Source organism: Blautia sp. AF19-1 (genome assembly GCF_003479155.1).
Taxonomy (GTDB): domain Bacteria; phylum Bacillota; class Clostridia; order Lachnospirales; family Lachnospiraceae; genus Fusicatenibacter; species Fusicatenibacter saccharivorans.
This window is the reverse complement of record NZ_QUGQ01000018.1, coordinates 1-88,655: the sequence shown is the minus strand read 5'-3', so window position 1 is coordinate 88,655 and position 88,655 is coordinate 1. Positions and strand designations below refer to the sequence as shown.

The 88,655-nt window shown below is 47.7% G+C and carries 82 protein-coding genes and 1 pseudogene; 23 read left to right on the top strand and 60 right to left on the bottom strand.

The features are described 5' to 3' along the window. The first annotated feature begins 360 nt into the window (after window positions 1–360). Entirely contained in the window at window positions 361–567 is a 207-nt protein-coding gene (locus DWX26_RS17925) for a hypothetical protein (RefSeq protein WP_416388056.1), read from the top strand. Next, a complete protein-coding gene (locus DWX26_RS17920; RefSeq protein ID WP_055265580.1) occupies window positions 564–917 on the top strand; it encodes a DUF4143 domain-containing protein in 354 nt (117 codons plus the stop codon). Before DWX26_RS17925 ends, DWX26_RS17920 begins: the two co-directional genes overlap by 4 nt. Window positions 918–1,214: 297 nt before the next feature. Here the strand turns inward: DWX26_RS17920 and DWX26_RS12485 are convergent, their stop codons facing one another. The 10 genes from DWX26_RS12485 to DWX26_RS12435 all read right to left on the bottom strand — a co-directional run bounded on the left by DWX26_RS12485 (window position 1,215) and on the right by DWX26_RS12435 (window position 16,772). Further along, window positions 1,215–2,234: a virulence RhuM family protein gene (locus DWX26_RS12485; protein WP_117805421.1), complete on the bottom strand. Its 1,020-nt coding sequence runs from the start codon at window positions 2,232–2,234 to the stop codon at window positions 1,215–1,217. Window positions 2,235–2,287: 53 nt separating this feature from the next. Continuing rightward, on the bottom strand, window positions 2,288–5,713 hold the full coding sequence (locus DWX26_RS12480) for an AAA domain-containing protein (protein ID WP_118601538.1): 3,426 nt from the start codon (window positions 5,711–5,713) through the stop codon (window positions 2,288–2,290). Window positions 5,714–6,029: 316 nt separating this feature from the next. Further along, on the bottom strand, window positions 6,030–7,442 hold the full coding sequence (rlmD, locus tag DWX26_RS12470) for a 23S rRNA (uracil(1939)-C(5))-methyltransferase RlmD (protein WP_118601536.1): 1,413 nt from the start codon (window positions 7,440–7,442) through the stop codon (window positions 6,030–6,032). A gap of 19 nt (window positions 7,443–7,461) precedes the next feature. After that, window positions 7,462–8,292: a deoxyribonuclease IV gene (locus DWX26_RS12465; RefSeq protein ID WP_118601535.1), complete on the bottom strand. Its 831-nt coding sequence runs from the start codon at window positions 8,290–8,292 to the stop codon at window positions 7,462–7,464. A gap of 60 nt (window positions 8,293–8,352) precedes the next feature. Then, window positions 8,353–9,885: an ATP-binding protein gene (locus tag DWX26_RS12460; RefSeq protein WP_055226662.1), complete on the bottom strand. Its 1,533-nt coding sequence runs from the start codon at window positions 9,883–9,885 to the stop codon at window positions 8,353–8,355. A 26-nt stretch (window positions 9,886–9,911) separates the two neighbouring features. Then, the gene (locus DWX26_RS12455) at window positions 9,912–10,976 is read right to left on the bottom strand and encodes a metallophosphoesterase family protein (RefSeq protein ID WP_118601534.1); all 1,065 of its coding nucleotides are present in this window, start codon (window positions 10,974–10,976) and stop codon (window positions 9,912–9,914) included. Window positions 10,977–11,105: 129 nt separating this feature from the next. Next, entirely contained in the window at window positions 11,106–12,497 is a 1,392-nt protein-coding gene (asnS, locus tag DWX26_RS12450) for an asparagine--tRNA ligase (protein WP_055265572.1), read from the bottom strand. Between the two features lie 76 nt (window positions 12,498–12,573). Then, entirely contained in the window at window positions 12,574–15,042 is a 2,469-nt protein-coding gene (locus tag DWX26_RS12445; protein WP_118601533.1) for a hypothetical protein, read from the bottom strand. Continuing rightward, a complete protein-coding gene (locus DWX26_RS12440; protein ID WP_118601532.1) occupies window positions 15,042–16,199 on the bottom strand; it encodes a class I SAM-dependent methyltransferase in 1,158 nt (385 codons plus the stop codon). The genes DWX26_RS12445 and DWX26_RS12440 overlap by 1 nt, the downstream gene beginning before the upstream one ends. 147 nt (window positions 16,200–16,346) lie before the next feature. Further along, complete coding sequence (locus DWX26_RS12435; protein ID WP_117762052.1) at window positions 16,347–16,772, bottom strand: hypothetical protein; 426 nt, start codon at window positions 16,770–16,772, stop codon at window positions 16,347–16,349. A gap of 163 nt (window positions 16,773–16,935) precedes the next feature. Between DWX26_RS12435 and DWX26_RS12430 the strand changes: the two genes are divergently transcribed. Then, window positions 16,936–18,027 carry a TM7S3/TM198-like domain-containing protein gene (locus DWX26_RS12430; RefSeq protein WP_158555001.1) on the top strand — a complete coding sequence of 364 codons (1,092 nt, stop codon included), beginning with the start codon at window positions 16,936–16,938 and terminating at the stop codon, window positions 18,025–18,027. Window positions 18,028–18,104: 77 nt separating this feature from the next. On the opposite strand, the gene DWX26_RS12425 is transcribed toward DWX26_RS12430, so the two are convergent. The 5 genes from DWX26_RS12425 to DWX26_RS12405 all read right to left on the bottom strand — a co-directional run bounded on the left by DWX26_RS12425 (window position 18,105) and on the right by DWX26_RS12405 (window position 25,854). Next, complete coding sequence (locus tag DWX26_RS12425; RefSeq protein WP_158580611.1) at window positions 18,105–19,325, bottom strand: ABC transporter substrate-binding protein; 1,221 nt, start codon at window positions 19,323–19,325, stop codon at window positions 18,105–18,107. Between the two features lie 159 nt (window positions 19,326–19,484). Next, window positions 19,485–20,150, bottom strand: coding sequence for an RluA family pseudouridine synthase (locus tag DWX26_RS12420; RefSeq protein WP_118601529.1), 666 nt, complete (start codon window positions 20,148–20,150; stop codon window positions 19,485–19,487). 895 nt (window positions 20,151–21,045) lie between these two features. Then, complete coding sequence (locus DWX26_RS12415; RefSeq protein WP_199676807.1) at window positions 21,046–23,334, bottom strand: hydratase; 2,289 nt, start codon at window positions 23,332–23,334, stop codon at window positions 21,046–21,048. 119 nt (window positions 23,335–23,453) lie between these two features. Next, window positions 23,454–24,545, bottom strand: a complete 1,092-nt coding sequence (locus DWX26_RS12410; RefSeq protein ID WP_117762063.1) for a PucR family transcriptional regulator — start codon at window positions 24,543–24,545, stop codon at window positions 23,454–23,456. A gap of 196 nt (window positions 24,546–24,741) precedes the next feature. Beyond that, window positions 24,742–25,854, bottom strand: coding sequence for an ABC transporter ATP-binding protein (locus DWX26_RS12405; RefSeq protein WP_055219170.1), 1,113 nt, complete (start codon window positions 25,852–25,854; stop codon window positions 24,742–24,744). Window positions 25,855–26,203: 349 nt separating this feature from the next. Here DWX26_RS12405 and DWX26_RS12400 point away from each other — a divergent pair, with 349 nt between their 5' ends. Further along, window positions 26,204–27,019, top strand: coding sequence for a YesL family protein (locus tag DWX26_RS12400; RefSeq protein ID WP_070100805.1), 816 nt, complete (start codon window positions 26,204–26,206; stop codon window positions 27,017–27,019). Between the two features lie 104 nt (window positions 27,020–27,123). Here the strand turns inward: DWX26_RS12400 and DWX26_RS12395 are convergent, their stop codons facing one another. Together DWX26_RS12395 and DWX26_RS12390 are read right to left on the bottom strand one after the other, a co-directional pair. Then, window positions 27,124–29,802, bottom strand: coding sequence for a sensor histidine kinase (locus DWX26_RS12395; protein ID WP_117509947.1), 2,679 nt, complete (start codon window positions 29,800–29,802; stop codon window positions 27,124–27,126). Window positions 29,803–29,818: 16 nt separating this feature from the next. After that, a complete protein-coding gene (locus tag DWX26_RS12390) occupies window positions 29,819–30,514 on the bottom strand; it encodes a response regulator transcription factor (protein WP_022461396.1) in 696 nt (231 codons plus the stop codon). A gap of 245 nt (window positions 30,515–30,759) precedes the next feature. Here DWX26_RS12390 and DWX26_RS12385 point away from each other — a divergent pair, with 245 nt between their 5' ends. From DWX26_RS12385 to DWX26_RS12350, 8 genes are all read left to right on the top strand, one after another. Beyond that, window positions 30,760–31,164 (top strand): GGDEF domain-containing protein, encoded by a 405-nt coding sequence (locus tag DWX26_RS12385; RefSeq protein WP_082424534.1) that lies wholly within the window; start codon window positions 30,760–30,762, stop codon window positions 31,162–31,164. A gap of 420 nt (window positions 31,165–31,584) precedes the next feature. After that, complete coding sequence (mgtE, locus tag DWX26_RS12380) at window positions 31,585–32,979, top strand: magnesium transporter (protein WP_022461398.1); 1,395 nt, start codon at window positions 31,585–31,587, stop codon at window positions 32,977–32,979. Window positions 32,980–33,180: 201 nt separating this feature from the next. After that, window positions 33,181–34,569, top strand: a complete 1,389-nt coding sequence (locus tag DWX26_RS12375; RefSeq protein WP_055226893.1) for an alanine/glycine:cation symporter family protein — start codon at window positions 33,181–33,183, stop codon at window positions 34,567–34,569. A gap of 60 nt (window positions 34,570–34,629) precedes the next feature. Continuing rightward, a complete protein-coding gene (locus tag DWX26_RS12370; protein WP_118601528.1) occupies window positions 34,630–35,535 on the top strand; it encodes an alpha/beta hydrolase in 906 nt (301 codons plus the stop codon). A gap of 1 nt (window position 35,536) precedes the next feature. Continuing rightward, window positions 35,537–36,277, top strand: a complete 741-nt coding sequence (locus DWX26_RS12365) for a LytR/AlgR family response regulator transcription factor (RefSeq protein ID WP_118601527.1) — start codon at window positions 35,537–35,539, stop codon at window positions 36,275–36,277. A gap of 51 nt (window positions 36,278–36,328) precedes the next feature. Beyond that, window positions 36,329–36,988 carry a sensor histidine kinase gene (locus tag DWX26_RS12360; RefSeq protein ID WP_055219159.1) on the top strand — a complete coding sequence of 220 codons (660 nt, stop codon included), beginning with the start codon at window positions 36,329–36,331 and terminating at the stop codon, window positions 36,986–36,988. Window positions 36,989–37,172: 184 nt separating this feature from the next. Then, window positions 37,173–38,975 carry an ABC transporter ATP-binding protein gene (locus tag DWX26_RS12355; protein ID WP_118601526.1) on the top strand — a complete coding sequence of 601 codons (1,803 nt, stop codon included), beginning with the start codon at window positions 37,173–37,175 and terminating at the stop codon, window positions 38,973–38,975. Then, window positions 38,975–40,795: an ABC transporter ATP-binding protein gene (locus DWX26_RS12350; RefSeq protein WP_118601525.1), complete on the top strand. Its 1,821-nt coding sequence runs from the start codon at window positions 38,975–38,977 to the stop codon at window positions 40,793–40,795. The genes DWX26_RS12355 and DWX26_RS12350 overlap by 1 nt, the downstream gene beginning before the upstream one ends. 109 nt (window positions 40,796–40,904) lie before the next feature. On the opposite strand, the gene DWX26_RS12345 is transcribed toward DWX26_RS12350, so the two are convergent. The 4 genes and pseudogenes from DWX26_RS12345 to DWX26_RS12330 all read right to left on the bottom strand — a co-directional run bounded on the left by DWX26_RS12345 (window position 40,905) and on the right by DWX26_RS12330 (window position 42,952). Further along, window positions 40,905–41,510, bottom strand: a complete 606-nt coding sequence (locus DWX26_RS12345; protein ID WP_055219153.1) for an NUDIX hydrolase — start codon at window positions 41,508–41,510, stop codon at window positions 40,905–40,907. 26 nt (window positions 41,511–41,536) lie between these two features. Further along, window positions 41,537–41,794, bottom strand: a complete 258-nt coding sequence (locus DWX26_RS12340; protein ID WP_022461406.1) for a hypothetical protein — start codon at window positions 41,792–41,794, stop codon at window positions 41,537–41,539. Window positions 41,795–41,875: 81 nt separating this feature from the next. Then, a pseudogene (locus tag DWX26_RS12335) lies at window positions 41,876–42,283 on the bottom strand (glycoside hydrolase family 3 N-terminal domain-containing protein); the annotation flags it as partial. Window positions 42,284–42,313: 30 nt separating this feature from the next. Next, window positions 42,314–42,952 carry a bifunctional 4-hydroxy-2-oxoglutarate aldolase/2-dehydro-3-deoxy-phosphogluconate aldolase gene (locus DWX26_RS12330; protein ID WP_118601524.1) on the bottom strand — a complete coding sequence of 213 codons (639 nt, stop codon included), beginning with the start codon at window positions 42,950–42,952 and terminating at the stop codon, window positions 42,314–42,316. Window positions 42,953–43,156: 204 nt separating this feature from the next. Between DWX26_RS12330 and DWX26_RS12325 the strand changes: the two genes are divergently transcribed. Beyond that, on the top strand, window positions 43,157–44,032 hold the full coding sequence (locus tag DWX26_RS12325) for an AraC family transcriptional regulator (RefSeq protein WP_118601523.1): 876 nt from the start codon (window positions 43,157–43,159) through the stop codon (window positions 44,030–44,032). A 54-nt stretch (window positions 44,033–44,086) separates the two neighbouring features. After that, the gene (locus DWX26_RS12320) at window positions 44,087–44,350 is read left to right on the top strand and encodes a hypothetical protein (RefSeq protein WP_118601522.1); all 264 of its coding nucleotides are present in this window, start codon (window positions 44,087–44,089) and stop codon (window positions 44,348–44,350) included. A 147-nt stretch (window positions 44,351–44,497) separates the two neighbouring features. Here the strand turns inward: DWX26_RS12320 and DWX26_RS12315 are convergent, their stop codons facing one another. The 3 genes from DWX26_RS12315 to DWX26_RS12305 all read right to left on the bottom strand — a co-directional run bounded on the left by DWX26_RS12315 (window position 44,498) and on the right by DWX26_RS12305 (window position 47,609). Next, window positions 44,498–45,454 (bottom strand): D-2-hydroxyacid dehydrogenase, encoded by a 957-nt coding sequence (locus DWX26_RS12315; RefSeq protein WP_022461361.1) that lies wholly within the window; start codon window positions 45,452–45,454, stop codon window positions 44,498–44,500. A gap of 175 nt (window positions 45,455–45,629) precedes the next feature. After that, on the bottom strand, window positions 45,630–46,415 hold the full coding sequence (locus DWX26_RS12310; protein ID WP_117802479.1) for a hypothetical protein: 786 nt from the start codon (window positions 46,413–46,415) through the stop codon (window positions 45,630–45,632). A gap of 495 nt (window positions 46,416–46,910) precedes the next feature. Next, entirely contained in the window at window positions 46,911–47,609 is a 699-nt protein-coding gene (locus DWX26_RS12305; RefSeq protein WP_022461363.1) for a 5'-methylthioadenosine/adenosylhomocysteine nucleosidase, read from the bottom strand. Window positions 47,610–47,913: 304 nt separating this feature from the next. Between DWX26_RS12305 and DWX26_RS12300 the strand changes: the two genes are divergently transcribed. Further along, entirely contained in the window at window positions 47,914–48,156 is a 243-nt protein-coding gene (locus DWX26_RS12300; protein WP_022461364.1) for a TIGR03905 family TSCPD domain-containing protein, read from the top strand. Here the strand turns inward: DWX26_RS12300 and DWX26_RS12295 are convergent. From DWX26_RS12295 to DWX26_RS12280, 4 genes are all read right to left on the bottom strand, one after another. Then, window positions 48,147–48,353, bottom strand: a complete 207-nt coding sequence (locus DWX26_RS12295; protein ID WP_118601521.1) for a hypothetical protein — start codon at window positions 48,351–48,353, stop codon at window positions 48,147–48,149. The two genes, DWX26_RS12300 and DWX26_RS12295, sit on opposite strands and share 10 nt — an antisense overlap. Continuing rightward, window positions 48,341–49,963, bottom strand: coding sequence for an MBL fold metallo-hydrolase RNA specificity domain-containing protein (locus DWX26_RS12290; protein ID WP_055219142.1), 1,623 nt, complete (start codon window positions 49,961–49,963; stop codon window positions 48,341–48,343). Before DWX26_RS12290 ends, DWX26_RS12295 begins: the two co-directional genes overlap by 13 nt. A 652-nt stretch (window positions 49,964–50,615) precedes the next feature. After that, window positions 50,616–51,113: a DUF6147 family protein gene (locus DWX26_RS12285; protein ID WP_118601520.1), complete on the bottom strand. Its 498-nt coding sequence runs from the start codon at window positions 51,111–51,113 to the stop codon at window positions 50,616–50,618. 58 nt (window positions 51,114–51,171) lie between these two features. Next, window positions 51,172–52,053 (bottom strand): DUF4367 domain-containing protein, encoded by an 882-nt coding sequence (locus DWX26_RS12280; protein WP_158580610.1) that lies wholly within the window; start codon window positions 52,051–52,053, stop codon window positions 51,172–51,174. Window positions 52,054–52,214: 161 nt separating this feature from the next. On the opposite strand from DWX26_RS12280, the gene DWX26_RS12275 reads away from it, so the two are divergent. Beyond that, entirely contained in the window at window positions 52,215–53,282 is a 1,068-nt protein-coding gene (locus DWX26_RS12275) for an undecaprenyldiphospho-muramoylpentapeptide beta-N-acetylglucosaminyltransferase (protein WP_055219136.1), read from the top strand. Window positions 53,283–53,285: 3 nt separating this feature from the next. On the opposite strand, the gene DWX26_RS12270 is transcribed toward DWX26_RS12275, so the two are convergent. Both DWX26_RS12270 and DWX26_RS12265 read right to left on the bottom strand, forming a co-directional pair. Then, a complete protein-coding gene (locus DWX26_RS12270; protein ID WP_158568377.1) occupies window positions 53,286–53,810 on the bottom strand; it encodes an RNA polymerase sigma factor in 525 nt (174 codons plus the stop codon). A 59-nt stretch (window positions 53,811–53,869) separates the two neighbouring features. Then, window positions 53,870–54,286, bottom strand: a complete 417-nt coding sequence (locus tag DWX26_RS12265) for an HIT family protein (RefSeq protein WP_172680766.1) — start codon at window positions 54,284–54,286, stop codon at window positions 53,870–53,872. 203 nt (window positions 54,287–54,489) lie between these two features. Here DWX26_RS12265 and DWX26_RS12260 point away from each other — a divergent pair, with 203 nt between their 5' ends. Then, on the top strand, window positions 54,490–55,173 hold the full coding sequence (locus tag DWX26_RS12260; protein ID WP_055219129.1) for a two-component system sensor histidine kinase NtrB: 684 nt from the start codon (window positions 54,490–54,492) through the stop codon (window positions 55,171–55,173). Here the strand turns inward: DWX26_RS12260 and DWX26_RS12255 are convergent. From DWX26_RS12255 to DWX26_RS12180, 16 genes are all read right to left on the bottom strand, one after another. Then, window positions 55,148–55,822 carry a rhomboid family intramembrane serine protease gene (locus tag DWX26_RS12255; RefSeq protein ID WP_243030665.1) on the bottom strand — a complete coding sequence of 225 codons (675 nt, stop codon included), beginning with the start codon at window positions 55,820–55,822 and terminating at the stop codon, window positions 55,148–55,150. The genes DWX26_RS12260 and DWX26_RS12255 overlap by 26 nt on opposite strands. Before the next feature lie 307 nt (window positions 55,823–56,129). Continuing rightward, a complete protein-coding gene (locus DWX26_RS12250; RefSeq protein ID WP_118601518.1) occupies window positions 56,130–57,623 on the bottom strand; it encodes a DUF6382 domain-containing protein in 1,494 nt (497 codons plus the stop codon). Between the two features lie 16 nt (window positions 57,624–57,639). Beyond that, window positions 57,640–58,065 carry a TadE/TadG family type IV pilus assembly protein gene (locus DWX26_RS12245; protein ID WP_238061911.1) on the bottom strand — a complete coding sequence of 142 codons (426 nt, stop codon included), beginning with the start codon at window positions 58,063–58,065 and terminating at the stop codon, window positions 57,640–57,642. A gap of 2 nt (window positions 58,066–58,067) precedes the next feature. Then, window positions 58,068–58,499 carry a prepilin peptidase gene (locus DWX26_RS12240; protein WP_022461943.1) on the bottom strand — a complete coding sequence of 144 codons (432 nt, stop codon included), beginning with the start codon at window positions 58,497–58,499 and terminating at the stop codon, window positions 58,068–58,070. A gap of 100 nt (window positions 58,500–58,599) precedes the next feature. Continuing rightward, the gene (locus DWX26_RS12235) at window positions 58,600–59,337 is read right to left on the bottom strand and encodes a hypothetical protein (RefSeq protein ID WP_147326115.1); all 738 of its coding nucleotides are present in this window, start codon (window positions 59,335–59,337) and stop codon (window positions 58,600–58,602) included. Window positions 59,338–59,503: 166 nt separating this feature from the next. Next, window positions 59,504–61,036 carry a DUF5702 domain-containing protein gene (locus DWX26_RS12230; RefSeq protein WP_055226610.1) on the bottom strand — a complete coding sequence of 511 codons (1,533 nt, stop codon included), beginning with the start codon at window positions 61,034–61,036 and terminating at the stop codon, window positions 59,504–59,506. 156 nt (window positions 61,037–61,192) lie between these two features. Continuing rightward, window positions 61,193–61,360, bottom strand: a complete 168-nt coding sequence (locus DWX26_RS12225) for a Flp1 family type IVb pilin (RefSeq protein ID WP_022461946.1) — start codon at window positions 61,358–61,360, stop codon at window positions 61,193–61,195. A 50-nt stretch (window positions 61,361–61,410) separates the two neighbouring features. Next, complete coding sequence (locus DWX26_RS12220) at window positions 61,411–62,709, bottom strand: type II secretion system F family protein (RefSeq protein ID WP_118601517.1); 1,299 nt, start codon at window positions 62,707–62,709, stop codon at window positions 61,411–61,413. Window positions 62,710–62,780: 71 nt separating this feature from the next. Then, window positions 62,781–63,581, bottom strand: a complete 801-nt coding sequence (locus tag DWX26_RS12215; RefSeq protein WP_118601516.1) for a type II secretion system F family protein — start codon at window positions 63,579–63,581, stop codon at window positions 62,781–62,783. After that, window positions 63,578–64,756 (bottom strand): CpaF family protein, encoded by a 1,179-nt coding sequence (locus DWX26_RS12210; protein ID WP_118601515.1) that lies wholly within the window; start codon window positions 64,754–64,756, stop codon window positions 63,578–63,580. Before DWX26_RS12210 ends, DWX26_RS12215 begins: the two co-directional genes overlap by 4 nt. After that, window positions 64,753–65,790, bottom strand: coding sequence for a hypothetical protein (locus tag DWX26_RS12205; RefSeq protein ID WP_226906364.1), 1,038 nt, complete (start codon window positions 65,788–65,790; stop codon window positions 64,753–64,755). Before DWX26_RS12205 ends, DWX26_RS12210 begins: the two co-directional genes overlap by 4 nt. Then, window positions 65,787–66,455: an A24 family peptidase gene (locus tag DWX26_RS12200; protein ID WP_147398127.1), complete on the bottom strand. Its 669-nt coding sequence runs from the start codon at window positions 66,453–66,455 to the stop codon at window positions 65,787–65,789. The genes DWX26_RS12205 and DWX26_RS12200 overlap by 4 nt, the downstream gene beginning before the upstream one ends. Window positions 66,456–66,653: 198 nt before the next feature. Further along, entirely contained in the window at window positions 66,654–67,136 is a 483-nt protein-coding gene (ybaK, locus tag DWX26_RS12195) for a Cys-tRNA(Pro) deacylase (protein WP_055219087.1), read from the bottom strand. Beyond that, window positions 67,136–68,008 carry an alanyl-tRNA editing protein gene (locus DWX26_RS12190; protein ID WP_118601513.1) on the bottom strand — a complete coding sequence of 291 codons (873 nt, stop codon included), beginning with the start codon at window positions 68,006–68,008 and terminating at the stop codon, window positions 67,136–67,138. The genes ybaK and DWX26_RS12190 overlap by 1 nt, the downstream gene beginning before the upstream one ends. A 19-nt stretch (window positions 68,009–68,027) precedes the next feature. Continuing rightward, a complete protein-coding gene (locus DWX26_RS12185) occupies window positions 68,028–68,555 on the bottom strand; it encodes a cysteine hydrolase family protein (RefSeq protein WP_118601512.1) in 528 nt (175 codons plus the stop codon). A 27-nt stretch (window positions 68,556–68,582) separates the two neighbouring features. Continuing rightward, the gene (locus DWX26_RS12180) at window positions 68,583–69,404 is read right to left on the bottom strand and encodes an alpha/beta hydrolase (protein ID WP_022461955.1); all 822 of its coding nucleotides are present in this window, start codon (window positions 69,402–69,404) and stop codon (window positions 68,583–68,585) included. A 207-nt stretch (window positions 69,405–69,611) separates the two neighbouring features. On the opposite strand from DWX26_RS12180, the gene DWX26_RS12175 reads away from it, so the two are divergent. Then, the gene (locus DWX26_RS12175; RefSeq protein WP_022461956.1) at window positions 69,612–69,872 is read left to right on the top strand and encodes a DUF1292 domain-containing protein; all 261 of its coding nucleotides are present in this window, start codon (window positions 69,612–69,614) and stop codon (window positions 69,870–69,872) included. 321 nt (window positions 69,873–70,193) lie between these two features. On the opposite strand, the gene DWX26_RS12170 is transcribed toward DWX26_RS12175, so the two are convergent. Together DWX26_RS12170 and DWX26_RS12165 are read right to left on the bottom strand one after the other, a co-directional pair. Then, entirely contained in the window at window positions 70,194–70,646 is a 453-nt protein-coding gene (locus DWX26_RS12170; RefSeq protein ID WP_117761906.1) for a GNAT family N-acetyltransferase, read from the bottom strand. A gap of 16 nt (window positions 70,647–70,662) precedes the next feature. Then, a complete protein-coding gene (locus tag DWX26_RS12165; RefSeq protein WP_117761905.1) occupies window positions 70,663–71,997 on the bottom strand; it encodes a carboxylesterase/lipase family protein in 1,335 nt (444 codons plus the stop codon). Window positions 71,998–72,323: 326 nt separating this feature from the next. Here DWX26_RS12165 and DWX26_RS12160 point away from each other — a divergent pair, with 326 nt between their 5' ends. Together DWX26_RS12160 and DWX26_RS12155 are read left to right on the top strand one after the other, a co-directional pair. After that, window positions 72,324–73,382: a benzoate/H(+) symporter BenE family transporter gene (locus DWX26_RS12160; RefSeq protein ID WP_117761904.1), complete on the top strand. Its 1,059-nt coding sequence runs from the start codon at window positions 72,324–72,326 to the stop codon at window positions 73,380–73,382. A gap of 26 nt (window positions 73,383–73,408) precedes the next feature. Then, window positions 73,409–73,978, top strand: coding sequence for a phosphoribosyltransferase family protein (locus DWX26_RS12155; protein WP_117509969.1), 570 nt, complete (start codon window positions 73,409–73,411; stop codon window positions 73,976–73,978). Between the two features lie 87 nt (window positions 73,979–74,065). Here the strand turns inward: DWX26_RS12155 and DWX26_RS12150 are convergent, their stop codons facing one another. The 11 genes from DWX26_RS12150 to DWX26_RS12100 form a co-directional block, all read right to left on the bottom strand. Further along, window positions 74,066–74,389 (bottom strand): branched-chain amino acid transporter permease, encoded by a 324-nt coding sequence (locus DWX26_RS12150; RefSeq protein ID WP_118601511.1) that lies wholly within the window; start codon window positions 74,387–74,389, stop codon window positions 74,066–74,068. After that, window positions 74,344–74,922, bottom strand: coding sequence for an AzlC family ABC transporter permease (locus DWX26_RS12145; protein WP_118601510.1), 579 nt, complete (start codon window positions 74,920–74,922; stop codon window positions 74,344–74,346). The genes DWX26_RS12150 and DWX26_RS12145 overlap by 46 nt, the downstream gene beginning before the upstream one ends. A gap of 128 nt (window positions 74,923–75,050) precedes the next feature. Beyond that, window positions 75,051–76,745, bottom strand: a complete 1,695-nt coding sequence (locus DWX26_RS12140; RefSeq protein ID WP_118601509.1) for an AAA family ATPase — start codon at window positions 76,743–76,745, stop codon at window positions 75,051–75,053. A gap of 67 nt (window positions 76,746–76,812) precedes the next feature. Beyond that, on the bottom strand, window positions 76,813–77,331 hold the full coding sequence (locus tag DWX26_RS12135; protein WP_118595887.1) for a VanZ family protein: 519 nt from the start codon (window positions 77,329–77,331) through the stop codon (window positions 76,813–76,815). A gap of 393 nt (window positions 77,332–77,724) precedes the next feature. Next, a complete protein-coding gene (locus DWX26_RS12130; RefSeq protein WP_118595886.1) occupies window positions 77,725–79,014 on the bottom strand; it encodes a glycoside hydrolase family 125 protein in 1,290 nt (429 codons plus the stop codon). Between the two features lie 110 nt (window positions 79,015–79,124). Further along, window positions 79,125–80,576, bottom strand: a complete 1,452-nt coding sequence (locus tag DWX26_RS12125; RefSeq protein WP_117509974.1) for an ABC transporter substrate-binding protein — start codon at window positions 80,574–80,576, stop codon at window positions 79,125–79,127. Between the two features lie 95 nt (window positions 80,577–80,671). Further along, window positions 80,672–81,604, bottom strand: a complete 933-nt coding sequence (locus DWX26_RS12120; protein WP_118601508.1) for a carbohydrate ABC transporter permease — start codon at window positions 81,602–81,604, stop codon at window positions 80,672–80,674. Window positions 81,605–81,616: 12 nt separating this feature from the next. Then, the gene (locus tag DWX26_RS12115; protein ID WP_055265684.1) at window positions 81,617–82,504 is read right to left on the bottom strand and encodes an ABC transporter permease; all 888 of its coding nucleotides are present in this window, start codon (window positions 82,502–82,504) and stop codon (window positions 81,617–81,619) included. Window positions 82,505–82,559: 55 nt separating this feature from the next. Next, a complete protein-coding gene (locus DWX26_RS12110; protein WP_117804850.1) occupies window positions 82,560–83,615 on the bottom strand; it encodes a LacI family DNA-binding transcriptional regulator in 1,056 nt (351 codons plus the stop codon). A gap of 315 nt (window positions 83,616–83,930) precedes the next feature. Next, complete coding sequence (gene pnuC / locus DWX26_RS12105) at window positions 83,931–84,572, bottom strand: nicotinamide riboside transporter PnuC (RefSeq protein ID WP_117761902.1); 642 nt, start codon at window positions 84,570–84,572, stop codon at window positions 83,931–83,933. Between the two features lie 8 nt (window positions 84,573–84,580). Continuing rightward, window positions 84,581–85,777, bottom strand: a complete 1,197-nt coding sequence (locus DWX26_RS12100; RefSeq protein ID WP_158580609.1) for a hypothetical protein — start codon at window positions 85,775–85,777, stop codon at window positions 84,581–84,583. 145 nt (window positions 85,778–85,922) lie between these two features. Between DWX26_RS12100 and DWX26_RS12095 the strand changes: the two genes are divergently transcribed. The 3 genes from DWX26_RS12095 (at window position 85,923) to DWX26_RS12085 (ending at window position 87,416) form a co-directional block, all read left to right on the top strand. Then, the gene (locus DWX26_RS12095; RefSeq protein WP_039865074.1) at window positions 85,923–86,195 is read left to right on the top strand and encodes a helix-turn-helix domain-containing protein; all 273 of its coding nucleotides are present in this window, start codon (window positions 85,923–85,925) and stop codon (window positions 86,193–86,195) included. Further along, entirely contained in the window at window positions 86,155–86,532 is a 378-nt protein-coding gene (locus tag DWX26_RS12090) for a TnpV protein (RefSeq protein WP_003020283.1), read from the top strand. The genes DWX26_RS12095 and DWX26_RS12090 overlap by 41 nt, the downstream gene beginning before the upstream one ends. Before the next feature lie 134 nt (window positions 86,533–86,666). After that, complete coding sequence (locus DWX26_RS12085) at window positions 86,667–87,416, top strand: class I SAM-dependent methyltransferase (protein ID WP_117471364.1); 750 nt, start codon at window positions 86,667–86,669, stop codon at window positions 87,414–87,416. A gap of 122 nt (window positions 87,417–87,538) precedes the next feature. Here DWX26_RS12085 and DWX26_RS12080 read toward each other — a convergent pair whose 3' ends face one another. Further along, window positions 87,539–88,345, bottom strand: a complete 807-nt coding sequence (locus tag DWX26_RS12080; RefSeq protein WP_009323504.1) for a helix-turn-helix domain-containing protein — start codon at window positions 88,343–88,345, stop codon at window positions 87,539–87,541. Window positions 88,346–88,655 lie beyond the last annotated feature (310 nt).

Here is an 88,655-nt window from a genome sequence, read left to right as displayed (position 1 = left end):
CAGACTGGATTCCCACCAACTATATATTCGGCACCGAACTGGCGCACACCTCCTGCACACATATTATAATGAGAGTGTACATAAATCAATCGACCAGCAGTAGAATTGCAGAATATTAGCACATAATTCATCAAATAATCTCCCCATCATGAGCTCGACCGTGCTATCCGCTGTGGAAATAATACCGGTGCTTCTGTCTACAATGATAGAGGCATTCTCTTCTTGTAAAATACAAAAATTGTCAAATTTTAATAGTTTCTGCATTTCAGTGCATAAACTTAATTTTTTTCATGAGTTTATGCTTACTCTTTCCATGTTGATTTCAATTGCGATATTTATGTTACTGGTTCGAATGCTTATATGCTCTCCTCTGAATATGCTACCTATTTATCAGGCAGATGCGTAGAAATAAAGATGCTTCCATTGTCCTTCTCTGAATTTTTAACATTCCATGATTTTGAAATAAGAGAAACCAAAAGTGCGTTAGGTGGCACACGCAAGCAAGCATTTGATAAAACCGGCGAACACTATGAACTCCAAGCGCTCACACTGTTCAGGCCTATGTGAATGCGCTACTGGAAGCATACTTCTTCTATGACATCAAGAGATTTGATATTAAAGGAAAGGAATTCTTACGTACTCTTGGAAAGTATTACATCGTTGATATCGGACTTAGAAACTATCTGCTTGGATTCAGGGATCGTGATAGCGGACATGCAATAGAAAATGTTGTTTACTTTGAACTGCTACGTAGAGACTATGATGTCTCTATTGGTAAAGTGGATAATTCCGAAGTGGATTTTATCGCAACAAAAGTAGATGACAAACTTTATGTTCAGGTCACAGAGTCCATGTATATCAATACACCGGTACCGGTGGCAAGGAAAAAACTATCAAACATCCGCTGTATCGACTGATTCACGATGAACCAAATCCGGAAATGCTAACATCTAATCCACAGCCTAAACCCTACCGCAATTTTCCGGCCATCCACTTTTTCTCCAATCAGACCAAAAAGTAGATATGTTTCCATATAATAAAACCGAGCTTTCCGCAAGGCTTCTCTGATGATACCAACCTTACAAAAAGCTCGGAAATACGCTACTTTTCAGTACTTGATTTTATTTTCTTGACAGCAAACAGACCGTCTCGACATACTCATCATTGTCCAAACTCGTATTTTTACCAACTTCTAAAAATCTCTTTTATGAAAATTAATTCTTACTGTTTTTCTTTACTGTACTGTGAATATTTTTAATGCTTTCCAAATATTCTTCTTCAACCGGCGATAAGTTCTGCACCTGATATTTCCGATATTCTTCTGTTGCTTTTTCAATTGCCTGTGCATGACTAATCGTTCCGGCTCCTTGCAACACTTTTTCACCTGTAGTTTTCAAAACATTATCAAGGTGTTCCACATAATCTTCCATATGCATGGGATTGTGACGCATAGCTTGAATCTCCGCAAAATCAAAATATCCCGATACAATATTATTTAGGATCTTTAACTCTTCATCATTGAGATAATTTTTGGCAATACTGATATCTTTCAATACAGGAAAATCACCAGAAAAACTTTTTAATCCCATAAAAGGCCGACTGGCGTCCGCACGCTCGTATATAACTTCTGCTGCTGTATGTCCATGTGCTGCATAGTGTAATTTATTTTGTACCATTTTAAAAAATGCAATGGATTCACTACTCTTGGGATCATAATCAACACTTGTTGCATAAAGGTCAAGTACCTGTCGGTACATCACTTTTTCAGATGAGCGAATATCCCGAATACGGTCTAATAACTCTTTCCAATAATTACCCCCACCCAGATTTTTTAGCCGTTCATCATCCATTGTAAAGCCTTTTATCATGTACTCTTTTAATCGTTCAGCAGCCCACCGACGGAAATTTGTAGCAATCTTGGATTTCACTCTATATCCAAGAGAAATAATCATATCAAGATTATAATGAATTGTATTATAGTTTTTTCCATCAGCTGCAGTTGTTCGGAATTTCCGAACAACTGACTCTTCATCCAATTCTTCCTCTTCAAAAATATGCTTGATATGCTCGCTGATATTAGATTTACTTGTCTGATACAACTCACATAATTGTGCCTGTGTAAGCCAAACGGTCTCGTCTTCAAATTTAACGTCAATTTTTGTATATCCATCTTCCGTTTGATATATGATGATTTCACTCCCAATAATATTAGGATTGTCTCTTTGATCCTCCATCTTTTACCCCTCCCTTTACCGTTCCATTAAATTCCCGATAACCTCTCTCTTAATTAAACATCTATCTTCACCTCTGTAGCAAATAGTTTCTTATTCCCTTCTCCTGGAATAAAAGATATTTTTTTACCCTTTTGAATCACTTCTATTGCACTCTCTGTCTTAGAATAAATACTTTCGGTAATGGAATATTCTTTTCCATCAGCACCAACTACATAGGCATAAAAACTTTCTGTTCCCTTTCCAACATATTTGACCGTTCCTGTAATGCGTCTAAAATCCGCATCAATAATGAGTGTCCGTGTCTCGTCAACCTGCATGCGCAACCCATTCTTGTGTGCATGATCATCCACAAGATACTGATTTTTATATTCTCTGATAATCCGATCCGTATCTGTTGCAACATCACACCCAAGCCCAAGATACAATTTCCTATCACTAATAATATAAAACTCCTCTTTGGCCCTCGTCGCCGCAACATTCATTATGTTCGCTTCGGTTACTGCCCAGCGTGCCGCTCCGCTGCTCTGCCTGTCGGCACCGAGTACAAAAAATACGATTGGAGCCTCTTTCCCCTGAAACGTATGGACAGTTCCGACATTTGTCGGTTTTCCCTGTTCATCATATCGGGTAAAGTGAATTTTCCGTAATTTCTGAGAAAGCTGATATGCCACATTGGAAAACGGTGTAATTACATAAACCACATCTTTTTCTTTTTTATCTAAGATTTTCGGATTTTTATCTATCATCTCCTTGAGCTTATGCAAAAGGAATTCTCCCTGTTCCTCGACATATTTATTGTTCGCCATTCCACCAACATCAAACCAGTCTGCTTTTCCGTACTTTTCCATTCCCTGCACCATAAATCCGTCATAGGAAATCATGTTCGAAATTGTAAACATCGGATACCGACATCTTCTATGCACCCATAGCGGAATTCCAACCCATGAATCCTCCGCCTTGTCCTGTTTTCGATAAAACCCGTACTGACTTGCCGCATCTGCTAAAATCTGTGCGGATGCAGATGCAGATAAATATTTTTCTGTCACTCCAAAATGCTCCCCCAACATATATAGGGTATTAGAATCCAACGTAAGAACCGGTTTAATCTGCAACGGATCACCGACCACCATTACATGCCTGCTGCGATAGATTGCACCGACAGCCGCCTGTGGCAGCGCCTGTCCTGCTTCATCGATAAAAAGATGCCCCAGTGTCTCAGCTCCAAGATTTTTGCACATACGCGAAAAACTGGCAAACGTAGAACTAATCACCGGAATTGTCATATTAATCCAGTTCCATGCCGCCTCAATCACATGCTTTCGATCCAAATACTTCTCCTGCTGATCCCAGACGATAATGGCCGCCTTTACATTTTTTCTGTTCTCATAAAGAAATTGTTTTCGAACACGTAATGCCATAACAAACAATTTTGACTGTGCGACACGATACGCTTCGTCAAACCACGGGTTTGATATCTGTAAATCTTCATACTCCTGATTCATATTCAGCGGTTCTGTCTTACTGTCGTTTTTTATATTTTCATATTCGCGGACTCTTTTCTCCAAATTTGAAATTTTACCTGTTTCCACCGTCTTCCAACTGTTAAACTCCTGCTTAAGCTTCTCCTGTTTTTCATTACTTTTACTCAGCCTTGTTTGCCGCAAATGAATATTTTCATTAATTTTTTTCTCCTGTTCCCTGCATTCTATATCTTCATCATTTAATTTTACTAACTGATCCGTAATCTCATTTAATCTGCTCCTATATTCCTCTTTCTTTTTCTTTCCCGCAAAGAAGCAAGGACGTTGCTCCTTGTGTACTTGAAGGCACTGGTTCATACTGTCCATATTTTTTCGGACAGCTTCTGCCCTGTTTTGTACCTCTTTCAAACTGAGATGTAACTGTTCCAACTGCTGCCCGCATTCCTGTTTATTTTCTGCAAGCTTCTTAAGTTCTACGCACAATTCATGCTCTTTCTTCTCTAATTTTTCTTGATAGCTGCCACGAACCTGTTCCATCTTTTGAGTATATTCCTGATACATCCGAACGCTATCTGCAAATTCCTGCCTTTTTGTTCGAATCGCTTTTACTTCCTCATAATGACTCAGAAATTGTTTATATATACCTTGATTCGGCAGATAATCTTCTTCCAAATATTTGTGGATATGCTTCATATTCGTGAGGATATTGCTCATATTATTCGCTTTTCCACCTTCAAGTGAAAATACTCCCCAAAACTTTTCTTCTCCCGGAACAGATTCTTTTACCAGTTCCTCTCTTTTCTTCCCGTTCTCATCTTCCAACCACTCTACCGACACCTTCGCATTCGATATCTCACAAAAATAGTCCGCTTCTTTCAGTTCATCGATTAGAAAATTGTCAATCTCCTTACTCAACGGAAGTTCGTTCACAATGTTTTGAACCGCACCATTATTCGAACTTGCAACCACGATATTATTTTCGATAATATGTTCCGGGATCTCTCCAATCGATGCATGATTAAAATAAATTGTTTTCTCTGTTCCTTTGATAAAATGGTCCGAAAGTTTCGCAATACTATACGCCTGCTGTACCACTAACTGCGCAAATATGTCCTTCAAAAGCGTCGTTTTTCCGGTTCCAGGCGGACCGTTGACACTTCTCATCTGATTGTTGTCAAAGCCGATGGATAAGTTTACCGCAACTTGCTGCATCAGAGAAAGCGCATATGTCGTATTGCTTGGAAACCTTCCCAGGGGATAATTCTTCGGCTGCAGAATTTGTTCAAACAGATGCGGATGAAAATTCACTGAATCTTTTTTGCTGTCAAGGTTCATGCGTTCCTTTTTATTTCCATACAAATAAGCATTCAAATTAACCGTTTCGATTTTTTTTGCTTTTTCCAGATCATCGATGAAAAAAGAATGCAGATTCGTCGCTTCAGTCTCGATATTTCCCAGAATCTTCATCCGGCAATTTATTATATCAACCTCATGTTGCAGGAGTTCCTTTTGCATCGCAGCATTAAACTTCGCCGAATCCCCTGCTGTCTCATCAAAATCCTGAGCAAGCTGATTTTTAAAATCTTTCTCAAATTCCCGAAACTCTTTCTCATAGGGAACTTTTTTGAATTTCCGTATGTAAGCACTTTCTGTAAAGAATGTCATATCCTCCAGAAAATTAAGATTCTTATCGAAATACAGCGCGAAACTGAACTTGTCTCCGAAACGAATATCCTCATCCGTCGATTCCAAACCATACTCTGCATGAAGTATGTCCACAACTTCCTGAAATTTAAAAATATCAAAATAGACAACGACTCCTCCTTTTTGCCGTCGATTCCATTTCTTTTTCTCAATTTTATGCAGAAACAGAGAATAGAAATCCTGTTCCTGCAAATCATTCAGAGTGAGAATAGCCTTATCATTCAAACCGATGTCTCCCTCCGATAAATGTTCCACCATTATCCATGATTCTAAAATCTTATTTTTTTCTATCATTTATGAACAAAACTCCTTCGTATCTGTTTGAACTCTCTATCTATCTTCCGATACGTATTCACGTTTCTTCAAATGTAAAATTATGTCCCACTAACCAAAACTAACAAAGGGACTTAAAGAACCAAGTCAAAGAAAAAGGATTCTTCTATTTCTACGATATCGTCATATCATCCGAAAATGTTCCAGTGCCTCCCTTATAGCCGCTTCTTTCCCTGGCGGACACTTCGGCTGTCTAGAGTTTTCCAATTTTGACAGGTCATAATTTGCCCTCTCAATAATGCCGCATTTCTGCTTCACCTGTGCGATATACAAGTTGCTAACTTTCAATCCGCTTTGCTTCAGAAACATAATCCTTGACTTCCTCATAGATCGCTTTACTCTCCGCCGCCATCAAATCAAGCTCATCCATCTCTAATTCCACATTGATATGCTTCAACTTATTTGATTTAAGTTTGGAAAGCAACACGATACTTTCCACATGCTCCGACCACGCGAACATATCATACCCCCATGCCTCTTCTGCCTTATATCCGTGTTTCGTCAGATACCGCAGGTCTCTCGCCAATGTCTCCGGATTGCAGGAGACGTAGACCACTTTTTTCGGTGAAAGGGTTACGACAGAGGACAGAAAGGCTTCATCACTGCCGGCTCTTGGCGGGTCCATGAAGACGACGTCGGCTTTTTCGCCTTTTTCGGCCATGGAGACCATGAAGGCGCCGGCGTCGTTCTGGTAGAAGGAGACGTTTTTGATTTGGTTTCGTTTGGCGTTTGTTACGGCATCGCGGACGGCGTCCGGGTTCAGTTCGACGCTGATGACTTCTCTGGCATCGCGGGATGCGATGAGGCCGATGGTTCCGATTCCGCAGTAGGCGTCCATGACGCGTTCGTTTCCGGTGAGGCCGGCCAGGGAGATGGCTTTTTCGTACAGGTTTTTCGTCTGAACCGGGTTGACCTGGTAGAAGGACTGCGGGGAGATGCGGAAGGTGCAGCCGCAGAGTTCATCCTCGATGTAACCGCGTCCGAAGAGGACAATGTCGCGTTTTCCGAGTACCATGCTGTCGGTGCGGTCGTTGACGTTCAGTACGATCGTGGTGATCTCCGGGTGGAGTTTGCGCAGGGCCTTTACGAAGTTGTTTTTTGACGGGAAGACTGGTGATACGCAGACGAGGACGACCATGATCTCGCCGGAAGCAAAGCCGGTGCGCACCATGACGTGGCGCAGGAGGCCGTAGCCGCTGTCCTCGTTGTAGATCATGATTTTGAAGCTCTTCAGCAGACTGCGGATATCGCGGATGATGGCATCGGCACGCTGATCCTCGAGCAGGCACTCATCGACCGGAACCACTTTGTGTGTGCCCTTTTCATAAATGCCGGATATGATCGTTCCGTCTTTTTTGCGTGCAAAGGCGGAATTGACTTTATTCCGGTAATGATAAGGATTTTCCATGCCAACCATGCCTTTGACCGGGACGATGCCCTTCAGAGTCTTCTTCAGGAACTGCTCTTTTTTCGCGAGCTGCTCTTCGTAGGAGAGGTTCAGATATGTGCATCCGCCGCATTTTTTCTGATAAGGACATTTCGACGATGATGAACTCTTTTTCTGCTTTCCTTTTTCCGGTGCCACGCTCTTTGTTTTCTCGATACGAACAGCTTTCTTTTTATTTTCCCTGTCGAAATACGTCTTTTTTCTTCCGTCAGATCTTTTATTCTTCTCTCTCGTGTTTTCCACTTTCTCTTACCTTCTTCCTCTATTTCGCAAACCCGCGCAGCAGCGCGATCTCTTTTGCATATCCGTCCAGCTCATTCGGTGTTTCCAGATAGAACGGCAGTCCCGCCAGCGCCGGATGTGTCACAATCCGCTCAAATGCCGCAAGTCCCAGCGATCCCTCGCCGATCTTCTCATGGCGGTCCTTATGGCTCTCAAACGGATTCTTGCTGTCGTTCAGATGAACCGCTTTCAGCTTCGAAAGTCCTACCACGCGGTCGAACCCCTCAAGCACATCATCGAGGTGATCCACAATATCGTATCCCGCATCGTACACATGGCACGTATCTAGGCAGACACCCATGTGGTCTTTTAATTCCACGCGCTCCAGAATCGCCGCCAGCTCCTCAAACGAGCGGCCGACTTCGGTTCCTTTTCCTGCCATCGTCTCGAGCAGCACCGTGGTCGTCTGCTCCGGTTTTAAAATTTCATTCAGCATCTCCGAAATCAGACGGATTCCCTCTTCCGCCCCCTGTCCGGTATGGCTGCCCGGGTGGAAATTGTAGCAGTTTCCCGGCGTATACTCCATCCGTTTCAGATCATCCGCCATCGTCATCCATGCAAACTCTCTCGTGTGCGCATCCTTCGAGCACGGATTCAGCGTGTACGGCGCATGTGCCAAAATGCGCCCGATTCCATGCTCCTTACTGTAAGAAAGAAACGCTGCGACATCCGCCTCGTCGATGGCTTTCGCCTTGCTTCCTCTCGGGTTTCTTGTAAAAAACTGAAAGGTATTCGCCCCGATGGACACCGCCTCTTTTCCCATGGCAAGATATCCTTTGGACGATGATAAATGACATCCTATTGTCAGCATAACTTCTATTCTCCTTTATTTCCAAACCACAACTCACCGATTCTCTGCGAGCCGCATTACTTAAAGCACAATTTTCCGGTACGGAATTCCCATCTCCGAGAGTGCTTCCTCCTCCCGCTTCTGACACGTAAAGAGCAGCACCTGCGTCCGGTTTTCCGCCAGCCACTTCAAAGTTTCTTTCAGCCGGTTTTCATCGTAAAACGCAAACGATTCATCGAGAATCACCGGCAGCTCCTCCTCGCCGCAGAGCACATCCATCGCCGCCATGCGGAGCGCAAAGTACGCCTGCTCGATCGTGCCGCGGCTGACCTGTTCAAGCGGCACATATTCGTCTGCGGTGTGAAGGCCGATCCGCAGATTCTCATCCATATTCACCTGCAGATAGCGGCCATTCGTCAGCGATGACAGCGTTTTTGACATCTGCTGTTTTAAGCGGTCGCCGATCCGGCTCTGCATCTGTACGGAGAGACTCTGGATCGTCTCCCCCGCCAGGGAAAGCGCATCGAGTTCTTCCTGCAGATGATCTTTTTCCGTCATGGAAATGCAGAGCTCTTCGTATTCACTCTGCAAGTTCGACAGCACCGTCTGTTTCTGTCCCAGCTCCTGCTTCAGGCGGTCCACATTCCACTGCTGGCGGCGGATCGCCTGCTCCTCCGGCTCCGTCACGACCTGCTCGACCTCCGTTTTCCGGTGACGGAACAGACTGTACGCCAGATACAAGAGCGCCGCAATCGCAAGCCCGAGTCCCGTTCTCGTCAGCAGCGAATCAATATGGAAGAACTGCAGAATGCATAAGAACAAGAGAAATCCAGCCAGCGCCACGCACGCGGCACCCCATTTGCGGCTCTTCCGAGATTCTTTTTTCATTTTCCGCACCCGTTCGATCGGCACATCCTTCTGATAAATATCCCGCTTCATCTGCTCTTTCGCCTGCTGCAGATTCTCCTCGCTCTGACGGCACTCCTCCGTAAAAACGGAAATTTTCGTCTCAAGTTCTTCCTTCCGTTTTTCCAGTCCCGCCAGCGTCTTTTTCTGTTCCTGCTCCAGGCGCTTTCTCTTCTGCTTCAGCAGATCCAGCGCCGCCGCCACATCGAGCTCTCCATCGCTGCTCCCCTGGTAATTTGCCATATAGTTCCGCAGCTCATCCGCAAGCCCTTCCTCGGTTCTTCCTTTTAACTGCCCGATCGAAGCCGTATTATCATACACAATCTCACTGACACCGCCGAGCAGCATGGAAAGATCGCCGTCCTCCACGGAGAGCACCTCGCCGTCCGTCAGGCACACCAGCTTTGCATTGGCGTTCTGCCGCCCGAAATTCCGTGTCAGACGGAACCGTTTGCCGCCGCTTTCAAGCACCATCTCTCCCGCATAGTATGCCGGATTTTCCCATGGCTCATAACGACTGTAGACATCATTTTTTGCCGCCCGCCCCCGGCCGCGTGTCATGCCGAACAGCATGCTGCGGATGAAGGTATGGACGGTCGATTTTCCGCTCTCATTTTCCCCGCTGATGAGCTGAATCCCATCGGAAAATTCCAGTGTGCGGTTCTGCATTTTTCCAAAATTGCGGATTTCCAGTTTTTCTATTTTCATCTTCTATACCTCCCGCAATCTTTTTTTCAGCCGTTCCTGCGTGCCGCCAGCAGCGCCTCGAGACCATAGTCGAGCGCCTTCTGTGACTGCGCATCCGTCTTTGTTTCAAATGCTTCAATATAGGCGCTGATCAGACTAGCGCCATACGTTTTCTTCAGCTGTTCCAGATCGTACGCCGGACGTGTTTCATCCTCCACGGAGATGACTCTGCCGCAGTCCAGCAGCCGTTTCGGAGAAAATTCCAGCTCGGCGGCACGGTGTCCCACAAGTTTCAGGCGGATGATTTTTCGGATCTTCCCATCCTCCCGCAGCGCCAGCTCCTGTTTCAGCTTCGTCTCCAGCGCATACTGTGTCAGATCCTCCGTCACGTTCAACACCAGATCTTCGTACTCATATCTGGCAAACGGCACAAACTGAATCCGCGTGCCGTGCTCGTCCACCGTTCCGCGGATGTAGCCGTGCGGCCCCAACTGCGTCTCATCCGTCGGTTCGAGTGCGCCTGCGTATGCCATTTTGTCGGGAATAAGAATCCCCGGCTTATGAATGTGCCCGCACGCAATATAATCAAACCCAGCCTGCGCCATGCGGCCCGGATTCCACGGCATGTGGCGGGCATCGCCGCCGTGCGCGAGCAGCAGATGATATTTCATTTTTCCCTCCGGCCGCACGCCGTCCAGCCGGTTTTCCAGAATCTCTTTTTTGTCGTAACTGCATCCGTACACCGCCGTCTTCTTCTCCGGGACTTCAACACACTCCGGCTCCGGCGACAGGAGCATTACCACGTTGTCTGCCCAGTCGAAACCGCGGTAAAAGCTCTCCCGCTTCACATAATCGTGGTTTCCGGCAATCAGCACGACGATCGTCTCCGGGATGGACGCAAAAAGATCGTTGATCTCTTTCAGTTCCCGCAGAAGCGGCTGGCGCTGAAACAGATCCCCGGCGATCAGCAGAAAATCCGGCTTTTCCCGTCCGACGAGGCGGATGATCCGCCGAAAACTCTCCCAGATGGATTCCCCGCGCTCCTCGCTCCAGGGAAATCCCGCATCCGGCTGCATGCCAAGATGCACGTCCGCAATATGAATAAACCGCATAGGCGCATACCCCTTTCTGGATTCATTTTCTCCATTACTGCAATACGGACGTCAGGCGCACCAAATCCACATTGGATTCCACTGCACCCGGCATCCGTATTTTTTAAGTTTCTATATCACTTTTCGTAATTACAGCTCACAGTTGTTTACTGTTCTCGGGAACGGGATGACGTCGCGGATATTACCCATTCCGGTCAGATACATGACGCATCTTTCAAATCCCAGTCCGAATCCTGCATGGTGGGTAGAACCATATTTTCTGAGGTCCAGATAGAATCCGTAATCTTCCTCAGCAAGTCCCAGCTCTTTCATACGGCCAAGCAGTTTCTCGTAGTCGTCCTCACGCTGACTTCCGCCGATGATCTCTCCGATGCCAGGAACCAGACAGTCCATAGCGGCAACGGTCTTGTTGTCATCGTTCAGCTTCATGTAGAACGCTTTGATCTCCTTCGGATAATCGGTAACGAAAACCGGTCTCTTGAAGATCTGCTCGGTCAGATAACGCTCATGCTCGGTCTGCAGATCGCATCCCCAGTATACTTTGTAATCGAATTTGTCGTTGTTTTTCTCCAGAAGCTCGATAGCCTCGGTGTAGGTTACACGGCCGAACTCAGAATTTACGACATGGTTCAGACGCTCGATCAGTCCCTTGTCCACGAAACTGTTGAAGAACTGCATTTCTTCCGGTGCATGCTCCATAACGTAGCGGATGACATATTTCAGCATTGCCTCAGCAAGCTCCATATCGTCCTCCAGATCAGCGAATGCGATTTCCGGCTCGATCATCCAGAACTCTGCTGCATGGCGGGTGGTGTTGGAATTTTCTGCACGGAAGGTCGGTCCGAAGGTGTAGATATTGCGGAATGCCTGTGCAAAGGTCTCGCCGTTTAACTGTCCGCTTACGGTAAGGCTTGTCTTTTTTCCGAAGAAGTCCTGTGTGAAATCAACAGCGCCGTCCTCGGTTTTCGGAATATTGTCAAGATCCATGGTGGTTACCTGGAACATCTCGCCGGCTCCCTCGCAGTCGCTTCCGGTGATCAGCGGGGTGTTGACATAAACGAAGTCTCTCTCCTGGAAGAACTGATGGATCGCATAGGCGCAGAGGGAACGAACACGGAATACTGCCTGGAAGGTGTTGGTTCTCGGACGCAGATGGGAAATGGTACGAAGGTATTCCATGGAGTGGCGTTTTTTCTGCAGCGGGTAATCCGGTGCGGAAACGCCCTCTACGGTAACTTCTGTCGCCTGAATCTCAAACGGCTGTTTTGCCTGCGGGGTAGCAACGAGAGTACCTTTTACGATGATGGCTGCGCCGACGTTCATTTTGGAAATCTCAGCGAAGTTTTCCATCTCATCGTGGTATACGATCTGCAGGGTTTCGAAATAGCTTCCGTCGTGCAGAACGATGAAACCAAAGGTTTTGGAATCACGTACGCTGCGCACCCAGCCGCCTACGGTTACTTCTTTGTCCAGGTATGCTTCCCGGTTTTTATAAATCTCTCGGATGGTTGTAAGTTTCATTGTCTTTTTTCTCCCTAAATATTCATAGTGCTTTCTTTATTCTAGCACTTTTTGCGTCATTAGAAAACCCCGCAAATCACTCGATCTTTACTTTTTTAATATAACTGATGAAGACATTGCCGTTCTGTGCGAACAATGCATCGCTGTCATCGTCAGAAAGTGCAGTTGTCTCGCCCGTTGCCGGGTTATACAGCCAGGAATTTCCAAAAATATCGTATCCGGTCAGAAGCAGACTCTCGTTCGCGCCGGTCTTTACAACAACGCCGTAGCCGCTGCTGATCATGTAGAGAATTTCTTCTCTTGTGCAGCCCGTCAGGTTCAGCAGTTCGTAATCATCACCGAGTGACTCCTTCAGCACGTTTTCGTCCAGAGATGCACTCTGGAATCCCGACGGCATCGTTGTCTCGTCGAGGCGCATGCCCTGCTGGCGGTTTCCGCGCTCCCACACATAGGACTGGCTGCTGTTCAGCACAACGCCGACATTCTCATCGGCAAGCTGTACGGCCTCGGCCGGGGAGCTTAAAATAGCGATCAGTTTTCCTTTTCCATATACATAGTAAAGATCTGCGCTGCCCGTGTCGTACGACATCGTAAGATCGGTCCGTAAGGTTGAATAGATATATTTCGGTGTCAGTGTCAGAAGCGACTGTGTTTTGCCGCTCGTCGAGAATTCCAGAAGGAACTGCTGCTCTCTTCTGTCGTCCACCGTTGCCAGGCGGCCCGTCACCAGTTCCTGGCTCTGCTGCTCGCCGTTCATGATGTGATCCTCCGGCGCATCCGCATAGCCGTTTTCCTGGCGTACCACGCGGTCCAGCTCCAGAAGGCCGTCCGAAATCGACACACCTGTCACATAATAGCCGTCCTGGTGATACTCTTTTTTCACGTTTCCGTCGATGCTGACAATCCGCACCGTATGCATAGCGAAAACTTCATTGCCGGAAATATCTTTTAAAATATCGCTGTCGTTTGCCATACCATAGACAAAGTCTTCATTGATAAAGCCAAGTGCCCGGATCTTCTGTCCGTCATCCGCCGCAAAGCGCTGCGTTTCCCCGCTCTCCAGATTCATCACGGTGATGTTCATCGCACTGCTTGCATTGTCCGCATCCATCCACGCGATGCTCTCCTGGCTTTCCGATACTACAAAGCAGTCCTCCGGGATACTTTCCCGGACCACCGTCGTCGTGCCGGTTTCAATATCTACCTTACACAGGTTCTCATTCAGATAGAGATACATCTCTCTCTGCTTGTTGACGTAGGAGAGGCGGTCGAGCTGTTTTTTCAGCATCTCGTAGGAAATATCCGCCGGAACGAAAATCTCCTCGGTTGCCACATTCCGCTCGGCGCGATAATAGTAAACGGCTGCTCCCACTTCACCCTCGTGGTTTCCGCGGTTCATATAGCCATAAACAACAAACGTCACATCGCCCGCATCATCCACACGTACAATGTTGACATCATGCTCTCCGTGCTGTTCCCGGTCATCCATGCTGCCGTTCTCACGGAAGCTGAAAACGCGGATCGTCTTGTTGGCGCTGCGGTTGTAGCACCAGAGATCACCGTTTACTACAAATGCGACAATATCACCTGCCGTATTCGTCACATACTTGGTATCCTCGCCGGTCACACCGAGGTTAATGCCGGATTTCGTCAGAACACCAAGCTCCGGATCAAAGATCTGCTGTGCGCTCCGCTCGAAGTCCAGCAGAATAATCTCTCCGTCGGACTCTCGCATCCGGTAGAACTCGCTTACGGTATAATACTCCGTCTGTCCGTTCTCATCCTGCGCACTGATCATGTACTCCTGTGTGATGCTGGTCGTCGTCTCATTCGCTTCTTTGATCTGCTGCACCGGCTGCTGTACGATCGTCGGTGCGAGGCTTCCCCAGGAAATCTGGTCGAGGCTGGAATGAATGTTGACATTGAGGAACGAAGAATTATCCCCCGTCTCATCCGGCTCAAGCTGCGGAACGAGCGCTTCCGCCTGCGTTTTATCCAGGCATGTCTGCGCAAACATCTGCGTGTAGGCCAGATAATCGCCGACCTCCACGCCGTTGCGCTGTACAATGCGGGTGTAATACCAGGCAGACTGGCCGTTTCCGTAGGCAACCTCGAGCTTCAGCGTATATTCCTGATTCATCAGAATCGCGGTCTCTAACTGGAAGTCTGCTTTCAGATAGCTTCCGTCCTCGTCAAACGATTTCAGCACCGAGTTTTCAATCAGCGCTCCGCCGTCTGTGCTTTCCACCGTATAGGTCACGTTTTTAATTTTCTGTCCCTTCGCATCAATTTCCAGCGTAAGCGAACGGTCCGTCGGCAGCGGTGTCAGGTTTTCTCTTGTCGTTACGCCGTTCATCTCCTGGAGGTATCCGTACATGCGGTTCACTGTCGTGTCCGCGGTCTTCATGTACAGCACCGGAAGACTCGCTGCGTCCAGATCGGTCGCATTCTCCGTCGTCTCGTGGCTCATCAGGTGTGTGAACACACCGACTGATGCGGCAAAAACAAGAAAAAGGATCAGAATCCTTGCTGCTCTTTTATTCATCACGGCTCCTCCTTTTCTGTGAGGAGGTCTGCCAGTGTCGGCTTCACATGGTACGCTTCCATGCACGCTTTCAGTTCTTCCGGCAGTTTTTTCGAGCCTTCCTGGCGTTTTACCGCGCGAATCAGAAGGTTCTTCGGCGTGTGCTCCATGTCGATGAATTCGAGAATCTGTGTCTCATAGCCTGCATTCTCCAGAAGCTTTGCCCGGATTCCGTCGGTCAGAAGCGCCGCCATGCGCTCTTTTAAGATGCCGTAATCCATGATCGGATACAGTTCTTTGTTTGCAATCTGGCGGTTCAGCTCATGCTGGCAGCACGGAACGGAAAGAATAACTTTTGCATTCCATTTAACGGCCTTTTCCAGCGCATAGTCAGTCGCCGTGTCGCACGCGTGCAGCGTCACCACCATATCGACCTCGTCGCGGCCGGTATAAGAAGCGATGTCACCCTGGTAGAAATGCAGCTTTTCATAGCCATATTTCTCTGCCAGTCCGTTGCAGATTGCGATGACATCCTCTTTCAAGTCAAGTCCGATGATATTGACATCCAGTTTTTTCAGTTCGCGGAAGTAATAATACATCGCAAACGTCAGATACGATTTTCCGCAGCCGAAATCGAGAATCGTGATCTCGCGGTCCGATGGGAGCTGCGGCAGGATATCTTCGATGAACTCCAGAAAGCGGTTGATCTGGCGGAACTTGTCGTAGCGGGTCCGCACGATTTTGCCTTCTTTTGTCATAACACCGAGATCCTGTAAAAAAGGAACCGGAATTCCTTCTTCCAGAATATACCGTTTCTTCCGGTTGTGCGCCAGATTGACGGGTTTGCCGGTTCCTTTCATATGCGGTTTCTTTTTGATCGTCATCGTTCCCTTTTTGCTGACCAGAACGGATGCTGTGCAGGTGTCGGATTCGAGCTGCATCTGCTTGAAGGTTCCGTTCATCCAGTCGCTGATCCGGGTGATCACGTTGTCTTTTGTCATATTTTTATGAAACTCCTTCGTGCCGACGGTCTCCTGGCACTGAAAGAGCAGTTTTCCTTTTATTTCAACCGGGCGTATTCTCACTTTGGACACTTCACTGTCCCCTCTTGGGCCGCTGATCGTGATACGGTACAGCCCTTCCCGGATTTCATCCTGTAATAATTTCTGTAATTCCATTTATACTCTCCAAACTTTCTGAATCGTTTGTAAACATGTGTAATAAAGCCCCTTACAACCCCGCTAATATTGTAATCTGTTTTCCGCAAAACCACAACAGAAAAATTATTAAAAATGTGTTACCCTCTTATTACTTTATGGCGCGGTTTAAAGCCACAGATTGTAATAATGTTTCCTCCTGCTCCGCCTCCGGAACATTTCATTATAAAAAAGAACGCCGATTAAATCGAGCAGTTCCTCTTCTGCCGTTTTCTCATCCTTCCCGCCGTTTTCCCTGCTGTACTGACGTGCGATATTCCGGCAGGTGTGCTCCATCATGAGCCGGTCCGGGAATTCGTCGTACATCATGCTGCCGCGGTAATCCATGCGGTCACACTCTGCCTCCACCAGCCGCTGCAGATCAGATGCCGTCCGGGAATAATACGACTGCATCCGCTGCCGTTCCCGCGCTTCCTGCTGCTCCTCCATACTTCTTCCCCATAAGGGCTGTGCCGCAAAAAACGGCTCCGGCCGCTCCATCGGATTTCCCTGATAGGAATTTCTTCTATTTTCATACACTCTATCCTGATTCATGCCTGTTTTATTTCCTTTTTGCTCTTCCTTATACCATATGCACATCGCCGCCATTCTGCCGTTTCCCAGATCTCAAACACAATTTCACTTGCCAAAACCGCCGTTCCGTACTAAAATACAACCTGTATCTATTTTTCCGATACATCATATAGGAGTGAATATCATGAATCTGAATATGCAAGCTTTTAACATCAACACGCTGCTTGGCGGTCTCGATAAAGTCCGGGACGTCATGGGTGTTTACCAGCAGCAGCTTCTTCTGATTGTGATTGTTTTTGCCCTGCTGAACTGTTTCTTCGGCTATGCGCTCCGCAAGCTCTGGAGCGTCATTCCCGGATTTTTTCTCGGCGCGGCCGCCGGTTATGCAGCGGGTACCTACACGAATCAGACCACGACGATCACCCTGGCGCTTGCCGTCGGTACCGGTCTTCTGACCGCAATCATTGCCTTCGTCCTCTACCGGATCGGACTTTTTCTTCTGATCTGCGGGCTCGTCGGCTTTTGCCTCTGGCATCTCGTTAATCCAAACGATATCACAGGTTATGGACTCGTCGCCCTCGTCGCTTTCGTGATCGGCCTGATCTGCGTTCCGTTCGAACGCATTTCCGTAATCCTGGTCACCTCCATCTGCGGCGCCCTCACAACGATCCGCATGGCATATTTCTTCAAGGACCTCGATCTGAACATGATGTTCTGGATTGTCTCTGCCATTCTCGCCGCAGCAGGCATGCTCTTCCAGTTTAAACCGTGGAAAGAGGCGGACTACTGGGAGGATGACGACGAAGAAGAACGCGAACACCGTGCAAAAGCGCGCGCCAGACGGAAGCGCAGATCCGGTTTCGATCCTCTTCCATCCAGAAAGAAGAAAAAGAAACGCCGCGGCTCCTCTTCCTCTTCTTCCGGCAACGCAAGAGATCCGTACCGCAGCTATCAGAAACCGTCGAACCGTACCCGTGTTTCGCAGAACACCATGTACGATTTCCGTTTTGTTCCGGAAGAACCTGACGATGACGACGATGAGAAAGATCTTCCGAAAATCATCCGCCGCCGGCCATCCGCAAAACCGGCCGCTCCGGAGGAGTTTGACGAAGAAGAAACATCCCCAAAAGCTTCCATGGGCGACACGAAGCCGTATACCTCTCCTTCCAAACCGCAGATCACCGAGGACGGCATCCCGGATGTCGATCTCTCCGCGATCCGGCAGCAGATTTCCGAAGAGGTACAGAGAATTTACGAAGACGATCAGAACTCGTAATCCGCACTGCAGCGCAGAAAACCCGGCAGGCAAAGGAACATTCCCTTGTCTGCCGGGTTCATTTTTTATCCTGATTTTCAGTTATAAAGATACTTCTGATTTGTCTCCAGATCGATCGTGTCTTTGTCGATCCACTGATATCCCGTATCGATCTTCTGATCTACCGGAAGTCCCTGAATCGCGCGGACGGCCGCCACGATTGCCGCATAGCCAAGACCGTACGGATTCTGCGTTACGGTACCGTACTCGCGTCCCTCCTGGATCGCTTTCTGCTGTTTTTCACCGGAATCAAAACCGACAATCTGAATCTGCTCAGTATTTTCCATATCCGCCAGCGCATCCAGCGTCTGGTCTGCCATGTCTTCGTTCGTACAGAAGATGCCCTTCAGAGCCGGGTAGGTTTCAAGTGTATTTTTCAGCATGTCCGCGATGGATTCTTCTCCATCTCCGTAATTCACCTGAACCACTTTCACGTCGGTATATTTTTCTTCGATCTCTTTTTTAAATGCTTCCACGCGCTCTACGCTGCTCTCGGTGTTGTACTGATGTGCAACAATCGCAACCTCTCCGCTGTTGCCGATGGCCTCGCAGAGATGATCTGCCGCAAGCTTTGCTGCCGCTGCGTGATCAGTCGCACATGTCGAGGTGATCAGATCACTCTCGATACCGGAATCCGCGATGACGACTGGAATCTGGCTGTCGGAAGCCTCTTCCATCTGTGCCTGTCCCGACTGCTGGTCAATGATGCCAAGGATCAGCGCGTCCGGATTTTCCGAAATGACAGAGTCGATGATATTGATCTGAGAGTTGGTGTCACTTTCATTTTCCGGGCCTTCAAATGTCATATAAACTTTGTCGTTTCCGTTGTAGCCAAGCGAGGCGTTCAGATCGTCAAGTGCCTGCTGTGCACCGGCTTTTACGGCTTTCCAGAAACCGGCACTTAAGTCTTTTGCAACCACGGCGATGTAAGAGCCTTTTTCAACGGTAAGTCCATCCACGGTGTCATACAATGCTTCCATGCCGTCCTTGTGCGGAACGGTGATTTCTATTCGTTTTTTGTCTGCTTCTTTTCCTTCATCTCCAGAGCTTTCAGAAGATGTGGATGCACTGGCTGACTCTGCTGTAGAATCTGCGCTGGACGATGAGGCCTCCGGGCTTTCTTCTGCCGCCGGAGTTTCTGTCACTTCCTGAGACGACGATGCTGCGGTGCTCTTGTCTGTCACTGCTTCTTTTCCGCATCCAGCTGCCGAGCACAGCAGGATTCCGGAAAGCAGTACTGCAATCATTCTGCGTTTCATAATTCTCCCTTTCTGCTTTGCCTGATGAATCATTTTCCATTATTTTTTACAGTTTTGTTACATAACCTTTCTCTATTATACACAAACCGTAAAAATAGTCCAGTCCTGTTTTCTTATGATTTTCTGAACTTTTTTGCAATTTCACATAGCTCTGAATAGTTACACAAAGCTGTGGAAGATTTCACCTTCTGGTTTTACGGTAAACGAAAGCCGTTTGCCTGTCCGCGGATGCTTCAGCTCGAGATGATGCGCGCACAGCGCCAGAGATCCTTTCTCTTTCGCCCCATATTTTGCATCCCCCGCCAGCGGATATCCCGCATGGGAAAACTGGACGCGGATCTGGTGGTGGCGGCCCGTTCCGAGGTGGATCTGCACCAGGGTTCGGTTCTCCTGTGTCCTTATCACTTCATATTTCAGCACCGCTTTTTTCGCTCCGGCGGTGCCTGGCTGTACGACGCGGGATGTGTTGCTCCGTCCGTCTTTTACAAGGAAATCCTCAAACTTCTGCACGCCCTGTTTTTCGATTTTTCCCTCACAGACGGCGAGATACTCTTTCTTCATTGTCCCGTCCTTCACCTGCCGTCCCAGTTTTCCTGCGGCGTCTTTGTTTTTCGCAAACACCAGCACGCCCTCAACCGGCTGATCGAGCCGGTGAACGACCGCCAGATATGGAATCTGAGTCCGCGCCTGTCCCGGTGTTTCCGCCCTTGTCTGCTTCGCCAAATAATTCAGCAGCGCATGCTCCAGATCCATCTGTCCCATCCGCGCATTCTGCACTGCCATACCCGCGTGCTTGTGAACAACAAGAATATCGTTATCTTCCATTAAAATATCTTCTCTGCAAAATCCAGCCACTTTCTTCTCCTGTTCTGACTTCTTATTTTCGATACACGGATTTCTCCGCTGTTATGCTTTAAGAAGTATGCACCATTTCCGCCGCATCTGTCAAGAAAAACATGCCCGGCGGACGAATTACACAACACAGAAAGCGATCGCCATACCAATCATTTTTTCTGATACAGCGACCGCTTTTTCTTTATTTTCCATATTCAGTTTTTTCTCTACTTTCAAGGATTTTCACTGGTTTTCTTTCTTTACCGATCTGTGATCTTTGTTTTCGCTTTCGTTTGATATTTCAAAGATCGTTTCTCTTCCATTTCCCTGTTGTAGATTTTCTTTTTTTCGGGAAGATGTTCTTTTTCAGAGGCTTTTCCTTTGCGGTTAAGATTTCCACTCCGAAAATCTTTTCCTTAGGATTTCCTAAGATCTGCTCTGATCTCATGTTTATCAAAAGGTTTTCTTTCGAACTTCTTTTGTATGGATCTTTATCTCAGGTTTTCTTTCCTTTCGGAAGTCTCTCATCTTAAGAACATCTTCCTTTTCCCTTTTTTTCCATTCTTCTATAGAAGATTTCTCGTCTCTTTCTATGAAAATGGTTTGTTCTCTTGAAAAGGGGGTCCCAAGTCTTTCTCTTTGTACCTCTTGGTTAGGTTTTTGTTTTCTTGTTTCTTTGTGATTTTAATATAACAGATCCGCCAGTATTTGTCAACACATTTTTAAAATATTTTTACTGTTTTTTTATATCACTTTTCCTTTTCTTAATTATTGTGTTTATTTTCTGAATTTTATATTGTTTTCTGATATTTTATTTCAAATAAGTGCGCAGAAAAAGAGCTATGAAACAGACTTTTCTCCTGCCACACAGCTCTTTCTCAAATACTTATCCTCTATAATAGTTGATCAGGCATCCCTTGCGGATGATTTCTCTCTCATCATCGGTCAGCGCGCCTAACGTCATCTCGAACGGAACAAGTGCTCCGTCTTTTACAACGTACGCTTTGATCACATCAGCTTTCTCTTCTACTGCCTTGCGGATCTCCGGTACAAAAAGGTAATCTCCGTTTGCAAACGGCAGATCTCCTGCCGGGATCAGGAATGGAAGCATGCCCCAGTTAATCAGGTTGGAGCGGTAGCGCTTCGTTGCATACTCGTTGGCGATGTTTGCCCAGCCGCCTAATACCTTCTGGCAGGAAGCTGCCTGCTCACGCGCAGAGCCGTCGCCCGGTTTTACAGCGAAGATGGTGGATCCGACACCGACGTTTGTCTTGTCGATATCCGGGTACTGGGTGTGAATTGCTGCAAAGACCGGTTTCAGTTCCGGAAGTGCCTCTGCCGGGCAGTTGCCTTCCTGGATGGCTTTCTCTGCAACCTGTACTTCTTTTGCACGTCCCACATAAGCCGGATCTTTTCTGGACAGGGTAAACTCTGCCAGTCCAAGCGGGTTGGAACGGAAGGACGAAGTCTCGCCGGATGGAATCAGCTCGTCGGTGGTCGTAACCGGATCATGGATCTCAGAGACAACCTTCAGAATCAGGTTCTCAGCAAGCTGCGGCATTGCCGGCCAGTCTTTGATGTTTGGTCCGAACTGAATTTCAACAGATGGATCTGCCACGCCCTTGCTGTCGAAGACACGGTTCTCGTAAATCTTCTTGTCGAAGTGGTATGCCGGTTTGGTATACGTTCCGGTAAACTCATCTGCTGCAGTCAGAAATCCCTTGTTTGCTGCGGTTGCGGCGATGGAACGTGCATCCATCAGGGCAACGGAAGAAATCTGTCCGTTCTGGATTTTGGATCCCTCGCGGTTCGGGAAGTTTCTGGTGGAGTGACGGATTGAGAATGCATTGTTTGCCGGGGTATCGCCTGCGCCGAAGCACGGTCCGCAGAATGCAGTCTTGACGATCGCACCGGTCTCCAGCAGGTCTGCCAGTTTTCCGTTTCTTGCCAGCTCCATATAAATCGGAGTACTTGCCGGGTAAACACTTAAGGTGAACGCATCGTCGCCAATGCTGTGGCCTTTCAGGATATCGGCTGCGTCGCAGATGTTCTCAAATCCGCCGCCGGCGCATCCTGCGATGATTCCCTGGTCTACCAGGAGTTTTCCGTCGTGTACTTTATTTTTCAGAGTGAACGGAACTTTTCCGTCGAGGCTGATGGCTGCTTTCTTCTCTACATCGTTCAGGATGTCATCGAGGTTTGCTTTCAGCTCTTCAATGGTATAAACATTGCTCGGATGGAACGGCATCGCGATCATCGGTTTGATCTTGTCGAGTTCTACTTTTACAACGCCGTCATAGTAAGCAACCGCGCCAGGATTCAGCTCTTTGTAATCTGCGCTTCTGCCGTGGATCTGATAGAACTCGCTGATCTTCTCATCGGTTCTCCAGATGGAGGACAGACACGTTGTCTCGGTTGTCATAACGTCCACACCGATCCGGTAATCTGCGCTTAAGGAAGATACGCCAGGTCCTACGAACTCCATAACTTTGTTCTTTACGTAACCATTTGCAAAGACTGCACCGATGATGGCAAGTGCAATATCCTGCGGTCCTACGCCCGCCTGCGGTGCGCCTGTCATGTAAATTGCGATCACTCCCGGCATAGCGATATCATATGTTTTGGAGAGAAGCTGTTTTACCAGCTCCGGTCCGCCCTCGCCCATGGCCATGGTTCCGAGTGCACCGTAACGGGTGTGGGAATCGGATCCGAGGATCATTTTTCCGCCGCCGGCAAGCATCTCGCGGGCAAACTGATGAATTACTGCCTGATGAGGCGGTACATAGACGCCGCCGTACTTTTTCGCACAGGTAAGACCAAACATGTGGTCATCTTCGTTGATGGTTCCGCCGACTGCGCAAAGGGAGTTGTGGCAGTTGGTCAGCACGTACGGTACCGGGAATTTTTCCAGTCCTGACGCGCGCGCGGTCTGAATGATTCCAACAAAAGTAATGTCATGCGATGTAAGTTTGTCAAATTTGATCTGCAGATTTTCCATGTTGCCGGAAACATTGTGGTCTTTTAAGATTCCATAGGCAATGGTTTCTTTTGCAGCATCCGCCGGACACGGCACAGCGCCGGTACGCGCTTTGAGTTCCGCGCGGCCTTCTTCTGTATCCGGGATGATGTCGATTCCGTTGACAAGGTATGCACCTGTGTTCAGTAATTCAATCATGTCGTTCCTCTCCTCTTGTTGTTGATAAAATGTCAGGGTCAAAAAGTCTTTTGACCCCTTCGATACCCGGATTGCTCCGTGCTTTGCACTCCCGCAATCCTGTACGGCTCTGAACGGTTTTACAGATTTTCGCTGTTGTTCATATACGTCATGTAGCTTACGACCATCATGGCAATTTTAAAGGTCAGCGCATCGTCAAATTTACGAATGTCGAGTCCTGTGCTCTTCTCGAGCTTCTCCAGACGGTACACCAGAGTATTTCTGTGTACATAGAGCTGACGGGATGTCTCGGACACATTCAGGTTATTTTCAAAAAATTTATTGATTGTGGTCAGTGTTTCCTCATCGAACGTATCCGGCAGATTTTCGCCGAAGACTTCGGTCATAAACATTTCGCACAGCGGAATCGGGAGCTGATAGATCAGACGGCCGATGCCGAGGTTGTTGTATGGTACCACGTTTTTGTCTGCGTAGAAAATTTTTCCTACTTCGAGTGCCATCTTCGCCTCTTTGTAAGAACGCGATACACTCTTGATCTCGTTGACCGGATTTCCGTAGGAAACGCGCACCTGGGACATGGCCTCCGCATTCAGCATATCCACCAACATTCTTGCGGTCTGGTTCATATCCTCGAAGGTGTCGGTGTCTTTCAGTTCTTTTACAATGATAATGCTCTTCTCATCGACTGCGGTGATGAAATCTCTCGGTCTTGAAGCAAAGAGGCTCTTTACTGTCTCCTGTGCGCTGATGTCTTTTTCCAGCTTCGTCTCTACCATGTAAACAACGCGGCGCACATCTGTGTCGATGCGAAGCTTTTTCGCGCGGTTGTAGACATCCACCAGAAGAAGATTGTCGAGAAGAAGGTTCTGGATAAAGTTGTTTTTGTCCAGACGCTCTTTGTATGCAATGATAAGATTCTGAATCTCACATACGGCAACCTTTCCGATCATATATGCATCGTCGCTGCTTCCTTTAGAAATCAAAATATACTCCACATTCTGGTTGTCATATACTTTAAAATAATGATATTCCTGTACAATCTGGCTGTCCGCAGCGGATAATACAAAAGAACGGATGCTTTCTGCATCAATCGCGGTTTCCGGGAATGTGGTCACCAGCAGAACACCATCCGTATTCGTCACACATAAATCAATTCTCGTAATATTTCTTAATTCATCAAGGGTTTTCTGTAATACCTGACTTGATACCAAATCTGCCACTTCCTTTCTCCTGGCGTATTTTACTCCAGGGTGCGTCTTATCTATAACTATAGCTTATTTTTTTCTCATTGGCAACTATTTTTTGCTTCGCAAAAGGAGGGCGGTGCATATGCAAAAAGGACCGGCATCCGAACGGATGCCGATCCTTTTCTCTATGTTTGCGCATACGCGCTGATGTTCATATGGATTAGTTGGTAATGGTGATCTCTGTCTCTTTGTCGAACAGATGAACTTTCTCCATATCCAGAGCAAATTTAACGGTATCACCGCTTCTTGCAGTTGTACGAGGATCTACGCGGGCTGTCATTGGGAAGCCTTCGCAATCGAAGTACAGGTAAACTTCTGCACCTAACAGCTCGTATACGTTGATCTTGCACTCAACTACGCTGTCTTTGGAAGTTTCGATGAACATCTGAGAATCATGTACGTTCTCAGGACGGATACCCATAACAACGGTCTTTCCGTCATATCCGCCGTCGATAACAGCTTTTGCTTTGGAAGCCGGCAGTTTCATGTTGTATTTACCAACAGTAAGAGTAACGTCGTTTCCGTTAACTTTTACTTTTGCATCCAGGAAGTTCATCTGCGGAGATCCGATGAATCCTGCAACGAACAGGTTGCCCGGTGCGTTGTACAGGTTCTGCGGGGTATCTACCTGCTGAACAACTCCGTCTTTCATAACAACGATTCTGGTACCAAGTGTCATAGCCTCGGTCTGGTCATGTGTTACGTAGATGATGGTAGCGCCCAGTCTCTCATGCAGTTTGGAAATCTCGGTACGCATCTGTACACGAAGTTTTGCATCCAGGTTTGACAGAGGCTCGTCCATAAGGAATACTTTAGGATCACGTACGATTGCACGTCCCATAGCAACACGCTGTCTCTGACCACCGGAAAGAGCTTTCGGTTTACGGTCAAGCAGTTTCTCCAGGTCAAGGATTTTAGCTGCTTCTTTAACCTGTTTGTCGATCTGATCTTTCGGAACTTTTCTCAGTTTCAGACCGAATGCCATGTTATCATATACGGTCATGTGTGGATACAGAGCGTAGTTCTGGAATACCATTGCGATATCACGGTCTTTCGGCTCTACATCGTTTACTACTTTATCGTCAATTTTCAGAGTACCATCGGAGATCTCCTCAAGACCTGCGATCATACGAAGTGTTGTAGATTTACCACATCCAGATGGTCCTACGAAGATGATAAACTCTTTGTCAGCGATTTCCAGGTTGAAGTCTTTTACTGCTTCAAAACCGTTCGGATATCTTTTTGTAATGTGCTGTAAAGATAAACTTGCCATTTTTGAATCCTCCCTAAATGAACATCATGCGTTTTATTATGAGTTTTGCATTTGCATCTCTCTTGCTTATGGGATTAGTATACCTTTTCTACCCGCATTCGACCATGCCACAATTACACAAACTTTCCTCCGGCAGATTGGCAATTCTGCTTTCGGATTTTCTCGAACCGTTCTCTTCTGTCCACTTTGCACAAACAAAATGTTCACTCTTATACAAAATGACGAAACGAAAAGTTTATATTCTCTTCATTGCATTTTTCTGAAAAATTCGCTATACTTTTCTATGATGTCTGCCAGCCGGAACGTTAATCGGCGGCACACTTAATTCAACAGAAAAGAGGAACAAATTATGAGTTTTTTCAGCCTGGACAGTAAGTTCTCGCAGATTATGGGCCGTGTCTTCGACCTGATGATGCTGAACATTATTTTCCTTATTATGTGTATCCCGATTGTGACAATCGGCGCCAATTTCACAGCAATGTACTACGTCACGCTGAAGATGATCAAAAATGAGGAGACGTATATCTTCCGTACCTACTGGAAATCCTTCCGCGAAAACTTCAAGCAGGCAACTGCCATCTGGCTCATCCTGCTGGCGGTTCTGATTGTTCTGATTCTTGATCTTCTGCTGGTCATGAGAATGCCGGGTACCATCACCTACCTGCGTTTTGTTTTCCTGGTACTGATCTTTTTCGAGGCCATGGTACTTTCCTATGTATTTCCGGTACTGAGCCGCTTTGACAATACTGTAAAAAACACGATCAAGAACTCCATCCTGATGGCAATCCGCCACCTGCCGTGGACCATCATGATCCTGCTCGTCAATCTCTGTCCGCTGCTGATCTATGTATTCTCCACGACAAAGATTGTCAGCTATCTGATTCTTCTGATGTTCCTTCTGGGCTTTTCCACGGTAGCGCTTGGATGCTCCTGGTTCTTCGTAAACAAAATCTTCCCATTCTATATGCCTGAGGAAGAAAACGAGGTTCTGACACCGGAAGAAGAATCCTTACGGGCACTCGAAGCAATGGACAGACCAAGCCCGCTGACTGAACGTTCCGATGACGCTGCTCCGGCTGAAACTACCGATGCTGCAGAAACTGCTTCGGAAGAGGAATCTGCAAGCCCGGCTGAACAGACAGAAACAGACGAAACAAACGAATAAATAAACTGCATTTCATAAACAACTCCCCGCCGGGAACCGCATCTGCTGCGTGTTTCCCGGCGGGGAGTTGTCGTTTTCTATTCTCTTTTATTTTTCAACACTTCTCAGGCATCCTGCTGTGCTTCCTCCTGTACCGCTTCCGGTACGATCATCGGAGGCATCGGTTTTTTCTCCTTTACAGCTTCATCAAACGTAATCGTAACCTTGAACAGGTCGCCGTCCAGATAAATGTTGAAGCTTCCATGCTGCAATACCGTTAGGTTCTTTGCGATTGAAAGACCCAGGCCGCTGCCCTCGGTGCTCCGGCTGACATCGCCGCGGATAAAACGCTCCGTCAGTTCATCTGCCTGGAAGTTCAGCGGGTTCTCGGAAATGTTCTTAATCGAGAGCTGAATCTTTCCGTCTTTTTTGATGGCATCCACATAAACCCGTGTTCCCGGCATGGCATATTTGCAGACATTTACGTACAGGTTCTCAAGCACGCGCCAGATGCGGCGGCTGTCCGCACGGATCAGAAGCGGTTCCGGCTGGAGAATACAGATCAGGTCGAGATTGCGGCCTTCGAACCGCTCCGCAAATTCTCCGTTCACCTGCTGTACCAGTTCATTCAGGTTCAGGTTCATGAATTCCAGTTTAATATTTCCGGAGCTGATCTTCGATGCCTCGACAAGGTCCTCCGTCAGCTGTTTCAGGCGCTGTGATTTTTCGTCGAGTACGCGGATATAATCTTTCGCTTTCTCGTTTTCAATATTTTCCCGTTTCAGCAGATCGACATAATTAATAATAGAAGTAAGCGGTGTCTTGATATCGTGGGATACGTTGGTGATCAGATCCGCTTTTAAGCGCTCGCTCTTCATCTGCTCCTGCACTGCCGCTTTCATTCCCTCTCCGAGCGAATTGACAATTCCGGCAAGCTGAAGGTTGTCTTCCCCCTGCAGCTCCGTCAGGTCAATCTTGTAATCCAGATCGCCCGCAGCAATCTCTTTTAAGCCATGTTCAATCTGTTTTCTTCCGGATGCCTCGCGCAGCAGAAGAAGCAGCACTGCGGCATCCATCACCAGGGTAAGGAATACGCCGAACATTCCGAAGCCGCAGCAGAGAATGATCTGCACGCCGCAGAAAACGCAGAACATAAGGATCGTTCGCTCCGACTCCTGTCTGCCTTCATAGAAGGTTCTTCCGGCAGACACGATCCGGTGGCCGACGCAGTACAAAAACGACTGTTTCCAGACGTTGCGTGCTTTGATCCGGCGCACCAGTGAGCAGTACGGAATCAGTGTGATCAGAAATCCGGCGAGGATGCCCGATGCGGCCACCAGGCTTCGCCATGTATCTGCTTCATTTCCATAGGATCCGCTGTAGATGTAGTTTCCGTCAAAATTCTGGATATAATGAACGCCGCCGTAGGAAAGTTCGATGCAGACAGCAACGATTCCAACTGCTCCCATCACAATCAGGATGGCGGCTGCAGCTGCGATTTCCGTGTACCACTGATCGAAAAAGTAAAGGCGGATTTCTTTGTTTTTTCCATTTCTTCCTGCCTGCAGTGTGAACAGGACCAGGCAGACCAGCGTTCCGATTCCGCCAACTGCAATCATCAGAAGAAGGAGCTGCATTTTCGGAAGCCACTGGCTGTAGATCTCACTGTACTGGGAGAAATAGTCGCTTGCTGCCAGATCCGGATCCAGTGCAACAAAGATCTTCTGATAATTATCTGCAATCTGATTGTTCAGTAGATAGCTTCTCGCTGCTTCCACGGCCGGGCTGTTTTTTCTTGTTGCATAAGAACGGACTTTGTCGGCACCGCCGGTCCGGTCAACAGCAAAGGCGAACGGATAGGGCGATTTCTGCGCAATGGCTGTTGTGTAACCATTTTTCCAGGAATCCACATTCGTATAGATATTTCCTTCTTTATCCTCCAGACAGTACCAGAGATTGGCATCGTCCGCATCGACGCTGATGCCGCTCTCCTGGTTTTTAAAAGCAGCAACTTCTTCCGTGACCCCGGAAAGTGTCATATACAGATCGCGGATGGATACCTTTTTCAGATTTGCCGCCGCGTACTCATAGAGGTACGTTCCCGCTTTCGTTTTCTGCGTTTCCAGGCTCATTCCCTGATCGTATAGATACAAAAACTGGGAGGAAACATCAGCAGGATCAATTTTTTTCTCTTTCAGGCTTTTCACTGCATTATCGGAAGGAAAGTAGACCTCGCCGTCCGGGGAAAAGCTGTCAAACGTCTCTGCATCTGCCGCGCTCACTTCTTCGGTGAGTGCGGCTACATCCGTCTCTTCTGTTTCCTGGCTCACGTCAGTTCCATCTTCGTATGCAAGATAGGCTTCTTTGTCAATTCCGGCATCGTTCGTCGCATAATTGTCCGCAGTATACGCTGCCACCTCATTGAGGTCTGCGCTGCTGCCGTCATCGTACATCTTGACAAGCTGGTCAATGGTGTACGTTGTACTTATCCCGCCGCTTCCCTCTCCATCGGTTGCAAAGGCACGGTAATCAATCTCTTTTGTTCCGTCGTATCGACCGTTTGTGCCGAATTTACTCATATCATTATAGTAGCTCATGACGTTATGAAGCTGCCGCTGCACCAGTGTGCCGCATGCGGTGGTTTCTTCAAACGCATACTTTTTTGCTGCCGCATTCGGCGTCAGGCCGACGCTGGAAAGCATCAGTGTCTGAATGCCCCCGAACAGCGCACTGGCGGCAAAAACGATCAGCAGAAGAAAAACGATCAGCTTCCCCGTCAGGCTGTAGAGTTTTCGTTCTTTCACAATTATTCACTCCTTATTATTGTTTCTCAATCTTATACCCAATTCCCCATACAACTTTCAGATAGCGCGGCTCCTTCGGGTTGATTTCGATTTTCTCACGGATGTGACGAATGTGGACCGCAACGGTGTTGTCCGCACCGATCGCCTCCTCGTTCCAGATGCTCTCGTAGATCTGTTCAATCGAAAATACCTTGCCTGGATTTTTTACCAGCAGCAGGAGAATGTTATATTCGATCGGGGTCAGTTTGACTGGTTCACCCTCGACGCTGACTTCTTTTAAATCGTCATTGACGAGAAGCCCGCCGACCTGATACACATTTTCTCCGTCGTCCGCCGGAAGATTTCCAAGTTTCGTGTAGCGCCGCAGCTGAGATTTCACCCTCGCCACCAGCTCGAGCGGGTTAAACGGCTTCGTCACGTAATCATCCGCGCCGATGTTCAGTCCCAGAATTTTGTCCACATCCTCTGATTTTGCGGACAGAATAATGATCGGAATACTGCTCTTTTCCCTGATTTTCAGCGTCGCACGGATGCCGTCCAGTTTCGGCATCATGACGTCGATAATCAGCAGCTGAATCTCCTCCCTCTCGAGCATCTGGATGGCCTGCATGCCGTCATATGCTTTCAGCACATGATAGCCCTCCTGGGTCAGATAAATCTCAATGGCGTCTACAATCTCTCTATCATCATCACATACTAAAATGTTGTACATTTCTTCTTTCTCCACCTTTCATTTTTTCTTTTCCGGCACTTTTTTTCCGCGCCGGACCTCCCACATGATTCAAAGATGATTGTACCGCAAATTCCCTCAAGTTGCCAGATGTCTTTTGTTTTCATCCTTACTGTACCAAAGGAATCTTTAGGTCCGCAAAGGAAAATCTTAAGTTTCTATAAAGTTTTGTCTGTGAATTCAGAGCTCAAACATTTTTTAGACAATTGCAATTATTTTCTTAGCACATCCTGCTTGCCGTCTATGCGGATCTCAATAATTTAAAGATCATCAACGACCGATACGGGCATGAAGAAAGGGACTTCTCCATCCGCCTTGTCGGACAGTTTCTGCAGGATTCCATCGGCAAACGCGGTGTCTGCGGACGCATCGGCGGCGATGAATTCGCATATCTTGTTCCGTGTTCCGACGAAACAATGTCCAGGGATCTGTACCGGACGCTGCACTCCGCATTCGACATTTTTAATAGAACGAACGAAAAAGCATATAATATTACCGTTTCCACCGGCTTTTATCTGCTTCCGAAAGACATGGATTCCACACTTCCGGAGATGCTCGCGCATGCGGATGCAATGCTTTACGAGGAGAAACAGAAACGAGATAAGAATGTTGCGAAAATTTTACCAAAATAGGAATTGATTTTTTTCTGGAAAGCAGTTAGAATACTTGAGGGATGATTTTTGAATCCCGTATTTCAAGCGAAACAGACCGGCAAAAACGGCTGTTTGATCAAAAAATTTCTAAAAAAAGGCAGGTGAACAGAATGGATAGTTGTGATTCTCATGGGCGAAGTACCAGCATAGGACGGGAACCGGAAAATATGCAGGATGACGGCCATCCTTCTGTCCTGCTTTAATCTTAAATATTTTCCCTTCTTATCCTATGAAAACCCGAAGTAAGACACATGATCCAAACCAGTTTTGAAACGTAATTCTCTGGTTCTTTTTTCGTGTGCTTTTACTGCCCTGTGAGGGTTCCAACATGCTTTTTCGCACCGACAGCACGCATGTTTTTTTCTGCTGTCAAAAAAAAGAATGGAGGATAACGAAAAAATGGAAAAACGAGTACAGGATTATACCCAGGAGATCCTGGATACAATCCGCAGTAACTCTTCTCCGGCTGTCATGGGCAGCCGCCTGGAAGATTACCACGAAAATGACCTGGCAGATGTTCTGCCGCTTTTAACGGTTCCGGAGCGATGCAAACTGTACCGCATTCTGGACACGGACATGCTGTCCGATATTTTTGAGTATGCTGAATCCGACAACGTAGCCGAGTACCTCGAAGAGATGGATGTCAAAAAAGCCGCTTCCATCCTCTCCAAAATGGAGACCGATGCACTGGCCGAGGTTCTGCAGAAACTCGACAAAGCAAAGAAAAAACTTCTGATCGAACTGCTCGATCCGGAAGTACGCCACGATATTGAGATGATCGCCTCCTTCGATGAAGATGAAATCGGTAGCCGCATGACGACAAACTGCATCATCATCCGCGAGGATCTGAATGTCAAACAGGCGATGAGCAGCCTGATCGATCAGGCCGCAAAGAACGACAACATCTCTACCATCTTTGTTGTCAATGCGCAGCAGAAATTTTACGGAGCGATCGATCTGAAAAACCTGATCATCGCAAGACGCGACGAGACGCTCGAGGATCTGACCGTAACTTCTTACCCGTACGTATATGCAGAGGAGCCGATCAACGAGTGTATCGAAGAACTGAAGGATTATTCCGAGGATTCTATTCCGGTCCTCGACAATGACAACCGCCTGCTCGGTGTCATCACATCATCAAACATCATCGACCTGGTTGATGATGAGATGGGTGAGGACTACGCGATGTTCGCAGGTCTGACCGCAGAGGAGGATTTAAAAGAGCCGTTAAAAGACAGTATGAAAAAACGTCTTCCATGGCTGATCATCCTGCTCGGTCTTGGCATGCTGGTTTCTTCTGTAGTCGGTATTTTCGAACAGGTTGTCACAACCCTTCCGATCATCATGACCTTCCAGTCCCTGATCCTTGACATGGCCGGAAACGTTGGTACCCAGTCCCTGGCTGTTACCATCCGTGTCCTGATGGATGAGTCCCTGACCGGAAAACAGAAATTACAGCTTGTTTTCAAGGAAATGCGCATCGGTTTCTGCAATGGTCTTCTGCTTGGTGTTCTGTCCTTTGCTGTCATCGGACTTTTCATCTTCTTATTCAAAGGAAAGACCATGATGTTCGCATTTTCTGTTTCCGCCTGCATCGGTATCGCGCTGCTGCTGGCTATGCTGATTTCCAGTGCCGTCGGCACCTGCATTCCGCTGTTCTTTAAAAAGATCCACATCGATCCGGCGGTTGCTTCCGGCCCGCTGATCACAACGGTCAACGACCTTGTCGCTGTCGTTACATTCTATGGCCTGAGCTGGCTGTTCCTGATCGAGATGCTGCATCTCGCAGGCTGATCTTTTGATACGACTGAAAAATTTTTAAGAGGCAGATATCAACTTTTTCTGGTTTCGGAAAAAGCTGATATTTGCCTCTTATCTTTTCTCTTCCCTTCTTTACATTCCAAACAGAAACCGATATAATAGCAGGTAACGGTGCTTTTATGCTTTGACGTTTCACAGTGCCGCAAATATTTTGAAATGAGGGTTTTTGAAAACATGATTGTCAATCTCATCACCACAGTCTACAACTTTCTCTGGGGCGATCTTTTTACGATTCCGCTCCCGGGCGGCGGCAGTCTCGGAATCTCCCTTCTGATTCTTCTGCTGATCCCAACCGGCATCTATTTTACGATCCGGACACGTTTTCTTCCTATCCGTCTGTTCCCGGACATGATCCGTGCCCTGTCGGAAAAGAAAAATGAAAAAAGCAGCCTTTCTTCTTTTCAGACACTGATCGTTTCCACCGCAACGCGTGTCGGTATGGGAAATCTGGTCGGCGTTGTCGCTGCAGTCTCCGCCGGAGGCGCAGGTGCTGTGTTCTGGATGTGGGTGACGGCTATCATCGGCTCGTCTACCGCGTTTATCGAAGCTACGCTCGCACAGCTTCACAAAGAAGAAGATCCTCTGTACGGCGGCTACCGCGGCGGTCCTGCCTACTACATTCACGATCTGGTTGAAGACCACCTCAAGAAGAAAAAACGATACGTTCTGCCGGCTGTTCTGTTTGCCATTGCCGGTCTGATCTGCTGGTGCGGTATCAGTCAGGTAATCAGCAACTCCGTGGCTTCTTCTTTTAAAAATGCATTTTCCATTCCGCCGCTTTACACCAGTATCATGCTGGTGATTCTTTCTGCAATCATCGTACTGCGGAAAAATGCAACCGTAAAGGTGCTGGATTTTATAGTTCCTGTCATGGCAGTCTGCTATTTCTTTATCACACTGTTTATCATCGCAGTCAACCTCCGTCAGATTCCTTCTGTGTTTGCACGCATTTTTGAGGAAGCCTTCGGACTTCGTCAGATGGCAGCCGGCGGTTTTGGTGCTGTTCTGATGAACGGTGTAAAGCGTGGTCTGTTTTCGAATGAAGCCGGTTCCGGCTCCGCTCCATGCGCCGCTGCCGCCGCAGAATGTGACCGCCCGGCCAAAGCAGGCCTTGTACAGGCGCTCGGCGTTTTTGTTGACACAATCGTCATCTGCAGCTGCACCGCAATGATTATGCTGCTTGCACCAAAGGATCTGATTAATGGCCTTTCCGGCATGGATCTCTTGCAGACCGCCATGCAGTATCATCTGGGAAAATTCGGTGTGATTTTTATCGCACTTACGCTGTTTTTGTTCAGCTTTTCCACGTTCCTCGGCATTTTGTTCTATGCAAGAAGCAACGTTGCCTACCTGTTCGGTGACAAGTGGTGTTTCCAGACCGCTTACAAGGTTCTTGCACTTGTAATGCTGTTTATCGGCGGTATTGCCGCATACACTTTTGTGTGGGATCTTGGTGATGTCGGCATCGGGCTGATGACAATTTTCAACATTATTGCACTGTATCCACTTGCAGGTGAGGCGCTTTCCGAGTTAAAATCATATGAGGAGTCGAAGAAATTGTAAATCCTGTGGATTGCTGTTTCGGACCGAAAAAGGGGTTTTAGAAAAAGGAGGTTTTTACACATGATCATTGAACCATCAAACTACACGTATGAGACAATGCCGGACTACACGGACGCGGTAGACGGCGCCGTGGAAATTCCGGTGACCGGAGAGGAAATGGAGATCCGCTATGCGCATGAAGTTGTCTACGACGAGGCGCACAATCTTCATCTGGAAATTTTCACACCATTCCAGATGGCGCACCCGGAGCGCACCTGGCCGTGCATCACATTTATTCAGGGATCCGCCTGGATGAAACAGTATGTCTACCAGAAGGTCGGCATGATCGCCCGTCTGGCGCAGCGCGGCTACGTTGTTGCAATCGTCGAATACCGTCACAGCGGAATCGCACATTTCCCAGCGCAGATCATCGACGCAAAAAATGCGGTACGTTTTCTGCGTGCGCATGCGGAGGAATACAAGCTGAATCCATCGCAGATGTTCCTAATGGGAGATTCTTCCGGCGGACAGGTTTCTTCCGTTGCCGGCATGACCGCAAAGAGCGGAAAACTTGACGAGCCGATCAATGAGGAAAGCTGCGAGGTATGCGGTATTATCGATCTGTACGGAGCTGTTGATGTGACACTGCCGTACGGCTATCCGATAACGCTGAACCATCAGAAACCGGACAGCCCGGAGGGCATGCTGATGGGCTATGACATTACCGAGCATCTTGAGGAGGCTAAGGCAGCCTGCTCCAAAACATACGTGAACGAGGATTTCCCGCCGATGCTGATCGCACACGGCACCAAGGACACGATGGTGTTCTGCCAGCAGAGTGTCGATCTCTACCACGCATTAAAGGATGCCGGAAAAGATGTACAGCTGTATCTTCTTCGCGGCGCAGACCACGGCGGTGCAGCATTCTGGACCGAGGAAATGATTACCGTTTACGATAACTTCTTCAAAAAATGTTTGGGTGAATAACATGAGGATTGCTTACTGCGAAGATGAACCGGCGCAGCGTTCCCGGATGGAACTGCTGCTCCACACCTTTGCGGAGCGAAAAAGGCTTCCTCTTACCGTGGAAGCCTTTTCAGACTCCGCTGCTTTTCTGTTCCACTACCCTGACTCGTATCCGTTCGATCTCATCTTTCTCGATATTGATCTCGGCGGAATGGACGGCATGGCGCTGGCGCGGAAAATCCGTGAGACGGACAGCGAGGTGCCGATTCTCTTTCTGACGAACCACAGAGAATACGTTTTCGAAGGGTATGAGGTGCAGGCGTTCCGGTATCTCTTAAAGCCGGTGACGGAAGACACACTGTTTCCGCTGCTCGACGAACTGCAGACGATGCGCGGACAGGAAAAGCCGCATCTGCTGCTTTCACTTGGCGGGGAGACGCAGAAGCTGTTCCTCTCGGATCTGCTTTTTGTGGAGTCCGATAATCATTATCTGACGCTGCATACGGCCGCCGGCACGGAAACGTTTAAGAAAAATCTGTCGGAGTTCCGCGAAGAGCTTTCCGCCGCATGGCAGGCTTCTGGTGGGACAGGAGAATGTTTTGCGGCAGCACACCGGAGTTATCTTGTGAATCTCGCTCATGTGGAGCGGATCACGCGGACGGAATGTCTCTTGTCGGACGGAACAAAAATTCCGGTCAGCCGCGGATGCTATGCATCACTCAACCAGGTGTTCCTGCAGTTTTACCGGCCGAATGCGTTTTAAAGGTTTTGCATTTTTTAATTTCCAATTCCGAACGAACCGAGGTGATGTTTCATGGCGCACATTCCATTTTTATCCCATTATCTGGAACGCAAAAATATCGAATACCAGAACCAGCTTCTCGCCCGCCAGGTCGAGGAAGTGCAGAATATCTATCTGACAATGCGCGGCTGGCGTCATGATTACCACAATCATCTGCAGTCAATGAAGGCATATGTTGAGATGGGACAGTATGATAAGCTGCAGGAATATCTCGGGCTGCTCGAAAATGATCTCGATCAGGTCAACCAGCTCTGCGACTCGGGGAATGTGAATCTCGATGCGATTTTAAATTCCAAAATTTCACTCGCCGAAAAGAACGGCATCCGCGTGGATTACAAGGCAGCCTGCCCGGCCAATCTTACGGTGAGTGATATTGATCTCTGCGCGCTGATCGGAAATCTGATTGACAATGCGGTGGAAGCATGCGAGGGCCTTGCGGATCCCTATATCCGGCTTTATATTGGTGTGCTGAAAAACCAGCTGTATATTTCCGTTACGAATGCAACAAAGGATACTGTGCGGAAGCTGGACAGCGAGTATATCACCACGAAGCGCGGAAATCACGGGCATGGGCTGAAACGGATCAATCTTGTTGTGGAAAAGTACGAAGGATATATCAACCGGCAGAACGAGCCCGGCGTTTTCGTGACGGAGATTATGCTGCCGCTGTAAAAAGCTCTTTCCAGAATTTTTTGATTTTGTCCGATGATTCTACAGAAAAATTTTGCAGAACGTGAACACTTTTTTTGCTGTTCGCGTTCTTTTTTGTTCCATTTACGTACTTTTCCCCCGTGTTTTGCATGAATATGGTAGGATAACTACAGTTCACGAAAGACATGTGACAGAGGAGGTCTTTATGTATTCATTATGGTCTAACTACATTTATATTCATCGGGAGCTGTGGCATTACAGCAAAAAGCCGTTTCTCTTTCAGGCACTCGAAATCGTCTCACAGGTGCTCACCGGCTTTTTCGGGATTCTGCTTCCTGCCGGGATTCTCCTGTTTCTGGAACAGAGCAGCGGCTTTTCCGGATTTGCACTTGGAACGCTCGTTCTCTTTCTTTGCTATGCCGTTGTTTTTGTCAGCCACACCTTGCTGCAATCGCGGAACGCCTGGCAGTATACCGAATTCCGGACCGGCTTTTTTACGCGCCGCCTTCTCTGTCATTTCATGCAGATAGATTATGCGGTTCTGACAGAACCAAAAACGCTGCAGCTCGCCGAAAAAGCCGTCGGAGCCACCTGCAGCAACTGGGTCGGCGTGGAAGGCATGTTCCGATACGATGTCACAATTTATTCTTCGTTTCTTGGGCTGATTCTCTACGCAGGACTGATCGGAACCGTCCATCCGGCTATCATTCTTCTGCTGCTTGTGCTCTCGGTTCTGCAGTTTCTCAGCTACCGCCGCGCGGCTTCTTACGAAGTCCGCCGCAGAGACGATCTGTCTGAAATTGAAGTATCGCAGCGCTATTTCCAGAAACAGTCGTACAACACATCCGCCGGAAAGGATATCCGTCTGTATCAGCTGAACGGATGGCTCGATGGTGTTTATCGCCAGCTCAACAAGCGGTATCAGAAAATTCTGTTCCGCATCCGCAGCGCCTACTTTGCAAATGATCTGCTGACACTTACACTACAGCTTCTGCGCGACGGAATCTGCTATGGCTTTCTGATTTACCGTCTATCCCACGGCACGATGACCGTATCCGGCTTTGTGCTTGCGCTCGGTGCCGTCTCCGGTTTTTCTTCATATTTTAACGAGATCACCGCCGCGCTCTCCAAATCCGTGCTCTGTCTCGAGCAGATCCGCTGGCTGCGGGAATTCTTCGATCTCCCGTTCCCTGCAGGCCACACGCTGCCGTTCCGGCCGGAACTTGCGGAAGAAAAACCGCTGGAAATCTGCTTTTCCCACGTCTCGTTTTCCCATCCGGGCGGCGATAAAAGGATCCTCGATGATGTCAGTTTTACACTCCATGCGGGCGAGCATACGGCACTTGTCGGCATCAACGGCGCCGGAAAATCCACCATTGTCAAGCTGATCTGCGGGCTATATCAGCCAACGGAAGGGAATATCACCATCAACGGCATTCCCCTTGGCAGTCTGAATCCGGCACAGTATTACAAAGCAATCGCGGCGGTCTTTCAGGACCCGTTTGCACTCTCGTTTTCGATTGCAGAAAATGTGAGCTGCTCCCCACTGGAAGAGACCGATCGTAACCGTTGCCGAGAAGCACTCATCCGCGCCGGACTCTGGGAAAAAATTGCAAGTCTGCCGCAGAAAGAAGAAACCTATCTTGGCAAGGATATGGCGGACGACGGCATTACGCTTTCCGGCGGTGAAATGCAAAAACTGATGATGGCGCGGGCACTCTATAAAAATTGCCATCTGCTCCTGCTCGATGAGCCGACGGCTGCGCTCGATGCAATCTCGGAAAATAAAATGTACGAAATCTACAGCACACTGCTGAAAAATAAGACTGCGCTTTTCATCTCGCATCGTCTTGCATCGACACGCTTCTGCGATACGATCCTGTTTCTCGAAAACGGAAAGATCAAAGAATGCGGAACCCACGATGAGCTGATTGCCCTCGGCGGATCGTATGCGCATATGTTTGAGGTGCAGAGCCAGTATTATCAGGAAACGGAGGAAGATATCTGATGAAAATGAAAGAACGGTTTCATGCCATCTGCCGCTTTTTAACTATGGTGAGCCAGGGCAATCACCGCGTGCTGTTCTGGCTTCTCGGAAGCGCTTTTGCAGCTGCAACGCTGCCGTATCTCTCCTTGTTTTTCTCGGCGCGAATTTTGAATTTACTGCTTGCAAAGTCGTACCGCGCCTGTCTGTATACTGTTGTCGTCTTTCTGCTTACGCAGTATGGGCTGGGATTGTTTGAAAAAATCTGCCGTCAGTATCTCGACGGCCAAAAAGAACTCTGTCTTGCACGCACGGAACAGAAAATCACCGCAAAGGCGCTGGAGCTGGAGTTTGAGAAATTCGAAAAAACAGAGACGATGGATGCCATCCGGCGCACCAACGTCTCCTCCATGGGATCGGGAAATGTGGGTGACCAGCTCATTGTCATTCATACGCTGATCACTTCCCTGCTCTCGGTTCTCTATGCCCTGTTTTTCCTGCTCCGTCTGTTTCTTCTGTCCGACAGCAGCAGGAATAACTTTTTCACCTCGTCGTTTTCGATGCTTGCACTGCTCCTGCTCTGTGGTGTGCAGCTTGCACTTTCCTCCCGCATCAACCGCAGGAGTACGCAGAAAAAGATAGAGCTGAACCAGGGCAACGACCATTCCAACTCGGTTGCCAATTATCTCGTTAATGTGATGCTTGAAGAACGGCGCGCGGACGATATCCGCATCGGTCATCTCGATCATTTTCTCGACGTACAGTTTGGAAAAGCCATGGAACACTTTCTGCCGATGTACCTCGACTTCGCCCGCTTCTCCGCCATCACAGACGGAAAAAACGCGCTGCTTTCGCTCCTTTCCAATTTCGCTGCGTACCTTGTGATCGGCGCCAGGGCTCTGTACGGCGTTCTCCCCATTGGGGATGTTCTTCTGTATGCCGGTTCCGTGACACGCGCCATGAGTGATCTTCAGACATTTCTCGCAACCGGATCGGAGTTCGACTATATCAATTCCTATCTCTCGACCTATGAGGATTTCATTGCGCAGCCGTCTATGGCCTACGACGGTACACTGCCGATTGAGAAACGCGACGACGGCCAGTACGAATTTGCATTCCACGATGTCTCATTCTCTTATCCCGGTACGAATATTCCGGTACTCGAACATGTGACACTGTCCTTTGCCGTCGGCGAAAAAACCGCCCTCGTTGGCCGTAACGGAGCCGGAAAGACAACACTCATCAAGCTGCTCTGCCGCCTGTATGAGCCAACTTCAGGTTACATCACCCTGAATGGCATTGACATCCGCAAATATAGCTACAAAGAGTACACGCAGGCATTCTCCGTCGTTTTCCAGGATTTCCACCTGTTTTCCCTCCCGCTCGACGAAAACATCGCCGCCGGAACCGAGATTGATGAAGCTGCTTTGCAATCCTCTCTTGCAAAAGTCGGTCTCACCGACCGTGTACAGCAACTCCCGCAGGGCGTCCGCACCCGCCTTTACAACAACAACGGCTCCGGTGTCGACCTTTCCGGCGGCGAGGCCCAGCGCACCGCCATCGCCCGCGCCCTCTACAAGGATGCCCCGTTCGTCATCCTCGACGAGCCGACCGCAGCCCTCGACCCGATCGCTGAGGCCGAAATCTACAAACAGTTCAGCCAGATGACCGCCGGTAAAACGGCTGTCTACATCTCCCACCGCATGAGCAGCTGCAAATTCTGCGACCGCATCATCGTCCTCGACCACGGCCGCATCGCCGAAGACGGAACCCACGACACCCTCCTCGCAAACCACGGCATCTACGCCAATCTTTACGAAACCCAGGCCCAATACTACACCTGAGTCCTCACCCTCCCGTCCCCCACAACGTAAATGGGAGTCAGAAAAACACAACCCCTGGCAGTTCGTGCTAAGAACTTCCAGGGGTTGTGTTTTTCTGGCTCCCCTCCACTTATTTCAGGAATGCAAACGGCTCCTCATCATGAATAAAATGCATCAGATGATAAGAACACATAATTGCTACATTTTCTTCCTTTAAGATTCTCTTTGCCTCCTCGCGGTCAGCAAGGACAACTTCGATCACTTCGCTCTCTTCGAGGTATTTGCGGCTGATCTCGCCCTCGCACCAGCCGTAAACGGCAGAGCATGCTTCATCGGTCAGGCCGATTGTGGTGAAGAACGGTTTCTCGTAGCAGGGATCTACTTTCAACGGGTGAAACGTAAGACCGGTCTCCTCATGCATCTCGCGCACGGCAGCCTCATGGAACTCCTCGCCCGGTTCCACCAGGCCTGCCGGGAATTCGTAGATGTAGTCATCAATGGAAACGCGGTACTGGCGCACCAGGACAATTTTGTCGCGTTTTTCCCCGTACAGACTGTACATCAGCACACCGTCCGGCGTATTTTTCCTTGTTTTAATCTTCATCTGCTCGATGGATTTTGCGCGGGAAGCCACGTAATAGCGGAAGTGATGGTTTACTTTGTTTGTCCCTTCCACCAGGTAAAGATTTACGAACGGATTTTCCGTCTGTTTTGTGATTTTTTCAACATTCGGCATAAGTAACAACCTCTTTCTTTTCTCTTTTACTGGTCAAAATCAGCCTCAAACACGCCCTCCGGGGTGCGCATCGTCAGCACGCCGAGGTTGAATTCATCATCCATCACCGTGATGTGGTACTCGAAAATCACATCATCATCAAATTTCGATAATACCACATAGGAACCGTTCTCTTTTCCCTCGATCTGGTCGCAGATGTCATCGTAAACATCGCTTCCCGAAATCGGCCGCGGATAGCCGGATTCTTTAATTTTCTTTTCAATCATTTCATATAATTCGTTCATGTTCTGCCCTCGTTTTTCTTTTTATCGGTTATGTTTCATTGTACCACGAAAAGACCCGCGGGGACAATCCATTGCGGCGATTCACCGTGAACTTTTTTTATTTTCATACATCTTCTGGTCCGCCTGTTTCATGATGACGGATTCCGAGATTTCCATGTTTTCCCGGACCATTCCGCCGACGGTGCCGTTGATTCTGTTGTACGCCGTCATGATGCCCTCTGCACCGCTCTCCTCAATACATCTGCGGAACGGCTCGAGATACAGCTCATATTTATTCCGCGGGTCAATCGAAGAGTTCTTCCAGCCGCGGCCGACCTCGGTGTTGTTTCCATAGAAGTGTTTCAGGGTTGATGCACAGCGCAGATATTTTGGATCGTCGCCCTGCATTCCCTCGATGTAAGCGCCGGCCATTTTTCCGGTCAGCACAGGGTTCTCGCCGTAGCACTCCTCGTTTCTTCCCCATCTCGGATCACGCTCGAGGTCAACGGTCGGTGCCCAGCGGCTGCGGGAAGGATGTCGTCACGTCCGGCTTTCCTTTACGATCTCAACCGCCTCTTTCACCAGCTCTTCAATGCGGTCGAATTCGTTGTTTTCAATCATCGTATTTTTTACCATCCAGCTTCCGCCGCATGCTGCGATGCGGTCGTATGCCAGGTATTCTCTTACATTCTGCGGGTTGATGCCGCCGGTCGGCATGAATTTCATCATGGTGTACGGTGCTGCGATGGCACGGATGTATTTCAGTCCGCCTGCCGGTTCTGCCGGAAAGAATTTCACCATGGTGAGCCCAAGACCGATTGCCTGCGCCATCTCAGTCGGGGTCACGATGCCCGGGATCACTGGTACTTCGTGTGCCTGGCACCATTTTACTACCTCCGGGTTGAGGCCCGGGCTGACGATAAATTTTGCTCCGGCTTTCACGGCGCGGTCCGCCTGCTCGGTTGTGAGCACAGTTCCGGCTCCCACCAGCATCTCCGGGAATTTTTCGCTCATAATGCGGATGGATTCTTCTGCCGCATCGGTGCGGAAGGTCACCTCGGCGCAGGCAAGTCCGCCCTTGCAGAGAGCTTTGGCAAGCGGCTCTGCTTTTGCTGCATCCTGTAAAACGACAACCGGCACAATGCCGTATGTTCCAAGCTGTTCGAGAATCTGATTCATGATAGCTGTTCCTCCGTTTTGATCTTTATCTGAAATTTATTCTGCATTCTGTTTTTATTTTATTCCCTTGTATCATAACCGGACAAGTTGTTTTTTTCTATTGTGCGAATTGCCGAATACATTGTAAAACTTGCTGTTTTGTGATATGCTGGGAATTGTTGTTATGGTTCAAAAATATCATTTTTTTGCAAGGATGCTTTTATTATGAAAGAAAAACTGCAGACGAAATTTGCCACCCGGCAGTACATGATTTCGGATACGTTTGAGTTATACTATTACAGCACCGACGATGTGCCCGGCGTAAAAGAACATACGCATACGCATTATGAGTTCTATCTCTTTCTCGAAGGGGCGATCTCACTGGAAATCGACGGAGTGCTCTACACACCGACGCCCGGCGATCTTCTTCTGATTCCGCCCGGCGTGCCGCATCATCTGGTGATGCACGACCTGTCTGTGCCGTACCGCCGCTTTGTGTTCTGGGTTAGCGCCGCTTTTGCAGAACAGCTCCGCGCCCGTTCCGCCGACTACGTTTACCTGATGGAATACGCTGCCGAAAATCAGAAATATCTGTTCCTGCTCGATTCCGTCGAGTTCAACACGATCCAGTACCGCACCATCCGACTGATTGAGGAAATGCGGTCCGATCATTTTGGAAAAGAGACGCAGATTTTTCTCTACGTCAGCGACCTGCTGATGCAGATCAACCGCACGGTGTATGAACAGCACCACCCGCTCACCCGGAAGGCGCAGCTTTCGCTGTATGAACAGCTCTGTTTCTATATTGATGAGCACCTGTCCGAGGATCTGTCGCTCGAACGGCTGGCGGCGGAACTTTTTGTGAGCAAATATCACATTGCACACGTTTTCAAGGATGAAATCGGCATGTCGATCCACCAGTACATTTCCAAAAAGCGGCTGGCAAGGTGCCGTGAAGCGCTGCTCGGCGATGTACCGGTCACGAAGGTGTATCTGCTGTTCGGATTTCACGACTATTCGAGTTTTTACCGCGCGTTTAAAAAAGAGTACGGGATCTCGCCGAAGGATTTTAAAGAACTGCATACCGTTACCAGCGATTAACACGGTCGTTCCAAATGCACTGTTCACTTTGTACTTTTCAGGAGGATTTTTAATATGTTTCAGATGTGGGGAAAATTAGTGAAAAACAATCATGTTCTTCAGGATCTTACCGTCTGCATCGACGATGAGGATACCAGAACGCACAAGGTCTTCCGTGCGCTCGATGAAATCTGTGATGCCTGGAATCTGGCGAAGCCGATCTGGCTCGATACGAATATTTCGGAGTTTAAACGGAGATCGAAAACGCGGTTCACACAGGATAATTTTATTGAATCGCTGGAGTTTGATTATCTGGAAATTCAGATTACAGAGGAATAATGTTCTCTCGTTTTTGCAGCGAATAAAGCAAATGTAAAAGCCGGGCATCCGGCGGAACTTGGGAGCGGCTGTTCTTACAGCCCCCTCTGCGGTTCCGTCGGATGTCCGGCTTTTTTTATGTATTTTGTCCCTGGCTTTGTATCCCTTTTATACCACGCGGTTTTCCATGCCGCCTTCCAGGTACGAAGCAATATTTTTCTGCACCAGTCCGATCAGGCGCGTGCGGGCTTCCTTCGATGCCCAGGCGATGTGCGGCGTGATGTACAGGCGGTCGTCGTCCGCCATTTTCAGCAACGGACTGTCGCTGCGGATCGGCTCGCTGGAAAGTACATCGAGCGCTGCTCCGGCGATCAGGCCCTCGCGCAGGGCACAGCAGAGGTCACGCTCATTCACGATCGAGCCGCGGCCGACGTTGATCAGAATTGCGTTCCGCTTCATGTTGGCAAACGTTTCGATATTCATCAGGTTCTCGGTCGCCTCATTTAACGGGGCGTGGATGGAAACCACATCAGAATCCTTCAGCAGACGATAGAGATCGACCCGCTCGTAGTCCGGATCGTCGTGTGCACCGGAGGTGGAGTAATAGATCACACGGCAGCCGAATGCCTGTGCAATCGAAGCCACTTTTCTGCCGATCGCGCCAAGGCCGATGATGCCCCACGTCTTGCCCTCCAGCTCGGTGAACGGTCTGTCCATGCAGGTGAAAAGACTGCTGGCGGCGTAGCTGCCGTTTTTTACGTAATCATCGTAATAACGGAGTTTTTCTGCCAGATAGAAGTACATCGCAAAGGTGTGCTGGGCCACGCTGACGGTGGAATAGCCGGCGACGTTCGTCACGGCGATGTTGTGGCGCTTCACATAATCAAGATCGATGTTGTTGATGCCGGTTGCGGTGACGCAGATCAGTTTCAGGTTCTCCGCGCCGGACAGGGTGCGGCTGCACATGCGCACCTTGTTGCAGATGACGATATCCGCCTCCCGCACACGCTCCGGGCATTCCTCCTCCGTTGTTTTTTCATATACTGTCACTTCTCCAAAACGGGAAAAGCCGGACAGATCCATGTCCTTTCCCAGTGACTCTGCCTCAAGAATTACAAGTCTCATGTTGGTTCCTCCTTTTGCAGATGATGATTCTGCTTTATCCGGGAAAGCAGTGCCGCCTGTCTGTTTTGAAAGACAGCACTGCCTGAAATATTTTTATCTTAGATACCTGCGGACTGCCGATTCGGAAATATGGTCATGTCGATATGCCATGCTCCCCGGCCTGATCCCCTGGTATTTACACGTATTCGCTGATAATTTCCCTCATCAGCTTCTCTTCCTCGGGCGTCAGCATTCCGGCAAACCTGCTCTCGGCCGCGGCGGTCTGGCGGATGCCCTCCCTGACTTTCGAAATCCTCGCTTCTTTTTCCGGGTCTGCGAACAGTTCATTCCGCTCTTTGGCGGACTCGCTTCCCGCAGTCTGCGGTTTTGCTTTCGCCGCTCCGGTTCCTGCCTGTGCCATGGTTTCCGCCTGCACCGGCTGCCGTTCGGTCTGCTGTACGGTTTCCAGCACCGCACTCTGTTTCGTCGCTGCAAACTCATTTTCCAGATAGTCTGTCCAGCCGTTCAGCAGAATTTCCTCTTTTCCGCCGAAATCCAGACAGAGCCGGAAAAAGACAAGGCCTCCGGCGAGCGCGGTGCCCGTTCCGAGGTAGCGCATCAGCTCCGCCTCTCCATAACGGTATCGGTAGATCGCCCACAGCGAAAGAATCGACAGCGCCAGAACCGTGAGGATCATATTCTGGCTTCCGCGCAGAAGCGTCGGGACTGCCATTCCCGCTGACCTGCCCTGTGCAATCTGGCTGCGCATAAACGCCCCGGCATTCGAAAAGGGATGCGCTTTTCTCTGACACGTTTCCAGCACCGACCTGGTCCATTTCGACTTTGGTTCCTTCAGCCTTCCGAGATCGCGGATGGCCCGGGTGTAGAAACGGTTATTCCAGAACAGGCACCACACACCGGCGATTCCTGCTGCTATCATTGCGTATAAGAACACATTTTGTTTCACACAAAACTCCAGCATTCTTATTCCCCCTGATGATTTTTGAATTTGCCTGTTATGATCATATGCCGGTGCTCCCGTTCCGTTGCGGTGCATCGGCGGATGCCGCGGCAGAATTTGCGCGCACAGGATTCTTCCGCTGGCATATCGGCAGTGGAGACGTGTTACAGTTCACAGGTACCTGGGAACTGTAACATTCGCAGCCCTCATTGAAAATTTTGCTTCGCAGAAGGAGGGCTGCTCACACCTGAATCACTTTCTTACGCAGCAAAACAGCAAGTGTTTTACTGCTGAGCAATCCGTAGTGAGCATCTTCTTGTTCCGATGTGCCACAGTATAGCACTGCCGGAAAAATTTGGAAACAAAAAACGTTCGTCAAATTCTTTGTGATTCTGTGCTTTTTTGCGTGAATTTTTATTTTTCGTTCCTTCAGGGGACTGCTTTCGTGCCGGTTCGCGTGGTTTCGCTGGTTTTCGCCTGTCAGTTTGTCGATTTTTTCTTCTTGCTTTTTTTAGATTACAGGCGTTTTACCATTTCCTGCAGCAGGTTGACACAGTGGCGGGCTGCCTCGCTCTCAAAGGTCGGGTAGTCCATCGTTGCGCTGTCGTCTGCTTTATCGGAGATGGCGCGGAGTACGACGTATGGAATCTTGTTCAGATAAGCGCCCTGCGCAATCGCAGCGCCCTCCATCTCGGCGCAGGAACCGTTGAATTCCTCGATCAGATGGTTTTTCACTTCTTTGCTGGAAATAAACTGGTCACCGCTGACCACGCGTCCGCGGAATACCTGGATTTCCGGATTGACTTCCTTGCAGACTTCCTCTGCCACCTCTGCGAGGTGCTCGTCTGCCGGGAAGCTCAAAACACCCATCTGCGGAATCTCGCCGAGCGGGTATCCGAAGATGCGCACATCCATGTCGTGCTGAACAGCATCGGTCGAAATGACGATATCGCCGATGTTAATTTCATTCCGCAGGGAGCCTGCAATTCCGGTGTTGATGACACAGTCCACGCCGTAATCATCCACAAGAATCTGCGTGCAGATACCGGCGTTTACTTTACCGATTCCGCTGCGCACAACAACCACTTCTTTTCCGTTCAGGTAACCGTGGTTGAACTCCATGGATGCTTTCGTGCGGATTGTAACATCCGTCATCATTTCCTTTAAGCTTGCAACTTCAACTTCCATTGCACCGATGATTCCGATTAACTTCATGTTTATGATATCCTCCAATAACTTTACATGTACTCCCCGATTCTTTCTGTTCTTGCTTTTATGAAATCATTTTTGTCAGCGGTCAGCCGCTAAAGTAAGAACGGAAAACTCCGGGAGTCCATTTTCTTTTCCTTCTGGTTTCTTTGTAATTCCTGTTACAGTATACAATAAATTTTGGATCTGTGGTATCTTTTTTCTTTGCTGTTTTCGTAATCTATGATATAATAGCAGGAACCGAAGAATTATCGTGGCTGAAGTTCACGATAATGTTCTAATTTTTTATTCACAAAGGAGGATCTTATCGATGGAATATACAACAAAAGGTACCTGTTCCAGAAAAATTCTGTTTGAGGTAGAAGACGGTAAAGTACACAACGTGCAGTTCGTAGGCGGATGCAACGGAAACACACAGGGTGTTGCAAGACTCGTTGAGGGCATGGACGTAAACGAAGCCATCTCCCGCATGAAAGGCATCGACTGCAACGGACGCGGAACATCATGTCCAGACCAGCTTGCAAAAGCACTGGAACAGGCTATTCAGAAATAACTTTTTTTACGCTTGCTCTTTTTTATTATAATAACTCCCCGGGGAATGCTCACCCCGGGGAGTTTGTAATTTATCCACTTCTGTTTTTTCTTTTCTGATGCAGCACAGCTTCCCTGCCGCCTGCTTTCTTCCGGTTTTTCTTCTATATTAATAGCACAGTCTTTCTTCCAGCCACCGGACTGCTTTATCTGTCCCATTTGTCGCAGAGACTGTTGATCTGATCGGCAAATTTCGAAAGGTCTTTGTTAGCACCGCCTTTGTTTCTTGTAATGACGGTGAGCAGCCGCTGACCAGCCGCAACGAGACGATCGAAGACGGCATTTCCGCTGCTTCTCGTGCGCAGTGTTCCAGCGTTTGCCGTTGTTTCCTTCTGGATCGGAATGCCAACGGTTTTTTCGATGAATTCATTTTCTTTCAGGTCAAATACCGTGCCGGAGAACGGAGCCATCGCTGGGTAGCGGAATTCGTCCCACAGTTTTTCTGCAAAAATTTCCGTCACTTTATCTTCGCCGTGCGTTACGAAAACGCGGTCCGGTTTTGCCCGCAGACTGCCCGCCCATTTGAGCAGTCCTTCCTGATCTGCGTGGCCGCTCATGCCCGGGAACTGGATGATGTGCGCGTTCACATGAACCTCTTCCTGGAACAGTTTCACCTCCTTCGCGCCTCCGATCAGCGCCCGTCCCAGTGTACCGACGGCCTGATAGCCGACGAAGAGAACCGTACTCTCCTGCCGCCAGAGGTTGTGCTTCAGATGATGCTTGATTCGTCCTGCATCGCACATACCGCTCGCGGATATGATGACCTTCGGGGTTTCGTTGAAGTTGATGGCTTTCGACTCATCGGATGTAATCGAGAGCTTTAAGCCCGGAAACAGAATCGGATTAATGCCCTGCGCAAGGAGCGCAGCTGCATCGGAATCGTAGCACTCTTTCTGATGATCGCGGAAAATATTGGTTGCCTCAACGGCAAGCGGACTGTCCACGTAAACCGGGAATTCGCCGTGGCCGTGAACCAGATGCTCTGCCTTAATTTCACGAATAAAGTACAGCATCTCCTGCGTTCTTCCAACAGCAAACGACGGGATCACGAGGTTGCCGCCGCGGTCGAGCGTTTCCTGAATGATTTTTGCCAGCTCCGGTACATAATCCGGTTTCGGACCGTGGCTCCGGTCACCGTAGGTGGATTCCATAATCACGTAATCGGCGCTCTCCGGGTACTCCGGGTCGTTGATCAGAGGCTGATGGATATTTCCGATATCGCCGGAGAAGAGCAGTTTTTTCGTCACACCGTCCTCTGTCAGCCACAGCTCAATGGATGCGGAGCCGAGCAGATGACCGGCATCGAGAAAACGGATCTGAATGCCGTCCGATAGTGTCACACGCTGATGATACGGAATGCCTTCCAGCAGACGGATCACGCCGAGGGCGTCCTCCATCGTATATGGCGTAACGTAATCTTCTTTTCCCGCCCGGCGGTTCTTGCGGTTCCGCCACTCGGCCTCGGCAAGCTGAATGTGTGCGCTGTCGCGGAGCATGATGTCCGAAAGTGCTACCGTCGCCGGAGTCATATAGATTGGGCCGCGGAAGCCGTGTGCATACAGCAGCGGCAGATTTCCGGTGTGATCGATGTGCGCGTGCGTGATCAATACAAAATCAAGCTGGGATGCCGGGACCGGAATCGGCTTGTTTTCATAAATATTCGGTCCCTGCTCCATACCGCAGTCCACTAAAAACTTCTTCCCGGCAGCCTCCAGATAATAACAACTGCCCGTCACTTCATGTGTTGCTCCAAGAAATGTAAGACGCATAAGATGCCTCCTGTTCTCCCGTTTTGTTCGGGGACAAAATGTTGTCACTGCGGGTCAAATCACGCGTTATGCGTTTGGCCCGTTATCGCGGCAGTCGTCAAGTTCCCATGCCAGCATGGTCTTTGACGCGTTGTCCGCGAAAATAATCTGAAATTCCTTTTGTATTTTATGCTTATTCTCTCTTTTTTGATTATTATAGCATAATATCTGGCAGATTCCAACGGAATTTTAAGGCAGATTGCACAACAATCTTGATATTTTTGTTCAATTATGGGCATCGGCTTGTAGAAACGTACAGAAAAGAGGCACCGGTATTCCTGCAGTAATACCGATGCCTCACTTATCGGGGTCAGCCGATGTTCCGTATGATCACTCACACGCTGAACATAGTAACACATGATGACTCAGATCTGTGTTGTGGTTGGAAAAAGGAATTTCGACGCGTTGAAAATCCTGAAAGATCTGCGTTTTCGTCTTAATATATTCATTGTTATAAGGTTTCTATAGGGGACTGGCCCCGAAATTTTTAAGGGGTGAGGGAGTGTAAACTGGGTCGGGTTAGAAATTGTTTCCGGTCGTTTACGCTATCTCTCTTGTGCTTATATTCATAATATTTTTTGCTCGTTTTAATTTGAATATTCGTAACTTTCAGTTAGCCAATGTAGATTCCATTTGTTGAACTTCCACCATTCTCAAGTACTCCATTCTTTGTACATGAATGATATCCTCTTAAGCGATAATAGTACCCTTTTTCTACTTTTACCTGTGTACTCATATACAAAGAATTCGTATTATACGATACTTTGTCCCATTTTTGATAACTATAAAAGTTCCCATCCCCACTAGACCGTTCCAAATACACATTCAACTTCACCGTATTACAGCTAACGTTGCATTCCGTTCCTCCGGTTATTCCAACATACCCGTTTCCATTATTAGTAATTCTCACAAATCCTTGGTGCAGATATGTACTTCTCGCTACACTCTGGTAGTCTCCAAAAGCTTCTAGATCATTTGTCAATTCAGATCCATCAATAATACTGCCTAAATAATCCAACGCATCTGCATGCACATCAACTGTATTCAAAGACATCGCTACAATGAGCATCGCACAAAAGAGTAAGTTTTTTAAATTTATAACCTTTTTCATACTTCCTCTTTCCCCTCGTCTTCACCTACATATTATATACGTGCATTTCATAAAATAATTACACATTATACTGCATTTCATTTATAATTTTCACCAATTCCTCCTTTTCTATCTGTCCGCTTAATTGATAATAGGCATCTTTATATTTCCATAATGCATAATAATTTTCTTCTCCATTCTCTGCTAAAGTTCCCATTTCAATTTCTATCACATCATCAAGTGTTTCTACTTGAACCTTTTCTTTGTCTTTCCAATTGCCTTGTGACAAATCTTTTTCATTTGCTGCCAAATGAAAATAGATAGAATGTTCTCCATATTGATATTGGATCACCGCCATTTCCGTTTCTTCAAATATCATAAATTGACTATATTTCATTCCATCTGGTACATAATAAAATTCCGGCACCTCAATATGGATTTTTTCTACGATCTCTGTTTTTGCTTGTTCAAAATTTATTTCTGATCCGTCCCGATTTTCACCATTATCTGTCCACGTCACGTCACCCGTATTCCGAACCCCACTAATCGTCTCCACCAACCGAATCCGATTCGCCTCGCTCGTCATACTAGCTCCAAACACGCAAGCTCCCACAACCAACACAACACCAGCCGCCTTTGCCGTCCGTACCCAGTGTTTTGTTGTTTTCGCTCTCTTCGCAATCTTCTTCTGTCTCTCCGCCTGCTTTTCGCGTTCCACCTTTTTCGCCACGATCTGGCGGCGGATCTCCAGTGTTTTTTCTGTCGGGTTGCCTTCTGCGTCCGCGAGTCCTTCCTTCTGGAGACGCTGCTGGAAGCGCTCGTACATTGCGTTCAATTCTTCCTCTGAAAGCGCAGGCGCAGCCTCCGGCTCCTGTTCTGTTGCTGTGTTTCCTTCCTCTGCCTTTACAACTGCCGATTCCCCTTCCACCGTTTTCGAATCCGCAGCCATTTTTTCTTCCATCGTCTGCTCCAGTTTCTTTTTCAGCTGTTCTTCTTTTTCTATCTTTTTCATCTTCTTCCGTTCCTCGGCATTTTCCATGTTGTAACCGCTCTTGACTTTTTTTCTTCTTGAGGGGATAATAAAAGCCAAATGATATTATCAAATTCCAGGGAGGAATTCTCATGAAGCATATTGTTCTGACAGGCGGAGGTACCGCCGGCCATGTTACCCCGAATATTGCCCTGATTCCAAAATTAAAGGAAGCAGGTTATAAAATCTCTTATATCGGTTCCTACGACGGTATGGAGCGCAAGCTGATCGAAGATCTCGGCATTCCGTATTACGGAATTTCATCCGGAAAGCTGCGCCGCTACTTCGATCCGAAAAACTTTTCCGATCCATTCCGCGTCGTAAAAGGCTACTTTGAAGCAAAAAAACTGCTCAAAAAGCTGAAACCAAACGTTGTCTTCTCCAAAGGCGGCTTCGTTTCGGTACCGGTTGTCCTTGCCGCCAAAGCATGTAAAGTCCCGGCGCTCATCCATGAATCGGATATGACGCCTGGCCTGGCAAATAAGCTGTGTATTCCGTCCGCTGCAAAGGTCTGCTGTAATTTCCCGGAAACCGTTAAATGTCTCCCGGAAAACAAAGCCGTTCTGACCGGAACGCCAATCCGCCAGGAACTGCTGTCCGGCGATGCACGGGAAGGCCTGAAGTTCTGCGGATTCAATGCCGCAAAACCGGTTATTCTCGTCATCGGAGGAAGCCTCGGTTCCGTCGCTGTCAATCATGCGGTCCGTTCTATTTTACCAGAACTTCTGAAAGATTTCCAGGTGATTCATCTCTGCGGTAAAGATAAACTGGATGCATCCTTAAATGGTACCGAAGGTTACGTTCAGTTCGAGTACATCAAAGATGAGCTCCCGGATCTCTTCGCCGCAGCAGATCTGATCATCTCCCGCGCCGGCGCAAATGCGATCTGCGAAATCAGTGCTCTGGCAAAACCAAACATTCTGATTCCGCTTTCTGCCAATGCCAGCCGCGGAGACCAGATTTTAAATGCGCGTTCCTTTGAGCGTCAGGGTTACAGTAAAGTTCTGGAAGAAGAATCCGTGAATGCGCAGACTCTTCAGTCCGCAATCCGTGAGGTTTACGAAAACCGTCAGACCTACATCAATGCGATGAAGAAGAGCAGCCACACCGATTCCATCGGCCGCATCCTTTCCCTGATCCAGGAATGCGAACGCAAATAGTAACTACAGAAATCCCCTTTCTCTGGCTTTGTCAGCAAAGTGCTGGCAAAGCCATTTTTTCGTCCGGGTCATTTTCACCCGCAGATTTCCGATGGTGATACCCATTTCGGATGCTACTTCCTTTTCCGAACGCTCATGCACCTTGATTTCACGCGTAATATAATAACCCGATTCATCATGATCTTTCAGTGCATCCATCACTTCCTGAAAAAAATGATTTCTCTCCTGCTTTTCTTCCTCTGCAAGCGTCGGAAGTTCCATCTCTTCCGCCCGAAGATCCTCATCCAGTTCGTTCCAGTCAAAACGTTGTGTTTTTCTTTGATAATCAATTCCCAGATTCTTTGCAGCGACACGGACCCAGCCTTCTACTCTGTCTTCATCCAGCGCATCAATATTCAGGTACAGTTTCACCATCGTTTCCTGTGCGATATCATCCGCATCGGCTTCATTGTGCACCACCTGCATTGCGGCTGAATAGGCTGTCATTACATACTTTTTATATATTTCTGAAAAGTTATTTTTGTCCATTGTTCTCCGCCCCTGTTCGTCTGTCATTGATTCTTTTTCTGGCTGCTGCCAGCCTTTTCTCAGGCCTTCAGCTCTGCCGTCACGCTCTCAATGATCTGCTCTTTTACCGCATCCTCGAGAGTTCCCTGCTTCCATGCAGCAATACCGGCATTGTCACCTTCATATCTTGGAATCAGATGCATATGGAAGTGGAATACCGTCTGTCCTGCTGCCTCACCATTGTTCTGTACCAGATTGAAGCCATCAGAATGAAGCGCTTTCGTCATGGCCGTCGCCATTTTTTTGCCGAGAATCATTGCTTTCGCTGCGGTTTCATCCGGAATTTCATAAATGTTTGCAAAATGCTGTTTTGGAAGAATCAGCGCATGTCCTTTCGTTGCCGGTCCCTGATCCAGAATGACACGGAACTCATCGTCCTCATACAATGTCGCGGTTGGAATTTCTCCGTTTGCTAATTTACAAAAAATACAATCCATGATCTTTTTCTCCTTTACTTTTTTTAATTCTTCTGTTGCTCCGAATCCCGTTCTGCACGGTTCCGAACAACTCTATTTTCTCACTATTTGTCGAAAAATGTCAAATAATGCAGAACGCTTTTTGTTGCGCGCTCCCCCTTTTCAATGCTAAACTTTTGCCTAATCAAAAATCATTACCTACGCATCATAAGGAGGATACGGCTATGTCAAAAGAACCAACAACCAATTCACAGGGCTTATCGGAAGAATGTCACGCTATGATTTCCCGGATTTCACATGAGGTTCGAAATCCTGTTGCGGTTATCCACAGCTTTCATCAGCTTCTTCTTTTAGCGCATCCGGAGCTTTCCAACGATCTCTATTTTCAGAAAATCCAGGAAAATATGGCTTTTCTGAACTCCCTGCTCGATGAGCTCTCCTGCTATAATCATTCATATCGGGCGGTACGCGCTTACGTGAATCCTTATCTTCTGCTCCAGAATCTCTGTGCCGATACCGGCGTTCTCCTCGAAAAACAACAGGTTTCCATTGAACTTGTCAAGGAATCTGCCATTCCGCGCTTTGCCCTTGATACCACGCAATTTCGTCAGCTTTTTCTGAACCTGATCCGAAATGCGGCGGAAGCAATGCCTTCCGGCGGAACGATCAAAATCTCTCTCTGTTTCGACGGTGACTTTCTGACCATCCGTGTGCAGGACACTGGCTGCGGAATCCCCGCCGAGGATCTGCCGACTCTCTTTGACCTTTTTGTCACACATAAGAAAAACGGAACCGGCCTTGGACTTGCCATCTGCAAGGAAATTGTAACCGCACACGACGGCACGATTTCCGTTTCTTCCGTTCCCGGGGAAGGAAGCACCTTTACGGTCGTTTTCCCCTTTTCCTGATCCTTGCCATTCCCGGATAGAGAACCGCCATCAGGACTGCACCTGCCAGAAAACCGCCGATGTGTGCGAAGTTGTCCACATTTGAAGACTGGAATCCGACCAGCAGCGAAAGGACAGCCATGACGGCCATCCGCCGGAAGGTGAGATCCTCCAGCCTTCCTTTCCGAAATGCCAGAAGAACAAGCATCGCTCCGACAGCAGAAAAAATCGCTCCCGAAGCGCCGGCGGAAACTGCCGGTGCTTCCCCTGTTTTCATCAGGGACAGTTCATGCAGATACGAGCACAGATTTCCGACGAGTCCGCCGCCCAGATAGATGACCAGATAACGGATCTTTCCAGCTGCGCGTTCCAGGTAATCCCCAAGGAACAAAAGAAGCAGCATGTTGTTGATCAGATGCTGGATGCCAAAGTGAAGAAACATACTCGTAAACAGGCGATAGTATTCTCCGCTCTCAATCAGCGGCGCATACGCCGCACCGCAGTCCATCATATGTCTGGAGCTCTCTGTCCCTCCGGTCAGTGTGACTGCAAGGAATACCAGAATATTGCATACAACGATGACCAGATTGATGCTGTTTTTTGATCTCTTCCACATACGGTCCACGATATCTTCGTTCGGATCGTAACTGTTTTTCCTTTGTTCTTCCATTACATCATTTCCTTATCTGTGCTATTTTTTTATTATAATTTAATTCACTTGTAAATGCAAGAAATCGTCAAATTTTTTTCTTTTTTGATAAACGTTTTTCGACAATTATTGACGCTTCACGACGACTTTCGACGTTTTATGACATTATTTTTTACATTATTTCTTTTTTTAATTTTATGCATAATTTTCTTTTCTATAATATTTTTGTTTCATTCGCATAACTTTTTTCTTTGATCATTCTGCCATATTAAAAATAACGCATCCAGCGCTTTCTCCAAATCGAAAAAGTGTAATGCGTCATTTTTCTCTAATTTCTGTTTTTCTCTCCCGCCTTATACCGGTATTTCTTCCCGGCAAATGAGATATCGTCTCCATCCTCCAGCTTCTTTTTTGTCTCGCCCATCAATGGAACGCCATTCACCGTTGTTCCGTTCCGCGAATTCAGATCCAGCAGATAATCTCCCTCTTCTGTACTGACCAGCTTTGCGTGAAGGCGGCTTACCGTACGGTATGGCAGAATTACATCTGCCGCCGCTGACAGTTTTCCAATCAATGTGCTTCCGCGTTCAATCGGAATCAGCGGAAGATCAATCGGATCTATCGGAATCAGATATGCCCTTCCCTCATCCTCCGGGCTGGTCAGCAGTTCCGTTTTTCCAAACAGATCCTCTTCATGCCCCTCCAATTCCATCAGGCTGTGCATCTTTCTGTTTTCCTGTTCTTCATTCTTTTCCCATGTTTTCTCTTTTTCGACTGAGGAATCCCTTTTCCATCCCTGCTGTTCTGTATCGCTTTTCGGATTCCATGTTCCATCTTTCTGTTTTAGGCCCTTCCGATTCTGATATTCCGAAAATACATCTCCTGTTTCTCCTTGTTTCCGGATTCCTGCGGCCTTCCCATAGCTTCCTGTTTCTGTTCCCGACTGCCGCTTTTTCCATCGACTGACAAGTTCCAATGCCAGACTTACAATTCCCACAACAGCCGCCGCTCCTCCCAGCACCAGATACCAAACAGTTTCGGCCTGTGTCCACCGCAGTGCCAGCACACCTCCCAGAAATCCGATGCAGATCACTGCTTCCACAATATTTTTCCAGCGTCCCTCATCCTTTTCTTCCTCCGCTTCCACAAAAAAATTTTCCGCCGCTTCCGCTTCTTGTTCTCCCCAAAGTGTTTCCTCCATCTGTACAGGCGGATTTTCTTCCCTGGGACGCTCTTTTCCCTCCTGCTCCGTCGTTTCTTTCTTCTCTTTCCCTGTCTGATATAAGAGTGCCTGAATCATCTCAACCGAAAAGATCTCCGCCGAAATCTCCCGATACAGTCCATACCCGAGTACTACCGCATCCTGCTCCTGGTGATCCAGCTTCGGCAGCAGATATTCCATCAGCTCCCGGATCTGCTTCTGAAAACAGCCTGTGTGTCTCTGCTTTCCCGGCAGATAACAGAAGGAAAAGTTCTCCAGATTTGCATCTGCAAAAACCAGCTCCGGCTGCAGAACGAGGCCGTCCGGTGCAAGCAGGTACTGCCCCAGTTCTTCGAGAAGATCCAGCAGCTGTTCAAACAGTTTCCGCAGCGCCTCCGCCCCAATCGAGCGCTGTTCAAACACACTCTGAAGTGACTGCCTTGATGTCACTTCATAGTAAAACAATGTTTTATCATCCATTTTCCCGATTTTGCAGTCCAAAAGCCCTGGGATTGCGTTTGTCAGCAGCATACGGATCTGATACGACGCCGTGTCCGGCTCTTTTTCCTCCTGTAAAATAACATATGTATGATTCAAATCTCTTTTATAATCAATCTGCATTTCTCCGCTTCCGTCCTTACTTCTGGTTCCAGATCTGTTTTACTGCCCGTATCTTCCGGATCGTTTTCACCGGATTGTTTCTCCTGCTTTCACTCAAAACCGAATATTCCCACGCGTTCCGGCTCCAGATTGGCAGAATGTTTCCTTCTGCTTTTATCTGAATCTCTTTTTCTCTGCACACCGTCTGTACGGTCACCGGTTCAGCCGGAAGCGGTATCTGGGAAATCCACCATTCCATCCGGCTTTGGGCGGCTGCCTCTCCTTTTTCCACGGACAGGCGGCCTTCACTGGCGGCAAGCATTGTGCTTTCATATGCCGCAAATGTATACCAGCTCCGTGCGTGCACAAAAAATGTCAGCGACAACAGAAGAAAAATCACCATCAGAACAAGCGGCACGACCAGAACTGCCTCTACCGTAATACTTGCTTTTCTCATTTTCACTTTCAAAGCATTCCGCACCTCCCCACAAATCCAAGCAGCAGAAACGGCACCAGCGGTATAGAATCCTGTTTCCGTATTTTCTTCCGCATCAGAAGAACTCCGCAGAGTACCGAACAGAGAATGAGTCCCAGCGTCAGAACGCCGAACGTCTGCCCAAATCCCAGCCAGATTCCAACCGTCAGAAGCAGAAGGCCGTCCCCGTATCCCACCTGTTCCCGTGATATATAACTGAGCGTCAGAAATCCTGCTCCCGGCAGCAGGGACAGCAGCCATTCCAGCCACGATGTCTGTTCCACCAGAATCTGCCATCCAATGCCTGCAAGGAATAAAACACCGGTCAGGACAAGGCTGATCTGCCGTTTCCTCACATCCATTCCGGCAAGAATCCCCAGATACAGCAATATAATTGCACTCTTTACTTCTTCCTGATACACAGCCGCGGCCTCCTTTCCGCAAACCCGAGTTTCTGTTTACCGTCCTTCTTTCCGGTCTCACCCGGAAAGAAGACACCTGCTCTGCTCATATCCGGCTTTCTTACGCCGCCTTTTTCGCGCATTTCGAGCACTGCGGCAGTCCATCCGTCTGTTCCAGTGCTACAAGTTTTACTTTACGTTTCAGCCCTTTGCAGGAAAGACTGTTATGATACCGGTTTCCGTATTTCGTATAGTAAACTTCCGCACCCGCAGCGCCATTTCCCACACACTGTTCGCATTCCTTATATTTTTCTCCATCCTGATTCCGTTTCCACGCAAGCGCACCCGGTGAGGAAACCTGGATCGAAAGATTGATATGACTGCACGACGAATCGGTATGATACACACTGCCGTTCTCAGTCACCCACACCATCTGTTTTGCTTCGCCCTCTTCTTCATCCGCCTCCTCTTCTGTCTTTCCGCAGAACAGATGCACTTTCGCACACGCTGCAATTCCCCGGTTCCGCACCGGAACGAGGCGGTTTCCCATTTTCGGCCAGTAAATCGCTTTCAGTTCCAGCCATCCATTTTTCACACGGCTTCCTGCCAGTGTCACCATTCCATTTTCGCGGATTTCTTTTGGAATCTTTGCTTCTGCATAAGCAATGCACGCGGCCGTTTCTGGTATTTCATACGTTTCTTTTCCCGTCTCATCCACCGCGTAGGCACAAACGGAAAGATACCGCGCGGACTCCTGCAGAGATACCGTCAGCATTCCATGCAGCCGGTAAAGATCCACGATTTTTAATAACACAAGAACCGCGATCAGAAAAACAGGAAGTGCCAGTGAAGCTTCCACCGTCAGGCTTGCCCTGTTCCATTTTCGTTTTACAAAAGGCTGCTCTCCTGATCCGGATTTATAAAAATTCCCGGAAGAGTGGATAAGTTTTTTGATAAGGTTCCAGAAATAAATGTGCCGTTCAGAAGAACACCCTTTTGTATCCCTGCCGGAGTCATCCCATTTTTCAGGCTGCTCCCTGCATCTCATATCCATAATTTCTCGTAATCTCATACTCTCGTTTCCCAATTACCGCCGTAAAACCGGCTTCCAGTTCATCGACACAGCAATCCAGTCGGAAACCCGGCTGCTGCTGTTCTGTCCGCATATTGTATTCCACCAGATCCATCGCTCCAAACGTTACCGCTTTTCCCGATTTCTGCATCAAAAGCAGCCGCAGATAATCGGAATACTCCATGCCGCCCGGTGCATTTTTTCTGCTCTGATCCCCTGTTTCCAGCAGTTTCGGAAGCTGTTCCAGAGAAAGCTGCCACGATTCTGCCGTTTTGAACAGTGCTACTTTTCCACCATCCAGCAGTTCCCGCAGATCCAGAATGCTTTCTGCAAATGCCCAGCACACGGCAAGTGCCATTTTCACAACCGGCATCGCCGCCGGAACTCCAAATGACGCGGCAATTACCCCCGCCATTGCTTCCATCTCGCCCTGCTTCTGCGCATCTTTCGCCAGATACACCAGATTTGCCGCCTCCCGCAGCGCCAGCAGACGGTTCACGGTTCCCGCCAGATTATCCTGGTCACTGTTTTTTCCGCAGAGCACATATTCCACCTGGCACTGCAGCCCTTCCTTCTTCTCCTTGCTGGTATAGCACGGAAATTTCCACAGAATATATTCGGACGAAAGCATCTTATCCACAAAGCTCAGTTCTTTTCCACACTCTGCCATGCCAAACCCGCTCTGCAGCTCCCGTTTTGATGCAAGAAACGATACATCCGTTTCCCCCTGCGACAGTGCCTGCCCTTCCGGGAGGACCAGTCCTAAAATTCCCATTTTCATTACTTTTTGAATGACCTCAATCGGATTCACAAAATCTTCCGGTACCGGCTGCTTCTGATCCGGTTCCGAAGGCGTGCCGTTTCCAGATTCTCCTTCACCTTCTGTTTTTTCTGTTCCCTCTTCTGGCTGTTTGGATTCTTCATACTGTTTTAAAACCTCCTCTTCCTCGTAACCGCTCTGTCCGTCCTCCTGACGTTTCACGGTTTCCTGTTCTCCTCTTAATTTCTGGGAAAGCTGCTGTATTCCATAAGTTCCAAGGCTGGCTTTCATTGCCTCACAGATCTGACGGGAGAAAGCACTTCCCTCCTCGTCTGTCGCAAGACGATAGCCGCCGAGATAAACTTCTGTAACCTGTCCGCCAGATAAACTGCCTGATAGAATTCCCATCCCCGATGCAGTGGGGGACAGAACTTCTCCCGCAGTTTCTGCGACTTTTCTGCTCATGGTTTCAGGTTTCCAGACACCGCTCTTATCCCCGCCGTTATAAAAAAACAGCTCGTACTGTCCCAGCAGTGTTCTGTCATACCCGGCAAACAGAGAATACAGTCCCTGTTCCATTGCGCAGGCCGTCATCACCCGTGCATGGGCATTTCGCACCGACGCAATTGTCCCGGAAATCAGGGAAAGCATCAGTATCAGAACGAGACACAAATATGCTGTTATGCTTCCGGCTGCCCATCTTTTCTGTCTTTCTGTTTCCCTCATGGGATACAGCTCCTTCCACTTTACTTTTACTTTTTCGAACTTTAGATGCCGTGGATCGGATAAAGGATATACCGAGACACAGATATGCAAATGACATATAGGTCCGTACCGGCTTCTAAATTTTTCTTTGGAGTTCCGTATTGGACATTTTCCCGTTTATACGGTGTTGCTCTGGTTTGTGACTTTCTCCATCAGACTGTTGACCAGACTCACAAGCTGCTTTTTAAAGATTAGTACGAGTCCGATCAGCACAACGAGAATCAGAATCACTTCCACAACACCCACCGCATCTTCCTCTTTCCAGAACTCCGATATCAGCTTCATAATTCCCACCTCCCTCTCTTTACCAGCTGTTGTGGGGATAAAAACATCCCCTATGCATAAAAGGACAAAAATGCCGGAACCGTGAGTATGACCAATACAACCGCAAGCATCATGCCCATCGGAAGAAGAAGCTTTGTCGATGCCTTTTCTCCTGTTGTTTTCGCCTGCCTTCTTCTCTCCTCAAAGGCCTCCTGCGATTCCTGTTTCAATAATTCCAGCAGTCCTTTACTGCCTTTTTTCAGATTCTGCGTCAGCAGAACAGCAAGGGAACGATACGCTCCGGTTCCCATACGCATTCCCATGCGCTGGTACGCTTCCTGCTCGGAAACACCGTTTTCCATCTCCTGGCAGGTAAATACAATCTCTTCATAGGCAAAACGTTTCTGCCCGCCAAGCGCCAGATTTTTCCGGTAATCCACTGCAATCCGCTCGAGTACTTTCCGCATCCCAAGCCCGGCACCCAGAAGAAGAACCATTTTGCTGACAATTTCGGGATAATCCCGCAGCATCTGTTCTTCTCTTTTCTGCCTTTCTTTTTCTTGTTCCCTTCCTTTTGCCGCCCAGCAGACTGCTCCTGCCGCCGCGGCAAGTGCCATAAGTTCCAGACCTGTCAGATCCGGCACTTTTGACCATGTTACAGTTTCTCCGTTCAGTGTCTCCGGCAGATAATAGGCTGTTTCTTCGGGATGCGCTTCGTTTTCTTTTTCCACTGCTTTTTTCAGTGCCCTAAGAACCGCATCCCGCCCTTTTATCTCCGGTGGATAGACCTGAACCTTCCGTATATATTCTGTTGTTTCCCCCTGAAGTTCCAGTTCCGCTTTCAGCGTAACCTCCACTCCTTCTTCGGGAATCTCGTCTGACAGCAAACCCCGGCTGTCAATCAACAACGGCCTGTCTGTTTCCCAGCTAAGCGCCACCGGGCTTCCCGGTATTTCCGTAACCAGATCCATGTTTCTGTTTACCGTATGAAAAGACAGATTCCCACCTAAGATGATTTCATCCAGCGCCTCTATCGCCGCACTGAACGCCTCTTCTATCTCTTCTGCGCTGTAAGCTCTTGCAGGTACAGACAGTGTAATTCTTTCCGGTTTCTGATTTCCAACAGAAACCTCAAGTTTTTCCTCTGTCGGTTGGCTGCCTAAGGCACCCCGTTCCAGTTGAAGTTCCGCTTTTTCATCTCCTGAAACTTTTCGCACTCCGATCGGAAGGCAGAGTGCAGTGCCCGCTATAAACCCTGTCGCTGCAAGGCAGAAAATCCGTCTCACCAATTTGTGATCTTCCGCCTTTTTTCTCATCCGGAAATACCAGATGAACAGCCCCGCCCATGCGGTCAGACAAATCCACAACATTTGATTCCTCCCCTTTTTTGCGGACGAATCGTTATGATTCGCAGTCTTACTTTTTAAACTTCAATTGCTTCTTAAAACTCAATGTCCAGAATCTTCTTTCCAAGCACCCATGCCGCCAGATACACGGCAAGGCATCCGCTCATGAAGAAAACCCCGATTACATTCCCATACATCACACTTAAGAATTCCGGAAAGGAAAGCTGTACATATCCCAGAATTCCGAACGGCACAACACTCATAATATTCTGCTCGAACCGCCGGGAAGAAACGCCCGCACGGATTTCCCGCATCGTGTCAATTCTCGTACAGAAAATATCCCACGTATTCTGAAAGATCTCGCAGACATTTCCTCCTGTCCGCTTCGCAATCACCAGTACACTTGCAAACGTCGCAATATCGTCAATGCGGCTTCGCACCGCAAGATCCTGAAACAGTTGTTCCACCGGCACGGAAATCATCATTTTATGACGCATCCGGCGCAGTTCCTGTACCAGAATGTTTTCTTTTCCCAGCGACTGTTCCAGCTGTCCTGCCGCCTCCAGCACTGCATTTTCCATGGAATAGCCGGAACGCAGTGCCGTGTGCATCCACGCAATCAGATCCCGGAAGCTGTCGTACAGCTCCTCTTTCCGTCTCTGAATCCGGTTTTTCCGATACGTGTGAAAACATACGATTCCAACCGGAACCACAGCAATGCATGCCCACCACGCCCGGTAACAGAGTAGGTTCACAGCGACGGCAATCCCAAGACTGATTCCCGCTATTTCGAGATATTCCCGACCGGTAAATTCCCAGGTCTGATAGTCGATCCCTTTCGTCTCCTTCTCCTCTGCCATGCCCGTCTTTGCCTGGCTTCCCTCACGTATTCTCATCCTGTTTTCCCCTCCAGTTTTTCTCTGTGTACCAGTTCGCCTGTCTTTTGCAGGCCTCTCCCATATTCTCTTCGAAACAAAGAAACCGTTTTGATTTCGTCCTCCTCCATCCCTGTGATCTCTGCGATCTCCTCCACCCGACGGCTTCCATCCTCTCCGCGTCCTAAATGCACGAGAATTTCGATTCCCGATGCAATCTGGCGGCGGATTGCTTCCAACGGGAGCTGCACTCCCATCAGCACCATCGTTTCCAGACGGGAGATCATATCTTTCACGCTGTTTGCATGTGCCGTGCTCAAAGATCCCGCATGCCCGGTATTGAGTGCGGATAATAATTCAAACGTTTCCGCTCCGCGCACTTCGCCGATAATTACGCGGTTCGGCCGCATACGCAAAGCTGCGCGGATCAGATCGCGGATCGTAATTTCTGTTCCTGATTCCAGATTTGCCTCTTTTGCTTCCAGCCGCACCAGATTCTCCACACCCTGGATCTGCAGCTCTGCATTGTCTTCGATGGTTATGATGCGCTCGCCCTTTGGAATGTAGGCGGAAAGCACATTCAGAAATGTCGTTTTGCCAGATCCGGTCGCCCCGCCGATCATCATGCTGTAGCGGGTCCGGACGAGAGCCTGCAGAAACTCTGCCGCCTCTTTTGTAATACTCCCGATGGAGACCAGAAATTCCATCGTCACCGCCTGCTCCGGAAAGCGGCGGATGGTCAGAATCGGTCCGTTTAATGCGACCGGTTTCATGACAACGTTGACGCGGTCTCCATTTTCCAGCCGTGCATCCACAATCGGATTCTGTTCATTCACCACGCGGTTGCACCGGCCTACAATCTGCTGAATCACATCCTCCAGCTTTTCTGCGGAGGTAAAGCTTTTGCCGTATCTCTCGATTCTGCCGTTCCGTTCCACGAAGATATGCTGATAACCGTTTACCATAATTTCGGTAATTGCCGCATCTTCCAGCAGCTCCTGCAGGACATCGAGCCTCCGCACACTGTAGAACAGCTGTCTGCGCAGCTCCGCCTTCTGTGCCACCGGAAGATACCGTGTTTCTTCTTCCCCTAAAATCAGACCGTCAATCTCTTCGAGAACCTCTCCGTCATCCGGTTCGGATGCGATATCGATCCGCTCCATCAGTTTTCTCCGCAGAATTTCCGGCATTGTCATGTTTCTTCTCCTCTTCTGCCGTCCCGCAGAATCTGACGCACATAGTCGCCCAGCTCGCTCCAGACAAGCTCCTCAAAGTAGGCTTTTCCCGTCCGGTTTGCCGTGTGGAACGGAACGTGGATTTTCCGCATCTTGTCCAGCACCGACTGGCAGTCCCACCGGCGCAGCAAATTTTCAAACTGCTCCATTTTTGCCGCAGAAATCACATCATTCCTTATCGGAACGTAAATTTCATTGCAAAAATCCAGGATCTGATACAAATCCGCCACGCCATCCCCGAGGTCGAGAATCAGCACTTCATAACTGCTGTTCTTCTCAATCTCCTGAAACAGCCATTTCCATTCTTCGTATTTTGCAGTCTGAATGTCCATCGGCGATGCGGCGGGCGGCAGATAATCCAGGTTCTGCATCGACTGGACCATTCCGCCCAGTTTGTAGATGATGCCCTGATTTTCCTGTCTCGCATAATACAGAATATCGCTCATCCCCCTGTCGTAACTGCATTCCAGCAGCCGTTCAAATCCGGAATAGCTCTCCATGTTGAGATACAGCACTGCCCGCTCCTTCGCCAGAATCTGCCCCATCGTCAGGGCAAACGAGGTCTTCTGCGTCCGTCCGACCGGCGAATAAATGCCGATGATGCGCATTTCCTTTTTCGGCAGCAGTGCAGGCGATGTATCGACACCGTTTTCTACGCCGTAGCACGCCATGACCTCGCGGATCACCTTTTCCGACGACTGGTATTTGTAGACCGCCGGATACTGATCCAGCACCGGACTGTGTACGCCCTCAGACAGAATGATAATCTGACGGATCGGATACCGGCGGATCTCTTCTTTCATCGCTTTATCCGAAATCAGAAGAATCTCTGTTTCGTTATTCTTTGCGAACTCCAGAAACATCTCCGCACTGGAAAATGCATGCACTTCGAACGGAATATTTCTCTTCTGGTTCAGATATTCCATAAAATTGCGTGCATATTCCATTTCCGTGTCACAGACTGCAAAAACACTCTTTTTCTTTGCAGTATTCAATAAAATCCCCCAATCCAGAGCAGCACTCCCATCAGCACGGGAACGGAAAAATGGATGCACTCCATGCCCCACTTCCCATCGTAATAGGGAACCGGCTCTGTTTTTTTCTGGTATTTTCTTTTGGTAAAATAAGTTTGGAAATAATTGAAAAATTTGGTAAGACGCTGCGGTAAATTTCCGCAGACGAGAATAATTCCGATAGATAAGACCGCTCCAGACAGGAACGACACAATCATACATTTCAGGATCGCTGGCACACCGAGAAAGCCTCCAACAGCGGATAGGAGTTTGATATCTCCCGCGCCCAGCATATGAAAATAGAACAGAATGTAAAGTGCGAGTATCGGGAAAAGCATCCCAAAAAGAAAAATACCCGCTCCCGCGGCGCCATAGCGGATGAGCTGTGTAACCAGCCCGACGATCCATGCGGTGATAATCCATTCATTTGCAATTCTGCGTGTTCTTAAATCCATCCATACCGCCCCTGTCGCAACTGTCAGTACCAGACAGCGCTGCAAAGACATTTTGTCTCTCACCTCCCGTTTCGTTTGGGTCAACTTGATTGTGAGGTCATTATAGTTGCCTCTTTTCGATTTGTCCAGCGGTTTTCGGCAATTTTTTCCGGTTTGTGAATTGCCTCCAAAAACGGGATGAAAATTTCTCACACCAAAAAGAAAAATCGTGTGAAAGGTTTTCCGTTTTTCGCGGATTCGTAGAATCGTATCGCAATTTCACCGCTGCTTTTTGGCTATTATTTTATGATCCTTTTTTGAAAGAAATTTTCCAGCCGCATCACAGCAAAAAGAAACAGACCAGAACTTTTTTCTTCGCTCTGGTCTGCTTCCATACAGTTTTTTCTGTTTTTACTGAATAAAATCCGCATACTCCGCTCTGCTGACCTTTTTCAGATCCTCCGGCGCCATGCACAGCGTGGTTCCGATTCTTCCCCCGCTCACGTAAACTTTATCAAATTGTGCCGCACATTCCTGAATCACGGTCGGATACTGTTTTTTCATTCCGATCGGGCTGCATCCGCCGCGGACGTATCCGCTGACTGCAGTGATATCTTTGACATGGATCATCTCGATGGATTTCTCCCCCACCGCTTTTGCGGCTTTTTTCAGGTCTACTTCCTCTGCAATCGGAAGCACCAGCACGTAATACTGTTTGCTTTTGCCCTGCGCCACAAGCGTTTTAAACGACTGCTCGACCGGCGCGCCGGTTTTCTCTGCTGTGTGAAGCCCGTCGATAAATTCATCGCATTCATATTGAAGAACTTCGTATTTGATTTTCTGGCGGTCCAGAATCCGCATTGCATTTGTTTTGATTTCTTTTTCTTTTGCCATTATTTTCTCTCCGGTGCTCCCTGCAGTGCATACAGTTCTTTTTTGAGCTGTTTGATTTCTTTTTTCATCTCAATATTTTTCTGTTTCAGCCGTACGACAGCATCCCCGGCTTCTTCCGGTTTTACAGAAAGTAAACGTGCAATGCCGAGGGTATTGATGTGTTTTAAGCAGTAATCCGCATACGCTTTTTCACCGGAAAGCATGGTCACGCGGACGCCGCCTTTGTATTTCTGGGCACTTAAGATTTTGATCAGACGGATTTCCCCTGTTTTTGCAACGTGGGTTCCGCAGCACGCACAGCTGTCGCAGCCTTCGATCGTCACAATCCGCACCTGGCCCTCGATCTCTTTTTTGCTCCGGTAATCCATGGTTTCCAGCTCTTCCTTTGACGGATAACTGATCGTAACCGGAACATTTCGAAGCACGGCTTTGTTTGCCTCCTGCTCCACATCGTAGAGCTGCTCCTCGGTCAGAACACCGTCAAAATCAACGGTAATGACATCACTTCCCATATGGAATCCAACGTTGTTGAAACCGTAAATCCGATGCACGATACCTGACACGATATGCTCTCCGCAGTGATTCTGCATATTGGAAAAACGTTTTTCAAAGTCAAGTTTTCCAACTACCGTTTTGCCCGGCTCGAGCGGTGCTTCCACGGTATGCCAGATTTCGCCGTCGATTTCCTGTACATCCGTTACAAAAATTCCATCCAGTGTTCCCTCATCTGCCGGCTGGCCGCCGCCCTCCGGGAAAAATGCGGTCTGATCCAGCAGCACGCGGTACATGCCGCCCTCGCAGACGCTCCGTTCTACGGTTGCCTCAAATTCACCCAGGTACGCATCCTGATCAAATAATCTTGTTGTGCTCATAATTTTTCCTCTTTTCCGTCTATTCGTTTACAATGTCAATCTGGCACATTTTCATAGCTTCCAATGCATTTTTATGACTCTGCGGCGTTACGCCCGCGCACGCGGATGCATCGACAGAAATCGGCACTTCCGGATAAAATGCTTTCAGCAGCATGGCATTGGAAATCACGCAGATGTCGGTGCAGAGTCCCACGAGTTCAATGAATTCCGGCACGCCGCCTGCCAGTTTTTCGATCTCCTCCGGCAGATTTTTTGCACCGAAGGTGATTTTATTCATCACCACGGCCTGTTTTTTCTCCGCCATTTTCTGAATTGTATCCTGCAGTGCATGACCCTTCGTTCCTTCGATACAATGCTCTACCGGAAGTTTTCTGCCCTCGGACGTTTCCAGATAATCCGCAAAATGGGTATCTCTGGTGCAGATAACAGCTCCGTCAAACGAATCCATCACCTCTGCAACGCGGTCAACAATCCCGACCGCCTCTTTCGTGCCGATACTTCCGTCGATAAAATCATTCTGCATATCTACTACAATTAATACTTTCATCTTTGTTCTCCCTTCTGGGACATTTTTTTATAAATGCTGCATCCAGCTCAGTGCCAGTGAAATCCAGCTCTGGCACTCTTCGCGTACTGCGTTCTGGTATTCATAGCTCTGTGTCTCCTCGCTTGCAAGGCCAAGGCCGTGGCCGCCGACCGGATAAATATGCATTTCTACCGGAATCTCCAGTGCATGCAGTGCAGTAAAGAACAGAATGGAGTTTTCTACCGGCACGCAGTCGTCCGGCGCGGTATGCCACAGGAAGGTCTTCGGCGTATCGAGGCTGACCTGATTCTCGAGAGACATCTCGTCTACCAGCTCATCGTACCGGTCTCCCAGCAGATTGGTGAAGGATCCGCGGTGCGCTTTCGGACCGGATGTGATAACCGGGTAGGATAACAGCAGACCGTTCGGACGAAGCTGCTCTGCGTCTACGCCAAGTTCTTCTGCAAGGAATGTTTTCTTTTTCCAGAACACACCGTACGATGCTGCCAGATGGCCGCCTGCGGAAAATCCCGCTACTACTACTTTGTTCGGATCAATATGATATTCTGCCGCATGCTCCCGCAGATGTGCAACGGTCCAGGCAAGCTGGCGGAGTGCCGTCGGATAGTGAGCTGCCGGAGCAACACTGTAATGCAGAACAACAGCGTGGTAACCGGCTCCGACAAACTTCAGCGCAATCGGCTCTGCCTCACGCTCGGACACCCATTCATAACCGCCGCCCGGGCAGATCACGATGACCGGACGCACGCGTTCCGGAGCAATCTCACGCGAGTTGTCCAGAAAATACGTATATAATTTTGCAGTTTCTTCTGTATCTTTTACTTTGACATCTAATACCTGATAATTCATAAGTTCTTCCTTTCACCCAATTTTTCCGGGTACGGCCACAGCCGCCAGTTTTTACTCTGTTGTCATTATACCGTATCGGCGCAAAATATCAAGCGTATCGCACCAGACACTTTTTTCTTTTCAAATCCAATTGCTCATAGTATAATAAATTTATATTTGCATGTTTTTGAGCGGCAAAAATAACACACAAAGGAGTATATTGCAATTATGGATTCCAATCTTATTGTCCTTACCGATCAGGACGGAAATTCTGTCCGTTTTGAGCTTCTGGATATCGTAGAATACAAGGAGGATGAGTACGCCGTTCTCTATCCGGCCGACGGCGGCGATGACGAACCGGTACACATTCTGCGCATCATTTCCGAGAATCTCGATGTCAACGAAGCCGAGTTCGAAGGCCTCGATGACGATGAACTGATCGACACCATTTATCAGATCTTCCGCGAGCGCAACGATCTGGACGACTGATTCTGCCACGCAAAAAGAGCAGCATTTTTACCTTTCACACGTCGGTAAAATGCTGCTCTTTCTTTATTCTAATTTTTCCTCTTTCTTTGTTTCAATCCACAGTCGGTAATTTCACAGAGTCTGACATGTCAGCAAAATGCTGACTGTGGTTTGCCTCATGTCAGTGGGGGATACCGATTTCTCTCCGCCCGCCACTGCCGTTAACTTTCTTATTTGCAATTCATCTCACCACCTATAGAGGTGAGAGAATCCTTGCTATTATTTGTTGAATATTTTTCCAATATCGCAGCCAGTGGAGAGAATATCTCTTTCTGAGGGACATTACAATTTATACTGCATAAAATTCCCATTGTGCACAAATCCAAAATCTGTATACAACTTAACGCCCATATCCGATGCCGTAATCTGTATTGTTCCGCATCCATATTCTTTTGCATCTTCTATCACACGGGACAGCAATTCTTTTGCAATACCTCTTCTTCGATACGCCGGATCTGTAAACATACTGGACAGTAATCCAATTCTGCCGCTCGGGCATCCAAAGTATGGAGGTTTTTCTACAAATGACATTCCACTTGTTGCGATGATGCTCTCTCCGTCAACAGCAATCCAAGATACAAAAGTACCATCCGCCATATGACGTTCATAGTAATCTTTTAACGCAGGTGCTAAATCAATTTCTTCTTTTGCCCCCTCTTCGCGAAGCTGATGGATTCTCATCTGAATGAAAAAATCCAGTTCCTTTTGGGTAAGTCTTTTATATTCGATTGCCATTTTTATTTCCTTCTGCTTATTTTCTCACATCCAGCACCTGCACATACGGGTCGTCCTTTGTGCATGGTTTCCAGTCGTCTTTTCCCTCTGCGTTCGGGTTTCCGGTTTTCATGAAATTGGTCCAGTCGTCCATCATTTCTTTGCTGAGGGCATAGTCGCCTTCGGTTTTCGGGCGCCAGCTTCGGCCCAGGGTTCCGAACATGTACCAGAGTTCGGAGGAATGGAACGCTCCGGCGTCGTCACCTAACAGGGCACGGGTGAAGTAGTAAACGTAAGCCGGTTTTCTTCCGAGTTTTTCCAGCGCAATGCTCCAGTTGATGCATCCCTTATAGATGCCGCCGTGCTCGCCTTTTTCTTTCATCTCCGGGAACACGCCGATGTCGTCTGCGGTTGATCCGAGCATATATGGGATGTCCTTGATTTTTCCTTCGGTTACGGCATCGTTATAGCCGCAGGTCAGCAGATGATTGTCGATGTTCGGTACGAAGCTCAGCATTCTCGATGGATTTACGCGGCCAAACTCCTCCTGCAGCTCCACAATTTTCTCAGCCGGAATCGCACGCAGTTCTTCCAGCGATTTTGCTCCGCTAAGCTCTATAAATTCCTGGCCGATGGTTTCTGCCTCGGAAAGCGGCATATCGCGGTTCAGTCCGGTGTCGTAGCCGCCGGCGCTCTGGAAAATGGCTTTGCTGATCCAGTTTTCAGTCAGCGGAGAACTGACGAGTGTCTGTACGCTCATGCATCCCGCGGACTGGCCGAATACGGTGATATTTTCCGGGTCGCCGCCGAATGCTGCGATATTTTCTTTTACCCATTTCAGTGCTGCGATCTGGTCGAGAATCGCGTAGTTTCCGCTTCTTCCGACACCGCTCTCCTCGGACAGCCACGGATGTGCCAGAAATCCGAAAGCACCGAGACGGTAATTGATCGTAACGAGAATCACGCCGCGTTCGCAGTAAGCAGATCCATCAAATTCGGATTCGTGGCTGAAGCCGTGCATAAACGCGCCGCCGTGAATCCAGAAAGCAACCGGCAGTTTTTCATCCACTGTATTTGCCGGTGTCCAGATATTTAAGTACAGACAGTCCTCACTCTGCTTCATGCCGAATTCCGGGTCGAGATAAAACTCTTTTCCATAGAAGGAGTCCGGCTCATGCTCGGTCTGCGGGCAGACGCATCCGAAATGATCCGCCTTATAAACGCCCTCCCAGCACGCCGGCTCTTCCGGCGGGCAGAATCGTTTTTCGCCTACCGGCGGCTTTGCGTACGGAACGCCGCGGAATACCGTGTAGCCGTCTTTTTGCACACCATGAATCTGTCCATATTTTGTTTTTGTCTCTGTAATTGCCATAAGTAAAAATCCCCTTTCCATTTCTTATAACTGTGATAAAAACCCTCATACAGATTTAGTATAGCAAATCTTTTTCTTCGCTTCTATATGCACAATTCCAAATAATGGCACCCAGTTTTGTAACTATTGATTATTGGTTATGCAGACATTTAAAAATCCTCTTGATTTATTAGCACACAGAAATAATAATATTTTGTATATAAGATTGACTTATTATCACTGACAAAAACCTTTCATGACTGATCTGGTTTACTTTGACCGGTTTTGGTGCTACACTTTTCTTTGCTTCAAAACGACATATTTCATAGTGAGGAGGGGTATTTAGTATGAAAGCCATTTTAACAGATCTTCTGGCAATCATCGGCGTTGTGCTGAATGGTCTGCCGCAGGGTCTTCTTGCTCTGACGTTTGGATTTGCATCGGTTCCGACGGCGCTGGCATTCTTTGTTGGTGCGGTGGGCAATACGATTACGCAGAGTGTCGCACCAATTTCCTTCCAGGCGGAGACGATCACTTACGCCGGAACGGCTGGAAAAGACCGTTCGGAACGCTGTACGATGATTTTTATCGGCGGTGTGATTATGGCTCTGATCGGAGTGTTTGGACTGCTGACAAAAATCGTAAACTTTGTAGGTGAGGATGTTGCCTATGGAATGATGGCCGGTGTCGGTATCATTCTGGTAAAGGCCGCGATCGATATGATCAAGAGTGATGCCATTTCCGGCGGTGTTTCCCTGGCCGCAGCACTGATCACCTATTACTTTACCAAAGCCAGTGCCAATACCCTGGTTTATACCATCGTCATTTCCGTTGTAGCATCCTGCATTGCCAATGCATTTTTCAACAAAGAGAAATCCAGCATTGTCGTAGAGGATGATAAATTTGTCCGCCAGAAATTTACAATCAATGCCAACGTAATTCTCGGCGCACTCGGTATGGTCTGCCTGAACATTGGTTCCAACATTTCCTTCGGCGGAATTACCGCAGGAATGGCAACCGGCGGAAATTACAACGTCGATAACCTGACCGTGATTTCTTCCCTGGCCGATATGTTTTCTTCCTTTTTCGGAGGAGCCCCGGTTGAGGCAATCATTTCCGCAACTGCCAATGCACCGCACGCTGTATGGGCTGGTGTCATCATGATGGTTGTGATCGGTGTAATTCTGCTTCTGAAACTGCTTCCGAAAATCGGAAAATTTGTTCCGTCTTCTTCGATCGCAGGTTTCCTGTTTGTACTCGGTATCTTCAAAACCGTTGTACTGGATGCGCCGTCTGCCTTCGCTGTCAATGCAGCCGTCGGCGGAACCACAATGGTTGTCACTGCAGTAACAAACCCGTTCCTCGGAATGCTGGCCGGTGTTGCTGCAAAACTGCTTGGATTATAAATTCAGTAACATAAGAGGAAAATCGTATGAAAGAATACAGCATGGAGCTCTGCGGAGTGAAAAGAACACTTCCATTTATCCCGATCAGTGAGGAGATGGCGTTTGCAAGCTTTGTTGTCCTTGGTGACACCGAGCTGGTAAGTGCATGTGCGCCGGAGCTGGCCGCAAAAATCGGAGAAGTCGATGCCATTGTCACCGCAGAAGCGAAAGGTATTGCCCTAGCGTATGAAGTAAGCAAAGAGCTGGGCCATAAAGAATTTATCGTTGCACGAAAAAGCACAAAATCCTACATGAAAGATGTGGTTTCCGCATCCGTTCATTCGATTACAACAGCGGGTGAGCAGCATCTTTATCTGGATGGAAAAGACGCAGATAAAATCCGCGGCAAACGTGTCTGCCTGCTGGATGATGTCATTTCCACCGGCGAGTCCCTGCACGCACTGGAATGCCTGATGGCGAATGCCAGTGCAGAGGTTGTAAAAAAAGCAGCGATCCTTGCTGAGGGCGATGCTGCTGATCGAAAAGATATTGTATTTCTGCAGAAGCTTCCGTTATTCAAAAAGACGGGCGACGGAGAGTACGAAGTCATCGAATAATTGCCAATCCTTCTAATGCATATAGAGAATAGAAAAACGGTGCAGTTCTGAATTTCTGCCATGAATTCAGAACTGCACCGTTTCTTTTTAAAAGAGACGCAGAAGCATCATATACGAAATGGTTCCAAGAAGGATGGAGACGAGGGTCTGGTGTTTCCATTTGTAGGTGATAAAAACGACCGCTGCTGCGAGCAGTTTCGGTACTGCGGCAGAGATACCGCCGGTGGGAATATCTTTCATACAGTAAATGATCAGTACCGCCATGATGGCAGACGGCAGTGCCTGGCCGAGTCGTTCGAGTGATGCGGGCATTTTACGGCTGCCGGAAAATGCAAAAAACGGGAGTGCACGGAGTCCGAAGGTGATCAGAGCGGAGACAGCGCCAGCGTGTACTTCTCTGCTTTTTCCCATTGGTCAATGAAGATAATGAGAAACAGGGCTGTCATACAGAAATCAAGGCCCGTCAGGTCAAATGGAACGATCTGGCCTAAAATGCCGCCAAGAACCGAACCAACTATCCAATAGTAGCGGCTGAACAGAGCGACGAGGAACATGGTGTCCTCTTTTTCTTTTTTCGGAAGATCTAAGGTACAGTTTACGGCGTATGTCTCATCGGTCATCGTGTGAATCATGTACAGCTTGCGGCGCCCCATCTGTTTGAATTCCTTCAGGAAGGTAATGCTGTAAAAACTCTGGCGGCTGTTCATCAGAAGTGCAGTGAGCGCAATGGTGATGAGGGAAGCGCCGCTAGAAAGAAACGTAATCAGAACGAACTGGAACGCGCCCGTATAGACCGTCAGACTTACCAGCAGTGAATCATACCAGGGAAAGCCGGCGGATGCCATCATCATGCCGTAGGCCATGCTGACGAAAACGTAGCTGCAGAAAATCGGGATGGATTTTACGAAAGCAGTTTTTAAGGTAGTGGAAGAAAATCGTTTCATAGATAAAATATCCTCACGTAAAAATAAATTTTAAAAATTAAATTTATCATACTATCTATATCATAGTGAGTCAATAGGAATACCATTTTACGCCAAAAGAAACGGATGACCTTCATCACCCGTTTCTCTCATTCTGCTCCAATCAACACATTCTTCCCCGCAAATGCAAACCCATAATGCCGGATCCTTTCCTGCGGCACGCCGAGGGCCACCAGTTCTGCGTCGTATTTTTTATCCACGATCTGTTTTAAAGCCTCCTGCACCGCATCTTCCAGTGTCTCCTTTTTTACCCGGCTGCAGACTTTAAATTCAATAATAATCGCCGGATCTTTTTCTCTATTCTTCGGAATCATCATCACATCATACCGTCCAAATCCACTTTCCCGATTCGACCGGATCTGATAACACTCTGCGCGTTCTGCCATCAGTCCCAGGACGAAGCCATGATAGAATCGTTCCGGCTCCAGACTTTCATTTGTTTCCCCGCCGACATCAAAATGGCTGAAGGTCGCAAGTGACACTTTATTCATATAATAATTCATCGCTTCCAGATCGCCCTGCATCAGTGCTTTCACAAAGCTGCTGTACCCAGCTTCCGATGCTTCAAACCATCCGCGGAACATATCATCAAACATGCTCACCGTTTCCAGATTGGTGATACGGAGCTGATACCACGGCTTCAAAGTAATTCCACGATACTCCACCTCTTCCGCTTTCAGATAACCGCTCGCGAGCAGCAGACTCCAGATTGCATTTTCATTGTAATCCAGCTGTTCAAACACCATCTGCTCATCAAAGTTCACCGTGACTGCCTGTCCGTTCAGTAGATCTTCCATATACTCTTTGATTTCCGGCGAGGCGGTGCGGATCAGCTTTCCTGCCAGACCGTTCGAACTCGTATCTGCCCAGTACGGGCGCAGTTTCTTTTCTTTTAAATAATTGGTAATCGACCATGGATTGTAGATATCGCGGTGTCCGCCAAAGATAAATCCATCATACCACTGCTTCACAACGTCCTTTTTGTCTCCCATTCCGAACTCGTCCAGAGATGCAAAAACTTCCTTTTCGGTAAATCCAAAACAGTCCGCATACAGATCCGATGTCGTCGTCACCACACGCAGATTATTTAAGTCAGAAAAAATACTTTCTTTCGAAACCCTCGTGATTCCGGTCATCATCGCACGTTCCAGATAAGGATTCGTTTTAAACGTCGCATTAAACAGACTCCGCACAAACGTTGTAAATTCCGCCCAGTAGCCATGGACATACGCTTCCTGCATCGGCGTGTCGTACTCATCCAGCAGAATAATCACTCTTCTGCCGTAATACCGCGCCAGATACATACTCATATTATTGAGTGCCGCTGCGGCCTCCGCATCACCCATATGCAGATTGACCTCGTTGTATGCTTTCTTCTCATTTCCGCTCAGCAGATCCCCATCCAGAAGATAACGGTTTTCTTCATACACTCTCGCAATCTGCTGTTTGATCTGGATTTTTGCTTCCGAAAGCTGATCTGCTTTCACGGCTGCAAAACTCAAAAAGATCACCGGATACTTTCCCTGCAGTTCCCGATATTTTTCTTCTTTCCAAACGCCAAGTCCTTCAAACAGATCGCCCCGGGCGGCATATTTATTAGAGAAAAAGCAGTCCAGCATGCTCATATTCAGTGTCTTGCCAAAGCGGCGGGGGCGGGTGATCAAGGTGATTTCATCCCCGTTTTCCCACCAGTCCTTGATGAAGTGAGATTTATCCACAAAGAAATAATGGTTTTCCCTTAAGGATGCAAAATTCTGTTTTCCTATACTGATTACTTTTTCCATCCATCACACCTGCTTTCGGAATTTGTCCTTTTCTCGATTATACACTATCCTTTCCTGAATTCCAATCTTAAAACATCCTATTCGCCGCAAACGTAAAAAACAATAACGCCAGAAACAGCACTTCCAGCACCGCTCCCAGAATGGTAATGATCTTTCCCGTCTTCTCTTTCCAGATTTTTTTCATCCCCAGATACAATAGAATTCCGATCACCGCGCCAAGCGTATTATCGATCACATCCGTAATATCACTCGCGCCGATCGCAAAAATATACTGTGTCACCTCAAAAAACAGGCTTAGTCCCGATGCAAGGAGAATGCGGTTCTGAATTTCGCTGTCCGGGTAGATGGCTGAGATGCAGAGGCCGAACGGCAGAAAGACCAGCATATTTTCGATAATTTCACTAATCTGCACTTTCCCGTTCACCACAACCGACGCCGCATACGGAACCAGATTAATCCCCCGCAGGTGCGGAATTTCTTCCGGGCGCAGAGCGAATTTGAATAAAATGCACCAGACAAGCAGCGCCAGGTAAATGCCGAATACCACAAGTAATGCTTTTGATTTTTTCTCGTTTTTCCAGGTCATGTTCTTTCCTCTCTCATCTTCACTTGATAAGAGGATTCTACCAAAACATTCTTAGGATTCCGCTTCTTCTTTTCCAAAGAAATCCCAATAAATTTCCTAAGATTTTCTGATGCTCAGATTCTTTTACATTTCTTCGTCATGCCAATTTATTATATCTTTCATATCAATTATATCTTTTACATATCACAAAAAAACTGTGTATAATACCCCGTGTGCAGAGAAATGAATCAAAATGAAAATCCCATGTTCCCCTGGGACAGCAGTATTCTCCCCACTGCTGTCCCTCCTTTCAGGGAAACTGTTACTGACAGTTTTCTTTGGTGTAGACGAAAAGAGGAGGCTGTGCAGCGACCACAGCCTCCTCTTTTCTATCTTTTTCGTTTTTCTTTTTGTTTATTTCTTAATCTCATATCCGCAATACTGCATGACCAGCTCACAGAACATTGCGTTTGCCCAGGAGAACCACTCTCTGGTGTAAACGGTCGGATCATCTACGAAAACACCCTCGTGCATCAGTCCTGTACCGCCGTCGGTTGCCATCAGTTCGTGGATCATCTGATGTTTCTCCTCTTTTGTCGGTGCGGTCAGTCCCTCGATGGCTTTGGAGATGTGCCATACGTAGCGGACCGGTGTGTGCGGACTTCCGATTCCGGAAAGCTTTGTTCCGGAATAGTAGAACGGGTTTGCCTCGCTTAAGATCAGCTTTCTTGTGTTGTCAGCCACTTCCTGGCTTTCCGGCTCGTAGCCGAGATAGCTCATAGCCAGAAGACTCGGTACATTGGCATCGTCCATCAGATTATACTGGCCAAAGCCGTCTACCTCGTAAGCATAAACATCGCCAAGTCCCCAGATATGGGTGGTACCGTAAGTCTCAATGGCCTGTTTTACGGTCTTTGCCATCTCTTCTGCTTTCTTCGCAATCTCCTCTTTTCCGCCGACGAAATCTGCGATCTCCTTCAGATAATTCAGAACGACAACCGCAAACATGTTGGACGGAATCAGATAACCGTAACGGCAGGAATCATCGCTTGGACGGAAGCCGGACCAGATCAGGCCGATGCCGGATTTTACCTGCGCACCTTTTCCGTCGCGGGAAAGCGTATCGGTGTAGGAGCAGTTTTTACGGATGAAGCTGTACGGGGATTTCTCCTCGTGATTCATTTCGGTCTCAAATACAGTCAGGATTTTGTCAACACCCTCCCAGAAAACCTCGTCAAACTGATCCGTTCTTCCTGTATTCTTCCAGAACAGATAGGAGAACTGCAGTGGATAGCAGAGAGAATCGATCTCATACTTTCTCTCCCAGATCCACGGTCCCATATCGGTCTCGTCCTTCTCCCAGCAGTTGCCGTTCGGTCCTTCGTTAAATGCGTTTGCGTATGGATCGATGTTGATGCACATAAACTGGCGGCGGATCAGGCCCGCGATCAGGTCAGCCAACTCCGGGTCGTTCTGCGCCGGAACAAGGTACGGGCGCAGCTGTGCTACCGAGTCACGCAGCCACATGGCCGGGATATCTCCGGTGATGACGTAGGTGCTGCCGTCCTCCATTTTCTTTACGGTTGTGTCGAGGGTATTGGAGTAGCATCGCTCAAACATATCAACGATTTCCGGCTCGTCTTTCAGTTTTTCTCTCAGGCTTAAAATCAGCTCCTGAACGGACTTTGGTAATGTCTCTTTCATTCTTTTTTCATCCTTTCGCTCAATTTTTTCATTTCCCGTTATCCTGCAACAGGGCATCTCCGTAATCGAAAATGCCCTGTTGTAGTTCTTATAAAGTTAATGTATCAAACTTATTTCTGTGCGTCAATCTGTTTCTGAGCTTCCTCGCGGATGGTCTCCCAGCCTGCTGTCTCAAGCTCAGCATCGATGGTTTTTACAAGCTCTCTTGGATCCTGTGCGCCGGTGAATAACTCAGAATAGTATTTTTCATATACGGCACGGCAGTTTGCAAGCTCTGTTTCGATGTTGGAGGTATCCAGGTTGAATCCAAGCATCTCAGACGGAGTTGCTTTCTCGTTCAGCTCTTCTACTTCATCCCACTGGTTGAAGTCAACATCGTCTGTCTGAGTTACGTTGAAGAAAGTACCCTGGGTATATCCGGCCATACCCCAGTCAGTGGTCAGGCGGTGTACCTTATTGTCATCGGTGTACTCGAAGTCTTTTCCTTCTGCTCCATAGTAGAACCAGTCACGTACTTTGGAATCCGTATTTACCAGGTTCAGAAGCTGAAGTGCTTTGTCCGGGTGCTTGCATCCGGAGTAAATACCATTGATGGAACCACGTACAGTTGTGTTGGAAACGACTGTGTTGCCATACTGTACTGCTGAACAATTGGCGATACCATTGTTCGGACCCCATGTTGTTTTTGCAGCGCCGCTCCATCCCTGTGCAACAAAGAACATTGCGTATTTGCTGGAATCATCTGCTGTCGGAGCGTCTCCGTTGATGATGCCCTCCTGATACATTTTACGAACGATATCCAGGTTGGAAAGGATTTCTTCGTCATCCAGCGGATTGACAACGGTCTTGCTGTCATCGCCGTATTTAACGCCGATTGCCGGAAGTCCGGAGCTTAAATCATCGTAGTTCAGGTTCAGCAGGAAGTTTGCACCATTTTTGGACATGAAGTACGGAGATCCGCCTTCGCCCTCTTTTACTGTCTTCAGAGCATCGTACAGAGTATTGAAATCTGTTACAGAATTTACATCAATGTTATATTTGTCTGCAATATCCTGATCCCATACAAAGTACTCGGAAAGGGAGCTGTCTTTGTAGGTCGGTACGCCGTAGATTTTTCCATTTACTTCTACTGCTTTCCAGTAATCTTCCGGAATCATGTCATACAGCTCGGAAGCGTTGTCTTTGAGCAGATCTGTAATGTCCATCAGTGCGCCGGTGTTCACCTCAGAAGAGTAACGGTTCTGGTCGGTGAACAGGATATCGAAATACTCGCCGGAGTTTGTGATAACGCTTCTTCTGTTATCCCAGTCACCCCACGGAACGATTTCCATGTCTACATTAACGCCGATTTTCTCCTCCAGATATGGGTTGATCTGTGCAAGCCACTCATCATAATCCTTCGGCATTCCGTTACCAACCTGAATCCATTTCAGTGTAACAACTTCATCTTTTGCATCACTCTTTGAAGAGCTGCTGCTTCCGTTGCTGCTTCCGCAGCCTGCCAGCATGCCACCGGCCATAACAGCAGAAAGTGCAAGAGCTAAAAACTGTTTCTTTTTCATTGTAGCATCCTCCTGATATAAAATATAGAATGTTGAAATTATCCTTAACCGAAGCCTTTTGCTTCAGTATGAGATCCATAAAGGTAAATGGTCGATCAGCCTTTTACCGCACCGACCGTCAGACCGGAAATGAAGTATTTCTGGAAGAACGGATAGCAGCATGCGATCGGGATGATGATGATGATTGCCATCGCCATACGGGCGCCCTCTTTTGGCATCGAGTTCATGTACTGTGCCGTGGTAACGCCAAGAGACGGGTTGTTTGCCATCACCTCAATATTTCTCTGTACGTGATCCAGCAGAGCCTGCAGGGAATACAGCTTGGTATCGCTGATGTACAGGGAAGACTGGAACCAGTCGTTCCAGTAACCGAAGGTGAGGAACAGGGCGATCGTTGCCATCAGCGGTTTCGACAGCGGCAGGGCGATCTTTCCGAAAATCTGGAACTGGGTTGCTCCGTCGATCTGTGCCGACTCAATGATGGATTCCGGAATGTTGGTCTTGAAGAACGTTTTACAGATAACAACGTTGAACGAAGAAACACAAAGCGGAAGGATCAGCGCCCAGATACTGTTTTTCAGGTTGAGGAACTGTGTGTTAACTACATAAGAAGAAATCATACCACCATTGAAGATCATTGGAATAAAAACGACCATGGTGAAGAATCCGTTCAGTTTGTAGGTGCTTCTGGAAAGAACGTAACCCATCAGCATCGTAAGGGCAACTCCGATTACCGTACCGATAACCGTTACCGCAACGGAAACGCCAAGTGCTGTCAGGATCATCTGTCCTTCCCGAAGAAGAAATTTGTAGGAATCCAGCGAGTATGCACTCGGAATAAACTGGTAGCCGTTCATCTTGATCGAATGCTCGGAAGAAATCGAGATCATAAAGATGAATACCACCGGGATAATACAGGCCAGGGCGAGGATCACAAAAATAACATTGAAAATTGCATTTGTAGATCCCTGGATCTGATTTAAATGTGAAGAGGAAGCCAGATCAAGATCTTTTTTCTTTTTTGCCATTTTCGTACCTCCTTAAATAATCGCGCTGTCTTCATCAATCTTCTTCACAATGGCATTGGCAAGAAGGATGGTGATGCAGCATGCAACAGACTGGAAGAATGTTGCCGCAGAAGTCATTCCGATCGGAGTGGAAGACTGCAGTGCGTTGTATACATATGTGTCGATAGTTGCTGTCGTTTTGAAGATCGAACCGCTTGCTCCCTGAGAAAGCTGGAAGAACAGTCCGAAGTCGGAGTAGAAGACCTTTCCGACATTCAGGATGAACATCATGATGATGACACTCTTTAAGCAAGGCAGGGTAATGTGCCATACCTGCTGTCTCTTGTTGGCGCCGTCCATAACGGCTGCCTCGTACAGTGTGGTATCAATACCGGAAATGCTGGACAGGTAGATAACCATGTTGTATCCGGTAGATTTCCACAGATACATGAAGATCAGGATAAATGGCCATACACCGGCACTCATGTACCACTGAATCGGTTCCTTGCCTGCATTTCTCATTATACTGTTGATCAGACCGTTGTCCTGGTTCAGGAATGCATCCAGGAAGTAGGAAGCTACAACCCATGACATGAAATATGGGAAGAACATCATCGTCTGATATACCTTCGACGCTCTTTTGTTGTGCAGCAGGCTGATCATGATAGCCAGTCCTACGGAAAATACCATACCAAGAACGATAAATGCAAGGTTATACAGGATTGTGTTTCTCAGGATGACGAACAGGTCGTTGGATCTGATCAGGAACGAAAAGTTTTTGAAGCCGGCCCAGTCACTGTGGAGCAGGTTATAAATGAAACTCTTTCCGCCGGTGATTTTGTAATTCTTGAACGCAATGATCAGACCGAACATAGGCAGGAAGCAGAACAGAATATACCAGATGGTGGTCGGCAGCGCCATGACGGTCAGCTCCGTGTCATTCTTGGTCCAGCGTCCTTTTTTCTTTTTGCTTGGTTTACTCAAGATTTTTTCCTCCTTCTCCCGATTGCTCGGGCTTATCACTTGATCCGTTTATCTTACAAACGGAATCCCGGTAAATAATCTTTCCGGGAATGCGGTATACCTCGCCGCTCTTTTTCTGCGGTTCATTCATATGTTTGATCATACGTTTTGCCGCAAGACGTGCAATCGCGTCGGTGTCAACCGCAACCGTGGTGAGCGACGGACTGCACAGTTGTGCATAAATGGAATCATCAAAACCGGTCACGGAAACATCCTCCGGTACGCAGATTCCACGCTCTTTTAATGCCTGCACTAATTTGAATGCGGTGGCATCGCAGTTACAGACAAATGCGGTGGGCAGCTTCTCCGGTAGCAAAAGCGGAATGGCAATGCCTTCATCGCTTCGGTCCGGGATTCTCCACTCATTTTTCGGGGAAATTCCCTCCTCCAGCATTCTCCGCAGATATCCGAGATATCGGTCGGAAATACTGGTTGTACTTCCTACGGTTCCGACAAATCCGATGTCTGTGTGGCCCTGCTGGATCAGGTAATTGGTCAGCTCATAGGAGCTGTAAATATTCTCGGTGATGACGGAATCGGATTTGTGGGTTCGATCGTAGATGTCCACATACACTTTCGGGAGATCAATCTGTGCAATCTGCTCCCGGACACCCTTATCGAGAATACCAAGAAAGATCAGGCCGTCGAACAGCCCTCTGGTCTGTATCGTGTTCATGTCCGACGGGAGTGTTGCTGTTGTCGGAGAAATCATGATACTCGAACAGGATGCTCTCTGCAGCTCGTAGATGATCCGCTCGTACATTGCCATATAAAATTTTCCTTCGTCTCCGGAGCTGAACCGCGGACTCATGATGATACCGACTTTTTTGCTCTTCCGTTTTCCGTAGTCCGGAAGGACATAACCGGATTCTCTCGCAAGCGCAAAAATCTTTTCTTTCAGTTCTTCTCCCACGCCGTCTTTTCCGTTCAGCGCCTTGGAAACTGTTACTTTACTGATGCCCAGCTTATCTGCCAGGTCCTGCATGGATACTGATTTTCTCTCTGCCATGTTACCAACAGCCCCTCTATTTGTTTCTTAACTTGTGTTTAGATGTTAACATCTTTTAGAAAGATTGTCAATAGCCTTTTCGTTATTTTGTATATTAAAATTCTTATTTTCCAGTCCTAATTTGTATAGATCGAGGAGTATTCTTCTGTTTCTTTTGATTTTTTAGACAGAAAATCTGTGTTCTTGTGTTAAGTCACATAACATCTTAATATTAACGCAGTACTTTTTCGCCTGTTTTCATTTTTAACGAAAAAGCAGCGGAAAGTCTGACTTTTTCGTCTTGTTGTCGCCCTTTCGCTGCCTTTCACTTTTCTATTATCTTCCGTACTGCTGCCGGATCGCCATAGCCGCATTGATTGCCACCGCCAGAAAAAAGACGGCTACAGATATCCCTGTTCCCATTGTTACTGCTTTGAACACCCATAAAATTGTTCCGCCAATCCCGGAACCCAGATTAACAATATAGGCATTTTTATAACAGGCCGCCAGTCCGATACAGGCAATCGCACTGCAGACAAAAAAGAATGTATCAAAGAAAACATTGATATCCAGTGTTCCATTTACTTTTGAGAGGACAGCCGCTATAATTCCAAACAGTATCATCGCTCCAAGAACCGTAAAGCTCAGCTCCCTGCGGTTCATCTTCCGCATAATGGTTTCCGTCTGTTTCTTCTTCCCTCTCCATTTCCAAAAGCTGTAAAGAGCCATCGGAGCCTGCATAAAAATCATAAATACAAAAGTTGCATATATCTTCGTCTGCCATGCCAGAATGCCATTGCAGATCGCATAGACAAAGCCAATCAGGAATCCCGGTGCAAAATTCATGGACACCATAAAATTAAACGTAATGCCGATCAGGGCTGTTACCAGGGCAAACAGCGTGTCCCCGCCAATCACCCCGGCCGCAGCGACTGCTGCAATCTGCAGCAGCAGAACAATATATTTTTTCTTTTCCATATTTTTAGTTATCCGCAAATAAAAGTAACCACACCCTTGTCATTATCCGACAGACTTTCCATATCTTTCTCTGCGGTTTCCTGCTCCACAATCTCCACTCCATAACGGAACTCACTGAATCCGGACAGGTCCATCTTGAAGTTTGTTTCCCATGTGTTATTCATAATCCAGCTGTAAACCGGCCGTTTATTATTCTCCTCTTTGTTATCGCACAGAAGGATTGGGTGGGATTCCATCTCCCCCATGTAAAGTAACGGTGTGTCAAAAGTATTAACCAGAATGGTCTGATCTTTTGTCCGGTAAACGAGCCCTTCATCCGCAATATAGTATTCCATATTGGTGCCAGGAAGCTGATCAATACCAGGGCGCATGGTAACACCTCCATTCTGGATCATCACTTCCGCATCCGGAAGATTTAACGATAACGGAAGGTACAGGCTTTCGATATCCTCGCTTAATGTTTTGGCTACCCGGTAAGAAAACTCAATTTTCGGAAGATGACGGTACATTTTGATCACAACACTGCTGTGATACGTTCCCTCCAGGGTAAAGATCAGTTCTACTTTGGTAAACACCGGTCCGTGATCCAGAATTTTCACATCCGTAAGGTCACCCTGATACTGCTCTGCGTGAAGTCCGCGGATATTTCTTCCGATCAGACTGCGTTCCGCATAAACCCCCTTCCGTATTTCGGTGCGTTCATAAACCGGCGTGAAGAACGTTTCCAGACCGGATTTGCACATTTCAACCTCTGCTTTTTTATTGTAAAAGGAGGTAATACCCTCTCCGACTTTCCATTTGATCTGAAAGAAATCGTTTTCCAGACCGTAAGGCAGTTTGTAACTTTCCGGATCGTACGTGTTCACAATATCGCGCACCCGCTCTGCGCCTACCCAGGCAGTTCTGGTGAACAGGGTCTGGGACAGAGCCGGCTGCTCTTCGTACGTGAACGTTTTCTCTTCCATTGGCTCAAATTCTGCCAGAAAACTTATCAGGACTCCGCGCGGATGAGCAGACAGCTGCACCTCCATCTCCTGTTTTGTTTTGTCATCGGTTACTTTAACTGCAGAAAGACTTAAGGTTTCTACGTAAAATTCTACCGGAAATACTCTCTTTTGATGGCTTGTGGAAACAGCTTTCACTTTGCCGGACAGATTGTAATACCGCAGGATATCACCCAGTTCATGGCTAATTAAAGGGAACAAAAAGAAAGGAAAAACCAATCCAGACGGTATCAGCGGCAGGCTACAAGAATAAATTGTGATTTCACAAGATTGGTGTTATAATAAGAGAAAAGCTCCTGCCGGGGCAGCCGCCCCGGTGGTATGGGTAGAAAGGCAGGAAAACAATATGCACATCAGCTATAAACCACTCTGGCACACACTGTTAGAGCGTGATATGCGAAAAGAAGATTTAAGGCTTGCCGCTGGTATGACAACGAATATGATTGCCAACATGAGTAAAGAGGGAAAGCACATCAGCATGGACACATTAGCCCGTATCTGCGAAACGCTGAATTGTGAGATTACCGATGTGATTGAGTTAGTACCAGACGAGCCTACTTCCACAGGAGGTAAGGAACATGAGCGAACTGAAACCAAGAATAACGGAAAACGGAATTGATTATATCCTTGTCGGAGATTACTATATCCCGGATTTGAAGCTGCCGAAGGAACACCGCCCTATTGGAAAGTACGGACGGATGCACAGGGAATATTTAAGGGAAGTCCACCCAGTCAGATTGAACACATTGACCTTGACCGGGGAGTTATGGACATACCTTGCAGACCTGAACGAACAGGCACAGGAACGGTTAGACACCATCATGGAGCAGATGAAAGATGCCGAGGGCGTGACCGAGGAATTGAAACGAACCCAAGAAATGGAATGGGTGCGGCGTTGCAATAACATTCACAACCGGGCAGAAGAAATTATTTTGCAAGAGATGATTTATTCATAACGGTATGATAGAATGATTATGACAAATCGGAATTGACCGAGCTGAAAGAGAAGGATGCTTGTTGCCCGAAAGACAAGAAGATGGAAGTAGAAGAAAACAAAAAATAATTTTTTATATGAAAGGCTGGTTGCAGAATGTCAAAACAAAATATTTATGATAATGATTTATTTTACGAAAACTTCGAGAAAATACGTAGCAAAGAAATCAATTTTAATGATATTATTGAGACACCAATAATATTAGGAATGATACCTGAACTATATAAAAAGAAAGTATTAGATATTGGATGTGGTATGGGGCAACATGCACTTCAATATTCAAAGAAAGGGGCGTTATCCGTTCTTGGAATTGATATATCGGAAAAAATGTTAGCATATGCAAGAAAAAATAATGCTGCCTCTAATATTGAATACAGAAGACTGGCGTTTGAAGAATTGGATGATTTAGAGGAAAAGTTTGATGTTATTACAAGTTCATTGGCTTTTGATTATGTAGAAAATTTTGAAAGACTTATGAAACAGATTTATAGTCACTTGAATGAAAATGGCAAATGTGTTTTTTCGATGTCACACCCAATAAGTACAGCATATGATGGGACTTTTGACAGATATACCAGAGCAGAAACTGGAGAAAGATTATATGCTAATCTACGAAATTACGGAATAGAGGGTAAGCGTGTTATTCATTGGGTAGTAGATGAATATGAACTTTATCATAGAACGATTTCAACATTAATAAATGATATTGTTTCTGCTGGATTTATTATTGAGGAATGTCAGGAATCAAAAGTACCAGAATCAATTAGAGAAAAGCGAGCAGATATGTTTGGAGGAGTTATTCATCAGCCAGACTTTATTTTTTTTAGGTGTGGAAAGAAAAATTAATATTTTATCTATGTAAAGAACCCGACAACTTCCAGTTTGTCGTTCTAAAAATTCAACTGAATAATCCCAGCAAAAACCGCTGCTACATGGAAGCCAACAAACCATGCAACAGCGGTTTTTCTTTACCGTTTTTTCCTTTGGCTGATAGGCGTTCCCATTTTCTTTGATTTTTTGAGAATCCGAATCAGCCAGCGAAATTCTTCGTCTGACAGATTTTTATAGTTGATACCGAGCTGTTTACAGTAAAGGACAACCAGCTTTTCATCCCGGCTGCCCTTGAAATTTTCGACCGCTTCCAGATTTTCTTTCAGTTCATTGGCAACAGTGGTCTGGGGTGCACTCTCACTGTCCTTTTTATGGGCTTCTCGAATATCCCGGATAATGAGGTTGAGGTCATCCCGTACCATCTGACTGAAATATTCATCATCACTGATATGGGCGGCTTGTAGCACTTTCAAATGGGGGTCGTCTTCGCCAGGGCGATACCGTTCAATGATTTCATGTCGGACAGTATCAACAAGGGCATTGAGGTTTTGAATCTGCATGGTGGCAATCCCGTCCACATAAATCTCAATGTCCGCAAGAAACTTGATAAAATCTTTATGTGTGGCAAGCTCACAGAGCAGACGGTTGTTAATCCGACCGCTTTTCAGGAGAGCAACCATCTCATCATTCAAATGCAACTCCGTCAATGGCGTGTTGATCTGCTCCCTGTTCTCTGTCCGGCACAGCAGATAATCAACGGAAACCCCATAGAAGTCTGCCAGTGTGATAAGGTTGCCATGATTGATTTCTTTATAATCCTCTTTCTCATAACTTCCAAGAGCTGATTTGGAAATACCCGTCAACTCTGACAACTCTTCCAGATTTAAGCCTTTGTCCTTGCGGAGTTCCCAAAGGCGTTCCTGTATGCTTGTCGCTCCTTTCATGGGCGCACGCTCCTTTCCGGTGGTTTGATTGCTGCCGCTTATCTGGATTATATCACACTTTCCGCAATCGTGGAAATTTCTGATTTTTACCCCTAATTCCTACTTTGTGGACATACGGCACAGGGCACAAAAATGTTCTATGATACAGGTAGTTCATCGATGGATTATTCCAATCGAATGACCAGCCTGTGTGGGATATGCTTCCCCGGCGATGTAGTGCCATGACTTTTGGCAGGGATATGGAGGAACCCTTACCAAAACGAGCATACCAAAGGGAGCGATACGCCGCTGTGAGATTCAGGGGAGGAAC

Coding starts and splice junctions, on each gene's coding strand:
- DWX26_RS12345 (WP_055219153.1), bottom strand. CDS start 41,510: ATGCCGAATGTTGAAAAAATCACAAAACAGACGGAAAATCCGTTCGTA.
- DWX26_RS12455 (WP_118601534.1), bottom strand. CDS start 10,976: ATGCGGTTTATTCATATTGCGGACGTGCATCTTGGCATGCAGCCGGAT.
- DWX26_RS12435 (WP_117762052.1), bottom strand. CDS start 16,772: ATGAATCAGGATAGAGTGTATGAAAATAGAAGAAATTCCTATCAGGGA.
- DWX26_RS12170 (WP_117761906.1), bottom strand. CDS start 70,646: ATGGCAATCGAATATAAAAGACTTACCCAAAAGGAACTGGATTTTTTC.
- DWX26_RS12320 (WP_118601522.1), top strand. CDS start 44,087: ATGTTTCAGATGTGGGGAAAATTAGTGAAAAACAATCATGTTCTTCAG.
- DWX26_RS12355 (WP_118601526.1), top strand. CDS start 37,173: ATGTATTCATTATGGTCTAACTACATTTATATTCATCGGGAGCTGTGG.
- DWX26_RS12250 (WP_118601518.1), bottom strand. CDS start 57,623: ATGCAGATTGATTATAAAAGAGATTTGAATCATACATATGTTATTTTA.
- DWX26_RS12265 (WP_172680766.1), bottom strand. CDS start 54,286: ATGGATTGTATTTTTTGTAAATTAGCAAACGGAGAAATTCCAACCGCG.
- DWX26_RS12160 (WP_117761904.1), top strand. CDS start 72,324: ATGAAAGCCATTTTAACAGATCTTCTGGCAATCATCGGCGTTGTGCTG.
- DWX26_RS12120 (WP_118601508.1), bottom strand. CDS start 81,604: ATGGCAAAAAAGAAAAAAGATCTTGATCTGGCTTCCTCTTCACATTTA.
- DWX26_RS12430 (WP_158555001.1), top strand. CDS start 16,936: ATGAATCTGAATATGCAAGCTTTTAACATCAACACGCTGCTTGGCGGT.
- DWX26_RS12190 (WP_118601513.1), bottom strand. CDS start 68,008: ATGAGCACAACAAGATTATTTGATCAGGATGCGTACCTGGGTGAATTT.
- DWX26_RS12230 (WP_055226610.1), bottom strand. CDS start 61,036: ATGAGGGAAACAGAAAGACAGAAAAGATGGGCAGCCGGAAGCATAACA.
- pnuC (WP_117761902.1), bottom strand. CDS start 84,572: ATGGAAAAGAAAAAATATATTGTTCTGCTGCTGCAGATTGCAGCAGTC.
- DWX26_RS12485 (WP_117805421.1), bottom strand. CDS start 2,234: ATGGAGGATCAAAGAGACAATCCTAATATTATTGGGAGTGAAATCATC.
- DWX26_RS12145 (WP_118601510.1), bottom strand. CDS start 74,922: ATGAAACGATTTTCTTCCACTACCTTAAAAACTGCTTTCGTAAAATCC.
- mgtE (WP_022461398.1), top strand. CDS start 31,585: ATGGAAAAACGAGTACAGGATTATACCCAGGAGATCCTGGATACAATC.
- DWX26_RS12140 (WP_118601509.1), bottom strand. CDS start 76,745: ATGGAAAAAGTAATCAGTATAGGAAAACAGAATTTTGCATCCTTAAGG.
- DWX26_RS12305 (WP_022461363.1), bottom strand. CDS start 47,609: ATGAAGTTAATCGGAATCATCGGTGCAATGGAAGTTGAAGTTGCAAGC.
- DWX26_RS12210 (WP_118601515.1), bottom strand. CDS start 64,756: ATGACAATGCCGGAAATTCTGCGGAGAAAACTGATGGAGCGGATCGAT.
- DWX26_RS12165 (WP_117761905.1), bottom strand. CDS start 71,997: ATGGCAATTACAGAGACAAAAACAAAATATGGACAGATTCATGGTGTG.
- DWX26_RS12405 (WP_055219170.1), bottom strand. CDS start 25,854: ATGGCAAGTTTATCTTTACAGCACATTACAAAAAGATATCCGAACGGT.
- DWX26_RS12340 (WP_022461406.1), bottom strand. CDS start 41,794: ATGAACGAATTATATGAAATGATTGAAAAGAAAATTAAAGAATCCGGC.
- DWX26_RS12390 (WP_022461396.1), bottom strand. CDS start 30,514: ATGTACAACATTTTAGTATGTGATGATGATAGAGAGATTGTAGACGCC.
- DWX26_RS12155 (WP_117509969.1), top strand. CDS start 73,409: ATGAAAGAATACAGCATGGAGCTCTGCGGAGTGAAAAGAACACTTCCA.
- DWX26_RS12330 (WP_118601524.1), bottom strand. CDS start 42,952: ATGAATCAGATTCTCGAACAGCTTGGAACATACGGCATTGTGCCGGTT.
- DWX26_RS12310 (WP_117802479.1), bottom strand. CDS start 46,415: ATGCTGGAGTTTTGTGTGAAACAAAATGTGTTCTTATACGCAATGATA.
- DWX26_RS12130 (WP_118595886.1), bottom strand. CDS start 79,014: ATGAAAGAGACATTACCAAAGTCCGTTCAGGAGCTGATTTTAAGCCTG.
- DWX26_RS12365 (WP_118601527.1), top strand. CDS start 35,537: ATGAGGATTGCTTACTGCGAAGATGAACCGGCGCAGCGTTCCCGGATG.
- DWX26_RS12225 (WP_022461946.1), bottom strand. CDS start 61,360: ATGAAGCTGATATCGGAGTTCTGGAAAGAGGAAGATGCGGTGGGTGTT.
- DWX26_RS12090 (WP_003020283.1), top strand. CDS start 86,155: ATGAGCGAACTGAAACCAAGAATAACGGAAAACGGAATTGATTATATC.
- DWX26_RS12440 (WP_118601532.1), bottom strand. CDS start 16,199: ATGGAATTACAGAAATTATTACAGGATGAAATCCGGGAAGGGCTGTAC.
- asnS (WP_055265572.1), bottom strand. CDS start 12,497: ATGAAACTTACAACCATCCGAGAGATTTATAAAAACCGGGAAGCATAC.
- DWX26_RS12370 (WP_118601528.1), top strand. CDS start 34,630: ATGATCATTGAACCATCAAACTACACGTATGAGACAATGCCGGACTAC.
- DWX26_RS12415 (WP_199676807.1), bottom strand. CDS start 23,334: ATGATTGAATTACTGAACACAGGTGCATACCTTGTCAACGGAATCGAC.
- DWX26_RS12425 (WP_158580611.1), bottom strand. CDS start 19,325: ATGAAACGCAGAATGATTGCAGTACTGCTTTCCGGAATCCTGCTGTGC.
- DWX26_RS12135 (WP_118595887.1), bottom strand. CDS start 77,331: ATGACCTGGAAAAACGAGAAAAAATCAAAAGCATTACTTGTGGTATTC.
- DWX26_RS12350 (WP_118601525.1), top strand. CDS start 38,975: ATGAAAATGAAAGAACGGTTTCATGCCATCTGCCGCTTTTTAACTATG.
- DWX26_RS12125 (WP_117509974.1), bottom strand. CDS start 80,576: ATGAAAAAGAAACAGTTTTTAGCTCTTGCACTTTCTGCTGTTATGGCC.
- DWX26_RS12110 (WP_117804850.1), bottom strand. CDS start 83,615: ATGGCAGAGAGAAAATCAGTATCCATGCAGGACCTGGCAGATAAGCTG.
- DWX26_RS12375 (WP_055226893.1), top strand. CDS start 33,181: ATGATTGTCAATCTCATCACCACAGTCTACAACTTTCTCTGGGGCGAT.
- DWX26_RS12445 (WP_118601533.1), bottom strand. CDS start 15,042: ATGAATAAAAGAGCAGCAAGGATTCTGATCCTTTTTCTTGTTTTTGCC.
- DWX26_RS12175 (WP_022461956.1), top strand. CDS start 69,612: ATGGATTCCAATCTTATTGTCCTTACCGATCAGGACGGAAATTCTGTC.
- DWX26_RS12290 (WP_055219142.1), bottom strand. CDS start 49,963: ATGCGTCTTACATTTCTTGGAGCAACACATGAAGTGACGGGCAGTTGT.
- DWX26_RS12220 (WP_118601517.1), bottom strand. CDS start 62,709: ATGTTGTGGATTTGTCTGACCGCATGGGCGGGGCTGTTCATCTGGTAT.
- DWX26_RS12460 (WP_055226662.1), bottom strand. CDS start 9,885: ATGAAAATAGAAAAACTGGAAATCCGCAATTTTGGAAAAATGCAGAAC.
- DWX26_RS12465 (WP_118601535.1), bottom strand. CDS start 8,292: ATGCTGACAATAGGATGTCATTTATCATCGTCCAAAGGATATCTTGCC.
- DWX26_RS12295 (WP_118601521.1), bottom strand. CDS start 48,353: ATGGGACAGATAAAGCAGTCCGGTGGCTGGAAGAAAGACTGTGCTATT.
- DWX26_RS12095 (WP_039865074.1), top strand. CDS start 85,923: ATGCACATCAGCTATAAACCACTCTGGCACACACTGTTAGAGCGTGAT.
- DWX26_RS12085 (WP_117471364.1), top strand. CDS start 86,667: ATGTCAAAACAAAATATTTATGATAATGATTTATTTTACGAAAACTTC.
- DWX26_RS17925 (WP_416388056.1), top strand. CDS start 361: ATGCTCTCCTCTGAATATGCTACCTATTTATCAGGCAGATGCGTAGAA.
- DWX26_RS12420 (WP_118601529.1), bottom strand. CDS start 20,150: ATGGAAGATAACGATATTCTTGTTGTTCACAAGCACGCGGGTATGGCA.
- DWX26_RS12150 (WP_118601511.1), bottom strand. CDS start 74,389: ATGGGAAAAAGCAGAGAAGTACACGCTGGCGCTGTCTCCGCTCTGATC.
- DWX26_RS12325 (WP_118601523.1), top strand. CDS start 43,157: ATGAAAGAAAAACTGCAGACGAAATTTGCCACCCGGCAGTACATGATT.
- DWX26_RS12185 (WP_118601512.1), bottom strand. CDS start 68,555: ATGAAAGTATTAATTGTAGTAGATATGCAGAATGATTTTATCGACGGA.
- DWX26_RS12080 (WP_009323504.1), bottom strand. CDS start 88,345: ATGAAAGGAGCGACAAGCATACAGGAACGCCTTTGGGAACTCCGCAAG.
- DWX26_RS12315 (WP_022461361.1), bottom strand. CDS start 45,454: ATGAGACTTGTAATTCTTGAGGCAGAGTCACTGGGAAAGGACATGGAT.
- DWX26_RS12215 (WP_118601516.1), bottom strand. CDS start 63,581: ATGAGAATACGTGAGGGAAGCCAGGCAAAGACGGGCATGGCAGAGGAG.
- DWX26_RS12275 (WP_055219136.1), top strand. CDS start 52,215: ATGAAGCATATTGTTCTGACAGGCGGAGGTACCGCCGGCCATGTTACC.
- DWX26_RS12480 (WP_118601538.1), bottom strand. CDS start 5,713: ATGATAGAAAAAAATAAGATTTTAGAATCATGGATAATGGTGGAACAT.
- DWX26_RS12280 (WP_158580610.1), bottom strand. CDS start 52,053: ATGGAAGAAAAAATGGCTGCGGATTCGAAAACGGTGGAAGGGGAATCG.
- DWX26_RS12300 (WP_022461364.1), top strand. CDS start 47,914: ATGGAATATACAACAAAAGGTACCTGTTCCAGAAAAATTCTGTTTGAG.
- DWX26_RS12260 (WP_055219129.1), top strand. CDS start 54,490: ATGTCAAAAGAACCAACAACCAATTCACAGGGCTTATCGGAAGAATGT.
- DWX26_RS12255 (WP_243030665.1), bottom strand. CDS start 55,822: ATGGAAGAACAAAGGAAAAACAGTTACGATCCGAACGAAGATATCGTG.
- DWX26_RS12270 (WP_158568377.1), bottom strand. CDS start 53,810: ATGGACAAAAATAACTTTTCAGAAATATATAAAAAGTATGTAATGACA.
- DWX26_RS12360 (WP_055219159.1), top strand. CDS start 36,329: ATGGCGCACATTCCATTTTTATCCCATTATCTGGAACGCAAAAATATC.
- DWX26_RS12285 (WP_118601520.1), bottom strand. CDS start 51,113: ATGAAAAAGGTTATAAATTTAAAAAACTTACTCTTTTGTGCGATGCTC.
- DWX26_RS12400 (WP_070100805.1), top strand. CDS start 26,204: ATGAGTTTTTTCAGCCTGGACAGTAAGTTCTCGCAGATTATGGGCCGT.
- DWX26_RS12180 (WP_022461955.1), bottom strand. CDS start 69,404: ATGAATTATCAGGTATTAGATGTCAAAGTAAAAGATACAGAAGAAACT.
- DWX26_RS12115 (WP_055265684.1), bottom strand. CDS start 82,504: ATGGCGCTGCCGACCACCATCTGGTATATTCTGTTCTGCTTCCTGCCT.
- ybaK (WP_055219087.1), bottom strand. CDS start 67,136: ATGGCAAAAGAAAAAGAAATCAAAACAAATGCAATGCGGATTCTGGAC.